The sequence below is a fragment of the Citrobacter sp. Cu233 genome, from assembly GCF_030332225.1.
GTDB lineage: Bacteria > Pseudomonadota > Gammaproteobacteria > Enterobacterales > Enterobacteriaceae > Citrobacter.
On sequence record NZ_JAOWIF010000035.1, the window covers coordinates 1 to 115343 of the forward strand.

The following is a 115343-nucleotide window of genomic DNA, read 5'->3' on the forward strand; positions in this document are numbered from 1 at the left end:
GCAACAACGCCCGCGCCAACGGTACGGCCGCCTTCACGGATTGCGAAACGCAGACCGTCGTCCATCGCGATCGGGTGGATCAGGGTAACAACCATTTTGATGTTGTCGCCCGGCATTACCATCTCTACGCCTTCCGGCAGTTCGATGGTACCCGTCACGTCAGTAGTACGGAAGTAGAACTGCGGACGGTAGCCTTTGAAGAACGGAGTATGACGGCCGCCTTCGTCTTTGGACAGAATGTACACTTCAGATTCGAACTTGGTGTGCGGCTTGATAGAGCCCGGCTTAGCCAGTACCTGACCACGTTCGATTTCTTCACGTTTGATACCACGCAGCAGAACACCAACGTTCTCACCAGCACGGCCTTCGTCCAGCAGTTTGCGGAACATTTCAACGCCGGTACAGGTAGACTTAGCAGTCTCTTTGATACCAACGATTTCAACTTCTTCACCAACTTTGATGATACCGCGTTCTACACGACCGGTAACAACGGTACCACGACCGGAGATGGAGAATACGTCTTCGATAGGCAGCAGGAACGGCTTGTCAATCGCACGCTCTGGTTCCGGGATGTAAGAATCCAGGAAGCCAGCCAGTTCGATGATTTTCGCTTCCCACTCTGCTTCGCCTTCCAGCGCTTTCAGAGCAGAACCACGAACGATCGGCGTGTCGTCGCCCGGGAAATCGTACTGAGACAGAAGTTCACGAACTTCCATTTCTACCAGTTCCAGCAGCTCTTCGTCATCAACCATGTCGCATTTGTTCAGGAACACGATGATGTACGGAACGCCTACCTGACGACCCAGCAGGATGTGCTCACGGGTCTGCGGCATCGGGCCGTCAGTCGCAGCAACAACCAGGATCGCGCCGTCCATCTGCGCAGCACCGGTGATCATGTTTTTAACATAGTCGGCGTGGCCCGGGCAGTCTACGTGCGCGTAGTGGCGAGTCGGGGTGTCATATTCAACGTGAGAGGTGTTGATGGTGATACCACGAGCTTTTTCTTCCGGAGCGTTATCGATCTGGTCGAAAGCACGAGCAGCACCGCCGTAGGTTTTAGCCAGTACGGTGGTGATTGCAGCGGTCAGGGTAGTTTTACCGTGGTCAACGTGGCCGATGGTGCCGACGTTAACGTGCGGTTTTGTACGTTCAAATTTTTCTTTAGACACGGCTATATTCCTTACTATAGTGCTCTCCCCTTTGGAGAGAGCACGGGACTTAGGTTTTAATCCTGTGGCTTATTTACCACGGGCTTCAATAACGGCCTGAGCAACGTTGTTCGGCGCATCGTCGTACTTCAGGAACTCCATGGAGTAAGAAGCACGGCCTTTGGTCAGAGAACGCAGTTGGGTTGCATATCCGAACATTTCAGACAGCGGAACTTCAGCGTGGATAACAACGCCAGTGACGTTGGATTCCTGACCACGAAGCATACCACGACGGCGGCTCAAGTCACCGATAACGTCACCGGTATTCTCTTCCGGAGTCTCTACTTCAACCTTCATGATAGGCTCAAGCAGAACTGGTTTCGCTTTCTTAAAGCCATCTTTGAAGGCGATAGAAGCGGCCAGTTTAAACGCCAGCTCAGAGGAGTCAACGTCATGGTAAGAACCGAAGTGCAGACGCACGCCCAGATCAACAACCGGGTAACCAGCCAGCGGGCCGGATTTCAGCTGTTCCTGGATGCCTTTATCAACGGCCGGGATGTATTCGCCAGGAATTACACCACCTTTGATGTCGTTGATGAACTCGTAGCCTTTCGGGTTTGAACCCGGCTCCAGCGGGTACATGTCGATAACAACATGACCGTACTGACCGCGACCACCAGACTGCTTAGCGTGTTTACCTTCGATATCGGTAACTTTCGCACGAATCGCTTCGCGGTAAGCAACCTGAGGTTTACCGACGTTCGCTTCAACGTTGAATTCACGCTTCATACGGTCAACGATGATGTCGAGGTGCAGCTCACCCATACCAGCGATAATGGTCTGGTTAGATTCTTCGTCAGTCCATACACGGAAAGACGGGTCTTCTTTAGCCAGACGGCCCAGAGCCAGACCCATTTTTTCCTGGTCAGCTTTGGTTTTCGGTTCAACTGCGATGGAGATTACCGGCTCAGGGAATTCCATACGTTCCAGAATGATCGGGTGATCCGGGTCACACAGAGTGTCACCAGTGGTCACGTCTTTCAGACCGATTGCAGCCGCGATATCGCCCGCGCGAACTTCTTTGATCTCTTCACGTTTGTTGGCGTGCATCTGAACGATACGGCCAAAACGCTCACGTGCAGTTTTCACGGAGTTCAGGATGGTGTCACCGGAGTTAACCACACCTGAGTACACACGGAAGAAGGTCAGGTTACCCACAAACGGGTCGGTAGCGATTTTGAATGCCAGAGCAGCAAACGGCTCGTCATCGCTAGCATGACGCTCAGCAGGAGTATCTTTACCGTCGTCCAGAATACCGTTGATCGCAGGTACGTCGACTGGGGATGGCAGGTAATCAATTACCGCATCCAGCATCGCCTGAACACCTTTGTTCTTGAACGCAGAACCACAGGTTACCAGGATGATTTCGTTGTTCAGAACACGCTGACGCAGAGCTTTTTTGATCTCTTCTTCAGTCAGTTCTTCACCACCCAGGTATTTCTCCATCAGCTCTTCTGAAGCTTCCGCAGCGGACTCGATCAGGTTCTGGTGCCATTCTTCAGCCAGTTCCTGCATGTCAGCCGGGATATCTTCATAAGTGAAGGTTACGCCTGCATCTTCTTCGTTCCAGTTGATGGCTTTCATTTTCACCAGGTCAACAACACCGGTGAACGCTTCTTCAGCGCCAATTGCCAGCTGCAGCGGAACAGGGTTCGCGCCCAGACGGGTTTTGATCTGACCAACAACTTTCAGGAAGTTCGCACCCATACGGTCCATTTTGTTAACGAACGCAATGCGCGGAACTTTATATTTGTTTGCCTGACGCCATACGGTTTCAGACTGAGGCTGAACACCACCAACTGCGCAGTAAACCATTACTGCACCATCAAGCACACGCATGGAACGTTCTACTTCGATAGTGAAGTCAACGTGCCCCGGGGTGTCGATGATGTTTACGCGATGCGGTTCGTACTGCTTAGCCATACCAGACCAGAATGCAGTAGTCGCTGCGGAGGTGATAGTAATACCACGTTCCTGCTCCTGCTCCATCCAGTCCATGGTGGCTGCGCCGTCATGAACTTCACCGATTTTATGGTTTACACCGGTGTAGAACAGAATACGTTCGGTAGTAGTGGTTTTACCGGCGTCGATGTGCGCACTGATACCGATGTTACGGTAGCGCGCGATGGGTGTTGTACGAGCCATTTGATTCCTCGTTTATCTTTTAGGCGTTCAATTTAAGTAGCCCAAAGCGGGCTGCTTACTAGAAGCGCCCGCCTGGTGACTAAAACTCCGAAGGGATTACCAACGGTAGTGTGCGAACGCCTTGTTGGCTTCTGCCATACGGTGAACGTCTTCACGTTTCTTAACTGCAGTACCTTTGTTTTCTGCAGCATCAGAAAGTTCGTTCGCCAGGCGCAGAGCCATGGATTTATCACCGCGTTTACGAGCAGCTTCAACGATCCAACGCATTGCCAGAGCATTACGACGGACCGGACGGACTTCAACTGGTACCTGATAAGTAGAACCACCAACGCGGCGAGACTTAACTTCGACAGTCGGGCGCACGTTTTCGAGAGCTACTTCGAAAGCTTCCAGTTCGTTTTTACCAGAACGCTGAGCCAGGGTCTCCAGCGCGCTGTATACGATAGTTTCGGCAGTAGATTTTTTACCATCTACCATCAGGATATTTACAAATTTAGCCAGCAGTTCTGATCCGAACTTCGGATCCGGCAGAATTTTACGCTGACCAATGACGCGACGACGTGGCATGGAAATACTCCGTTGTTAATTCAGGATTGTCCAAAACTCTAAGAGTTTAGTTTGACATTAATATAAAACGTTTGGCCTTACTTAACGGAGAACCATTAAGCCTTAGGACGTTTCACGCCATACTTGGAGCGTGATTGCTTACGGTCTTTAACGCCGGAGCAGTCAAGCGCACCACGAACGGTGTGGTAACGAACACCCGGGAGGTCTTTTACACGACCGCCACGGATCAGGATCACGGAGTGCTCCTGCAGGTTGTGACCTTCACCACCGATGTAGGAAGTCACTTCAAAACCGTTAGTCAGACGAACACGGCAAACTTTACGCAGTGCGGAGTTCGGTTTTTTAGGAGTGGTAGTATATACACGAGTACATACGCCACGTTTCTGCGGGCATGCTTCCAGCGCAGGCACGTTGCTTTTTGCAACTTTGCGTGCACGTGGTTTGCGTACCAGCTGGTTAACTGTTGCCATTAAATAGCTCCTGGTTTTAGCTTTTGCTTCGTAAACACGTAATAAAACGACCTCATACAATATGAGGACGCAGAATTTTAGGTCGGTGTCGAAAAGGTGTCAAGAAATATACAACGATCCCACAATTACCAGGTCATCTGGCTGAGATGCTTCACCGTAAGTCTGACGAAGTCAGTATAGCCAACCCTGACGACACTGTCTGAAATTTGACCACCCAACCCGCGAGCTTTAATGTCTTCTTCCAGTACATAGACCTTAATGGAGGCATTTTGCAGACTTTCAAGGAAACGACTGCCTTCTATTGCTGCAGTGACGCCATCCTGAAGCAGTAAAAGCTCGTCATCTTCAGCAATCAGACGCAGGAGGGAGGAGAAGTCGGTTAGCCACGCAGAGCGATGTAAAATGTGTAGCATGAGAGCCTTAAAACCTCAAAATGACGTCATAGTTGCCCAGCTCACGACGCAAATCTTCCGGTTCAAGCGCCGTCGCATCAACCACAAAATTAGTCCCCTCTGCAAGGCCGCGCTCACGCAATGAGGCCGCACAAAGCCAGCATTGTTCGATATCGTACAATCCTAACAGTTTGAAAGTAGCAACATAGTCTCGCGCCAGAACGGCATCCGGTTGTTGACCCTGAAGGATCTGGAAGACACCATCACCGATAAAGAACACGCCGAGATCTTCCGTTAACGCAGATGTCGCCAGTAAAGCATCCAGCCCTTCGCGGCCGGATGCGCTGCCGTGCGGCACAGTAGAAAAAACAAAGGCAACACGTTTCATTAAAACTGTACCACGCGATCGCACGTCAGGGATGCTTCAGCCAGCGATCCAAGACCACTGAGAGTAAATCCTGACTGTAAATTAGCACCAGACAACCCTAGCCGAGTTGCCTCAGTCTCATCAACGACGCCACGCCGCAAGGCTGCCGCAACACAGATATTCAGCGCCACACCATGCTGTTGGTTAAGCTTTTGCCAGGCTCGTACTAAATCAAATTCATCGCTGGCGGGCGATGTCAGAACGTTCGCGTTATACACGCCCTCACGATAGAAGAAGACGCTGCACAATTCGTGTCCTTCTTTGAGTAACGCGTACGCAAATTGCAATGCGCTACTCGCTTGCTGTGTGCCGTAGGCGGGCCCGGTGACCATGATGGCAAAACGCATTACTTATCTTGCCCCTGGAAATCACCGCTTTTGAACTGGCGAATATAGAGGTAGACCGTGTGCTTGGAGATGTTCAGACGATCGGCGACCTGATTGATCGCATCTTTAATATCGAAGATCCCTTTCTCATACAGGTTCAGGACAATCTGACGATTCTTGGCATTGTTAGAGACGTTACGATCGGCGTTCACTTCTTCAATGGTGAACTCCAGCGTCTGCGTCACCAGATCTTCGACTGAGGACGCGAAGTTCACGGCTGACCCCACTTCCGGGGTCTCCGGTGGGATAAAGGTATTCATTATCTGCGAGAAAGGGACATCAAGGTTCATGTTGATGCACAGCAGACCAATCACGCGATGCTCACGGTTGCGAATGGCAATCGTCACCGACTTCATCAAGACACCGCTTTTCGCGCGTGTGAAATAACACTTCGACACGCTGCTATCCGCACCCGTCATATCATGCAGCATACGCAACGCAAGGTCGGTAATCGGCGAGCCAATTTTACGGCCCGTGTGTTCACCGTTAGCGATGCGAATGGCTGAGCATTTCAAATCCTGCAAAGAGTGCAATACGATTTCACAATGGGAACCAATGAGCATCGCCAACCCGTCCACTACCGCTTCATAGGATTTAAGGATATCGAAGTCGGTTTGATCGAAAGGACGTTGATCCAGCAAATCTAGTTCACTGGTTTCGTTGGTTAAAAGCGACCTGGACATGAAAAAAAGCACTCCTTTTCAGGAGCCTGTCGTTATGTTGTCAGGGCAGGCTCATCACTATTATAGGGGCATCTAAAGTAATACAGCGCACAAGGCGCTTTCCAGTATTAATTATATCCTGCCGATAATAAAAAACCGCCGCCCTATGGGCGGCGGTTTCTAATCATTTACTTTTTGCTGCTGTCTGCAGCTTTATCAGCCGGCGCAGCATCTGGCTTCGCATCTGCTTTCGGTGCCGGTTTGATATCTAACAGCTCAACATCAAAAACCAGCGTGGAGTTAGCAGGGATGCCCGGAACGCCCGTTTTGCCGTAAGCCAGATCCGGTGGGATAACCAACTGGATTTTACCGCCTTTCTTGATATTTTTCAGGCCTTCAGTCCAGCCTGGGATCACGCCATCCAGACGGAAAGAGAGCGGCTCGCCACGGGTATAAGAGTTATCAAACTCTTTACCATCGATCAGCGTACCTTTGTAGTTCACAACCACAGTATCGCTGTCTTTCGGTGCTTCACCGGTACCTTCTTTCTCTACTTTGTAGACCAGGCCAGTAGAAGAGGTTTTAACCCCTTTCTCTTTAGCAAACTTCTCGCGGTACACTTTACCTTTGGCTTCGTTGTCAGCCGCATCTTTTTCCATTTTCGCCTGAGCGGAAGTCTTCACGCGCGCTTCAAAGGCCTGCAGAGTTTGTTCGATTTCCTGGTCAGACAGTTTACTCTTATCTGCAAACGCATCCTGAACACCCGCGATCAACTGATCTTTATCCAGTTTGATGCCCAGTTTTTCCTGTTCTTTCAGGGAGTTTTCCATGTAACGACCCAGGGACGCGCCCAACGCATAAGCGGCTTTTTGGTCGTCATTTTTGAATGCTGCTTTGCTGTCAGCGGTAGCGGCTGGTTTCGCAGCATCAGCAGCGAAGGTGATCGGGGCATGCAGTGCAACGGCCATTGTGGTCGCCAGCAGCGTTACTTTAAACAGTGATTTCATCCATCTCTCCAGGGCCGGGGCATCTCACCCCAGGGTTAGCTAACATAAAAACGTACTATAAAGCGTTGTAGAACAAATCAACATACAGGCACGCCCTATTATCACCACTTTTCAGACACTTTTTGTTTAAATTAGTTTCGTTGCGAAGGAATGAGTGCTGTGCAAACAGGCAAAGTTAAGTAGAATTCGCCGCAGTCCGCGATCTGCCGGAAAAAAACAAAAGAGGTGAATCATGCAGGATACAACGATGGAAACTCGCCTGGCTGAGCTGGAGAGTCGCCTGGCGTTTCAGGAAATAACCATTGAAGAGCTGAACGTAACCGTAACCGCACATGAACTTGAAATGGCCAAACTGCGCGACCATCTGCGTCTGCTGACAGAAAAGCTCAAAGCCACTCAGCCGTCTCATATTGCGTCGCAGTCTGAAGAGACACCACCACCACATTATTGAGACGTAAAAAAAGCGGGGTTTCCCCGCTTTTTTTGTGTCCGAAGGCGCTAACGCTTATCGGATCTACTCACATATACCCAAAGGATTTCAAATCACAGCAAGGTGGCAAGCTTGAGGAAGTCCTGGGAGCATAGATAACTATGTGACCGGGATTCGAAAGCGCAGCCAACACCGCTGTGGGTTGAAAGACGAAGGGTATTAGTGGCAACCGCAGCCGCCGCCGTTACCTTTACCGCCACCGCCGCAGCAGCCTTCGCCGCCGTGCTCGTGACCATGGTCGTGACCGTGACCACCGCAGCAACCATCGTGACCGTGGTCATGATCGTGGTCGTGGCCATGTGCACCGTGAACGTGGCCGTGGGCCAGCTCTTCTTCGGTCGCTTCACGGATAGCAACAACTTCTACGTTGAATTTCAGATTCTGGCCAGCCAGCATGTGGTTACCGTCAACCACAACGTGGTCGTCTTCCACTTCGGTAATTTCTACCGGTACCGGACCCTGGTCAGTTTCAGCCAGGAAACGCATGCCAACCTGCAGTTCGTCAACGCCCATAAAGACGTCTTTCGGCACGCGCTGCACCAGGTTTTCATCATACTGACCGTAAGCGTCGTTTGCGCCTACAGCAACGTCGAATTTATCGCCAACTTCATGACCGTCCAGCGCTGTTTCCAGGCCAGAAATCAGGGAACCGTGACCATGCAGGTAGTCCAGCGGTGCACTCACCGGAGACTCATCAACCAACACACCGTCTTCTGTACGTACCTGATAGGCCAGGCTGACCACCAGGTCCTTTGCTACTTTCATGATATCTCCTGAGCATGGAAAGAATAGTGGCGCAGATTGTAGCGGAATTCTGCACCCGTGTACCCTCTAGCTTAAAAAAAGCTGCGGCATATCGCTAGTCCGGATGAAAAATCCCGATCACTTGCTCTTCTTTGCGAACGTGCTCGCGGGCCTCTTTATCGGCCTCGCGCATCTGATGACCGCACTTAACACACTCAACAATATCGATATTATTTTCACGCCACATCGCCAGCGAATCCTGCGTCTGGCAGGACGGACATTTTGCGCCTGCAATAAAACGTTTACGAATTGCCATGGTTATCCTCTACTCAAATTCATCCCAGCCATCCAGCTGACGTCGCTCTCGCTGCATTTCACGCTGGAAAATCTCTTCCAGCTCGCGCCTGGCTTCCCGGGCACGAGAAATTTGTACCGTATCGGTGTGGATAGGGATCAGCTCCCGCAACATGCTCATATCCAGCCGACGAAAATGCAGCTGGGCACGCTGCGCCTGATGCGGATGCATCCCCAACGACACCAGCGCTTTGCGCCCCAGTTCCAGTGCGCTCGAGAAGGTTTCACGGGAAAACTGCGTGACACCTGCCTGTAATAACTCATGCGCCTCTACACGTCCGCGCGCGCGCGCAAGAATATGCAAATGCGGAAAATGTTGTTGGCACAGTTCCACCAGCTTCATCGTGTCTTCAGGTTCATTGCAGGTGATCACAATAGACTGCGCCGCCTCTGCGCCAGCGGAACGTAAAAGCTCCACCTGAGTGGCATCGCCGTAATAGACTTTATAGCCATATTTACGCATCAGATTCACCGCACTGATATCCCGCTCCAGTACGGTAATACGCATTTTGTTCGCCATTAGCAAACGGCCGATCACCTGACCAAAACGCCCAAAACCCACCACGATAACCTGCGGCTTATCGTCTTCCACCCAGGGCTGTTCATCTTCCTCATCCGGGCCATTGAACTGGCGAGAGAGCCATTTATCAATCAGCTTCATCAACAATGGCGTGGTCATCATCGACAGCGTGACGGTTACCAGCAAAAGTGCCATTTGATCGCCCTGAAACAGCCGCTGGGAAGATGCCGTTGAAAAAAGCACGAAGGCAAATTCTCCGCCCTGGCTTAGCACCCCCGCAAATTGCATCCGCTCCGAGCTTCTCATGCCGTTCAGCCGCGCCAACACATAGAGCACCAGCGTCTTCACGATGACCAGTACCATCACGCTCGCCACTACCCACAAAATATGGGTATAAAGCACGCCAAGGTTAAGTGACATCCCCACCGAGATGAAAAATAACCCGAGCAAAAGCCCTTTAAAGGGATCAATCGCCGTTTCCAGTTCATGTCGATATTCACTTTCCGCCAGCAGCACGCCAGCGATAAACGTTCCAAGCGCCATCGACAGGCCCAGCGCATCCATAAATAACGCAGAGCCCAATACCAGCAGCAGCGTGGCTGCGGTAAATACTTCTCGCACGCCGGACCCCGCGATAAAGCGAAATACCGGACGCAGCAGATAGCGTCCGCCAATCAACATGCCAGCAAAAGCCAACACTTTCATGCCCACTTTGATCCAGTCAAAATGCTCATCGGCTGATCCTGCTAACAGCGGAACCAGCGCCAGTGCGGGAATGACCGCCAGATCCTGAAACAGCAATACCGAAAAACCCAGCTGTCCGGATTCACTGCGGTTCATCCCCTTCTCTCGCATTAACTGGAGCGCCATCGCGGTTGAAGACATCGCAAGACCAATGCCACCCACTACCGCCGCCTGCCAGGAAAAATTCGTCAGCATCAGCAGGCCGGCCAGAATCACCGCGCTGAGCACCACCTGCGCGGCCCCGACACCAAAGATAGAGCGTCGCAGTTGCCACAGTTTGGCGGGGTTAAGCTCCAGCCCAATAATGAACATCAGAAAAACCACGCCCAGCTCGGAGAAGTGCAGAATTTCATCCACGTCGCTGATGAATCCAAGTCCCCATGGGCCAATAGCGATTCCCGCCAGCAAATAACCTAACACCGGTCCAATACCCAGCCGCGATGCCAACGGCACCGCAGCCACCGCCGCGAAAAGGAATAGCACTCCCGCAGTCAATAAATCAGAACCTTCCATCAGCGGCCTCCCACAGGAATCGGATTCGCCAGCCAGTCACCATACGCTTTAGCATGGCTGTCCAGCTCCTGCTTCGTTTGCCGTCTGGCCCAGTAAACGATGATGGGGCTCATCCAGTGCATCCGGCACATACCGGCCGTCAGCTCAAAGGGGCGCAGCACATCACTCATCGGATAGCGGTTCAGCGCGTCATACCGATACGCACTTTCCGGCTCACCGGTGGTGATCACACTCCGCCAGTACTTTCCCGCCAGTTGGTTCCCTCCGGGACCACTGGCAAACCCACGGCTCAGTACGCGATCAAACCACTCCTTTAGCAGGGCCGGGCAGCTATAGGTATAGAGAGGATGCTGAAAAACAATCACATCATGCTCACGCAGCATTTCCTGCTCGTGCGAAATATCGATAAAAAAATCGGGATAGTGCGCGTAAAGATCGTGCACGGTAACATTACTGAGCTGCATGGCCGGTTTAAGCAGAACCCGGTTCGCGACCGAGTCCTGAGATTCCGGATGGGCATACAGCAGCAACACTTTCGCTGGCTGGGACATCATCCCCCTCCCGGTTTTGTCTTTTGTCTATTTTCGGCGTTTTGGGCTACCATTGCGCCTCGGTGCGGCAAACGGCCCACACATTACATTATCATAATGATAAATTAACATAGTCTGAACATACGGCGCCTTATGATTGTTTTCTCATCGTTACAAATTCGTCGCGGCGTGCGCGTCTTGCTGGACAATGCCACGGCCACCATTAATCCTGGGCAGAAGGTTGGCCTGGTGGGTAAAAATGGCTGCGGTAAATCTACCCTGCTGGCATTGCTGAAAAATGAAATCAGCGCTGACGCCGGCGGATTTACGTTCCCGGGAAACTGGCAACTCGCATGGGTGAATCAGGAAACACCAGCGTTACCACAGCCTGCGCTGGAATACGTGATTGATGGCGACCGCGAATATCGTCAACTCGAAGCACAGTTAAACGATGCCAACGAACGTAACGATGGACACGCCATTGCCACCGTACACGGAAAACTGGACGCCATAGACGCCTGGACCATTCGCTCACGCGCGGCCAGCCTGCTGCACGGTCTCGGTTTCTCTAACGAGCAGCTGGAGCGCCCGGTCAGCGATTTCTCCGGTGGCTGGCGTATGCGCCTCAATCTGGCCCAGGCGCTGATTTGCCGTTCAGACCTGCTACTGCTTGATGAACCAACCAACCACCTCGATCTCGATGCGGTAATCTGGCTGGAAAGATGGTTGAAAAGCTATCAGGGGACGCTGATTTTGATCTCTCACGACCGGGACTTCCTCGATCCGGTGGTGGATAAAATTATTCATATCGAACAGCAAACTATGTTCGAGTACACCGGCAACTACAGCGCGTTTGAAGTTCAGCGGGCAACCCGCCTTGCACAACAACAGGCAATGTACGAAAGCCAGCAGGAGCGCGTGGCGCATCTGCAAAGCTATATCGATCGTTTCCGCGCGAAAGCAACCAAGGCAAAACAGGCGCAGAGCCGTATCAAAATGCTGGAGCGCATGGAGCTGATTGCCCCGGCCCACGTCGATAACCCGTTCCATTTCAGCTTCCGTGAACCGGAAAGCCTGCCTAACCCGCTGCTGAAAATGGAAAAAGTGAGTGCTGGCTACGGCGATCGCACAATCCTCGACTCCATCAAACTGAATCTGGTGCCGGGCTCGCGTATCGGCCTGTTAGGGCGCAACGGTGCGGGTAAATCCACGCTGATTAAACTGCTGGCAGGAGAGCTGGCTCCAATAAGCGGCGAAATCGGTCTGGCGAAAGGCATTAAACTCGGTTACTTCGCCCAGCATCAGCTGGAATTTTTACGTGCCGATGAATCGCCGATTCAGCATCTGGCCCGCATGGCGCCGCAGGAGTTAGAACAGAAGCTGCGTGATTACCTTGGTGGATTCGGCTTCCAGGGCGATAAAGTCACCGAACAGACTGCCCGCTTCTCGGGTGGTGAAAAGGCACGACTGGTGCTGGCACTGATCGTCTGGCAGCGTCCGAACCTGCTGCTGCTCGATGAACCGACCAACCACCTGGATCTCGACATGCGCCAGGCGCTGACTGAGGCGTTGATCGATTTCGAAGGCGCACTGGTTGTGGTGTCGCACGACCGTCACCTGATTCGCTCCACCACCGATGACCTCTATCTGGTGCACGACAAGAAGGTCGAACCGTTTGACGGCGATCTGGAAGATTATCAGCAGTGGCTGAGCGACGTGCAAAAACAAGAAAACCAGGGCGACGAACCGGCAAAAGAGAGCGTTAACAGCGCCCAGGCGCGTAAGGACCAGAAACGCCGCGAAGCCGAGCTACGCAGCCTGACGCAACCGCTGCGTAAAGAGATTACCCGTCTGGAAAAAGAGATGGAGAAGCTACACGCACAGCTGGCGCAGGCGGAAGAGAAGCTCGGTGACAGCGAACTGTACGACCAAAGTCGCAAAGCCGAGCTGACCGCGTGTCTGCAACAGCAGGCCAGTGCGAAGTCGGGGCTGGAAGAGTGTGAAATGGCCTGGCTGGATGCACAGGAACAGCTTGAGCAGATGCTGGCCGAGTAAACGTGATTGCCGGATGCGATGCTAAACACCTCATCCGGCATTTTTTCTTTTGAATCAATGTGGCGTCGCCAGACGCTGGCGAATTTGCTCGAAGTGCTCACGGTTTAAAAGCTTACCGTTGAGAAAACGGGTTTTCAGTTCGCCTTCCTGCTCCTGTTCCCAACTCTGTTCATCATGCAGACGTAATTCACCCTGTTCATCACGCGCAACGCGCAGCAACCCACGGGCAGAGCGCTTCAGGCCATTATCGGTTTTCGGCTCCTTAAAGATGGTCCGTCCTTTGCCATTCACTTCTCCCCAGGTCGCCTTCATCGCAAAACCGAAGGTATCGCGCGTGTTGTACTGATAGGTAAACGATCCCACCCCGAACACCACGTTTGAGCTGGCAAATCCTTTGGCCTCCAGGCGACGCAGGATCTCATTCGCCCGCTCAAGGGTGATGGAATCGCCGTAAATCAGCCCGACATGTGGGTCGAGCACCTTATACCCTTTGGCGTTAATCGTACCGCCAAAAATCTCCCACAGCACCTCCACAGAGCCTTTCTCCTGCGGGGTGCGATCGGCGCTGTTATCATCATCCGCGCCGGTGCCGCACAGAATATCTACCGGGTTGCCGCTGTCCGGACGGAATACCACCCGCCCCTCACGCGCCAGAATGAGGCCCTTCAGTTCACGGGTATATTCCGTCAGCACCTGCCAGTAGTCCCAGGTATCGGAAACTATCGACACAAACCCCTGCGGATAGATATCGGCAATCAGTCGGCGGAAAGTCTCAATCTCGTGTTCACGCTCACCCATACACATCACGCTGTGCTCGGTGGCAGGAATGCTGGCACCGATAAAATACGCCTCACCGTCGGTGTAGTAATCACGGGCGTACAACAGAGAGGGAATACTGTCAGTGCCTTTAAAGCTCAATAAATGCCCGCCACCCGCCTGCATGGAGTCCTGCAATCCGGACATGCCGCGAAACGAAAAGTCATGACACTGGAAATCAAGGTGCGTCAAATCGCTGCAGGTTTTTTCTGCCCAATGCGCGCAGATTTTGCGGTAGTGGTGGGCAATTGTCGCGTTGGTGGACGCTTTCCACAGCTCTGCCGACAACACCGTCTCAAGGTAATTCACCAGCCAGAAAAACGCAGGTTGGGTGTTGATGATGGTTAATACCGGTACCGCCATTGGCACCTTGCTGCCTTCGTCCAGCGCCTTAATATGCAGCGGCAGATAACCCAGTTGATGCAGCGCACGAATGTGATCGACCGCCACCGCATCTTTTCCCAGATAATCGTCCATCACCTGCTTGTATTCACTGACCACCTCTTCCTGCGGTCGGGCAAAGAACGCCTCGTTAAACAGATCGATCAGAAACCACTGCAAAAATCCCTGCAGGCCAAAGAACACCAGCTTGCCATCCGGTAACGGTGACGAGAAAAAGCGATCGCTGCGCGGAGTAAAGTTGGAATAGACCCGGCTGGTGCCCTGCGGATACTGCACGCGGTGAGACACTTTGTAGCCGTCGATAGCTAAAATTGGATTCATTTTCATAACACGTGTCTCCCTCAGGCGTGGTAAATCGCGTCAATATCGATAAGTTCAAGCTGCGGATGGGCCAACGTAGAAGCCGCTAACGACGTGGTGGTGTAGATGGCGTCAATACCGTTGGCAAACAGGTGATCAACACCTTTTGAAAAGATCCCGTGAGTGACGTACAGGCTGACGCTGCGGGCACCGGCATCACGCAATACCTGCGCAGAGCCAATGAACGTACCGCCTGCGTCACACAGGTCGTCGACAATCAGCACATCCCGCCCCTTAACGTCACCGGCCACCAGCGTAAAACCCGTCAGGTTACCGCTGGCAACATCACGTTTTTTGCTCAGAATGGCGTACTCTGCAACCCCTGCTGCTCTGGCAACAGCATCAATTTTCTTCAACGCGCCGGCATCGGGTGCCACCAGCATCAGCGCATTTTGCGTAAACAGGCGCTGCAAGGTCGTACTTTGCAACAGGCAGACGTCCTGTGGAAGCGAGACAAAATTATCTATTGCTGCCGCCGCCGCGTCGCTGTGTGGGTCAAGCACTTTCACCTTGTCGAACTGCAGCGTATTAAGCTGACGGGCAAAGACCTTCAGCGCAAAGCTGTCGCCCGCAACCATATGTCGGTCCTGTCGCGCCCACGGCAGCCAGGGAAGTTCAAGGTGGCTAACCAGTACATCGGTTTGATGACGCACCGCCTCCACCAGCTGCGCCAGCAGCATAAAGTCATTCATGTCGCGCATCGCCGTGGCGCGAATGCGCATCAGACGAGCGAAGGATGGCAACGCATCGGTGACGTTTAACCAGACGGCCCCATCAGGAAAAATGCCGCTGGTAATGGCGTAAGCCTGGTCATCCAGAGTTAATGCTAATTTTACGCTCATCTCGCTTCCCCTATTAATTATGTCCCTTCGACACAATTAATAATGTCCCTAAGACACATATTAAGCAAGCAAAGAATGCATTCTTTTTGAATATGGCAATAATCTACTGATAAGCAACGAGAAAAAAACGCACCTTGCCCCCCGGTACCGGGCTGGTACACTTGGCGGCGTTACACATCATCGTGAGTACCTTATGACCACCGAAGCCGACTACCTGAATCAGTATGATGCCCGCCGCTTTCCCTCTCCGCTGGTGACGGTGGATAGCGTGTTATTTACCCTGCATCAACAGGCGCTCTGCGTGTTGCTGGTCGAACGGGCAAACCAGCCGCAAAAAGGACGTTGGGGATTACCCGGCGGCTTTATCGATATGGCACACGATGATTCCACGCGCGCTACAGCGCTACGAAAACTCACTGAAAAAACAGGTGTTTCACCTTCCTGGCTGGAGCAACTGGACACAGTTTCCGGGCCAGATCGTGACCCGCGCGGCTGGAGCCTGACGGTCACCTGGTTTGCACTTATCGCCTGGATGGACTGCGAGCCGCATATCACCAGCGTCAGCGATGCCCGCTGGGTACCCGTTGATAAGCTTGCCGACTATCCACTGGCCTTTGATCACCACAACATCATTGAAGCTGCTCTGCACCGCTTGCGGCAAAAAACGATGTATTCTTTACTGCCCGTTTACTGTTTACCGGATACCTTTACCCATGGTCAGCTACAGGAAGCTACAGAAGTTATCCTCGGCCAGTCGATTCAGCGCAAAAGCCTGATCCGCCGCTTTGAAGCATCAGGTATGTTTGAAGATACCGGTGAGAGTATGGCGACAGGCACGCGAAAAGCCCGCCTGTGGCGACGTAAACCGGGTGTGGAAATTCATCTTTTTTCACGTAACCTGCTGGCCGAATAAGCACAAAATCACATATTGGCTAACCTGCACACGCTGTGCGCGGTATAGTTATTCTTTCCGATTATTAATTGCTCTGGTGTTATGGTTGAAATCACGTCCACAGAAATGACCCCACCTACTGACGATTCGCGAGAATTCCGCCCTATGCGTGGTATCAGTAACCGTCACCTACAGACGATGTTGCCGCGTTTAATACGCCGTAAGGTGAAATTCGACGCCCACTGGCAGCGTCTGGAATTACCCGACGGTGACTTTGTCGATCTGGCATGGAGCGAAGATCCACAGCAGGCCAAACATAAGCCGCGTCTGGTGGTTTTTCACGGTCTGGAAGGAAGCCTGAACAGCCCGTACGCCCACGGCCTGATTGAAGCGGCGCAAAAGCGCGGCTGGCTCGGTGTAGTGATGCATTTTCGTGGCTGTAGCGGCGAGCCAAATCGCCTGAATCGTATTTATCACTCTGGTGAAACAGAAGATGGCACCTGGTTTTTACACTGGCTGGAGCGCGAGTTTGGACGCGTTCCAACCGCTGCAGTAGGCTATTCGCTCGGCGGCAACATGCTGGCCTGCCTGCTGGCAAAAGAAGGCAACGACATTCCAATTGATGCCGCAGTGATTGTCTCTGCGCCTTTCGTACTGGAAGCCTGTAGTTATCATATGGAGAAAGGTTTCTCCCGCGTCTACCAGCGCTACCTGCTCAATCTGCTAAAAGCCAACGCCTCACGTAAACTGGAAGCATACCCGGGGTCGCTGCCAGTGAGCCTCGCGCAATTAAAATCCCTGCGTCGTATTCGCGATTTTGACGATCTGATAACCGCAAAAATTCACGGTTTCGCCGATGCGATAGACTATTATCGTCAGTGCAGCGCCATGCCACTGTTGAATCGGATCGCCAAACCGACGCTGATTATCCACGCCAAAGACGATCCGTTTATGGATAGCCATGTCATCCCACAACCCGAGAACCTGCCCCCGCAGGTGGAGTATCAACTCACCGAGCGCGGTGGACACGTCGGATTTATTGGCGGCACGTTACGTCGCCCTGAGATGTGGCTGGAATCCCGTATTCCAGACTGGCTGACAACATATCTGGAGGCATCATCATGATGATCCCCTGGCAAGACATCTCCCCGGAAGCGCTGGACAACCTGATTGAAAGCTTTGTCTTGCGCGAAGGTACCGATTATGGTGAACATGAACGCTCGCTCGAACAAAAAGTCGCCGACGTCAAACGCCAACTACAATCAGGTGAAGCTGTGCTGGTGTGGTCCGAACTGCATGAAACGGTCAACATAATGCCGAGGAAACAGCTTCACGAGTAATCCGCTGCCGACGGCTGACTATAATAAAAAACCAACCTATTTATGGAGTTGTTATGTCTGCCAAACATCCGGTGATTGCGGTAACAGGATCCAGCGGCGCGGGGACCACCACCACCAGCCTCGCGTTTCGTAAAATTTTCGCACAGTTAAATCTGCGTGCCGCCGAGGTGGAAGGTGACAGTTTTCATCGTTATACCCGCCCGGAAATGGATATGGCGATCCGCAAAGCGCGCGACGCCGGACGACACATCAGCTACTTCGGCCCTGAAGCGAATGACTTTGGCCTGCTCGAACACACCTTCATTGAGTACGGCCAGACGGGAAAAGGACAAGCGCGTAAATATCTGCATACCTACGATGAAGCCGTTCCATGGAACCAGGTTCCGGGCACATTTACCCCCTGGCAGCCGCTGCCTGAACCGACAGACGTGCTGTTTTATGAAGGCTTGCACGGCGGTGTAGTAACCCCGCAACAAAATGTGGCGCGGCATGTCGATCTGTTGGTTGGGGTAGTGCCGATCGTCAACCTGGAGTGGATCCAGAAACTCACCCGCGATACCAGCGAACGCGGTCACTCCCGCGAGGCTGTAATGGACTCGGTCGTACGCTCAATGGACGATTATATCAATTACATTACGCCGCAGTTTTCCCGCACGCATATTAACTTCCAGCGTGTACCCACCGTCGACACCTCCAACCCCTTTGCGGCAAAGAGTATTCCATCGCTGGATGAGAGCTTTGTAGTGATTCATTTTCGTAATCTGGAAGGCATCGATTATCCCTGGCTGCTGGCGATGCTGCAGGGTTCATTCATTTCCCATATTAATACGTTAGTCGTGCCAGGCGGCAAGATGGGGCTGGCGATGGAGCTGATCATGCTGCCATTGGTGCAGAGGCTGATGGAAGGGAAGAAGATCGAGTAATGTGTTCTTTTGCCGGATGGCGGCTGATGCCTTATCCGGCCTACACGTTTATATCCTGTAGGCCTGATAAGTGTAATGCCATCAGGCATGGCATCACGAAGCAGCAATCACTTCATAGGAATGGGTGATATTCACCGCTTTTTCCAGCATCAACGCCACGGAGCAATATTTCTCAGCAGAAAGATCAACCGCCCGAGACACAGAGGCATCTTTCAGGTCGCGCCCCGTCACGATGAAATGCAGATTGATGTGGGTAAACAGACGCGGTGCTTCTTCACGACGCTCAGAGGTGAGCTTCACTTCGCAGTTGGTGACATCCTGGCGACCCTTTTGCAGGATCGACACGACATCAATGGCGCTACACCCCCCTGCCGCCATTAATACCATCTCCATCGGGCTCGGCGCTTTATCACCAGAGTTACCGTCCATCAAAATTTGGTGGCCTGAGGCGGACTCACCGAGGAAGGTTAACCCCTCAACCCACTTTACACGCGCTTGCATATTTCGTAACTCCAATGTTTCAATTTTCCTGACAGATTACGCGTACATAACAATTCTCGCAACGGAAGGCGACCTGCGTCATGCTGAAGCGAGACACCAGGAGACACACGGCGAAAGCTATGCTAAAACAGTCAGGACGCTACAGTAATACATTGGCGTACTGCAGGTATGCAGAGGACATCACATTACAGGCTGCAGTTCACTTTTTAGCAGCCCCTTTCCCAGGTAGCGGGAAGCATATTTTTGCAACCCCAGAGGCAGCGTCGTTTTCTGGCTCTGGAGACAGCTTATAACAGAGGATAACCGCGCATGGTGCTTGGCAAACCGCAAACAGACCCGACTCTCGAATGGTTCTTGTCTCATTGCCATATTCATAAGTACCCATCGAAGAGCACGCTGATTCACCAGGGTGAAAAAGCGGAAACGTTGTATTACATCGTTAAAGGCTCAGTGGCAGTGCTGATCAAAGATGAAGAAGGGAAAGAAATGATCCTTTCTTATCTGAATCAGGGCGATTTCATTGGTGAACTAGGCCTGTTTGAAGAAGGCCAGGAACGTAGCGCCTGGGTACGTGCCAAAACCGCATGTGAAGTCGCTGAAATTTCATACAAAAAATTTCGTCAATTAATCCAGGTTAACCCGGATATTCTGATGCGCCTGTCTTCTCAAATGGCTCGTCGTCTGCAGGTAACGTCTGAAAAAGTGGGCAACCTTGCCTTCCTCGACGTAACCGGTCGTATCGCCCAGACTCTGCTGAACCTGGCGAAACAGCCTGACGCGATGACCCACCCGGACGGCATGCAGATTAAAATCACCCGTCAGGAAATTGGCCAGATCGTTGGCTGTTCCCGTGAAACCGTTGGTCGTATCCTGAAGATGCTGGAAGATCAGAACCTGATCTCCGCGCATGGTAAGACCATCGTCGTCTACGGCACGCGTTAATCCCATCGACATGGCGTGTTACGTAGTAATGCGCCATTTTTGTTTGCTCCGATGTGGCGAAGACTGATTTATCACCCCGAGATCAACTACGCACTACGACAGACGCTGGTGCTATGTTTACCTGTGGCTGTCGGTCTTATCATTGGTCAACTTCATCTGGGGCTCTTGTTCTCCCTCGTCCCTGCCTGTTGCAATATTGCGGGTCTTGATACTCCACATAAGCGCTTTTTCAAACGACTGGTTATTGGCGCGTCGCTGTTTGCCGGCTGCAGTCTGATTATGCAGTTACTGCTGGCACAAACGATACCGCTGCCGCTGATCCTCACCGGCCTGACGCTGATTCTCGGTGTGACCGCCGAGCTAAGCCCGTTGCATGCACGACTTCTGCCCGCCTCACTGATCGCGGCGATTTTCACACTGAGTCTGGCCGGGAACATGCCCGTCTGGGAACCACTGCTGATCTACGCGTTGGGGACAGTATGGTACGGCCTGTTTAACTGGTTCTGGTTCTGGATGTGGCGTGAACAACCGCTGCGCGAATCACTCAGTTTGTTGTACCGCGAATTAGCCGATTACTGTGAGGCCAAATACAGCATGTTGACCCAGCATACCGATCCCGAAAAAGCACTACCGCCCCTGCTGGTCCGTCAACAAAAAGCCGTGGATCTGATTACCCAGTGCTACCAGCAAATGCACATGCTGTCGGCACATCACAATAATGAATACAAACGCTTGCTACGTGTTTTCCAGGAAGCGCTGGATTTACAGGAACATATTTCCGTCAGCCTGCATCAACCCGAAGAAGTGCAGAAGCTTGTTGAACGCAGTCATGCTGAACAGGTGATTCGCTGGAATGCGCGCACCGTTGCCGAACGCCTGCGCGTACTGGCCGATGACATTTTGTACCACCGCTTGCCAACGCGTTTTTCGATGGAAAAGCAGATAGGCACCCTGGAGAAGATTGCCCGGCAGCACCCGGATAATCCGGTGGGACAATTTTGCTACTGGCATTTCAGCCGCATTGCCCGTGTGCTGCGTACCCAACGCCCACTATATGCCCGGGATTTAATGGCTGATAAACAGCGTCGATTACCGTTAATTCCAGCACTGAAAAACTATTTGTCGTTGAAATCTCCGGCGCTGCGTAACGCCGGACGCATCAGCGTCATGTTGAGTATCGCCAGCCTGATGGGTAGCGCTTTACACCTGCCAAAACCTTACTGGATCCTGATGACGATACTGTTCGTCACTCAGAATGGCTACGGCGCAACCCGGGTGCGTATTTTACACCGCTCGGTGGGCACGCTTGTCGGACTGGTGATTGCGGGTGTTACGCTGCACTTTCATATTCCTGAGGGCTTCACGCTGGCAGCTATGCTGCTGATAACCCTGGTGAGCTATCTGATCATCCGCAAAAACTATGGCTGGGCCACCGTGGGCTTTACGGTCACGGCGGTATATACCCTGCAGTTACTGACGTTGAACGGGGAACAGTTTATCGTGCCCCGGTTTGTCGACACCGTGATCGGCTGTTTGATCGCCTTTGGCGGTACGCTCTGGCTGTGGCCGCAATGGCAGAGTGGTTTACTACGTAAGAACGCTCACGATGCACTAGGAGCAGATCAAGAAGCCATCCGCCTAATCCTCAGCAACGATCCGCAAGCCACACCGTTGGCGTATCAGCGCATGCGGGTCAACCAGGCGCAAAACACGCTGTTTAACTCATTAAACCAGGCCATGCAGGAACCCGGGTTTAACTCGCACTATCTGGCAGATATGAAACTGTGGGTTACACATAGCCAGTTCATCGTCGAGCACATCAATGCAATGACTACCCTGGCAAGAGAGCACACGATGTTGACGCCGGATCTGGCGCAGCGATATCTGGAATCCTGCGAAATTGCGCTCCAGCGCTGTCAACAGCGGCTGGAATATGACGGGCCGGGAAGTTCAGGTGATGTGAATATTCTCGAATCACCAGAGATGCTCTCACACGGCCCATTAAGTACGCTTGAGCAGCATCTACAACGAATACTGGGGCATCTTAATACCATGCACACCATCTCTTCTGTTGCCTGGCGCCAGCGACCGCACCACGGTATCTGGCTTAGCAGGCGGCTGCGGGATATGAAAGGTTAAGAGGTTTGCCGGATGGCGGCACAAGCGCCTTATCCGGCAAACAGGCGATCAACCCACCACTTTCTCGACCGCCTGCACGAAGCGCTGCATCCCTTCATCAATATCAGCCTGCTCTACCACCAGCGACGGCGCAAAACGCATCACGTCCGGCCCGGCATTCAACACCATCACCCCTTCGTGAGCAGCAGCGTAGAGGAAATCACGCGCACGACCTTTAAATTGCGGCTTCAATTCAGCGCCAATCAGCAGCCCCATGCCGCGAATATCGCTGAAAATATCAAACTGCTGATCAATTTTCTGCAAATGCTGCACAAAGGCATGGCGTTTGGCCTGAATACCTTCCAGCACTTCCGGGGTATTAATGATATCGAACGCCGCTCCTGCAACCGCGCAGGCCAGCGGGTTACCGCCGTAGGTCGAACCGTGCGAGCCAACATGGAATGCGGAGGCTATCTCCAGCGTCGTCAGTACCGCGCTCACCGGGAATCCACCACCAAGAGCTTTAGCGCTAGTCAGGATATCCGGCGTCACGCCGTAGTGCATATAGGCAAACAGGTCACCGGTACGCCCCATCCCACACTGCACTTCATCAAACACCAGCAATGCCTGATGCTGATCGCACAGTTCGCGCAGCCCCTGCAGAAACTCTGGCGTGGCAGCACTAACCCCTCCCTCACCCTGAATAGGCTCAACCACCACGGCACAGGTATGATCGTCCATCACCGCTTTTACGGCATGCAGATCGTTAAACGGCACATGGATGATATCCGCGGGCTTTGGTCCAAAGCCGTCGGAATATTTCGGCTGCCCGCCCACGGAAACAGTAAACAGCGAGCGACCGTGAAACGCATTATGGAAGGCGATGATTTTGGTTTTGAACGGGCTATGGCGCACGCAGGCATAGTGTCGCGCCAGCTTAAAGGCAGTTTCATTGGCTTCGGTACCGGAGTTCATGAACAACACGCGTTCGGCGAAAGTGGCATCAATGATTTTGCGACCTAAACGCAACGCCGGCTCATTGGTGAACACGTTACTGGTATGCCACAGCGTTTCACCCTGGGTTTTTAATGCCTCGACCAGTGCCGGATGGCAATGCCCTAACGCGGTCACTGCAATGCCGCCCGCGAAATCAACGTACTCTTTACCCTGCTGATCCCAGACTCGACTCCCTTTCCCCTTTACCGGGATAAACTCTGCCGGTGCATAAATCGGCAGAATCACTTCATCGAATGTTGCGCGCGTAATTGCAGTTTGTTCAGTTGCCATGTCATTACCACCCTGTTAAGCAGAAATGCTAGTGAAATTATAATCACAAAATATGAATAAAAAATCACTGAATAGCAACCACAAATCACCGGTTAAGGAAATTAGCCAGCAGCTGATGCCCCTGATCGCTGAGGATGCTCTCCGGGTGAAATTGCACACCTTCCACATCCCAATCCCGGTGACGAATGCCCATAATCTCCTGCGTTTCACTCCACGCCGTCACTTCAAAGCATTCAGGCAACGTCTCAGGTGCGACCACCAACGAATGGTAGCGCGTCACCGTTAGCGGGTTTGCCAATCCCTGAAAAACACCTTGCCCGGTATGCGTAATGGGTGAAGTCTTACCGTGCATCACTTTTGCCGCCCGCACGACGGTCGCGCCAAAGGCTTGTGCCATCGCCTGATGGCCCAGACAAACGCCCAGCATAGGGATCTTACCCGCATAAAGACGAATGACATCCAGCGAGATGCCCGCATCATCCGGCGTGCATGGCCCCGGGGAAATGACGATTTTCTGCGGATTCAGCGCATCAATTTGCGCCAGCGTCAGCTCGTCGTTGCGTCTGACAAGGACATCTGCGCCCAGTTCGCAGAAGTATTGATACAGGTTCCAGGTAAAAGAATCGTAGTTATCGATAAGCAGGATCATGGCGGCTCCGGTACAGAAGAACCGCGCTATTCTACTCAGTTTCCAGAGCTTCGCTTACCACTTTACGAAATATCGCCTGCAGTGCGGACAGGTCACCCATAGCGCCGCTTTGATTTGCCTGGTTCCACTCCTCAACCTGGATGCCCTCCCAGTTGAGTATATACCCGGCATGAATAGCCAACTGTTCGAAGAAAATACGCTGCGCCAGACCGCTGCCAATACGAAACGGGTGTAACACATTAATTTCACAATAATAATGCGCAAGTCGGTCGACAAATTTGTCTTCCGGCAGTCCCACCAGCCAGGACTCGTCTTCCAGGTCCTGCATCAGCACGTTGCCCTCTTTCTCTATCCAGGCAAAATGGCAGAAAGGTGTGTCGCCCTGATAAATATCGACTTCGCGTAGCTTGCCCGCCCAGTCGAAAATATCCTGATAAAGTTGGCGATGAATAGCGCACAGGTAGGGTAAACCACGAACTAACGGCCCCAGTTCAATTGTGGCGGCACGTAGCGCCGTCAATTCATAAGCTGCCTGCGCCAGACGCTGCGCCTGATGAACCCCCAGCCGGTTACGCATGACGTTCAAACCAGGATACAAATAGGGGTCACGTCCATCACCGAATTTATCGCTCATAGTGCCTCCGCAATTCTTCAAGACGCGCCAGGGCATCTTCAGCGCTCAGAGTAACCCGTGGAATATCCACGCCTTCCAGTCGCCGGCTTGCCTGGAAATTGGCATTTCGCAGTTGCGCCCAGAGCCTGGACTTTTGTTTATCGGTGAGTTTTTTCACGTGACCTCCCTGAATGAGCCGACACTTGCCACAAGTATAAGCAGCAATTTCGGGTTACGCAGAGAAGGGGAAGAACGCGGGCAGGAACTACCCGCGCAAAATAGGCTTACGGCAGGACTTTAGCGGAAAGGATAACAATCGGTTTTGACGGAACATTCTGGTAAGGACCGACATCGTGGGTCTGTACCTGCGCAATCTTGTCCGCAACATCCATACCTTTCACAACTTTACCGAACACGGCGTAACCAAAGTCACGCTGGCCATGATCGAGGAATGCATTGTCCGCAATGTTGATAAAGAACTGGCTGGTCGCACTGTCTTTATCCGCAGTACGCGCCATAGCAATAGTGCCTCGGGTGTTACGCAGCCCGTTATCCGCTTCATTCTTGATTGGCGGGTTAGGTTTTTTCTGCTGCATCTGCTCATTAAACCCCCCCCCCTGCACCATAAATCCCGGGATCACACGGTGGAATGTGGTGTTGTTATAGAAACCGCTATTGACATAATCGACAAAGTTTTGCACTGAAACCGGGGCTTTCTGGCTGTTCAGTTCCAGTTCAATGTTACCGGCAGAGGTTGTCAGCAGAACGTGCGGATCCCCTTTCGCTGCCAGCGCTGCGGGAGAGATAGCAGAAAGAGCGAAAACAGCTGCAACAGCCGCCAGAGTCGATTTGAGCATGAGATTTCCTTAAACAAGAGCAGAAACTAGAGCAAGTGGATTGATTCTAAAGAGCCTTCATGAACAAGGCCATCCCTTTACCTAATTTTACGTACTTGAAACAAATGTAACCTCATAGCTGTAAATATCTATGTGATCATGATCACATTCAAAAATGTAACAGGCTCAGTAATTACCAAAAAATATTTAATTACATCACTAAAACGCCTAAAATCTGCCCGCTCACGGCACAGTTAATGTGCCTTACACTTCTATACAGGCCAGTCATGACTAACAGCAATCGCATTAAGCTCACATGGATTAGCTTTCTCTCCTACGCCCTGACAGGTGCGTTGGTAATTGTCACCGGGATGGTGATGGGAAACATCGCGGATTATTTCCATTTGCCCGTTTCCAGTATGAGTAACACCTTCACCTTCCTGAACGCAGGTATCCTGATCTCTATTTTTCTGAATGCCTGGCTGATGGAAATCGTGCCGCTGAAAACGCAATTGCGTTTTGGCTTCATCTTGATGGTATTAGCAATCGCCGGACTGATGCTCAGCCATAGCCTGGCGTTGTTCTCTGCGGCAATGTTTGTGCTGGGCCTGGTGAGTGGTATCACCATGTCGATTGGTACTTTCCTGGTGACTCAGATGTATGAAGGTCGCCAGCGTGGCTCCCGTCTGCTGTTTACCGACTCCTTCTTCAGCATGGCGGGCATGATTTTCCCCATGGTCGCGGCTTTCCTGCTCGCGCGCAGCATTGAATGGTACTGGGTCTATGCTTGTATCGGCCTGGTGTATGTCGCGATTTTCCTTCTGACCTTCGGCTGTGAATTCCCGGCGCTGGGCAAACATGCACAGCAATCAGACACACCGATCGTTAAAGAAAAATGGGGCATTGGCGTACTGTTCCTGGCGATTGCGGCACTGTGCTACATCCTCGGTCAGCTTGGCTTTATCTCCTGGGTACCGGAATATGCCAAAAGCCTCGGCATGAGCCTGAACGATGCGGGTAAACTGGTTAGCGACTTCTGGATGTCTTACATGGTCGGCATGTGGGCGTTTAGCTTTATTCTGCGTTTCTTCGATTTGCAGCGTATTCTGACCGTATTGGCGGGACTGGCCACCGTTCTGATGTATCTGTTCATCACCGGTACACCAGAACATATGCCGTGGTTCATTCTGACGCTGGGCTTCTTCTCCAGCGCGATTTATACCACCATTATTACCCTTGGTTCTCAGCAGACCAAAGTTGCCTCACCTAAACTGGTTAACTTTGTGCTGACCTGCGGCACCATTGGTACCATGCTTACCTTCGTCGTCACTGGCCCTATCGTAGCGCACAGTGGTCCATTGGCCGCATTACAGACTGCGAACGGACTGTATGCCGTGGTGTTCGTGATGTGCTTTATCCTTGGGTTCGTCACGCGTCATCGCCAGCATGGAACTTCCGCTGCCCACTAAATCTGAATGCCGGATACTGATGCTAGTGCATCTTATCCGGCCTATAAGAGAAGCTATTCGTAGGCCGGATAAGGTGCAGCCGCCATCCGGCATATTCTCACTCCCTCTTCATTCGCTGGCGATGTCGGCCAAAACACACTAAACCCCCTTGATTTGTATGCTAATTGTACAAATATGAAAAGCCTGTCAATTCCGTCACTTATAAAAATGCTGACAAATCAGTTATATACCCCTTAAGGAGTATATAAGGCCGAATTTGATTTGTATCAATAAGCGCGGTTGCTGAATCGTTAAGGTAGGCAGTAATAGAAAAGAAATCGAGGCAAAAATGAGCAAAGTCAGACTCGCTATTATCGGTAATGGTATGGTCGGCCATCGCTTTATTGAGGATCTTCTTGATAAATCCGACGCTGCCAATTTTGATATTACCGTCTTCTGTGAAGAACCCCGCAAAGCGTACGACCGCGTACACCTGTCATCCTACTTCTCTCACCACACCGCTGAAGAACTTTCTCTGGTGCGTGAAGGCTTCTACGAGAAGCACGGCGTTAAGGTGTTAGTTGGCGAACGCGCAATTACCATCAACCGCCAGGAGAAGGTGATCCACTCCAGCGCGGGTCGTACGGTCTATTACGACAAGCTGATCATGGCGACCGGTTCCTATCCGTGGATCCCACCGATTAAAGGTTCCGAAACCCAGGACTGCTTCGTTTACCGTACCATCGAAGATCTCAACGCCATTGAAGCTTGCGCCCGCCGTAGCAAACGCGGTGCCGTCGTCGGTGGTGGCCTGTTAGGTCTGGAAGCCGCCGGAGCGCTGAAAAGCCTGGGCGTGGAAACCCACGTGATTGAATTCGCCCCAATGCTGATGGCTGAACAGCTGGATCATATGGGTGGCGAGCAGTTACGTCGCAAAATTGAAAGCATGGGCGTGCGTGTGCACACCAGCAAGAACACCAAAGAGATTGTCCAGGAAGGCACCGAAGCGCGCAAAACCATGCGTTTTGCCGACGGCAGCGAGCTGGAAGTTGATTTCATCGTCTTCTCCACCGGTATTCGTCCACGCGACAAACTGGCAACCCAGTGCGGTCTTGACGTGGCACAGCGCGGCGGAATCGTGATTAACGACGCCTGCCAGACCTCTGACCCGGATATCTATGCGATTGGCGAATGCGCCAGCTGGAACAACCGCGTATATGGTCTGGTCGCGCCGGGTTACAAAATGGCCCAGGTCGCCGTTGACCATATTCTCGGTAGCGAAAATGCCTTCGAAGGCGCGGATCTGAGCGCCAAACTGAAGCTGCTGGGCGTGGATGTTGGCGGTATCGGCGACGCACATGCGCGCACGCCGGGTGCCCGTAGCTACGTTTACCTCGACGAAAGCAAAGAAGTCTACAAACGCCTGATTGTCAGCGAAGATAACAAAACGCTGCTGGGTGCCGTTCTGGTGGGTGACACCAGCGATTACGGCAACCTGCTGCAACTGGTACTTAACGCTATCGAACTGCCGGAAAACCCGGATTCACTGATCCTGCCAGCGCATGCGGGCAGCGGTAAGCCGTCCATCGGTGTGGATAAACTGCCGGACAGCGCGCAGATTTGTTCCTGTTTCGACGTTACCAAAGGCATGCTGGTCGCCGCTATCAACAAAGGTTGTCACACCGTTGCAGCGCTGAAAGCCGAAACCAAAGCCGGTACCGGCTGCGGCGGTTGTATCCCGCTGGTGACGCAGGTCCTGAACGCCGAACTGGCGAAGCAGGGTATCGAAGTCAATAACAACCTGTGTGAACACTTCCCGTATTCGCGTCAGGAACTGTTCCACCTAATCCGCGTAGAAGGCATTAAAACCTTCGAAGAATTGCTGGCTAAACACGGTAAAGGTTACGGCTGTGAAGTATGTAAACCAACCGTCGGCTCCCTGCTGGCCTCCTGCTGGAATGAATACATTCTTAAACCACAGCATACGCCGCTGCAGGATACCAACGACAACTTCCTGGCCAACATCCAGAAAGACGGTACTTACTCCGTCATTCCACGTTCTGCCGGTGGCGAAATTACACCAGAAGGTCTGGTTGCCGTGGGTCGTATCGCCCGTGAATTTAACCTGTACACCAAGATCACCGGCTCCCAGCGTATTGGGCTGTTCGGCGCACAAAAAGATGACCTGCCGGAAATCTGGCGTCAGTTGATTGAAGCGGGCTTTGAAACCGGTCATGCATATGCGAAAGCGCTGCGTATGGCAAAAACCTGCGTAGGCAGCACGTGGTGCCGTTATGGCGTTGGCGACAGTGTAGGTTTCGGCGTCGAACTGGAAAACCGCTACAAGGGTATTCGTACACCGCACAAGATGAAGTTTGGTGTTTCTGGCTGTACCCGCGAATGTGCGGAAGCCCAGGGTAAAGACGTCGGTATCATCGCTACCGAGAAAGGCTGGAACCTGTACGTTTGTGGTAACGGCGGGATGAAACCACGCCACGCAGACCTGCTGGCGGCCGATGTTGATCGTGAAACGCTGCTCAAGTACCTTGACCGCTTTATGATGTTCTACATCCGTACGGCGGACAAACTGACCCGTACTGCACCGTGGTTAGATAACCTGGAAGGCGGTATCGAGTACCTGAAGTCAGTCATCATCGATGACAAACTGGGCCTCAACCAGCATCTGGAAGAAGAGATGGCCCGTCTGCGTGAAGCGGTGGTGTGTGAGTGGACAGAAACGGTCAACACGCCGTCCGCACAGGTTCGTTTCAAACACTTTATCAACAGCGATAAACGCGATCCGAATGTTCAGGTTGTACCTGAGCGCGAACAACATCGTCCGGCCACGCCGTATGAGCGTATCCCGGTCACTCTGGTGGAGGAAAACGCATGAGCCAGTGGGAAAACATCTGCAAAATCGATGACATTCTACCTGCGACAGGCGTCTGCGCCCTGTTAGGTACTGAGCAGGTTGCTATTTTCCGCCCGTATCACAGCGATCAGGTGTTTGCGATCAGCAATATCGACCCATTCTTTGAGTCCAGTGTGCTGTCGCGTGGGTTGATTGCTGAACATCAGGGTGAGCTGTGGGTCGCCAGCCCGCTGAAAAAACAGCGCTTTCGTTTAAGCGACGGCTTGTGTATGGAAGATGAACAGTTCTCCGTTAAACATTACGAAGCGCGAGTAAAAGACGGCATGGTGCAATTGCGCGGTTAATGACTTTTGGGGAGGCGCAACACCTCCCCTTTTTTGACGTATTTGTAGTTCTTTTATTGGTAGGCCTGATAGGGCATTTATGCCTTATCCGGCCTACGGTTACGATTTCTTTTTATTTTTGTACTTCAAGGATAATCAACACATGTTCACAGACACTATTAACAAGTGTGCGGCTAACGCTGCGCGCATCGCACGCCTGTCGGCAAATAACCCCATCGGATTCTGGGTCAGCTCAGCAATGGCAGGGGCCTACGTCGGGCTCGGTATCATTCTTATTTTCACGCTCGGTAATTTACTCGATCCGTCCGTACGTCCTCTGGTAATGGGTGCAACCTTTGGTATTGCCTTAACGCTGGTTATTATTGCCGGTTCTGAACTGTTCACCGGGCACACGATGTTTCTCACGCTCGGCGTTAAAGCCGGCACCATCAGCCACGGTCAAATGTGGGCGATTCTGCCGCAAACCTGGCTCGGCAACCTCGTGGGCTCTGTATTTGTCGCTCTGCTATACAGTTGGGGCGGTGGCAGTCTGTTGCCGGTAGACACCAGCATCGTGCATACGGTCGCGCTGGCGAAAACCACCGCACCTGCAACAGTACTGTTCTTTAAAGGCGCCCTGTGTAACTGGTTGGTTTGTCTGGCAATCTGGATGGCAATCCGCACCGAAGGCGCGGCGAAGTTCCTCGCAATCTGGTGGTGTCTGCTGGCGTTTATCGCTTCTGGCTATGAACACTCCGTGGCCAATATGACGCTGTTTGCCCTTTCCTGGTTCGGTCATCACAGCGAGGCCTATACCCTGACCGGAATCGGTCACAATCTGTTGTGGGTAACACTCGGTAATACTTTGTCCGGTGTCGTATTCATGGGGTTGGGTTATTGGTATGCTACGCCAAAATCGGAGCGACCAGCTCCGGAAAAAATCAACCAGCCTGAGGCTGCTGCCAATAATTAAGGGGTATTTGTCGTGGATCATTTGCCTATATTTTGTCAACTACGTGACCGCGACTGCTTGATCGTCGGCGGTGGTGATGTCGCAGAACGCAAAGCGCGGTTACTGCTGGAAGCTGGTGCCCGTTTAACGGTCAATGCGCTGGCGTTTATTCCGCAGTTCACCGTATGGGCAAATGAAGGCATGCTGACGCTGGTTGAGGGGCCATTCGATGAAGCCCTGCTCGACTCTTGCTGGCTGGCGATCGCCGCTACTGATGACGATGCCGTTAACCTTAGCGTCAGCAATGCCGCAGAGACACGCCGTATTTTCTGTAACGTGGTCGATGCGCCAAAAGCGGCCAGTTTCATCATGCCCTCAATTATCGACCGCTCTCCGCTGATGGTGGCAGTCTCCTCAGGCGGTACATCCCCAGTTCTTGCCCGCCTGCTACGTGAAAGACTCGAATCCGTGTTGCCGCAGCATCTGGGCCAGGTCGCACAGTATGCCGGGCAACTGCGCTCCCGGGTGAAAAAGCAGTTTGCCAGCATGGGTGAACGTCGCCGCTTCTGGGAAAAATTGTTTGTTAATGACCGCCTGGCGCAGTCGCTGGCAAACAACGACCAGCAAGCCGTAGAGGAAACCACTGAGCAATTGCTCAGCGAACCGCTGGATCATCGCGGTGAAGTGGTGCTGGTTGGCGCCGGTCCTGGCGATGCCGGGCTGCTGACGCTGAAAGGGCTACAGCAGATCCAGCAAGCTGATGTGGTGGTGTATGACCGTCTGGTTTCCGACGATATCATGAACCTCGTGCGTCGCGACGCAGATCGTGTGTTCGTAGGCAAACGTGCCGGTTATCACTGCGTACCGCAGGAAGAGATCAACCAGATCCTGTTGCGTGAAGCGCAACAAGGTAAACGCGTAGTGCGACTGAAAGGCGGTGACCCGTTCATCTTTGGACGCGGTGGCGAAGAGCTGGAGACCCTGTGTCATGCCGGTATTCCATTCTCTGTCGTACCGGGCATTACCGCAGCTTCTGGTTGTTCTGCTTACTCCGGTATCCCACTGACCCATCGCGATTATGCGCAGAGTGTACGCCTGGTCACCGGACACCTGAAAACAGGCGGTGAACTGGACTGGGAAAACCTGGCAGCAGAGAAACAAACACTGGTGTTCTACATGGGACTGAATCAGGCGGCAACGATTCAGGAAAAACTCATCGAGTTTGGTATGCAAGCCGATATGCCGGTTGCCCTGGTCGAGAATGGTACTGCCGTAACACAGCGCGTCGTCAGCGGTGTGCTGACACAGCTTGGTGAACTGGCAAAACAGGTTGAAAGCCCGGCACTGATTATCGTGGGCCGTGTTGTGGGATTACGCGATAAGCTGAACTGGTTCTCGAATCATTAATTCGCCAATAACACCGAGATGATACGAATAAAAAAACCGGGAATTTCCCGGTTTTTTTGGTTCTCGATGACGTACGTTTACGGCTTGGCAACAAATCCAATAGCTTCATACACAGCTTTCAGCGTTTGTGCAGCACGCGCGCTGGCTTTTTCTGCACCGTCTTTCATTACTTTCTGCAGGAAGGCTTCATCGTTACGGAAACGGTGATAGCGTTCCTGGAGTTCGGTCAGCATGCCGGAGACGGCTTCTGCGACTTCCCCCTTCAGATGACCATACATCTTGCCTTCAAAGTGCTGCTCCAGTTCAGGAATGCTCTGACCGGTCACGGCAGAGAGAATATCCAGCAGGTTGGCGACACCCGCTTTATTCTGCACATCGTAGCGTACAACAGGCGGCTCATCGGAATCCGTCATGGCGCGTTTGATCTTCTTCACCACAGATTTCGGATCTTCCAGCAGGCCGATCACGTTATTACGGTTGTCATCCGACTTAGACATTTTCTTCGTCGGCTCCAGCAGGGACATCACGCGCGCACCGGACTTCGGAATAAACGGCTCCGGCACTTTAAAGATATCGCCATACAGTGCGTTAAAACGCTGGGCGACATCACGGCTCAGCTCCAAATGCTGTTTCTGATCTTCCCCTACTGGTACCAGGTTGGTCTGGTACAGCAGAATATCGGCAGCCATCAGTACCGGGTAGTCGAACAGACCGGCATTGATGTTCTCTGCATAACGTGCGGATTTATCTTTGAACTGGGTCATTCGGCTCAGTTCACCGAAATAGGTGTAGCAGTTCAGTGCCCAGCCTAACTGTGCATGTTCCGGCACATGCGACTGTACGAAGATGGTGCTTTTTTCAGGATCGATACCGCACGCCAGGTACAGCGCCAGCGTATCCAGAGTTGCTTTACGCAGTTGCTGGGCATCCTGACGAACGGTGATAGCATGTTGGTCAACGATGCAATAGATGCAATGGTAGTCATCCTGCATGCTCACCCACTGACGCAGCGCACCCATATAGTTGCCAATGGTCAATTCACCTGAGGGCTGTGCGCCACTAAAAACGATGGGCTTAGTCATTTTTTGATTCCTGATTTTCGCTATGCGGAAGCCCGAGAGCGGGCAGTAGTTCATTAATACGCTCGGATATGACGTCAGGCTGGCTCAGCGCAATTGACTCACCATAGTTATAGCCATAAGTCAGGCCAACGGATGGGCAGCCAGCGGCTTTTGCCGCCTGAATATCATTACGAGAATCCCCAACAAAGAGCAATTGCTCAGGTCTGATGCCAAGCTTGCTTGCTACCAACAGCAGCGGGTCCGGATGCGGTTTTTTGTTCTGTACGTCATCACCACCGATGACCACACTAAAATATTTGGCAATATCCAGCGCATCAAGTAACGGCGCGACAAACGGCGTCGGTTTATTGGTCACCAGACCCAGCGGCAATCCGTTGGCATGCAGTGCGCCCAACGTGTCGGCTACATCAGGGAACAGGAACGTCCCCTCTTCGGCGACATCGCCGTAATATCTGTCGAACAGCTTGCGCAGAATTCGCACCTGTTCCGCAGTGGGAATATCGTCATCAACAGGCGGTTTGCCCATCGTTTTACGTAAGGTCGCACGCTCCTGACGGGACCAGGCAAGCGCACGTTCCATCAACACATCGGCACCATTACCAATCCAGGTAATGACACGCTCTTCACCCGCTACCGGTAGCTCCAGCGCATACAGCGCCATATCTACCGCGGCGGTTAATCCCGGCGCACTGTCAACCAGCGTGCCGTCGAGGTCAAATGCTACGCCCCGAATGTCCTGAAATTTATCCATGACTTACCTTCGCCAGTTCATTGCGCATTTCATCAATGACTTTTTTGTAGTCCGGTTGGTCGAAAATCGCGGAGCCTGCGACAAACATATCCGCACCGGCAGCCGCGATTTCACCAATGTTGTTCACCTTGACGCCGCCATCCACTTCCAGACGGATGTCATAGCCAGACTCATCAATACGACGACGGACTTCGCGTAGTTTATCCAGCGTTTGCGGGATAAAGGACTGTCCACCAAAACCTGGGTTAACAGACATCAGCAGGATCACATCCAGCTTATCCATGACATAGTCCAGATAGCTCAGCGGCGTAGCCGGGTTGAACACCAGCCCCGCTTTACAGCCATTCTCTTTGATCAGTTGCAAAGTGCGATCGACGTGTTCGGAGGCTTCCGGGTGAAAAGTAATGATGCTGGCACCGGCCGCTGCGAAATCAGGGACAATTCGATCAACTGGCTTCACCATCAGATGAACATCAATCGGAGCGGTGATCCCATATTTACGCAGCGATTTCAGTACCATCGGGCCGATGGTCAGGTTCGGCACGTAGTGGTTATCCATGACGTCGAAGTGAACGACATCAGCACCCGCCGTCAGTGCTTTCGCGGTGTCCTCACCCAGGCGGGCAAAATCAGCCGACAGAATTGAGGGGGCAATCAAATACTGTTTCATCCGCTTCTCCTTGAGAATTATTTTTTCGCAGGCGTTGCGACTCCTGGTTTGTATAGCGCCAGCAGTTCGTTCACCTTTTTACGTGTGCCGCCGTTGCTACTTATACTGCGCCGCACTTTGACCTGAAAATGTTTCGCCGCTCGATACCATTCACGGGTATCCGGCGTGTCATGATTCGAAATTAACACCGGGATCTGCTTACTGACCAGCTTTTCTGCCATCTCGGCCAGATGCGCCTGCTCTTTCGGGCTAAAGCTGTTGGTATGATACGCGGTGAAATTTGCCGTCGCCGAGAGCGGTGCATATGGCGGGTCACAGTAGACCACAGAGTTGGTATCCGCACGATCCATGCACTCTTCATAGGAGAGGCAATGGAACTCTGCATTTTGCGCTTTTTCGGCAAAATGGTACAACTCGGCTTCCGGGAAGTAGGGTTTTTTATAACGACCAAAGGGGACGTTAAACTCACCGCGCAGGTTATAACGGCATAACCCGTTATAGCCAAAACGGTTGAGATATAAAAACAACACTGCACGTCGGAACGAGTCCTGGCAGGCATTAAATTCTTCCCGGAGCTGGTAGTACACCTCAGCCTGATTCGTTTCAGGCATAAACAGCTCACGTGAAGCCTGCACATACTCATCGGTACGCGTCTTCACGATGTTATAGAGACTGATCAGGTCGCTGTTGATATCGGCAAGAATATAACGAGAAAAGTCGGTGTTGAGAAACACCGACCCGGCACCCACGAAGGGTTCAATCAGGCACTCACCCTGAGGTAAATGCCGTTTGATATCATCAAGCAGGGGGTATTTCCCCCCTGCCCATTTCAAAAAAGCGCGATTTTTTTTCATGCTGACTAACTAATTACACCTTCTCCGGCTGTGGAGAAAGCTCCGACAGCATCCTGCGCTTTAGTCTTTGTCCCGCAATTGGGCGAAACAGCAAACCATTGCAGAACATATCCTATCTTACTTCAAATCGGCCTGAACCTGGTGCAGCGGTTTTGCCCACGGATTTTTCGCCTGAATGTCGGCGGGTAACGTAGACACTGCACGTTTCGCATCTTCTTTAGACGCATACACGCCCGTCACCAGAACATACCACGGTTGACCATTACGCGTCGTCTGGTACACCACGTAGTTCTTCAGGTTCTCTTTTTTCGCCCAACCATTCAGGTTGTCGTAGTTAGAGGAACTGCTGAGCTGCAGCGTGTAGTGACTGGATGGGGCTGATTTTAACGCACCAACATTCCCTGCACTTTTCGCACCACCAGCAACCGGTGTTGCTGTCGTTGGTGCAGGTGTTGCAGTCTGCTGAGCTGGCGCGGTGCTTGCCGTTGCTTTTGGCTCAGTTGACGCTTTCGGTGTCGCGGTTACCACTGGCGCTTTCGTTGTTGTCGTCGGCGCGGTCGCGGTCACAGTCGGTTTCGCCTGAGCGACAGGTTTCGGCTCTGCTGGCGTCGCTCTTACCGTGGTCTGCGGCTTGCTCTTCGGCTCAATAACAGCCTGTTTGCGTTCCTGATGTGCAGCTGCTGTACGTTCTGCTGGCTCAGTCTTCGCAGTCTGACGCCCTGCATTACCATTGCGAACTGGCGCTACGGTAGCAGGTTCAGTTGGCAGCGTAGAGTTGACTACGACGTTGTTAACCTGTGCCTGACCTTGCGGCTGCGTCAGCGCATTGTTCAGATCGCCCTGAACTTCAACGCGCTGCTGACCTTCTGCTGTGGCAGGTGCCTGGCCTTGAGTCGGGGTAGAGGAAATCGGCGGCAGAGAAACATCCTGCTGCGTATTACCAGCGGTCTGCTCAGCACCCGTCGCAGGCATTGTGGTGTTCGCCTGATCCGTCGCATTGCTGCCAGAAAGATCGATGCTCTTCTCACCAGACGCAGCCTGCTCGCTGGAAGAGGAAGATGAGGGGGCCTTCAGTGCGGAACCGATACCGACAATCAGCAGCAGCAGTACCAGAACACCCACACCCATCATAATGTACTGACGGGAGGCTGGTTTACTGACCGCTTTTTTACGCTTGCGTGGGCGACGTTCTACACGTTCTTCATCCACAACATCGTCATCAGATTCATAGTCTTCTTCAATGTCCTGCTCTTCATCACGCTCTTTACGTGCCCGCGCAGGACGGCGATCGTCGGCATCCAGATCAACATCATCAAAATTGATTTGTGGCTCATTATCGCGTTCAGACGATTGACGAGAACGACCAGTACGACGATCGCTGGGATCGGGTTTCAGCTCGTCTTCTGGTTTGAATTCATCCATTTAACACCCCACTCAAAGGTTAATGCTTACGACTTTGCACATAACCTGAAGCTAAAAGACTTACGCTTTACAACGCAAGCCTGACCTTTCTTGTTGTTACGCCTGCTGGCAATCAGCAATCGCGTTAAGAACCACCTCATGCGACACTCCGCCGCGTACTTCACTCTTCCCTATTGCCTGCGGAAGTACTAAACGAATATCTCCCGCCAACACTTTTTTATCTCGCTGCATGTGCGGCAAATAAGCCTGTGCAGACATTTCACGCGGCCCATTCACCGGTAAACCTGCGCGCTGCAACAGCGTAATAATGCGCTGCGTTTCAGCGGAGGTAAACTGGCCCAAACGTTCTGACGTGCGGGCAGCCATTACCATACCTGCTGCGACGGCTTCACCATGTAACCAATTGCCATAACCCATTTCAGCTTCGATAGCATGGCCAAACGTGTGTCCCAGATTCAGTAAAGCACGTAAGCCCATTTCTCGCTCGTCCGCTGCGACAACTTCTGCTTTCAGCTCACAACAACGGCGAATACAGTACGCCATTGCCGGACCATCCAGACGTAATAATGCGTCCAGATTGTCTTCCAGCCAGCTGAAAAATTCACCGTCAAGGATGATGCCGTATTTGATCACTTCCGCCAGGCCCGATGCCAATTCACGCGCAGGAAGCGTTTTCAGGCAGTCGAGATCCACCACCACGGAGGCCGGTTGGTAAAACGCGCCAATCATGTTTTTACCGAGGGGATGGTTTACGGCGGTTTTACCGCCTACGGAGGAGTCAACCTGCGACAACAGCGTTGTCGGGACTTGAATAAAACGAACACCACGCTGATAGCTGGCTGCTGCAAAACCGGTAAGATCGCCAATCACGCCGCCGCCAAGTGCGACCAGCGTGGTATCACGACCATGCGGTTTTTGCAGTAACGCAGTGAAGACCGTATCCAGAACCGTCAGGCTTTTATACTGCTCGCCATCGGGAAGGATAACGCTATCAACGTTAACACCCGCCTGTTCAAGTACGCCGCGAACCTTATCGAGATAAAGGGGAGCCAGGGTTTCGTTGGTCACCAACATAACCTGATCGCCCGATTTCAGCGGTAAGAATGAAGCTGGCTCATTAAACAAACCAGCCGCGATGGTGATAGGGTAACTACGTTCCCCGAGAGTGACTGTAATCCTCTCCATTACGCGACATCCACCTTAGTTACTTGTACCCGCAGACGAGTGTGTATTCAGCCAGAATTAGTTGCTTTCCAACATATGAATAATCTGGTTTGCTACGACCTTCGCGCTCTGATCGTCGGTGCGAATGGTCACATCAGCAATCTCTTCATACAGAGGATTGCGTTCGTCAGCCAATGCTTCCAGAACCTCACGCGGCGGCGATTCTACCTGCAGCAGCGGGCGTTTCTTGTCACGTTGAGTACGTGCAAGTTGTTTTTCAATTGTCGTTTCAAGATAGACCACGACGCCACGCGCGGAAAGACGGTTACGTGTTTCACGTGATTTTACAGAGCCACCGCCAGTTGCCAGCACAATACCCTGTTTTTCCGTCAACTCGTTGATGACTTTTTCTTCGCGATCACGGAAGCCGTCTTCACCTTCTACATCGAAGACCCAGCCCACATCAGCTCCGGTTCGTTTCTCAATCTCTTGATCAGAATCGTAAAATTCCATATTGAGTTGTTGAGCTAACTGGCGCCCAATAGTGCTTTTTCCGGCACCCATAGGCCCAACCAGAAAGATATTGCGTTTCTCTGCCATTTTTTCGGTACTACTAAGACTATTCGTTAATGGTAAACCCGCTTCGCAGACACTCGGCGCAGCAGGACATGAACTGAAACCTCATAAGATATTGCGAGAGTCAGACTGAAAATTATCTCAATACTCAAGCGGGTTTGGCAACTGAATAAATCACCAAACCTTACGCATTTCTGGTCGTGGCAGGCATGCTACCCTGCAAACATCTGACCTGACGACGAGTCGTGTAGCCAAATGACGCCAAATAAGCCTATGACACACCACCGGAAAGGCGAAGCGTATTCACTGCTGCATAAGTAAAGAAAAGTCCCGACACTCAAATCGGTACTCCTTGTATGCTAAATACACCCGCACGTCAAATCCCTGAAACGTGTTCATCGCAAAAACAACGGGGTTTCATGCATAAGTTATTCTGTTGAGACCAGTCTGGGCGTGATAAAAACCACTAACTCTCGCCGCTCATCTTCTTTACCATCATGACGAAAAAAATGGCCTAGCAAAGGAATGTCGCCGAGTAACGGCACACTGTCAGCTGCTGATTTATTTTTATGTGAAAAAATCCCGCCCAACGCGATCGTTTCACCACTCTTAACCTCCACCAGGGTTTCAATTTCCTGCTTATCGATGGCCAGCACTTCGCCATCCGCTTGCTGTAGCACCTGTCCGGGAACATTCTGGCTAATATGCAGTTTCAGTCTGATCCGCCCTTTCTGCAGTACTGTTGGCGTTACTTCCATCCCCAGCACCGCTTCTTTAAATTCGACAGACGTTGCGCCGCTTTCACCACTGGAGACCTGATACGGGATTTCACTGCCCTGCTTAATACTGGCAGGTTGCAGATGAGAAGCCAGTAATCGAGGGCTGGCGATGATATCGAGCTGCTGTTTTTGCTCCAGTGCAGACAACTCAAGCTCCAGCAAACGACCATTAATGCGGCCAATATTAAATCCCACCCGCGATGTTGCAGTAGACACCGAAAGATCGCTGGCCAGCGTGGTGACATTCCCCACCTCCCCTGGCTGCTGTGCATCTGCCAGCGACCACTTCACCCCCAGCTCACGCAAACTTTTTTCATTAATCGTGACGATGTGCGCCGCCAGTTCGACCTGTTCAACGGGCAAGTCCATTTGCGCCACCCACTGTTCCAGTATGTTTAGCGCAACCGCGTTGTCACGCAGCAGCAGGCGGTTGGTACGCTTATCGACCGTTATACTTCCTTTAGTACTCAGCAGTTTTTCACCAGCTTTTGCCAACTCAGTGGCATCCGCGTATAGCAAAATTATGTTGCGCTGTTCCAGCGGTAAACTGGCCTGAATCCGCGCTTGTTCACTCTCCAGGCGGGCTGCATTTTCGTTTTGCCAGCGTACAGTATGCACATACAGAATATTTCCCTCCTGGCGTAACACCAGTCCGGCGCTTTTTACCACCGTCTGCAATGCCTGTTTCCACGGCACATCCGTCAAATGCAATGACAGCGTACCGTTCACATCCGGTGACACCACCAGATTTTTCTTCTCCTGCATCGCCAGCGCCTGCAGCACCTGTACAACGGGAACATCATCCACCACCAGCGTCACGTTTTGTGCTTTCCCGGCCAGCACGCTGGGTATAACGGTCATCAGCACGATGACTATCCATCGCTTCATTCGCCTCTCCTTGTCGTTGCCACTGCCACCGTGATGGCTCACAATCGTTCCCTGTGTCGATAGTTACGCTTTGGGCTGTCACCTGAGATACTCTCCAGATACTATTCAGAACATCTCGCTGCTCGACCCTCCGCCATTTGTGTTGACCATCCCGAATAAAACCAATTGAGCGTCCTCCCTGGATCACCGCCCCCTGATAACGCCATGCCGACAACTCAGCCATCCGGCAGAGATCCTCTGGCGGCTGAAAGGGATTGCGCATGCCGGTCAGCAGCAGCACGCTAAAACACGCGAACAGCCAGCGCTTAGTCATCATTCTGATGCTCCAGCTGTATCGTCAACAACACATCAGCATCTTCTGCACTAAGAGAAAACTGACTCGTACTCATCCCCTGTTCCGCCAGTCGGGCAAACACCTGTGGGACCGCATCCCACGCAGTTTTCAGTGCCAGTTCGCCTCCCCGTACGGAGGGCTGCCAGTGGATCAGACGTGTAAGAGAGGTTTGATATACCAATGGGGAAAAAGGAGCCGGCCTCGCTTCAGTGGGAGAAAAGGGTTTCCCAACCGATGACGCCAACAGATACAAATTGCGCCATTGTTCTTGAATAGCCACGCGTTGGCGGATTAATGCTGCCTGCTGCGCCTTCCGTTGCTGCTCTGCTGGATAAAAGCACAGCAGCGCAGCCGTGATCAGGACCAACATCCAGCAGCCCCAGCACAAAAGTCGAAACCGTGGCGTCTGCGCTAACCAGCTATCACAAAGCGCCTGCATGCATAACGCTCCGTATCAGACGATAGTGAAACTGCCAGCGCCCCTGCGCATCTTGTCGCGTTTCCCCTGGGCTTCCCAATTGAAACCCGGGGTGTTTACGTAGCTGCGTCTCCAGTCTATGAAGCGCAGCAACGTTCAGCGCAAGCCCTGTCAGCTCCAGCGTATCCTGCTGCCAGGTCATTCCTGTTAACCACGCCTGTTCTGGCAGCAACTCGGCCACTCCTTGTAAAACAGACTGCCAGCTTCGCATCTGTTCACGCCGTTTTTCTCTTTGTTGCGCCTGCTGCCATTGTTGTTGACGCTGTTGCAGGCGCGGCTTGAGCGCTATCAGGGTTTCAGCCCGCATTTTTTCGGCATCTGCCAACAGTAATTCGACCCGATTATCTACGCGAGAAAGCGCGTAATAACCCAACGCGATACCCACAATAGCCAGTAAAGATCCACTCAGTAACGTTCCCCACCATTGCAGACAGGCGTACCGCCGCGACTGGCGCCAGGGCAAAAGATTGATGGTCGCCGTCATCAGTACATTCCTCCCATCGCCAGCCCAAGCGCAACGGCAAAGTTGTGGCTTTCCGTAGGAATCGGTGGCTGGCGGACGGACACCACATTTAAGGGATCAAAGCCACCGGCTTCACATAGCGCAATATCCGCAGGGTAAAGAGATAATGCCGCGGCAAGCGCGCCGATATCGTCAATTTCCCCCGTCGATTTACGTCCCCATGCCGTGCGACTCGCCCAGAGCCACTGGGTATCGTCGCGCCATGCCAGACACGATTGATGCACGGGTAAATAAGGAATTAATCGCTGCAAGGCGCTGGCATCCGGCGTAATGGCCGTAACCTGTACTTTCAGGGGATGCATCAGTGTCAGGAGTGCCGATATTTCTTTGCTTTGTGCTGCAGTCACGTTGAACGCCGGGCTTAGCGCGTCTTCACTATAATCAAAATGCAGCGCACCCGGCTCCATATCCAGTTCACGAGCCATTGCCCCAGACAACCATGCCGTTTGCTCTGGTTCGCGCAGGATCATTGCAGGACGGGGCAACTTTTTTTGTAACGTCCTGTTGGCAGGAAAAGAAAGGTGGATATGGTGCCTGTACGGTAGCTCACGGCTCCACGGCTGGAGCACCGCCGCAAGCTGTTCCGGCTCACGAATGTGACCATCGACGACAACCTGATGTGCCAGCGGCATACGCCACCAGCGGTGTAGGACCCAACCGGACGCGTCACGAACGATAGCGACAGCCAGCACGTCATGTTGCTGAATATGCAGACCAATTTCCCATATACGAAAAGCCATTGCTGATGATCTCCTTATCACCCGTTGCTTCAACGGGTATATCAATGCGTCTGGCTTGCCTTTATACTACCGCGCGTTTGTTTATAAACTGCCCAAATGCCACTAAATGGGAAATCTCCAGTGAAGTTCGTAAAGTATTTATTAATCCTTGCAGTATGTTGCATCCTGCTGGGAGCAGGCTCGATCTATGGCCTCTATCGCTATATCGAGCCACAATTACCTGACGTCGCGACGCTAAAAGATGTGCGTCTGCAGATCCCAATGCAGGTTTACAGTGCTGACGGCGAACTCATCGCGCAATATGGCGAGAAACGTCGAATTCCGGTCACACTGGATCAAATGCCGCCGGTAATGGTTAAAGCCTTTATCGCTACAGAAGACAGCCGCTTCTATGAGCACCACGGGGTGGACCCGGTGGGGATCTTCCGTGCAGCCAGCGTCGCATTGTTCTCCGGCCACGCCTCACAAGGGGCAAGTACCATTACCCAGCAGTTGGCAAGAAACTTCTTCCTGAGTCCGGAACGTACGCTGATGCGTAAGATTAAAGAAGTGTTCCTGGCTATCCGTATTGAGCAATTGCTGAGTAAAGACGAGATCCTCGAGCTTTATCTGAACAAGATCTACCTGGGGTATCGCGCCTATGGCGTGGGTGCTGCCGCGCAGGTCTATTTCGGGAAGACAGTTGATCAACTCAGCTTAAGTGAAATCGCGGTGATCGCCGGTCTGCCAAAAGCGCCCTCGACCTTCAACCCGCTCTATTCGATGGACCGGGCAACTGCGCGACGTAACGTTGTACTGTCGCGTATGTTGAGCGAAAACTACATCACCCAGGCCCAATACGATCAGGCGCGTAGTGAAGCGATCGATGCCAACTATCACGCGCCGGAAATCGCTTTCTCAGCACCTTATCTGTCTGAGATGGTGCGCCAGGAGATGTATAACCGCTATGGCGAGAAAGCCTATGAAGACGGGTATCGCATCACCACCACCATTACGCGCAAAGTCCAGCAGGCCGCCCAGCAGGCGGTACGTAACAACGTCATGGATTACGACATGCGCCACGGCTACCGCGGCCCATCAAACGTCCTGTGGAAAGTCGGTGAAGCCAGTTGGGATAGCAAGAAAATCACCGATACGCTAAAAGCGCTACCGACCTATGGTCCACTGCTGCCCGCGGTTGTCACCAGCGCCAACCCGCAGGAAGCGATCGCTGCGTTGGCAGATGGAACATCGGTCTCATTACGTATGGAAGGTATGCGCTGGGCGCGTCCTTATCGTTCCGATACACAACAAGGCCCGACGCCACGTAAAGTCACCGATGTGGTTCAGGCCGGTCAGCAAATCTGGGTTCGCCAGGTTGGCGACGCCTGGTGGCTGGCACAAGTGCCGGACGTTAACTCCGCACTGGTTTCGATTAATCCGCAAAACGGCGCAGTGCTGGCACTGGTGGGTGGTTTTGATTTCAACCAGAGCAAATTTAACCGTGCGACCCAGGCATTACGCCAGGTGGGTTCGAACATCAAACCCTTCCTCTATACCGCTGCGATGGATAAAGGCCTGACGCTGGCAAGTATGCTGAATGACGTACCGATTTCCCGTTGGGATGCCGGTGCAGGTTCTGACTGGCAGCCGAAAAACTCACCGCCGCAATATGCTGGCCCGATCCGCTTACGTCAGGGGCTGGGTCAGTCGAAAAACGTGGTGATGGTTCGTGCCATGCGCGCAATGGGTGTGGATTACGCGGCAGAGTATCTGCAACGTTTCGGCTTCCCGGCACAAAACATTGTGCATACTGAATCACTGGCGCTGGGTTCAGCCTCGTTCACTCCGCTGCAGGTTGCTCGCGGTTACGCGGTAATGGCGAACGGTGGATTCCTGGTCGACCCGTATTTCATCAGTAAGATTGAAAGCGATATGGGTGGCGTTATCTTTGAGGCGAAGCCAAAAATTGCCTGCCCGGAATGTGATATCCCGGTGATTTATGGCGATACGCAGAAGTCTAACGTGCTGGAAAACAGTAACGTCGAAGATGTTGCTGTATCTCAGGAACAACAGAACGCCGCCGTGCCAATGCCACAGCTGGAACAAGCTAACCAGGCGCTGGTCGCACAAAGCGGAACGCAAGAATACGCACCACACGTCATCAACACGCCGCTGGCTTTCCTGATCAAGAGCGCATTGAACACCAATATCTTTGGTGAACCAGGCTGGATGGGAACCGGCTGGCGTGCAGGACGTGATTTACAACGCCATGACATCGGTGGAAAAACCGGGACAACCAACAGCTCGAAAGATGCCTGGTTCTCCGGCTATGGCCCAGGGGTTGTGACCTCGGTATGGATCGGGTTTGATGATCATCGTCGCGATCTCGGACATACGACGGCATCCGGCGCGATCAAAGACCAAATCTCCGGCTACGAAGGCGGTGCGAAGAGCGCACAACCTGCGTGGGATGCCTACATGAAGAGTGTATTAGAAGGTGTCCCTGAGCAGCCGCTGACACCGCCACCGGGGATCGTTACAGTCAATATCGATCGTAGCACCGGCCAACTGGCGAACGGTGGTAACAGCCGTGCAGAGTATTTCATCGAAGGTACTCAGCCAACGCAACAGGCAGTGCATGAGGTGGGGACCACCATTATCGATAATGGTGAAACGCACGAACTGTTCTGATCAAAAAAAGGCGCTTCGGCGCCTTTTTTATTGCGAGCGTATTACCACGCCATCCTGTTCAGCCTACAGCCGCCCTTGCCCTTTCAGCCATTCGCGTACCAGGAACAGCGCACTGACATTACGCGCTTCGTGGAAGTCAGGGTCTTCTAACAGATCCATCAAATGCGCCAGCGGCCAGCGCACCTGCGGCAATGGCTCAGGCTCATCACCTTCCAGCGACTCAGGATAAAGATCCTCTGCGACCACAATATTCATCTTGCTGGAGAAATAGGAAGGCGCCATGCTGAGTTTTTTCAAAAACGTCAGATCCTTCGCACCGTATCCCACTTCTTCTTTCAGTTCCCGGTTAGCCGCTTCAAACACGCTTTCACCCGGATCGATTAACCCTTTGGAAAAACCAAGCTCGTAGGATTCGGTTCCGACCGCATATTCGCGAATGAGGATCAGGTGGTCATCCACAATCGGCACAATCATTACCGCTTCGCGCGTGGATGGGCGCATACGCTCATAAACACGACGTACGCCGTTGCTGAACTCAAGGTCCACGCTTTCGACTTTAAACAGCCGGGATTGTGCGACGGTTTCCACTTTCAAAATCGTGGGTTTTTGTAATGATTTGCTCATCATGAGGATCTTTGCTGTGAAATCTGGGGTTATTGTGCGATATACAGCACGGTTTCGGCAATGTGAATTGCCGTTTATTTACATTTATGTAACGTACTAAAAGTTAATCCCTATTTCAAATTAAAAGTCAATAGGTTGAAATAACTCCAGGAATTTGCTGATATTCCATTTTTGGTGATTTTGCTATTATTCGCATTTATTGGGCTGTACTTAAAGATGCTCAAGTTCAACTCCACACTTGCCGATAGCCAACCACAGAATCACGAATATTGAACAGGGTGCGACTGACCACGCCTGACAGACTAAGTAAGATGGGGAAAGCATGAGCACCATTCTGATTTTTTTAGCTGCTTTGCTGGCCTGCTCATTGCTTGCAGGGTGGCGATTCAGATCAAAATTCAGACAACAAAAATTACCGTTAAGCAACGTCTTCTCTGACGCGTCTAAGCGTAAACTCACACCCGAAGAACGTGGTGCGGTCGAAAACTATCTCGAAAACCTCAGTCAAATTCAGCAGGTGCCTGGCCCAACAGGTGCCAGTTCGGCACCGATATCGTTAACCCTGAATGCCCAAAGTAATAGCGTCATCGTACTGACGCATTCAATTACGCGCTATGGCATCACCACCGACGATCCGAACAAATGGCGCTACTATCTCGACTCCGTCGAAGTACATTTGCCTCCCTTCTGGGAACAATACATCAATGATGAAAACAGCGTTGAGCTGATCCACACCAATACGCTGCCGCTGGTTATCTCGTTAAACGGTCACACGCTGAAAGAGTATATGCAGGAAGCGCGCGGCTACGCCCTACAGCACACCGCATCGACTCAGGCATCTATTCGTGGTGAAGAAAGCGAGCAGATCGAACTGCTGAATATTCGCCAGGAAACGCATGAAGAATTTGCGCTCAGCCGCCCGACGGGCCTGCGTGAAGCATCGCTAATCGCCATATCGTTCCTGTTATTCTTTTTCTGTTTAATCATGCCAGACGCGTTCGTACCGTGGACCGCCGGTGGGGCGGTGTTGCTGCTGGCTGCGGGTCTGTGGGGCCTGTTTGCACCGCCGTCTAAAACGGCCCTACGAGAAATCCACTGTCTGCGTGGCACTCCACGTCGCTGGGGGCTGTTTGGTGAAAACGATCAGGAGCAAATTAATAATATCTCGCTGGGCATTATTGACCTGATTTATCCACCACACTGGCAGCCTTACATTGCACAGGACCTTGGCCAGCAAACGGATATTGATATCTATCTGGATCGCCATGTTGTCCGCCAGGGGCGTTTTTTATCTTTGCATGACGAGGTGAAAAACTTTCCGTTGCAACACTGGCTACGCAGCGCCGTCATTGCCGGCGGTTCGTTGCTGGTATTGCTAATGCTGCTGTTTTGGGTCCCGTTGGATATGCCGATTAAACTTACGCTTTCCTGGATGAAAGGGGCGCAAACTATCGAGGCCACCAGCGTTAAGCAACTGGAAAAGGCGGGCGTTCGCGTGGGTGACACGCTGCATCTGAGTGGCACGGGGATGTGTAATATCCACACTCAGGGGAGCTGGAACGCACAACCCGCGACACCTTTTATGCCTTTTGATTGTTCGCAGATTCTCTGGAATGACGCGCGCGCCCTACCGCTGCCCGAATCTGACCTGGTCAATAAAGCGACTGCGCTGACCCAAAGTGTTAATCGCCAACTGCACCCCAAACCCGACGATGACTCTCGCGTCAGCTCATCGTTACGCTCAGCCATTCAGAAGTCCGGCATGGTGTTGCTGGATGATTTTGGCGATATTGTCCTGAAAACCGCCGATCTGTGTGCCGCCAAAGATGAATGCGTACGCCTGAAAAATGCCCTGGTTAACCTGGGTAACAGTAAGGACTGGAACGCTCTGGTTAAGCGAGCAAACGCCGGGAAACTGGATGGTGTGAATGTGCTGTTGCGCCCGGTCAGCGCCGAATCACTGGATAACCTGGTGAATACCTCTACGGCACCGTTCATTTCACGCGAGACCGCCCGGGCCGCTCAGGCACTGAATAGCCCTGCCCCCGGTGGTTTCCTGATTATCAGTGACGAAGGCAGCGACCTGGTTGATCAGCCCTGGCCGGCGACCTCGCTGTACGACTATCCGCCACAAGAACAATGGAACGCCTTCCAGCGCCTTGCCCAGATGCTTATGCAAACGCCATTTCGTGCTGAAGGGATTGTCACCAACATCTCGACCGACGCCAACGGCACCCGGCACATTGGCCTGCACCGAATCCCGGATCGTTCAGGTTTATGGCGTTATCTTGGCACCACGCTGCTGATGCTCTCCATGCTGGGATGCGCTATCTACAACAGCGTTCAGGCATTCAGACGCTACCAGCGTCATCGTTCCCGCATCACGGAAATTCAGGAATATTACGAGAGTTGCCTGAATCCAACGCTGATTGAAGACCCGGAAAGCCTGATTCGATAACACGCCCGCGCGACGGAATATGCTACCCTGTCGCGCATCTTGTTTTCCTCTGGGGAGTTTCCATGCACATAGATATTGCCTGGCAGGACGTCGACACCGTTCTGCTGGATATGGACGGTACGCTGCTCGATCTGGCATTCGATAACTATTTCTGGCAAAAACTGGTGCCGGAGACCTACGGCGCGCAACAAGGTATCTCTCCCCAGGAAGCCCAGGAATTTATTCGTCAGCAGTATCATGCCGTACAACATACGCTAAACTGGTACTGCCTGGATTACTGGAGCGAACGCCTGGGTCTGGATATATGCGCTATGACAACCGCACAGGGACCACGCGCCGTACTGCGTGAAGATACGGTACCGTTCCTGGATGCCCTGAAAGCCAGCGGCAAACGTCGTATTTTGCTCACCAATGCGCATCCGCATAACCTGGCGGTGAAGCTTCATCATACCGGTCTGGCCTCACACCTTGATTTATTACTTTCCACCCACACATTTGGTTATCCCAAAGAGGATCAGCGGTTATGGCACGCTGTCGCTGAAGAAACGGGAATGAGTGCAGAGAAGACGTTGTTTATTGACGACAGCGAACCCATTCTCGACGCCGCTGCTCAATTCGGTATTCGTTACTGCCTCGGCGTAACCAATCCCGACTCCGGTACAGCGGAAAAACAGTATGCACGCCATCCGTCACTAAATGACTACCGCCGACTGATCCCCTCACTGATGTGAAGGAGACGCCATGAAAGAGAAGCCCCTTGTCGAAGTCAGGCTGGATAAATGGCTGTGGGCAGCACGCTTTTATAAAACGCGCGCAGTCGCCCGCGAAATGGTTGAAGGCGGTAAGGTGCATTACAACGGGCAACGCAGCAAGCCGAGTAAGATTGTCGAGCTAAATGCGACCCTCACCCTGCGCCAGGGAAATGACGAACGGACGGTCATTATTAAAGCCATTAGCGAGCAGCGTCGCCCAGCAACTGAAGCCGTTATGCTGTATGAAGAAACCGCGGAAAGCGTGGAAAAACGCGAAAAAATGGCGCTGGCGCGTAAACTTAACGCGTTAACCATGCCGCATCCGGACAGGCGACCGGACAAAAAAGAGCGCCGCGACCTGTTACGATTTAAACACGGCGACAGCGAGTGACTGTCACCTGCAAGAGAGATGATTATGCCGCAACATGACCAATTACATCGTTATCTGTTTGAAAACTTTGCCGTGCGCGGCGAGCTGGTAACCGTTTCGCAAACCCTGCAACAGATCCTCGAAAATCATACTTACCCGCAGCCGGTCAAAACCGTGCTGTCGGAGCTGCTGGTTGCCACCAGCCTACTGACCGCGACGCTGAAGTTTGCCGGTGATATCACCGTACAACTGCAAGGCGACGGTCCGTTGAGCCTGGCGGTAATTAACGGCAACAATAACCAGCAAATGCGTGGAGTGGCTCGCATACAGGGCGATATCCCTGAAGATGCCGATCTGAAAACACTGGTTGGCAACGGCTACCTGGTGATCACCATTACACCGGAAGAAGGCGAACGCTATCAGGGCGTGGTCGGTCTGGAAGGTGACACGTTGGCGGCCTGCCTGGAAGATTACTTCATGCGTTCAGAACAGCTGCCGACGCGTCTGTTTATCCGTACTGGCGACGTCGACGGTAAACCTGCTGCTGGCGGTATGCTGTTGCAGGTCATGCCAGCGCAAAACGCACAGGCAGATGATTTCGATCACCTTGCAGCACTGACAGAAACCATCAAATCCGAAGAGTTGCTGACGCTGCCAGCCAACGAAGTTCTGTGGCGTTTGTACCACGAAGAAGAAGTCACCCTCTACGATCCGCAGGATGTTGAGTTCAAATGTACCTGTTCACGCGAACGCTGCGCAGGCGCGCTGAAAACGCTGCCGGATGAAGAAGTTGACAGCATTCTGGCAGAAGAAGGTGAGATCGATATGCACTGCGATTATTGCGGTAGCCACTACCTGTTTAACGCCATGGATATTGCAGAGATCCGCAGCAACGCCTCCCCTGCCGATCCGCAGGTACACTAAGTTCTGAGCCCGGCAGGCAGTCCAGTCTGCCGGGCAATATCATGCTTACTCGTCGTAGAACGTCATCTTAAGCCGCTCGCCATTAATGGTGATATCCCGCCAGACTCGGGGAGCCGAATCCAGTTGATGATTCGCCAGCGTCTGCAGCAGTTGATCTTTATTGAATCCCTCCGGTAGCCGGGCTGTTGCAATCAACACCCATTTGTTCTCCTTAACGCCAAAGACCAGACTCTCCCCATCACCAAAAGCATACAATACTTGCTCGGGCTGCCCATCCGCGTTGAGATCCTGATCCACCAACACACACGCATCCTGCTCAATACAGGAGGCGATCCGGTAGCGTTGCCCCTTTAAAAACGTCCAAAACGCGTCATCGGGCTTCATGCTTCCCGGTGCAATCATCACCTTCGGCGCTAACTGCGTTGCTGTCAGCTCATTTACCGGATCGCGATACCCCCGCAGAATGGCATTTAAATCACGCCTGCGCTTGCTGTCTTTATTGAACGCATCGTCTTTTTGTAATGCTTCCAGTGCGGCGCGACCGGGTTTTCCGCTGTGATCCAGCATATACAGACTGACCTGGTCAGCCGTAATTTTCCCGCTGTAGTAGCGCCCCATATGGCTGTTGACGCTAATACGCCAGACATCAATGACCGGCGACGTCAGCAGAATCAACAGGCCCAATGTCAGGAGCGAAACGCCGAGAGTGACCTTTCCCTGAATATCGAGCGGGTTGCCTCCAGCGCGCAAAATACTCACCAGAAAGCCGAGGGACCACACCAGTAATACAAAGACCACCAATGCGCCATACAAACGCTCAGGCGTCCAGCCATACTGATGAATTCTAAGCCACATTGCCCAACCGGCAATCAGCATATAGAAAGGAGCAACAACCAGGGAAACGTTAATCAAATAACGTAATGCACCAGGATAAGGTAACGCCTCTTTGTGCGGCTCGCGCACGATGGCCACCAGCAACAGGAAGATCAGCGTCAACGTGGACATCAAACCAGCCGCTGACACGCGCTGTGAGATAGCGTCCAGTCCGGTGAAAGGCAGGGTCAGCATAAACATCAGCGCTAACAGTGCAACAAGCGGGAGTAAACCTGTGGCGAGGAACGTCAGCAACTTTTGCACCGCAGCAACCAGGCGCGACTGCGTACGCGCCAGCACCACTGCCAGTGCAGTAATCAGGCCAAGCGCCAGATAGACAAACCAGTCAGTCTCAAAGAAAAGCGTGTTGAAGAAAGTGATGCCGACCAGTTGAAACATTTCACTCCACAACAGGAGCACCAGCCAGAACAGGCCGTTGGCCACAAAAGCAATCAGCAACGTCAGCGAATTAAGCCACAGGTAGGTATAAAACTGCGGATAGCGGGCCTGTTCACGACGGGCGTGAAGTTGATATTGAATCCACGGCAAAGCCAGCATCGCCATCAACAGTAAGCGCCAGCCGTAGGCAAAAAAAATGTCATCCTGTCGCCATCGGTCACTGCCCGCCACACTCCACTTCAGCCACACACTCATCGCCAGTACAACCACGCAGATCAGCGCCATCCAGCACCATAGCGCGCGTTGCTTAAATGAGACGACAGTCAGCAAAAGCGCTGAGGAGAGTGCAATCGTTACGGGCATCCCGTAGAACAGCCAGTCACTGTTCTGCGGCGCGAGATACGCCATCAGCAGGTAGCACACACACCCTTGTAGCAGTCCGATAAAGACCATGCCCCAGCGGGTCGTTGGTGAAAGCTCAACACTGTCCATGTCGTTTTCCAGAAAGAAGAGAAAATCTAATTATCGCATCAACTTCACAAATATGAGTATTCGTCAGTCCATTTCGGCCCCCATCTGCGCGAGGTGAATCGATATTGTTTATGTTTGAGTTACGTTTTTTTCTTACATGAATGCGATTACACTCACAAGATCCCCGCCAAAAACACTCTCCATTAACGTTTTAAGAACATTTTCCACAACAAAAAAAGGTTTCCTGCCATAATATCCACCTCTTTGTGACAGGAGTCGCAGCGTATTCAGTTATCTGTGATTTTGCCGGATGCGTAAATCTATGAGCCTTGTCGCGGTTAGCAATCCCTAAAAAACCTTACTATTCCAGGTAATACATATTGGCTAAGGAGCAGTGAAATGCGTGTGAACAACAGTTTAACCCCGCAAGATCTCAAGGCTTATGGTATCAATGACGTTCAGGATATCGTTTACAATCCAGACTACGACACGCTTTATCAGGAAGAACTTGATCCAAACCTGGAAGGTTATGAGCGTGGCGTGTTAACGAATCTGGGCGCCGTTGCAGTTGATACCGGTATCTTTACCGGACGTTCGCCAAAGGATAAGTACATTGTCCGTGACGACACCACACGAGACACACTCTGGTGGTCCGACAAAGGTAAAGGTAAGAACGACAACAAACCGCTTTCCCAGGAAACCTGGCAGCATTTGAAAGGGTTAGTCACCCATCAACTCTCTGGCAAACGTCTGTTTATCATTGATGCTTTCTGCGGGGCTAATGCGGATACCCGTCTTTCCGTGCGCTTCATTACCGAAGTCGCCTGGCAGGCACATTTTGTCAAAAACATGTTCATCCGCCCGAGCGACGAAGAACTGGTTGGTTTCAAACCTGATTTCATCGTGATGAACGGTGCGAAATGCACAAACCCACAGTGGAAAGAACAGGGGCTGAACTCCGAAAACTTCGTGGCGTTCAACCTGACTGAACGCATTCAGTTAATTGGCGGCACCTGGTACGGCGGCGAGATGAAGAAAGGTATGTTCTCCGTCATGAACTACTTGCTGCCGCTGAAAGGCATTGCATCGATGCACTGCTCAGCAAACGTCGGTGAAAAAGGTGATGTGGCAGTCTTCTTTGGCCTGTCCGGTACCGGTAAAACCACGCTGTCCACCGACCCGAAACGCCGCCTGATTGGCGATGATGAGCATGGTTGGGATGACGACGGCGTATTTAACTTCGAAGGCGGTTGCTACGCGAAGACCATCAAACTGTCTAAAGAGGCTGAGCCGGAAATCTACAACGCAATCCGCCGTGATGCCCTGCTGGAAAACGTCACCGTGCGCGAAGATGGCTCCATCGACTTCGATGATGGTTCCAAAACCGAGAACACCCGCGTTTCCTACCCGATTTATCACATCGACAATATCGTTAAGCCGGTGTCAAAAGCGGGTCATGCAACGAAAGTTATCTTCCTGACCGCCGACGCCTTTGGCGTACTGCCACCGGTTTCTCGCCTGACGGCCGATCAAACCCAGTATCACTTCCTGTCTGGCTTTACCGCCAAACTGGCTGGCACCGAGCGTGGCGTAACTGAGCCAACACCAACCTTCTCTGCCTGTTTCGGCGCGGCATTCCTGTCACTGCACCCAACGCAATACGCAGAAGTGCTGGTGAAACGCATGCAGGCGGCTGGCGCACAGGCTTATCTGGTTAACACCGGCTGGAACGGCACCGGCAAGCGTATCTCAATCAAAGATACCCGTGCCATTATCGATGCCATCCTGAACGGGTCTCTGGATAACGCAGAAACGTTCCGTCTGCCGATGTTTGACCTGGCAATCCCAACCGAACTGCCGGGTGTGGATACACGTATTCTCGATCCGCGTAATACCTACGCATCCCCGGAGCAGTGGCAGGAAAAAGCCAACGCCCTGGCGAAATTGTTTATTGAGAACTTCGAGAAGTACACCGACACCCCTGCGGGCGAAGCGCTGGTTAGCGCCGGACCGAAGCTGTAACGAAAAGTGCCGGATGGCGGCTTCGTCTTAATCCGGCCTACAGCCACTGATAAGCGCAGCGACATCAGGCGGTTAACGAAATAAAAAGGGAGGCATATAGCCTCCCTTTTCTACGCGTCTTTCGTTGTCCCCTGCGCACGCGTGAATGGAACCGGAAGCCAGGCGCGTATCGACAGCCCACCTCGCTCACTGGTCCCAATTTCCAGCATACCGTTATGGTTATCAATAATACGCTGCACAATAGCCAGTCCCAGCCCCGTGCCGCTGGTGCTACGCGCGCTGTCGCCGCGTACAAACGGCTGGAACAGGTGTTGACGCTGTTCCGGTTTGATACCCGGACCATCATCTTCTACCTGGAACCAGGCGCGATGCGCCTCCATACCGCTGCTGACCTTAATCCAGCCATTACCGTAGCGGGCGGCGTTAACCACCATATTAGCAACCGCGCGTTTGATAGACAGTGGGTGCATCTTCACCTGAATGACGCCAGGGCGTAGTGCAGTATCAATTTCACGCTCGTAACCACTTTCTGCCGCGATCACTTCACCTAATACCGAGTTCAGATCGGCCATCTCCATCGGCATCTCCTGACCTGTTCGCAGATAATCGATGAACTGTTCGATAATGGCATTACACTCTTCGATGTCCTTGTTGATGGACTCCGCGAGGTATCCGTCTTCTTCGCCCATCATTTCCGTCGCCAGACGGATACGCGTAAGCGGGGTGCGTAAATCATGGCTCACGCCCGCCATTAGCAGTGTACGGTCATCGGCCAGCTGTTTTACGCCGGCGGCCATATGGTTGAAGGCTCGGGTAACAGAGCGCACCTCAGAGGCGCCATACTCGCGCAGCGGCGGCGGAATAATGCCTTTCCCCACCTGTAACGCCGCATGTTCAAGATCCACCAACGGCCGGTTCTGAATTCGGATAAATAGCCACGCGCCACCGATAGCCAGCAGCATGATCGCCAGCGTATAGCGGAACAGCGGAGAGAAGTCACCCTGATGGATTTCAGTGAGCGGCACACGTACCCAGATGTTGGGCGACAGCCAGGTTTTCAGCCAGACGACAGGCGAGCTCTTGTTGACCTCAACACGTACTTCCGTTGGGCCACCCAACTGCTGTGCCATCTGATGGCTTAAGAATTCATAGTGTTGTGCCCAACGCAGACCCGCTTCTTCAGCGGCTTCGTTGGAATAGAGGGAAATACCGAGCTCACGGTAAATTTCCCGACGGAATGCAGGTGGCACTACCAGTTGCGTACCGTCCTCCAGTTGCAGTTTATCAGTCATCAGCATACGGACTTCGTAGGCCAGGACCTTATTAAACTGCTGGAGGCTCGGCAGAATCGCGAAGTTCAGCACCACAAGGTAGGTCGTCACCAGGCTGGCAAACAGCAAGGTGACGATAAGCAATAACGTGCGAGCAAACGAACTTCGTGGCGAGAAGCGCATTCGCCTCATGCTTTAGAACCGTCCGGAACAAAAACGTAGCCCAGACCCCATACAGTCTGAATATAACGCGGATGCGCCGGGTCTTCTTCCACCATACGACGCAGACGAGAAATCTGCACGTCGATGGAACGTTCCATCGCAGAGTACTCACGACCACGCGCCAGGTTCATGAGTTTATCGCGGGACAGCGGTTCACGTGGGTGGCTTACCAACGCTTTCAGCACTGCAAATTCACCACTGGTGAGCGGCATAGGCTCATCTTCGCGGAACATTTCACGAGTCCCCAGGTTCAGCTTAAACTTACCGAAAGCGATAACCGCTTCTTCCTGAGAAGGCGCGCCCGGCAGTTCGTTCGCCTGACGACGCAACACAGCGCGAATACGCGCCAGCAGTTCACGTGGGTTAAAGGGTTTCGGGATGTAATCGTCAGCACCGATTTCCAGTCCAACGATACGGTCAACCTCTTCGCCCTTCGCCGTCACCATAATGATCGGCATTGGGTTGCTTTGACTACGCAGGCGGCGGCAAATTGACAGGCCATCTTCCCCTGGCAGCATTAAATCCAGAACCATCAAGTGGAAGGACTCACGGGTCAGCAGACGATCCATCTGCTCAGCGTTTGCGACGCTTCGAACCTGGAAGCCCTGCTCGGTCAGATAACGTTCCAGAAGCGCACGCAGGCGCATGTCGTCATCGACCACCAGAATCTTATAGTTCTCTTGCATTGTTATTACTCCCAAAGGTTCGCAACAATTAAGTGTATATTCTTAAGAAAGCTCGCGTGAGTCACCAGCGAATTCTGGTATGAATTCCAGGCTAAATTGTTACAAAGCATATTAAACAGCAGCTTAAGTATACAATGTTTCTCGCAATACATTATTTATTCTGTTGATATGCTCACGTAATACTAATTGTGCGCATCATCACAGAGTCGAAGGTAAAACAATAAGATGAAAACGCCCCTGATAACCCGTGAAGGGTATGAAAAACTCAAACAAGAGCTCAATTATCTCTGGCGTGAAGAGCGCCCGGAAGTCACCAGGAAGGTTACCTGGGCCGCAAGTCTGGGCGACCGCAGCGAAAATGCTGACTACCAGTATAATAAAAAGCGCCTGCGCGAGATCGACCGTCGCGTCCGTTATTTGACCAAGTGCATGGAGAATCTGAAAATTGTCGATTACTCCCCGCAGCAAGAGGGCAAAGTCTTCTTTGGCGCGTGGGTCGAGATTGAAAACGACAATGGCGATATCCGCAAATTCCGCATTGTTGGCTACGATGAAATTTTTGGCCGTAAGGATTACATCTCTATCGATTCCCCCATGGCGCGTGCCCTGCTGAAAAAAGAGGTCGGCGATCTCGCGGTGGTGAACACTCCTGCCGGTGAAGCCAGCTGGTACGTGAACGAGATTGAATACGTGAAGTGAGACCGGAACAATCCGAAGCCCCTGTAGATGACTGGCATTTTTGCCAGTCAGTCCGTATAACTATCCCCTGATTTTTTATCCTATAGACGAAGCTATCCATGATGAATGATTCTTTCTGCCGCATTATCGCAGGTGAAATTCAGGCTCGTGCTGAACAGGTAGAAGCTGCCGTTCGCCTGCTTGACGAAGGGAACACCGTGCCGTTTATCGCACGTTATCGTAAGGAAATCACCGGCGGTCTGGATGATACGCAACTGCGTAATCTGGAGACCCGTCTGGGGTATCTGCGTGAACTGGAAGACCGCCGTCAGGCGATCCTGAAATCTATCGGTGAGCAAGGTAAACTGACCGACGACCTGGCAAAAGCGATCAACGGCACGTTAAGTAAGACCGAACTCGAAGATCTCTATCTGCCGTACAAACCTAAACGCCGCACCCGTGGGCAGATCGCTATTGAGGCCGGACTGGAGCCGCTGGCAGACCTGTTGTGGAACGAACCGTCTCACGACCCGGAAACGGAAGCCGCAAAATATCTCAACGCCGAAAACGGCGTGGCGGATACCAAAGCCGCCCTCGACGGCGCACGCTACATCCTGATGGAACGCTTCGCTGAAGATGCCGCGCTGCTGGCGAAAGTGCGTGACTACCTGTGGAAAAATGCCCATCTGGTCTCCACTGTGGTGAGCGGGAAAGAAGAGGAAGGCGCAAAATTCCGCGACTACTTCGACCACCACGAGCCGATTTCTACCGTTCCGTCTCACCGTGCGCTGGCCATGTTCCGCGGCCGTAACGAAGGCATTTTACAGCTGTCCCTGAATGCCGATCCGCAGTTCGATGAGCCACCGAAAGAGAGCCACGGCGAGCAAATCATTCAGGATCACCTTGGCCTGCGTCTGAACAACGCACCGGCAGACAGCTGGCGTAAAGGCGTTGTCAGCTGGACATGGCGAATTAAGGTGCTGATGCACCTCGAAACCGAACTGATGGGCACCGTGCGCGAACGCGCGGAAGATGAAGCCATCAACGTCTTTGCCCGTAACCTGCACGACCTGCTGATGGCGGCCCCGGCCGGACTGCGCGCCACAATGGGCCTCGATCCCGGTCTGCGTACCGGTGTAAAAGTGGCTGTTGTTGACGGTACCGGCAAGCTGGTCGCCACCGACACGATTTACCCGCATACCGGTCAGGCAGCCAAAGCCGCCGTTGCCGTTGCGGCGTTATGTGAGAAATACAACGTAGAGCTGGTCGCAATTGGTAACGGTACGGCGTCGCGCGAAACCGAACGCTTCTACCTTGATGTGCAAAAACAGTTCCCGAACGTTACGGCGCAAAAAGTGATCGTCAGCGAAGCAGGTGCATCAGTTTACTCTGCATCTGAACTGGCGGCGCTGGAGTTCCCGGACCTCGACGTGTCGCTGCGCGGTGCGGTGTCTATCGCCCGTCGCCTGCAGGACCCGCTGGCTGAGCTGGTGAAAATCGATCCGAAATCTATCGGCGTGGGCCAGTATCAGCACGACGTTAGCCAGACCCAGCTTGCCCGTAAGCTGGATGCGGTAGTAGAAGACTGTGTGAACGCCGTCGGCGTCGATCTGAATACCGCCTCCGTACCGCTGCTGACCCGCGTTGCCGGCCTGACGCGCATGATGGCGCAAAACATCGTCGCCTGGCGTGATGAGAACGGCCAGTTCCAGAACCGTCAGCAGTTGCTAAAAGTCAGTCGTCTGGGGCCAAAAGCCTTTGAACAGTGCGCGGGCTTCCTGCGTATCAACCATGGCGATAACCCGCTGGATGCTTCCACGGTTCACCCGGAAGCCTACCCGATAGTGGAACGCATTCTGGCAGCAACCGAGCAATCGCTGCGTGACCTGATGGGCAACAGCAATGAACTGCGCAATCTGAAAGCCTCCGACTTCACCGACGAGCGCTTCGGGGTACCAACCGTCACCGACATCATCAAAGAGCTGGAAAAACCAGGTCGCGACCCGCGTCCTGAATTCAAAACCGCGCAGTTTGCTGATGGCGTTGAAACCATGAACGACCTGCTGCCGGGAATGATTCTGGAAGGGGCTGTCACCAACGTCACCAACTTCGGCGCGTTCGTGGATATCGGCGTTCACCAGGACGGTCTGGTACATATCTCTTCGCTGTCGAATAAGTTCGTCGAAGATCCACACACCGTGGTGAAAGCGGGCGACATTGTGAAGGTGAAAGTGCTGGAAGTGGACCTGCCACGTAAGCGTATCGCGCTGACCATGCGCCTGGACGAACAGCCGGGTGAAACCAATGCCCGCCGCGGCGGCGGCAACGATCGTAATCAGGGCAACCGCCCGGCACCGAAAGCCGCAAAACCACGCGGTCGTGACGCGCAGCCTGCTGGCAACAGCGCGATGATGGATGCGCTGGCGGCGGCAATGGGTAAAAAACGTTAAGTAGTAATCTTGTGCCGGATAACGGTATAAACACCTTATCCGGCCAGGTTGTCGTAATTAATGTGTATGTCGGATAAGGCGCTTAAACATCGCCATCCGGCATATTTAATCTATTTCCCGTTTTTCTTACAATATATTTATCACTTCATTAACAGATGAAACCTTAATTAAACATTAAGAATGTCAATAATTACGGCCCCAAATAATCTATTCCAAACCAGAATAAATGTTGAGGCATATCAAAATTGACGCAAATTATTATCTAATTCCACATTCCGTCACACTTATTCTATTGATGATAGAAACCATTCTCATTATCATTGTTTTGTTGATTATTTACTCTTTCCTTCGTTGGCTAATCATCTGGTCTCATGCCGCCTTGCCGCCCCATGAGGTAATCATCCAGTTAGCGAGATATAAGTAGGTCCCTATGCAATTCACTCCTGACAGTGCGTGGAAAATTACCGGTTTTGCTCGTGAAATCAGCCCGGCTTATCGACAGAAACTGTTATCACTCGGCATGCTGCCCGGGTCGTCCTTCAATGTGGTTCGCGTCGCCCCGCTCGGCGATCCTATTCATATTGAAACGCGTCGCGTAAGTCTGGTATTGCGTAAGAAGGATCTGGCGTTATTAGAAGTGGAAGCGGTTTCCTGTTAATACAGTGAGTCTATAAAAATGAAAAAACTAACCATTGGTTTAATTGGTAATCCTAATTCCGGCAAGACAACCTTATTCAACCAACTCACCGGTGCACGCCAGCGTGTGGGTAACTGGGCGGGCGTGACCGTCGAGCGTAAAGAAGGTCATTTCGCGACCACAGACCATCAGGTCACGCTGGTCGATTTACCCGGCACCTATTCTCTGACGACAATCTCGTCTCAAACCTCTCTCGATGAGCAGATTGCCTGCCACTATATTTTAAGCGGCGACGCGGATCTCTTGATCAACGTGGTCGACGCTTCCAACCTTGAGCGCAACCTCTACCTGACGTTACAACTGCTGGAATTGGGCATCCCCTGCATCGTCGCGCTGAACATGCTGGACATTGCTGAGAAGCAGCAAATCCGTATCGATATCGACGCCCTTTCTGCCCGTCTTGGCTGCCCGGTGGTGCCACTGGTTTCCACCCGTGCGCGAGGTATTGAAGCGCTGAAGCTGGCGATTGATCGCTACAAAGAAAACGACACCGTCGAGCTGGTCCATTATGCCCAGCCGTTGTTGCAGGAAGCGGATTCCCTCGCCGATGCAATGGCCAAAGACATGCCACTGAAACAGCGCCGCTGGCTGGGCCTGCAGATGCTGGAAGGCGATATCTACAGCCGCGCTTACGCCGGTGATGCCGCGCAAAATCTGGATGCTGCCATTGCTCGTCTGAGCGAAACGATGGACGATCCGGCGCTGCATATTGCCGATGCGCGTTATCAGTGCATTGCCGCTATCTGCGATACCGTCAGTAACACCCTGACCGCAGAACCCAGCCGTTTCACCACTGCGGTCGATAAAATCGTCCTTAACCGTTTCCTCGGTCTGCCGATTTTCCTGTTCGTGATGTACCTGATGTTCCTGCTTGCCATCAACATTGGTGGCGCACTGCAGCCGTTATTTGATGTCGGCTCTGTGGCGCTCTTTATTCATGGTATTCAGTGGATTGGTTATACGCTGCACTTCCCGGACTGGTTAACCATCTTCCTGGCGCAGGGTCTTGGCGGCGGGATCAACACCGTCCTGCCGCTGGTTCCGCAAATCGGCATGATGTATTTGTTCCTCTCTTTCCTCGAAGACTCCGGCTACATGGCACGTGCTGCGTTTGTGATGGACCGTCTGATGCAGGCGCTGGGACTGCCAGGAAAATCATTTGTACCGCTGATTGTAGGCTTTGGCTGTAACGTACCGTCAGTGATGGGCGCACGTACGCTGGACGCCCCGCGTGAGCGTCTGATGACCATCATGATGGCGCCGTTTATGTCCTGTGGCGCACGTCTGGCAATTTTTGCCGTCTTCGCCGCTGCATTCTTTGGTCAGAATGGTGCGCTGGCGGTCTTTTCACTGTACGTGCTGGGTATCGTTATGGCGGTGTTGACCGGCCTGATGCTCAAGCACACCATCATGCGTGGTGAAGCAACGCCGTTCGTGATGGAACTGCCGGTGTACCACGTGCCGCACATTAAGAGTCTGATCATTCAGACCTGGCAGCGTCTGAAAGGCTTTGTCCTGCGTGCCGGTAAAGTCATTATCATCGTCAGCATTTTCCTCAGCGCATTCAACAGCTTCTCGCTGAGCGGAAAAATCGTCGACAACATTAACGATTCTGCTCTGGCCTCCGTCAGCCGCGTCATTACGCCAGTGTTTAAACCGATCGGCGTTCACGAAGATAACTGGCAGGCAACCGTCGGTCTGTTCACCGGTGCGATGGCAAAAGAAGTGGTGGTTGGGACACTTAACACGCTCTATACCGCTGAAAATATTCAGGAAGAAGAATTCAACCCGGCAGATTTCCACCTCGGTGATGAACTGCTTGGTGCAGTAGATGAAACCTGGCAGAGCCTGAAAGACACCTTCAGCCTCAGCGTTCTGGCCAACCCTATCGAAGCCAGCAAAGGCGACGGTGAGATGGCAACTGGCGCAATGGGTGTGATGGGCGAGAAATTCGGCAGCGCTGCTGCGGCATACAGTTACCTGATTTTCGTTTTGCTGTATGTACCGTGCATTTCCGTTATGGGCGCCATCGCGCGTGAGTCCAGCCGTGGCTGGATGGGCTTCTCCGTTTTGTGGGGACTGAACATCGCCTACTCGCTGTCGACGCTGTTTTACCAGACCGTCAGCTACAAAGAGCACCCGACCTACAGTCTGGTGTGCATTTTAGCGGTCATCCTGTTTAATATCGTATTACTGGGTCTGTTACGCCGCGCGCGCAGCCGTGTAGATGTAGCGCTGCTGGCAACCAACAAGACGGTAAGCTCTTGCTGTGCCAGCACCACTGGCGATTGCCACTAGGGTGGTGGATGATGGCATCGCTTATCCAGGTGCGTGATTTACTGGCTCTGCGGGGGCGTATGGAGGCGACACAAATCAGCCATACGCTGCATACCCCGCAGCCGATGATTGACGCCATGCTGAATCAGTTAGAAAAGATGGGTAAAGCGGTGCGGATTCAGGAAGATGCCGACGGGTGTCTTTCCGGAAGCTGCAAAAGTTGCCCGGAAGGCAAAGCCTGCCTGCGAGAGTGGTGGGCTTTGCGCTAGTTGTATGCCGGATGGCGCTGCGCTTATCCAGCCTACACCAAGCCCCAGTCCCCGAGCCGGATAAAGCGTTTACGCTGATATCCGGCTTTTTGCGTAATGGATTCCACTAAGAGATCTCTGTTTCAGCAAAACAGATCTCTCCTTCAGCCTACCGCGCACCGTTATTAATTCGTGGATGCTTACTGGCGACCAGGCAAGTAGAGTCTCGTCATCTTGTTTCTCAGGTGACGGATCGCCATGAATACTGACACAACAGCTACACCGCATGACGCGATTTTCAAAACGTTCTTAAACCATCCTGCGACCGCACGCGACTTTATTCAGCTTCATCTTCCAGCCTCTTTACAAAAACTTTGCGATCTTAAAACACTGCAACTGGAATCGGGCAGCTTTATTGAAGACGATTTGCGCACCTACTATTCTGATGTGCTGTGGTCGTTAAAAACGCGCGAAGGCGATGGCTATATTTACACCATCATTGAGCATCAGAGCACCGCCGACGCCCATATGGCATTTCGACTGATGCGTTATGCCATTGCAGTAATGCATCGTCATTTGGCTGCAGGTTACAAGAAACTCCCGCTGGTGATACCCATGCTTTTTTATCATGGCGCAACAAGCCCATACCCCTACTCACTTTGTTGGCTGGATGAGTTTGATGACCCTGAATCCGCCAGACAACTTTATACCACCGCGTTTCCACTGATCGATATCACCGTTGTACCCGATGACGAGATCATGCAGCATCGCCGGATGGCGCTGCTGGAACTCATCCAAAAACATATTCGTAAACGCGACTTGTTGGGGCTGGTAGAAAAACTGGCCATCCTGCTTGTTAAAGGACACGCTAATGACAACCAGTTGAAAGCCTTGTTTAATTATTTAATGCAGGCCGGGAATACCACACATTTTGGCGAATTTCTTCATGAAGTCGCCGAACGTTTACCCCAACATAAGGAAAAGTTGATGACTATCGCCGAAAGATTACGTCAGGAAGGGCACCTTAATGGTATCCAGGAAGGTCATAGAAAAGGGTTACAAGAAGGGCTACAAGAAGGGTTACAAACGGGTCTGCAACAAGGTAAACGAGAAGAAGCTTTACGTATTGCATCAACCATGCAGGCTGATGGTATTGATCCCCTCACTATCCTCAGAATTACCGGACTTACCGCAGACGATTTGATACAACAGAGTCATTGATTTTTTGCCCGGCTCGCAGCGTGCTACCGGGCAAACTCAGCACACTATAGCTGCTGTTTTAACGCCACCAGCGCTGCGCAGAACTCTGTAGGATGTGAGATAAAGGGCGCATGAGCGGCTTTAGCAAACACCAGTGACTCACTCTGTGGCCACAGAGCATCCAGCATTGGCACCACTTTACGCGGGACCAGGCCATCAAGATAACCGTATAAGCGCAGGAACGGCAGGTTCAACGCACACAACGGTTCACGCAGATCGACCGTTTTCAGGATCTCCAGCCCGCCATTGAGCACCTCGACGTCCGGCATGGGGAGCGCCAGTACCGTTTTTTTCAACGCCCGTGCATCCTGACGCGCGGTTTCCGTGCCCATCGTCTGCAATGCCAGAAAACGCTCTACCGTTTTCTGGAAGTCTTCGCTTAGCTGCTGCTGGAAGCCAGCGAGTACCTCCGGTTTAATGCCCGGCCACGTTTCGCGCGCGCTAAAGCAGGGAGAAGAGGCAACCGTCACCAGCGCCTGAACGCGCTCAGGATGGGTCAATGCTACCTGACTCGCCACCAGACCGCCCAGACTCCAGCCGAGCCAGATGGCTTTCCCGGGAGCCTGTCTTAATACCCGTTCGGTCATCTCTTCCAGCGACATCGCGCCAAAACCCTGACTACGACCAAACCCCGGTAAGTCGACAAGATGCAGTGTAAAATGCGAGCTCAGTTCCTCGCTTATGCAATGCCACACTTCTGCATTCAGCCCCCATCCGTGCAGCAGCACAAGATGGCAATTTCCCGAACCCTGGGTCTGCCACCAGATGTCATTCATCAGTTACTGTTCTCTTTTAGCTAACAAGGATGTCTCTATGCTAACAGTACCAGGATTATGCTGGCTATGCCGAATGCCGCTGAGGTTGGGGCATTGGGGGATTTGCTCTGTCTGCACACAGGCAATACGCCAGCATGACAGTCTGTGCCCGCAGTGCGGACTACCGGCCATTCACACCTCGGTTCCCTGTGGTCGCTGCCTGCAAAAACCACCGCCGTGGCAGCGCCTGGTTTCAGTCAGCGACTATGTTCCTCCAGTAAGCGGGCTTATCCACCAGCTTAAATTTTCACGACGCAACGAAATAGCCCCTGCGCTTGCACGTCTGCTGTTGCTGGAGGTATTGCAGGCCCGACGCACTCACGGTTCCCCCCTGCCAGACAGGCTCATCAGCGTACCGCTCTGGCAACATCGTCATTGGCGCAGGGGATTTAATCAAAGCGACTTGCTATGCCGTCCTTTAGCACGTTGGCTGGGCTGTGACTGGGATCGCCAGGCCATAACACGGGTGCGGGCGACAGCTACACAACACCATCTCAGCGCCCGGTTACGCAAACGTAACCTGAAAAACGCCTTTCGCCTTGAATTGCCGGTGCAGGGACTCCATATGGTTATTGTGGATGATGTCGTCACTACCGGAAGTACCGCCGCGGAAATCGCGCAGCTGCTTTTACGCAATGGCGCGGCAACTGTCCAGGTATGGTGCCTGTGTCGAACCTTGTAGAGCCTCGATGATGGGCGTATTATAACCAAGTAAAATAGTCAACTATTAGGCCATTACTATGATCCATATTTCCGATGCTGCACAAGCGCACTTTGCCAAACTGCTGGCAAATCAGGAAGAAGGGACACAAATCCGTGTATTTGTGATCAATCCCGGCACGCCTAACGCTGAATGTGGCGTTTCTTATTGTCCGCCGGACGCCGTGGAAGCAACCGACACCGCCATTAAATTTTCTCTGCTGACCGCATATGTTGATGAACTGAGTGCACCGTATCTGGAAGATGCAGAAATCGATTTCGTCACTGACCAATTAGGTTCTCAGCTGACCCTGAAAGCACCTAACGCGAAAATGCGTAAAGTATCTGATGATGCACCGCTGATGGAACGCGTGGAGTACATGCTGCAGTCGCAGATTAACCCGCAGCTGGCTGGCCACGGTGGTCGTGTCTCTCTGATGGAAATTACCGATGAAGGCTTCGCCATTCTGCAGTTTGGCGGCGGCTGTAACGGCTGTTCAATGGTCGACGTTACGCTGAAAGAAGGTATCGAGAAACAGCTATTGGCTGAATTCCCCGAACTGAAAGGCGTTCGTGATTTAACCGAACATCAGCGTGGCGAGCACTCTTACTACTAACGACCAGACCAGTAGAGTATTCGCAGCCCCGATAAGACGCATCAGCGTCGTCATCAGGCATTGATGCCGGATAGTAGCGTTAACGCGTTATCCGGCCCTCGACCTAACCGGGCCAACATTCCTCTGTTACATTTCTGCAATAAAACCCTCCATAATTTGACCAGCTTCTCATAATTTAAATTTTGCCTGTCCAGGTGATTTTCAAGCGTAGCATGTTACCCGTATCATTCGTATCAGCACTCAAGACGCACATAACAGCCAGCTAAACTGATTAGTTTTAAAGGCAATCAGCATTGGTGCTGTGAATACTCTGTTCCCGGTCGGGACAATCGGAATTTGTCATCTAAACACTGACGTTACCCATAACAAAGTAAAGGCCAGGTAAATCATGCCATTAGTCATCGTTGCTATCGGTGTAATCTTGTTACTCCTCCTGATGATCCGTTTCAAAATGAACGGTTTCATCGCTCTCGTCCTGGTGGCGCTTGCTGTCGGATTGATGCAAGGGATGCCACTGGATAAAGTCATTGGTTCTATTAAAGCCGGTGTCGGCGGAACCCTTGGCAGCCTCGCCCTGATTATGGGTTTTGGTGCCATGCTGGGCAAAATGTTGGCAGACTGCGGCGGCGCGCAGCGCATTGCGACCACGCTGATTGCTAAATTCGGCAAAAAACACATTCAATGGGCGGTGGTATTAACCGGCTTCACCGTTGGTTTTGCCCTGTTCTACGAAGTCGGCTTCGTGCTGATGCTGCCGCTGGTGTTCACCATCGCTGCTGCTGCGAATATTCCGCTGCTGTACGTTGGTGTGCCGATGGCCGCTGCACTGTCCGTTACTCACGGTTTCCTACCGCCGCACCCGGGTCCGACCGCTATCGCGACCATTTTCCACGCAGATATGGGTAAAACCCTGCTTTTTGGTACGATTCTGGCAATCCCGACCGTCATTCTCGCAGGTCCGGTCTACGCACGTTTCCTGAAAGGTATTGATAAGCCGATCCCGGAGGGTCTGTACAGCGCGAAAACCTTCACTGAAGAAGAAATGCCGGGCTTTGGCGTCAGCGTCTGGACCTCTCTGGTACCGGTCATTCTGATGGCCATGCGCGCCGTAGCAGAAATGATCCTGCCAAAAGGTCATGCTTTCCTGCCAGTTGCAGAATTCCTCGGTGACCCGGTGATGGCAACACTGATTGCCGTTCTGATTGCGATGTTCACGTTTGGTCTGAACCGTGGACGCTCAATGGATCAGATTAACGATACGCTGGTTTCCTCAATCAAAATTATCGCCATGATGCTGTTGATCATCGGTGGTGGCGGTGCCTTCAAACAGGTCCTGGTTGATAGCGGCGTCGACAAATACATCGCTTCAATGATGCACGGCTCTAACGTTTCTCCGCTGCTGATGGCATGGTCTATTGCTGCGGTACTGCGTATCGCACTGGGTTCTGCAACCGTTGCAGCAATCACTGCAGGTGGGATTGTGGCACCGCTGATTGCGACCACCGGCGTAAGCCCTGAGCTGATGGTTATCGCAGTGGGTTCCGGTTCCGTCATTTTCTCCCACGTGAACGATCCTGGCTTCTGGCTGTTCAAGGAGTACTTCAACCTGACCATCGGTGAAACCATCAAGTCATGGTCAATGCTGGAAACCATTATCTCCGTCTGCGGTCTGGTAGGGTGTCTGCTGCTGGGTATGGTCGTCTGATAAAACTGTGCCTGATAGCGCTATGCTTATCAGGCTTACGGGCTATCACCATAAATAAGCCGGGGAAATCCCCGGCTTATTTACTTCTTCTTCGCAGCCGCTTTTCGCCGTCTGTCCAAATCCTTAATCAGCTTGTTCACTCCCTCATTGGCAAACATCTGTTCAAGCGTGGCGGTAAGCTTACGCCGCCAGTTTTTGTACTGATCGCTGGTGCCCGGAATATTGACCGGTTCCGCCATATCCAGCCAGTCTTCCGGCTGTAGACCCAGGAGTGCACTGTTGCTGTCGGCAATATAACGCTGCATCCCGCGATTGAGGATCGGCGTCATCGACATCAGCGATGCCTTATGCCCGGCACGTTTTGGCAGACAACCGTACTTATGCAGCGCATCCAGTAACCCCTGCTTGGCCAATTCCCGGTCCTGATATAACCCTCGCAGCACAACCTCATCCGGATACAACCCCAGCGCTTTACCCAATGTCAGGTCGCCGCTGTCCCAATAGCCTTTAAGCGTAGGAAGGTCATGCGTCGCCGCGACTGCCATTGATTGTTCCGGGTACGCTTTTGGCGCGCGGAAATTCTTCTCATGGTCATTCTCAAAATAGAGCACCTTGTAGGAATACACACCGCTATCACGCAGCTTGCTGACAATCTCTACCGGCACGGTGCCCAGATCTTCACCAATAACCATACAGTGATGGCGTTTACTTTCCAGCGCCAGAATAGAGAGTAGGTCATCAACCGGATAATGTACGTAGGCACCGTGATCGGCAGTCTCACCATAAGGGATCCACCACAGACGCAGCATCGACATCACATGGTCGATACGCAGCGCGCCGCAGTTCTGCATGTTCGCGCGCAGCAGTTCGATAAACGGTTCGTAGGCCCGTGCCGTGATGATGTGCGGATCCATCGGCGGTAGCCCCCAGTTTTGTCCAAGCGGCCCAAGAATATCCGGCGGTGCGCCAACGGAGGCTTTCAAACAATACAGTTCACGGTCACACCAGGTCTCTGCCCCACCTTCTGCCACACCAACCGCCAGATCACGATACAACCCAATCGGCATGGCAAAGCCCTGACTGGTTTCCCAACAATCCGCAAATTGGGTATATGCCAGCCACTGCAGCCACAGGTAGAAATCCACCTCACCGCGATGCTCTGCACAGAACTGTTTGACCTCCGGCGAATCTACCGACTGAAAAGCTTCCGGCCACACTGGCCATCCCCAGCGCAACGCATCCTCTTTCACCTGATGCGCATGCAGCGCATCAAAGGCTGCCTGCCAGTACAGACTGTCACCTTCCTGAGTCACAAACTGGCGAAATGCTGCCATCTGCTCATCGTCACGAGCGGAGAAGCCTTTCCACGCCATGCGCAGCGCGGTCATCTTCAGTGCGGTAACGGCAGAATAATCAACCCACCCGGCATCCCGCGCGCGTTGCAGGGTTTGCTGAGTTGTGGGCTTCAGCCACCAGCTTTGCGCCTCTTTGCTCAGATGAAAATCCTCCACTGCATTGACGTCGATATAAATGACGTTCAACCAGCGGCGCGAAGACGGGCTGTACGGACTGGCGCTCTCCGGGTTTGCCGGATACAACGCATGAATCGGATTAAGACCGATAAACGCCCCACCACGTTTCGCCACGTCCACCAGCATGGTACGGAGATCGCCAAAGTCGCCAATCCCCCAGTTTTTCTCTGAACGCAGGGTGTAGAGCTGAACGCACGCGCCCCACAGTTTTTTCCCCTCCAGCAGCGCCTGCGGTTCATAGCAGCGCTTTGGCGCCACAATGACGCGACAGTGGGTGCGCAGCTCGCCCTGTGTCAATGTCAGCGTGTGATAGCCCTCCGGCAGTTTCGTCGGAAGGTGAAAAGACTTGCCGCCGATGGCATGCCCTTTGTGCTGTACGCCATCTTCAGTAGTCAGCAGCCAGCTAAACTCCCCGCTGCCTTCAACCGCCAGTGGCATTTTCTTACCCGCGGTATACACCATGACATTCGGCACCGGGGTCACCGCCACCTGCGTGGCGGCGGTGGTGCGATGCATAGCGTCAAGCAAACGCCGCTTGGTTTCGGCGCCAATAGACTGCGGTTTGCCGTGAGCGTTGATGTAATTGGGGCTGATCCCCGCCGCCAGCGCGGCATTATCCAGACGTTTGCTTTCCATCGCGATTCCTTAGCGTTTCGCCTGCCAGATACGAGCCTGATAATCGCGGATGGAGCGATCCGAACTGAACATGCCGCAGCGCGCGGTATTCAGAATCGCTGCCCGGGTCCAGGCTTCCTGGTCACGGTACAACACATCAACCTGCTTCTGGGCTTCAACATAGGCTGAGAAGTCAGCCATCACCAGATACGGATCACCGCCCTGCTTACCTATGCTGTGCAGCATCTGGTCAAAAGCATGTTTATCGCCGTCGCTGTATTTACCGCTTTCCAGCTCTTTCAGAATCGCATCGAGCACTTTGTCTTTCTTACGCCATTTCACCGGGTCATAGCCTTTCGCTTTCAGGGCTTTTACCTCTTCCACGGTATGACCAAAGATAAAGATATTTTCGTCACCCACCTTCTCGGCGATTTCGACGTTAGCGCCATCCAGCGTACCAACCGTTAACGCGCCGTTCAGCGCCAGTTTCATGTTACCGGTGCCAGAGGCCTCTTTGCCCGCAGTCGAGATCTGCTCGGAGATATCCGCCGCCGGGATCAGCATTTCCGCCGCTGAGACGCAGTAATCCGGCAGGAACACGACCTTCAGCTTATCGCCAACTTTCGGGTCGCTATTGATGGTTTCCGCTACCTTGTTTATGGCGAAAATGATGTTCTTCGCCAGGTAGTAACCCGGAGCCGCTTTTGCCCCAAACAGGAATACGCGCGGTACGCGATCCGCCTGCGGGTTTTCACGGATTTCTTTGTACAATGCCAGAATATGCAACAGGTTCAGGTGCTGGCGTTTGTACTCATGCAGCCGCTTGATCTGAATATCAAAGATAGCGTGGGTCGTTATCTCAATACCGGTACGCGCTTTAATAAACTTCACCAGCCGCTCTTTGTTCGCCAGCTTGATATCGCGGTACTGCTGACGGAATTTCGCATCGTCGGCGTATTTTTCCAGGTTAATCAGTTGGTCTAAATCGTTGGCCCACTCTTTTTTCAGCGACTTATCCAGCAGCGCTGCAAGCGCCGGGTTGCACTGCTTGATCCAACGACGCGGGGTAATTCCGTTAGTCACGTTATGGAATTTGTTCGGCCACAGCTGGTGGTATTCCGGGAACAGATCTTTCACCACCAGATCAGAGTGCAGCGCCGCCACACCATTAACCGCAAAGCCGCTGACGACGCACATATTCGCCATGCGCACCTGCTTGTTGTGCACCACCGCCAGCTTCGCCCAGACGGCGGCATCACCTGGCCAGGTTTTATCGACCAGTTTCTTAAAGCGGTCGTTAATTTCTTTGATGATTTGCATGTGTCGCGGCAACAGCGCTTTTATCAGCTTCTCATCCCAACACTCCAGCGCCTCTGGCATCAGGGTGTGGTTGGTGTAAGCGAATGTTTTGCTGGTAATGGCCCACGCGTCATCCCAGCTCATCTGGTGCTCGTCAATCAATACACGTAGCAGTTCAGGGATCGCGATGGTCGGGTGGGTGTCGTTCAGTTGAATAACTTCGTAGTCGGCCAGTTCGTGCAGTTTACGTCCCGCCAGATGATGACGGCGCAGAATGTCGGCCACGGAACAGGCACACTGGAAGTACTGCTGCATCAGGCGCAGTTTTTTTCCCGCCGTATGGTTGTCGTTCGGGTACAGCACTTTGGTCAGTTTTTCGGCGTCAATCCCCTGCTGCTCTGCGCGCAGGAAATCACCATCGTTGAATTTGGTCAGGTTAAACGGATGCGCGTGGCTTGCCTGCCACAGACGCAACGGTTGCGCCACGCCGTTGCGGTAGCCCAGTACCGGAAGGTCCCAGGCCTGACCGGTGATGATGAATCCCGGCGCCCAGTGGCCTTCTTTGCTGACCTTGCCGCCAATGCCGACCTGCACATCCAGTGCTTCATTGTGGCGGAACCACGGGTAGCTGCCACGATGCCAGTCATCCGGTGCTTCCATCTGCTGACCATCAACAAACGACTGGCGGAACAAACCGTACTGGTAATTCAGGCCATAGCCCGTCGCGGATTGACCCACCGTTGCCATCGAGTCGAGGAAGCAGGCCGCCAGGCGCCCCAGTCCTCCGTTCCCCAACGCCGGATCGGTTTCTTCTTCCAGCAGGTCGGTCAGGTTGATGTCGTGTGCTTTCAGCTCGTCGCTCACCGCCTGATACCAGCCCAGGTTGAGCAAGTTGTTCCCCGTCAGACGGCCAATCAAAAACTCCATTGAGATGTAGTTAACATGACGCTGATTTTTTGCCGGTTTCACCGCAGGTTGGGCACTGAGTAATTCAGCCAAAGCCCCACTCACGGCCTGCCACCACTGGCGCGACGTCATTTCGTGAGCCGACGATAAACCGAAGCGCTGCCACTGACGTGTCAGGGCAGCCTGAAAGTGATCTTTGTTGAAAGTAGGCTGTGACATAGGGATTCCAGGTCCTTAGGTAATAAACAACGTTATCGCTAGTTTGCCAGGCTCGTTGTTGACCTTCCTCATCCTGCCAGGGATTAGGCAGGGAGGAGGAGCGGGGATGAGCGTTAAAATGTGATCGCCGCCACTTTAAGAGGGGAGTTATGGCCGATAAATACGCAGGCTCTCCGCATACCCCTGAAATGCATCGCGGTTTTCACATTACTCAAAAGAGATTATCCGGACAATATCAAACAGAAAGATGACATTTAGAAAAAATATGTAAACGAAGAAATAGTTTCCAACCTGAAATACATATTCTGCTTGAGATATTTCACATGAAAGTTTTAAGTCGAGCACAAAATTCATCGACTTTTATTCATCCTTACAGTAGCCACACAAGAAAAGAGGAATTATTCCACCCCGTAAAAATAACGCGGGATCCAGTCACCATGCCTGTTGCGACTCTTTAAAACAATTATTGCAATAGATGTATAGATTTGTGACATAGTGCAAAATCAGACACACAAAAAGTCCACTTAGCTTGCAATAAATCCCGTTCTGGCCGACCTTATATCTATTAATTACGAAGCGCAAAAAAAATCATTTTCCCCCATATTCACACAGTGAAGTGACTAACTTATGTTGATTCCGTCTAAATTAAGTCGTCCGGTTCGACTCGACCATACGGTGGTTCGTGAGCGCCTGCTGGCTAAACTTTCCGGCGCGAACAATTTCAGGCTTGCCCTGATAACAAGTCCTGCTGGTTATGGAAAAACAACGCTTGTTTCACAATGGGCGGCGGGGAAGAACGAATTAGGCTGGTACTCCCTGGACGAAGGAGATAACCAGCAAGAGCGCTTCGCCAGCTATTTAATTGCGGCAATCCAACAGGCGACCGGTGGGCACTGCACCACCAGCGAAGCCATGGTGCAAAAACGCCAGTATGCCAGCCTGACCTCACTGTTTGCCCAACTCTTCATTGAACTGGCGGAGTGGCATCGTCCGCTCTATCTGGTCGTGGATGATTATCATCTGATCTCCAATCCAGCCATCCACGAAGCCATGCGTTTTTTCCTGCGCCATCAGCCGGAAAATCTGACGTTAGTCGTGCTGTCGCGTAACCTACCGCAACTGGGCATTGCCAACCTGCGCGTACGCGATCAACTGCTGGAAATCGGCAGCCAGCAGCTGGCCTTTAACCACCAGGAAGCCAAACAATTCTTTGACCGCCGTCTGTCCTCCCCGATTGAGGCTGCGGAAAGTAGCCGCATGTGCGATGACGTTGCAGGCTGGGCCACGGCGTTACAGCTGATCGCCTTATCTGCCCGTCAGAACAACCATTCTGCCCACCAGTCGGCACGACGTCTGGCCGGTATCAACGCCAGCCATTTATCCGATTATCTGGTCGATGAAGTACTGGACAGCGTCGATATAGGAACCCGCCATTTCCTGCTAAAAAGTGCCATCCTGCGTTCGATGAACGATGCGCTGATTGTTCGGGTCACGGGCGAAGAAAACGGCCAAATGCGGCTGGAGGAAATTGAGCGCCAGGGATTATTTCTGCAGCGGATGGATGATGTCGGCGAATGGTTTAGCTACCACCCGCTATTTGGCAGCTTTTTACGCCAGCGTTGCCAGTGGGAGTTAGCTGCCGAACTTCCCGAAATACACCGCGCCGCCGCTGAAAGCTGGATGGCGCAAGGTTTTCCGACTGAAGCCATCCACCACGCGCTGGCGGCAGGTGACGCCCATATGCTGCGCGACATTCTGCTAAACCATGCGTGGGGACTGTTTAACCACAGCGAACTGGCATTACTTGAAGAGTCATTGAAAGCTCTGCCGTGGGAAAGCCTGCTGGAAAATCCACGCCTGGTGCTGCTGCAGGCCTGGCTGATGCAAAGCCAACACCGCTACAGTGAAGTTAACACCCTGCTGGCTCGCGCAGAGCAGGAAATGAAAGGCGATATGGAACAGACGCTACATGCCGAATTTAACGCTTTGCGTGCGCAGGTAGCGATTAACGACGGCAACCCGGACGAGGCTGAACGTCTGGCAAAACTGGCACTGGATGAATTACCGATTGCCTGGTTTTATAGTCGTATTGTAGCCACGTCAGTGCACGGTGAAGTCCTGCACTGTAAAGGCGATCTCACACGCTCACTGTCGTTGATGCAGCAAACAGAGCAAATGGCGCGTCATCATGACGTCTGGCATTACGCGCTGTGGAGTCTGATCCAACAAAGCGAAATTTTATTTGCCCAGGGCTTTTTACAGGCCGCCTGGGAGACACAGGAAAAAGCGTTCCAGCTGATTAAAGAGCAGCATCTGGAACAGCTACCCATGCACGAGTTCCTGGTGCGCATTCGCGCCCAACTACTGTGGGCATGGGCGCGTCTGGATGAATCAGAAGCCTCTGCCCGTAGCGGCATTGAGCTGCTTGCAACCTTCCAGCCACAGCAACAGCTTCAGTGCCTGGCGCTGCTGGTTCAGTGTTCACTGGCACGGGGCGATCTTGATAACGCTCGCAGCCTGCTCAACCGTCTGGAAAACCTGCTGGGCAACGGCCACTATCACAGCGACTGGATCTCCAACGCCGATAAGGTGCGCGTTATTTACTGGCAAATGGTCGGTGACAAAAACTCCGCCGCCAACTGGCTGCGCCACACGCCGAAACCAGAATTCGCGAATAACCACTTCCTGCAAAGCCAGTGGCGTAACATCGCCCGCGCGCAGATCCTGCTGGGTGAGTTTGAACCGGCAGAGATTGTGCTGGAAGAACTCAACGAAAATGCGCGCAACCTGCGCCTGATGAGCGATCTTAACCGTAACCTGCTGCTGCTTAACCAGTTGTACTGGCAGGCGGGGCGTAAAAATGACGCACAGCGGGTGTTGCTCGACGCCCTGCAACTGGCGAACCGCACCGGGTTCATCAGCCACTTTGTGATCGAAGGCGAGGCCATGGCGCAGCAGTTACGCCAGCTGATTCAGCTCAACACATTACCGGAACTTGAGCAGCATCGTGCGCAGCGTATTTTGCGCGAGATTAACCAGCATCACCGCCACAAATTCGCCCACTTTGATGAAGGATTCGTTGAACGCCTGCTCACCCACCCGGACGTCCCGGAGCTTATCCGCACCAGCCCGCTGACCCAGCGAGAATGGCAGGTTCTCGGTCTGATTTATTCTGGCTACAGCAACGAGCAGATTGCCGGTGAGCTGGCTGTTGCCGCGACGACTATTAAGACGCATATCCGCAACTTGTACCAAAAGCTTGGCGTGGCGCACCGCCAGGATGCGGTGCAACATGCGCAGAAGCTGCTGAAAATGATGGGGTATGGCGTTTAGTTAACGCCTGATACGCTACGCGTATCAGGCCTGGAATTCGCTTAGCACAGCTCTAACTGGATATGGTGGTCAGCAATGACCTGCATCACGCCAGCAGGCGGCAGCGTGTCGGTATATACCGCATCGACCATGCTGATACTGCCCATGTTCACCATCGCATTACGACCAAACTTCGAATGATCCACCACCAGCATTACATGACGTGAATTCTCAATAATGGCGCGTTTGGTGCGAACTTCGTGATAATCAAATTCCAGCAGCGAACCATCGCTGTCGATACCGCTTATCCCTAAGATGCCAAAGTCCAGACGGAACTGTGAAATAAAGTCGAGGGTCGCTTCACCCATAATCCCACCATCGCGGCTTCGCAGTTCGCCACCGGCCAGAATAATGCGGAAATCCTCTTTTGCCATCAGCGTATTAGCCACATTGAGGTTGTTGGTCACAATGCGCAGGTTGCTGTGATTAAGCAGCGCGTGAGCGACCGCTTCCGGCGTGGTGCCAATGTCGATAAACAGCGTGGAGCCGTTCGGGATCTGCGTGGCGACTTTACGGGCAATACGCTCTTTTTCCGCCGTCTGTGTCGCCTTACGGTCATGCCACGGGGTATTCACAGAGCTGGACGGTAACGCTGCGCCGCCATGATGGCGCAGAATCATGTTCTGATCGGCCAGATCGTTGAGATCCCGGCGAATCGTTTGTGGGCTGACGGAGAAATGCTCCACCAGCTCTTCGGTGCTGACGTATCCCTGTTTTTTTACCAGCTCGATGATCGCGTCATGTCGTTGTGTTTGCTTCATTATAATTCCCTGAAATTTTGCCGGAGGCGCTAACGCTCATCCGGCCTACAAAGAGGTCCGACCGTAGCGCCTTCCGGCACCACACAACTTAAATCATGTTCGTTTCCGCACGTTAAGCGTGTCAGCAAATGCCATTGCCAGACCGACGGCCAGCCCGGCGATATGCGCGCCGTTCGCCATCGACATGCCGAACAAATCAAACCAGCCGGCAACAATCCAAATCAACGCAAAGATAATCAAACCACGCTGCAGGAAAATGCCGCTTTGCGGATCACGCTCGCCGCGCAACCACACGTAGCCCATCAGGGCGTACACTACGCCAGAAAGTCCACCGAACCATGGGCCGCTAAATTTCTGCTGCACATAGCCGCTCAACAGCGCACTAATTACGGTAATGACGATCAGTTTTCCGCTGCCGAGTCGTTTTTCAACCGCGCCCCCGAGATACCACCACCACAGCAGGTTGAAGAGAATATGCATCAGTGAGAAGTGCATAAACGCGTGGGTGAAATAACGCCAGAATTCAAATTTCAGCGTAGGATCAAACGGCCATGCCAGCCAGAGCATAACCGCTTGGTCACCCATCACATTCATTGCGATAAACACCAGCACACACGCGGCCATCACCGCCCAGGTCACCGGACCCGCACGTTCGCGTAACGTGGCAAGAAACGGATAGCGTTGATAGCGCAAACCGCTGTCGGTCTGGCCCGACTGCCAGCTTGCCGCCAAATAACGCGGATCGCCCGGATTCTCCAGAAAACGCGCCAGTTCAGCCCGCACGCGCTCGGCCTGGGACTCATCCGCCAGCCAGACATCCATTTGCTGATGTTGTTGAATCGTCAGGATAACGCCCTGTGTCGCCATGTAATCAACAAACGCCTGCGCCACGCGGGGGTTAGCAAAAGAGGTAATCATCAACATTGTTGCTGTCGCTTATTCCACACAAAAGAGGACAGTATATAGACCCTGCCTGTTTCAGGCTGCATCTTTGTTATACCCGCCAGACTTCAATGAAGGGTATAGCTTACGAACCAAACGTCACTTCTGCAGGAAAATGTCGATGCCAGGCGTCAAAGCCGCCGTCGACGCTGTAAACCGCATCATAACCTTGCTGAAGCAGATACTGCGCCGCACCTTTACTGCTGTTGCCGTGATAGCACATCACCATCACAGTGGTATCGAAATCGTGGTCACGCATAAACGTCCCCAGCGTGTCGTTCGTCAGATGAAACGCCTGGGGTGCGTGGCCCATCGCATAACTTTGCGGATCGCGAATATCCACCAGCACCGCCATTCCGTGCAGTAGTTTCTGATGGGCTTCTTCGACATTGATACATTCAAACTGATCCATGGTGTTCTCTTTTTAAGTTCTACTTATGTTCTGGCAGGTAACCAATATTACCCTCCAGTGTACGTTGCCTGAGCAGGTAAACGCCATAATGTTATATGTATCACTGTAAATTGTTTATCCGATGTTACCAATGGCGCGATTCTTTGCTATTATGCTCGATAACGAACATTAATGAGCTATAACGAAAGTGCGAGAGGCCAGCATGGAAACCAAAGATCTGATTGTGATAGGTGGAGGCATCAACGGTGCCGGTATCGCGGCAGATGCCGCTGGACGCGGATTATCCGTGCTGATGCTGGAAGCTCAGGATTTAGCCTGCGCAACCTCTTCCGCCAGTTCCAAACTCATCCACGGTGGCCTGCGCTACCTGGAACACTACGAATTCCGTCTGGTTAGCGAAGCGCTGGCCGAACGTGAAGTGCTGTTGAAAATGGCACCGCATATCGCCTTCCCAATGCGCTTTCGCTTGCCTCACCGCCCGCACCTGCGTCCGGCATGGATGATCCGTATTGGTCTGTTTATGTACGATCATCTGGGCAAACGCACCAGTTTGCCGGGTTCGACCGGTTTGCGTTTTGGCGCGGATTCCGTAATGAAACCCGAGATTGTGCGCGGTTTCGAATATTCTGACTGCTGGGTAGACGATGCACGTCTGGTTTTGGCAAACGCCCAAATGGTGGTGCGTAAAGGTGGGGAAGTCTTAACCCGTACTCGCGCAACCTCCGCTCGTCGTGAAAACGGTCTGTGGGTTGTTGAAGCTGAAGATATCGATACCGGTAAAAAACACACCTGGCAGGCGCGCGGTCTGGTAAACGCCACCGGCCCGTGGGTAAAAGAGTTCTTTGACGACGGCATGCATCTGCCATCACCGTACGGTATTCGCCTGATCAAAGGCAGCCACATCGTAGTGCCGCGCGTGCATACCCAGAAGCAGGCTTACATCCTGCAAAACGAAGATAAACGTATTGTGTTTGTTATCCCATGGATGGATGAGTTCTCGATTATTGGGACGACCGACGTGGAGTACAAAGGCGATCCAAAAGCGGTGAAAATTGATGAAAGCGAAATCAATTACCTGCTGAAGGTCTACAACGCTCACTTTAAGAAACAGCTGGGCCGTGACGATATTGTCTGGACCTATTCAGGCGTACGTCCGCTGTGCGATGACGAATCAGACTCACCACAGGCTATCACCCGTGATTACACGTTGGATATCCATGATGAAAACGGCAAAGCACCGCTGTTGTCCGTCTTCGGCGGCAAGCTGACGACCTACCGTAAGCTGGCCGAACACGCGATGGAAAAACTGTCGTCTTACTATCAGGGCATTGGGCCAGCATGGACCAAAGAGTGCATTCTGCCAGGCGGTGACATTGGCGGCGATCGCGAAGATTACGCAGCCAAACTGCGCCGTCGCTACCCGTTCCTGACCGAATCGCTGGCGCGCCATTACTCTCGCACCTACGGCAGCAACACCGAATGGGTCATCGGCGAAGCCACCTCGCTTGCCGAGTTAGGTGAAGACTTTGGTCATGAGTTTTATGAGGCCGAGCTGAAATATCTGGTCGATCACGAATGGGTTCGTCGTGCGGAAGATGCGTTGTGGCGTCGCACGAAAGAAGGGATGTGGCTGAATGCCGAGCAGCAATCGCGCATGACCCAGTGGCTGGCGGAATATATTGAGAAGCACCAGTTGTCGCTGGCCTCGTAAGAAAGCCGCCTACGGAGAGCAAAAGGCCCGGTTACGCTACCGGGCCTTTTTTATTTACAACCGCACCGAATCAATATGCCAGATGTTCTCGGCGTACTCTTTGATCGTCCTGTCCGATGAGAAGTAGCCCATATTGGCGATATTTATCATCGACTTCGTGGTCCACTCTTCCGGGTGGCGATACAGTTCGTCAACTTTGTCCTGGCAATCAACGTAGCTGCGATAGTCCGCCAGCACCTGATAGTGGTCACCAAAGTTGATCAGTGAGTCCACCAGGTCACGGTAGCGTCCCGGCTCCTCGGGGCTGAATACGCCACTGCCGATTTGCGTCAGCACCTGGTGCAGTTCTTCATCTTTCTCGTAATACTCACGCGGCTTGTAGCCTTGACTACGCAGCGCCTCCACTTCCTCCGCAGTATTTCCAAAGATAAAGATATTCTCTGCCCCCACATGCTCCAGCATCTCAACGTTAGCACCATCCAGCGTACCGATGGTCAGCGCACCGTTGAGAGCAAATTTCATATTACTGGTCCCGGAGGCTTCGGTCCCGGCCAGAGAAATCTGCTCAGACAGGTCGGCGGCAGGAATAATCACCTGCGCCAGGCTGACGCTGTAGTTAGGAATAAACACCACCTTCAGCTTGTCGCCAATCTGTGGATCGTTGTTGATCACTTTCGCGACATCGTTAATCAGGTGAATGATGTGCTTCGCCATGTAATAAGCCGAAGCCGCCTTACCGGCAAAAATATTCACACGCGGCACCCACTCGGCATCAGGATCGGCCTTAATGCGGTTGTAGCGGGTAATTACATGCAGCACGTTCATCAACTGACGCTTGTACTCGTGAATACGCTTGATCTGCACATCAAACAGCGATTTCGGATTCACCACCACATTCAGTTGCTGCGCGATGAGCGTCGCCAGCCGCTTTTTGTTCTCCAGCTTCGCATGACGCACCGCCTGGTTCACCTGCGGGAAATCGCAGTGTTGTTCCAGTTCGCTGAGCTGACTGAGATCGGTGCGCCAGGTACGGCCAATGTTCTCATCCAGCACATTGGAAAGTGGCGGGTTCGCCAGCGCCAGCCAACGGCGCGGTGTCACACCATTGGTAACGTTGCAAAAACGGGTTGGGAAGATATTTGCAAAATCAGCAAACAGCGACTGTACCATCAGGTTAGAGTGCAACTCCGACACACCGTTAACCTTGTGGCTCACCACGACTGCCAGCCACGCCATACGCACGCGACGGCCGTTCGACTCATCAATGATCGAAGTGCGCCCCAACAGACCAGTATCGTTCGGATACTGCTCCTGCAGCGTTTTCAGGAAGTAATCGTTAATCTCAAAGATGATTTGCAGGTGGCGCGGCAGAATTTTACCCAGCATATCCACCGGCCAGGTTTCCAGCGCCTCGCTCATCAGCGTATGGTTGGTGTAAGAGAAGACCTGGCAGCACACCTCAAAGGCATCGTCCCAGCTAAACTTGTGCTCATCAATCAGCAGACGCATCAGCTCAGGAATCGACAGCACCGGATGGGTGTCATTGAGGTGAATAGCAATTTTATCTGCCAGATTATCGTAGGTTTTGTGCAGTTGATAATGACGATTCAGAATATCCTGGATCGTCGAGGAGACCAGGAAATACTCCTGACGCAGGCGCAACTCGCGGCCAGAATAGGTGGAGTCGTCCGGATACAGTACGCGGGAGACATTTTCAGAGTGGTTTTTATCTTCCACCGCCGCAAAGTAGTCGCCCTGGTTGAATTTACCGAGATTGATTTCGCTACTGGCCTGCGCATTCCACAGGCGCAGCGTGTTGGTGGCGTCGGTATCGTAGCCGGGGATAATCTGGTCGTAGGCGACCGCGAGGATCTCTTCGGTCTCAATCCAGCGAGTTTTCTTGCCTTCCTGCTGAATACGCCCGCCAAAACGCACTTTGTAGCGCGTATTGTGGCGTTTAAATTCCCACGGGTTACCGTATTCCAGCCAATAATCCGGGGACTCTTTCTGTCGGCCATCGACAATGTTCTGTTTGAACATCCCGTAGTCATAGCGAATACCGTAGCCGCGTCCCGGCAGGCCCAGCGTTGCCAGAGAGTCAAGGAAGCAGGCCGCCAGACGACCAAGGCCACCGTTACCAAGACCAGGGTCGTTCTCTTCGTCGATCAGATCTTCAAGATCCAGCCCCATGCCTTCCAGCGCATTTTTGACATCATCATAAATACCCAATGATAACAGTGCATTGGAAAGCGTGCGGCCAATCAGGAACTCCATAGACAGGTAATAGACCTGGCGGGTTTCCTGGGATAATTGCGCACGATTAGAACGCAGCCAGCGCTCCACGAGACGATCGCGCACCGCGAACAATGTGGCGTTCAGCCACTCATGTTTATTGGCAATGACCGGGTCTTTACCAATCGTGAACATCAGCTTGTAGGCAATAGAATGCTTAAGTGCCTCTACGCTGAGTGTGGGCGATGCATAAGTAAATGGAGCATTCATATAGGTGATTCCTGGATATCTATTTCAAGCGATAGTAAAGCTCACGGTAAGACTTCGCCGCGACTTGCCAGCTAAAATCCATGGTCATGGCCTGACGTTGTACGAACCGCCAAAGCGAGGGCCGGGACCACAATACGAAAGCACGCCGGATCGCCCGTAGCAGCGACCAGGCATTACTATCTTCAAATACAAACCCACTGGCGATACCGTCCGCCAGGTTCTCCAGCGAACTATCAGACACCGTATCAGCCAGCCCACCGGTACGCCGCACCAGCGGCAACGTGCCGTACTTCAGTCCATACAGTTGCGTTAAGCCGCACGGCTCAAAACGGCTGGGCACCAAAATAACATCGGCCCCGCCCATGATGCGGTGCGAGAAGGCCTCGTGATAACCAATCTGCACGCCGACCTGGCCTGGATGTTCCGCGGCCGCAGCTAAGAACCCTTCCTGCAATACCGGATCGCCCGCGCCGAGCAGCGCCAGTTGCCCCCCCTGCTCTAACAACCCCGGTAGCGCTTCCAGCACCAAATCCAACCCTTTTTGGCTGGTCAGACGACTCACAACGGCAAACAGCGGCACTTTATCGTTAACCTTAAGTCCCATCGCAATCTGTAGCTGTCGTTTGTTCTCGGCCTTCTCTTCCAGCGAGTCACGGGTATACCGCGATGCCAATAACAGATCGGTTTCCGGGCTCCAGATTTTTTCATCAACACCGTTCAGCACGCCGGAAAGACGCCCCTCACGATGACGCTGCTGCAACAACCCTTCCATGCCATAGGCAAACTGCGGTTCGGTAATTTCCCGCGCGTAGGTCGGACTCACCGCCGTAATATGGTCGGCGTAGTACAAACCGGCCTTCAGGAATGAAATCTGCCCGTTAAACTCCAGTCCGTGCACATTAAAGAACGACCATGGCAATTGGATGTCATCCATATGCTTTGCATAAAACATGCCTTGATACGCCAGGTTGTGTACGGTGAACACCGATTTCGCCGGATGGCCGCGCGCCGCCAGATACGCCGGCGCCAGGCCAGCGTGCCAGTCATGCGCATGCACCACATCCGGGCGCCAGAATGGATCAAGGCCGCAGGCCATTTCACATCCGACCCAGCCGAGCAACGCAAAACGTTGTACGTTATCGGAGTAAGCAAACAGGTTGGTATCGTGATACGGGCTCCCGGGACGGTCATAGAGATGCGGCGCATCAATCAGATAAATGCCGACCCCGTTGTAATGTCCGAACAACAGCGTTATCCGTCCGGCGAAGGTATCCCGACGCGTCACAACCTGCGCATCAGGAATGCCGCGACGAATATCCGGAAACGCCGGAAGCAACACGCGGGCATCCACGCCGTCCGCAATTTGTGCCGCAGGTAACGCCCCAATAACATCCGCCAGTCCCCCTGTTTTTAACAGGGGGAACATCTCTGAACAAACGTGTAAAACCTGCATTATCGCTCCTGTTTGATTTGCAGTTTGCGTAGCATTTCACGCGTGACCAGCACAATGCCTTCCTCTGAGCGGTAGAAGCGACGCGCATCTTCTTCCGCATTTTCGCCAATCACCATGCCCTCAGGAATGACGCAGGCGCGATCGATAATGCAACGACGTAAGCGGCACGAACGTCCAACCCAGACTTCAGGTAACAACACTGCCGAATCAATGTTACAGAAAGAATTCACCCGTACTCGCGGGAACAGTACAGACTGCACCACCACCGAACCGGAAATAATACAGCCACCGGAAACCAGCGAGTTCAGCGTCATGCCGTGACTGCCAGAACGGTCCTGCACGAACTTCGCAGGCGGCAGTGATTCCATATGCGTGCGGATGGGCCAGTCCTGGTCATACATGTCCAGTTCAGGCGTCACCGAGGCCAGATCGAGGTTCGCCTTCCAGTAGGCTTCCAGCGTTCCCACGTCACGCCAGTATGGCTCGGATTCCGGATCAGATTGCACGCAGGACAACGGGAATGGATGTGCATAAGCCATGCCAGCTTCGGTGATTTTCGGGATCAGGTCTTTACCAAAATCGTGACTGGAGGTTTCATTCAGGTCATCTTCTGCCAGCAATTCATACAGATAATCGGCGTCAAAAACGTAGATCCCCATACTGGCAAGAGATTTAGTGGGGTCACCTGGCATAGCAGGCGGATTCGCTGGTTTTTCAACGAATTCGATAATTTTTTCGTTTTCGTCAACAGCCATTACGCCAAACGCACTGGCTTCTTCGATAGGCACGGGCATACAGGCGACGGTGCAGCGCGCGCCCTTCTCGACGTGGTCTATCAACATGCGCGAGTAGTCCTGCTTGTAGATATGATCGCCTGCGAGGATCACCACATATTCCGCTTTGTAGCGTCGAATGATGTCCAGGTTCTGCGTCACCGCATCCGCCGTGCCGCGATACCAGTTTTCGCCCTGCATCCTTTGCTGGGCGGGCAGCAGATCAACAAACTCGTTCATCTCTTCGCTGAAGAATGACCAGCCGCGCTGGATATGCTGCACCAGCGTATGGGACTGATACTGCGTGATCACGCCAATACGGCGGATCCCGGAGTTAAGACAGTTGGATAAAGCAAAATCAATAATGCGGAATTTACCGCCAAAGTGCACGGCGGGCTTGGCACGTTTGTTGGTTAAATCTTTCAGGCGGGTACCACGGCCACCGGCCAGGATCAGGGCAACAGATTTTAATGGCAGCTGGCGCGCCAACATTACACGATCGTTCTTCTCTAAACTCACCATGACTAACTCCTTTTTTATCATCTCTGGAACACACACAGTCCGTGCGCAGGTCCCTGCCAGACAGCCGTAATAACCGGATTATCCTCTCCGGCAAATGGGGGAATGGCATGCCATTCCCCTTCGGGTAAAACGATATCTGTCACCTCAAGCGTGGCGTTTATTGCAATCAGGAAACGGTCTGAAAGCAGGATTTGCATCTGTTTCGGGCCGTTTTGCCACTCATCCGCACTTAAGGGTTGTGCGTACTTATTCAACCAGCGGACATTGCCATCGCCCTCTTCCCACCAGCGATCGTCTGTTAGTGCAGGGATCTGCTGGCGAAGATGAATCAACGCGGCGGTAAATGTCGTTAGCCCACTGTTTGCCTGCTGCCAGTCCAGCCAGGTTAGCGCGTTATCCTGGCAGTAAGCGTTATTGTTGCCGTGCTGGCTATGACCATGCTCATCGCCTGCCAGCAACATCGGCGTCCCCTGGGAGAGCAACAGCGTGGTTAACAGCGCATGAATGCTGTCGCGCCGCCGTTCAATCAGGTCCAGCGAGCCGCCTAATCCTTCTTTACCATGATTGTCACTGTAGTTATTGCTAGTGCCGTCCCGATTTTCCTCACCATTCGCTTCATTGTGCTTATTTGTGAAGCACACACAGTCGCGCAGCGTAAAACCGTCATGCGCAGTTACCAGATTGACGGTAGCGCTGGGTTTGCGGCCATTGCGTTTAAACACATCGCTGGATGCGGCGAAACGTCCGGCAAACTCTCCCAAAGACAGATTACGCTGAAGCCAGAAGCGTCGACTTGCATCGCGGAAATGGTCATTCCACTCGGCAAACGGCGGTGGGAAATTACCCACCTGATATCCGCCTTCACCAATATCCCACGGTTCCGCAATCAGTTTGACGCGAGAGAGCAGCGGACAGTTTTGGATCGCGGTAAACAGGGGGGCATCCTGACGAAACGCAGGCGTGCGCCCCATGACGGAAGCTAAATCAAAACGAAAACCATCGACGTGGCAGGCTTCAACCCAGTAACGCAGGCATTCACAGGCATACTCCACGACACCAGGATGGCTCAGATTGATGGTGTTCCCACAGCCGGTCCAGTTGTAGTAATCACCATCGTCCCTGATCCAATAATAGCTACGGTTATCAATTCCGCGCAGCGAGAAGACAGGCCCCTCAAGATCCAGTTCGGCGCTGTGGTTCAAAACGATATCGAGAATGACCTCAATACCCGCTTTATGCAGCGCTTTTACCGCATCACGAAATTCATCCAACGCGCTCTCTGGCGAGCAGGCATAGGCCGGATGCAGTGCAAACATCGCCACCGGGTTGTAGCCCCAGTAGTTCGACAATCCCAACCGCTGAAGGCGCGGCTCGTTGGCGAAATGTGCAATGGGCAACAGCTCCAGCGCGGTAATGCCAAGACGCTTGAAATAGTCGAGCATCACCGGATGACCGAGCGCTTTGTAGGTACCGCGTATCTCTTCAGGGATATCAGGATGCAGATACGTCAGCCCTTTGACATGCGCTTCGTAAATCACGGTATTGCCCCACGGCGTGCGTGGAGGGGTATCGTCTTCCCAGTCATACCGATCTGACACCACCACGCTTTTCAGGGCGATGGCAGCATTATCGTGATGATCCGGTTTATCGATCCCACCGTGCAGCAGAGGGTTATCTTTTAATTCACCTTCAACCCGACGCGCGCAAGGGTCGAGAAGTAGCTTCGCCGGATTGAAGCGGTGACCCTGCCCAGGCTGCCATGGCCCATGTACGCGATAACCGTAGCGCAGACCTGGTCTGGCATCGGCCAGATAGCCGTGCCAGACATCCCCGCTACGCCCCGGCAGGTCATAGCGGTGTTCGCAACCTTGCTCATCGAATACGCATAACTCAATGCGTTCGGCATGGGCCGAGAAAAGGGTGAAATTGACGCCATGGCCGTCATACGTTGCACCATGGGGTGTGGCGTTGCCGGTTGCCAGTTGCGTCATTACCCCTCCCGAACCAGCCAGATCGTGGCCAGAGGCGGCAACGTGAGGCTCAGTGAGTGTTGGCGCCCATGGCTGGCGATTTCATCACTGTGCACTGCCCCACCATTACCGGTATTGCTGCCGTGGTAATGCATCGAGTCGGTATTGAGGATCTCACGCCATTTGCCCGGTTGATTGATGCCGAAACGGTAGCCATGGCGCGGCACTGGCGTGAAGTTGCTGGCGACGATAATTTCATTACCGACCTTGTCACGGCGGACAAAAATCAGCACCGAACGTTCGTTGTCATCCACCACCAGCCACTCAAAGCCATAGGCATCAAAATCAAGCTCATGCAACGCTTTATGATGACGATAGGTGTGGTTCAGGTCGCGTACCAGCCGCTGTACACCGTGGTGCCAGTTGTCGCCCCCTTCCAGCAAATGCCAGTCGAGGCTGGCGTCGTGGTTCCACTCGCGTCCCTGAGCAAATTCGTTCCCCATAAACAGCAGTTTCTTACCGGGGAAGGCCCACATCCAGCCGTAATAGGCACGCAGGTTGGCAAACTTCTGCCATGCGTCTCCCGGCATGCGGTCGAGAATCGATTTCTTACCGTGTACGACTTCATCGTGTGACAGTGGCAGAACAAAGTTCTCGGTGTAGTTGTACAGCATGCCGAAGGTCAGCTTATCGTGGTGATACTGACGATGAACCGGGTCCAGCTTCATGTAATCCAGCGTGTCGTGCATCCAGCCGAGGTTCCACTTGTACCAGAAACCTAAACCGCCCATATCCTGCGGTCTGGAAACACCGGCAAAATCGGTGGACTCTTCCGCCATGCTCACGGCACCAGGAACCTGTTCGCCAAGAATACGGTTGGTATTGCGCAAGAATTCAATGGCTTCGAGGTTTTCGCGACCACCAAATTCATTCGGGATCCATTCCCCATCTTTACGGCTGTAGTCGCGATAAATCATTGATGCCACGGCATCCACGCGCAGTGCATCGATACCAAATCGCTCAATCCAGTACAGGGCGTTGCCCACCAGATAGTTGCTGACTTCACGGCGACCATAGTTGTAGATCAGCGTATTCCAGTCCTGGTGATAACCTTCACGCGGGTCGCTGTGTTCATACAAACTGGTGCCATCAAACTGAGCCAGACCAAAGTCGTCCGACGGGAAATGACCCGGAACCCAGTCGAGGATCACGTTCAGCCCCGCCTGATGGGCGGCATTGACAAAATAGCGGAAGTCATCGCGCGTGCCGAAACGGCGGGTCGGCGCGTACATGCCTGTAGGCTGGTAGCCCCAGCTACCGTCAAACGGGTGTTCGTTAATCGGCAGCAGTTCGAGATGGGTAAAGCCCATCCACTTTGCGTAGGGAACCAACTGATCCGCCAGCTCACGATAGCTCAGCCAGAAGTTGTTATCGGTATGGCGACGCCATGACCCCAGATGCACTTCATAGATAGAGATTGGCGCATCAAACTGGTTAGCTCTTTTGCGCGCCTCAGTTTGCACCACCTTTTCCGGCAAACCGCAGATAAGCGATGCGGTTTCCGGGCGCATTTGCGCTTCAAACGCGTAGGGGTCGGCTTTAATACGCAGCTTACCGTTCGCATCGATCATCTCGTATTTATACAGCTGGCCATGCTGGGCTCCGGGGATAAACAGCTCCCAGATACCGCTCTCTTTACGCAGGCGCATCGGGTGGCGTCGACCATCCCAGTAGTTGAACTGTCCCACTACTGAAACACGCTGTGCATTCGGCGCCCAGACGGAGAAACGCGTGCCGGTAACGCCATCCATGGTGTCCGCATGCGCCCCCAACGTCTCGTAAGGTCGCAGGTGCGTACCTTCAGATAACAGCCAGGCATCCATATCCTGGATTAGCGGGCCAAAACGATAAGGGTCATCGATCAGATTCTGCTGTCCATGCCAGACAACAGCCAATTGATAGCGAAAGAAATTTTTACGGCGGGGAAGTACAGCACAAAAAAAACCGCGAGAGTCGAGGCAATCCAGCTTGCCAACTTTGCGTCCGGTTTTTGGTTCGATCACCCACACTTCGGTGGCATCGGGTAATAGGGCGCGGACTTCAAGTCCGGCTTCAGTTTGGTGCATACCCAGTACGGAAAAAGGATCCGCAAAATGGCCTGCAATTAGCGCATTAATCACGTCTCTATCAATACGAACGGACATGGTTGTCTTCCTGTTTTATGGTGTCACCCCTTCCAACTGATTTTCGACATCAGGTAGCGACACTTTTTTTTGACCTGAACGGCGCAGCACAATTGTGCATCCTCTCTGCGTCGTCCCACCTTCAGGCAACAACTTAATACCTCCGGTACTAAGTCACCCTTAAAGAATAGCCAATGCTTTATCTTACTCCCGGTAAAAAATGAAACATCTGCGCTTACTCCTGTATTACGCAAAAAAAAGGGCGACTCAGCACCCAATGTTTATTCACAATATGTGTCTGCCAGATGGCGGTGTTGCCTTACCCGGCCTGCTGACTCGCGTCATTTACAGGCCCGATAAGCGTAGCGCCATCAGGCAGTCCAGCATTACGCCAGCTGACGCAGCATACGGCGCAGTGGCTCCGCGGCACCCCAGAGCAGTTGGTCGCCTACGGTAAAGGCTGACAGGAACTCCGGTCCCATATTCAGCTTACGCAGACGGCCGACTGGCGTGGTCAACGTACCGGTAACGGCCGCCGGGGTTAACTCACGCATAGTGATATCCCGATCGTTTGGCACTACTTTTGCCCACGGATTGTGCGCAGCCAGCAGTTCTTCCACGGTCGGAATAGACACATCTTTTTTCAGTTTAATGGTGAACGCCTGGCTATGGCAGCGCAGCGCGCCGACGCGCACGCACAAACCATCAACCGGGATCACCGAAGACGTGTTGAGAATTTTGTTGGTTTCCGCCTGTCCCTTCCACTCTTCACGGCTCTGGCCGTTATCGAGCTGTTTGTCGATCCACGGAATCAGGCTACCGGCCAGCGGTACGCCAAAGTTATCAACCGGCAATTCACCGCTACGGGACAGGGTCGTTACTTTGCGCTCGATATCGAGGATAGCAGAAGAAGGCGTAGCCAGTTCATCGGCCACATGGCTATACAGATGCCCCATCTGCGACAGCAGTTCACGCATATGACGTGCGCCACCGCCGGAGGCCGCCTGGTAAGTAGCCACGGATACCCAGTCAACCAAATCATTGGCAAACAGGCCGCCGAGCGACATCAGCATCAGGCTAACGGTGCAGTTACCGCCGACAAAAGTCTTAATACCTTTGTTCAGACCGTCGGTAATGACATCCTGGTTAACCGGATCGAGAATGATGATGGCATCGTCTTTCATGCGCAATGAAGACGCCGCGTCAATCCAGTAACCCTGCCAACCGCTTTCACGAAGCTTTGGATAGATTTCGTTGGTATAATCGCCGCCCTGACAGGTCACGATAATGTCCAGCGCCTTCAGCGCGTCCAGATCAAAAGCGTCCTGCAGTGTGCCGGAAGTCGAACCACCGAACGTTGGTGCCGCCTGCCCGAGCTGGGAAGTAGAAAAGAAAACAGGGCGAATGGCGTCGAAGTCGCGCTCTTCAACCATGCGTTGCATGAGAACAGAGCCGACCATACCGCGCCAGCCGATAAAACCAACATTTTTCATAGCGTTTTTTTCCTGCAGAGATGTGTGCTGTGTATGCTAACCAGTATCCTACTGGCCTATCCTTCACCATACAAAAAGCAGCCAAAGTCGCAAGTGAAATTAATCAATGATAGCGAAGCCATCAGTAATGCGACTTATCCCGCTGCGCAAGCAAGCAGAAAGTCCGCGGTAATTATCAGGGAATTTGACTTATGAATGAAATCATTTCTGCAGCAGTTTTGTTGATCTTAATTATGGATCCGCTCGGAAATCTGCCTATTTTCATGTCCGTATTGAAACATACCGAACCAAAACGTCGCCGTGCGATTATGATTCGCGAGCTGTTCATTGCTCTGTTGGTGATGTTCATTTTCCTGTTTGCGGGCGAGAAAATTCTGGCATTTCTTAACCTGCGAGCGGAAACCGTCTCCATCTCCGGAGGCATCATTTTGTTCCTGATTGCCATCAAGATGATTTTCCCCAGCGCTACCGGAAATAGCTCCGGGCTTCCGGCAGGCGAAGAACCCTTTATCGTGCCGCTGGCGATTCCACTGGTTGCCGGTCCAACAATCCTGGCATCGTTGATGTTGCTATCGCATCAGTACCCGAATCAGATGGGGCATCTGGTGATTGCGCTGCTGATCGCCTGGGGCGGTACCTTTGTGATTTTGCTGCAGTCGTCGCTGTTTTTACGTCTGCTGGGTGAGAAAGGGGTGAACGCGCTGGAGCGTCTGATGGGATTGATTCTGGTGATGATGGCCACCCAGATGTTCCTGGATGGTGTGCGGATGTGGATGAAGGGGTAACGTACTCGTTTTACGCCGGGTGGCGGCTTCGCCTGACCCGGCGGCCTACGGTATGGATATGTACTTGATGCAGGCCCGGTAAGCGCAATCGCCACCGGGCAATACCATCAGCTCAACAGCTGGAAAGCAATCATCCCGACAATTGCACCGACCGTACCGAGGATGGTTTCCATCATCGTCCAGGTCTTCAGCGTTTGCGCTTCGGTTGCACCGGTAAATTTACCAAACAACCAGAAACCTGCGTCATTCACGTGGCTGACCACGATCGAACCACCCGCGATGCAAATAGACAGTGCCGCCATCTGCGCGCCGGAGAAGTTCAGCTGTTCAATCACTGGCATCACCAGACCCACAGCCGTTAAGCAGGCTACGGTCGCGGAACCCTGAATAATACGTACCGCCGCAGCCAGCACGAAGCAGGTAATGGCAATCGGTAAGCCCATACCGGTTAACGCTTCCCCCAGAGCAGGACCGACACCGGAATCAACCAGCACCTGCTTGAACACGCCACCGGCACCAATCACCAGCAGAATAATCCCCGCGGGCTGCAGCGCGTGGCCGCAGATCTCCATCACCCGGTCTTTCGCCATACCCTGGCGAATTGCCAGACCATAAATAGCGACCAGGCAGGCGACCAGAATCGCAGTGAACGGATGACCGATAAATTCGAACCATTCATACGCAGTAGAACCGACCGGCACAAAACGTGCGGCGATGGTTTTCAGACCAACCAGCACCAGCGGCAGCAGGATCAGCGACAGGCTGAAGCCAAAGGAGGGCATTTTGCCTTCGCCCAGATGCGGCTCGGTAATGTCTTCTGGTACATGCAGCTCAACGTAACGGCTGATAAAGTTGCCCCACAGCGGCCCGGCGATAATCATGCCAGGAATCGCCGCACACAGGCCAATCAGGATCATCCAGCCAAAGTCAGCGTGCATTTGCGAAGCCAGCAGCATTGGCGCCGGCCCTGGCAGCAGGAACGCAGCAGCAGCAGCCACCCCCGCAAACAGTGGAATAACCAGCTTCACCAGGTTAGTTCCCGTATGGCGCGCCATCGAAAATGCGACACTTATCAGCAGCACAATCGCCACTTCAAAGAACAGCGGTAGCGCGCAAATCAGACCGGCCAGACCGATCGCATAATGCGCACGGCTGTGACCGAAGGATTTCAGCATTTTGACGGCGATCTGATCGACTGCGCCGGTTTCATGCAAAATCTTGCCAAACATCGCACCCAGCGCCACCACAATTGCCAGAAAGCCGAGCGTGCCTCCCATCCCTTTTTCCATCGTTGCCGCGATTTTATCGAGCGGCATACCGGAAAAGAGACCTGCACCAATGGATACCACCATCAAAGCAACGAAGGCGTGCATACGCGCCTTCATCACTAAAAACAGCAGTAATAAAACGGACCCTACTGCTGTTAAAACAAGCGTTAATGTAGTCACTACTTACTGCCCTGGTTAATAACCTCAATGGTGCTCGCTACCACACCGTCCAGCGGCTGATCGATATCCACCACCAGAACATCGTTTTCATTCGCCCCCGGTTCTTCCAGCGCTTCAAACTGAGTTACCAGCATCTGCGTTTTGAAGAAGTGGCCTTTACGCGCCTTCAGACGACTTTCGATAACGTCAAAATCCCCTTTCAGGTAGATGAAAGAGAGATTCGGGTTACCGTCACGCAGCTGGTCACGATAGTCTTTTTTCAAGGCAGAGCAGACGATCAGCGAAACCTTGTTGGTGCGCTGCATCGCGAAGGCGGCGTCATTCAGCGCCTGTAACCACGGTTTACGGTCGTCATCATTTAACGGCTCACCGGAAGCCATTTTCATGATGTTGCTGCGCGGATGGAGAAAATCGCCATCAAGAAACGCGGCCTGCAGTTGATGCGCCACTTCGCTGGCGACAGCAGATTTACCGCTGCCCGATACGCCCATCAGAACGTAAACGTGGTGATCATGATTAGTCGTGCTCAAAGCGTTGCCCCCACTGGTACAAGAATCAGGAAATTGTTACGGGTAACTGTTATCGGTAACATTGTCCAGCCGGATAAATAGAGAAGCAATATCCATTCGTGCCAGAAGTGTATAAGTGTGAGCTACTTCAAACTTGTTGGGCTAAATAGATCCGCCCGGTGACAAGGTGAAACCTAAATCTAACATTTTAGGCGTGACGGCCTCACCACGGATGCGCGCCAGCAGACGCTCAGCGCCAATACTGCCCATTCTTTCACGCGGCGTCAGTACGCTCGCCAGGCGCGGTTCCATCACCTGGCCGATATCGTGACCGTGAAAACCGGCAATCGCCATATCATCGGGTATTCTTAATCCCAAACGCTGACATTCAAATGCTGCGCCTACCGCTAAGTCATCGTTGGTACAAAAAACACCGTCCAGCTGCGGGTATTCACGCCGTGCCTGACGGATAAGCTCGATACCGGAGGAGTAGGAAGAAGACTGTTCAACCATCACGCTGTACGGCACCAGGTTGGCGTCGCGCATAGCCTGTTCGTAACCCCGCTGTTTGATGATAGTACGTTCATCAAGACGCGCACCAAGATAGGCAACATGACGGTGCCCGCGTGCGATGATCGCCGCGGTCATTTGCCGGGCCGCTTCGAAGTTGTCGAAACCGACAGCGATATCCAGACACGGAGACTGGCTGTCCATCAATTCAACGACCGGGATCCCCGCCACTTCGATCATTTTCAACGTCCGGGGTGTATGGCTGCGTTCAGTGAGGATCAGACCATCGATATTCCACGACAGCATTGATTCCAGCCGCTCTTGTTCCATCTCAGGTTTATAGCCGTAGTGCGCCAACATGGTTTGATAGCCATGGGCGTCGGTGACGGCTTCAATGCCGCGCAGGACTTCAGCAAAAACCTGGTTGGTGAGAGACGGTAACAGCACGCCAATTGCACGGCTGGTGGCATTAGAAAGGATATCAGGAGCACGATTGGGAATATAACCCAGCTCATCAAGTGCAGCGGCAATTTTGCCCCGCAGCGCCACGGAGACCTGCTCCGGGTTACGCAAAAAACGGCTGACCGTCATTTTGGTCACGCCCACGCGGTCGGCTACATCCTGAAGTACGGGTCTTTTCTTTTTCATCGTCCTGAAAGATATAAAAGGGATAGATTCCCTCAGTTTACCACGGACGTACGTGAACCTTCCCGATTACTCGGGAAGGTTGTGACATTTATTTATACCGGTGGCAAATCAAACAACAACACTTCGCTGTCGCTATCGGCATGGATTGAAATTGCCTGCTCATCCCAGATAGCCAGGCCATCACTGGTAGACGCTTTCGTCCCATTGATGGTGACGTTGCCTTTCACGACCTGGATCCAGACGCGACGTTCAGCGGCGATTTGATGCACCGACTGTTCATCTTTAAGCAGCGCCCAGCGGTACAGCTCCATATCCTGGTATACTTTCAATGAACCATCACGCGCATCCGGCGACAGCACCAGCTGTTTGCCCTGAACAGCATCGAAACGACGTTGCTCGTAACGGGGTGTAATCCCGTTTTCCTGCGGGATGATCCAAATCTGATACAGATGCAGCTTCTCAGTGTCGCTCGGGTTGTACTCCGAGTGACGGATCCCCGTCCCGGCGCTCATAATCTGGAATTCACCGGCTGGAACCTGCTCTTTGTTGCCCATGCTGTCCTGATGTTCCACCGCGCCTTCCAGCACGTAGGTCAGAATTTCCATGTCTTTATGGGGATGAGTACCAAAGCCCTGACCTGCGTCGATCACGTCATCGTTGATCACGCGCAGTGCCGAGAACCCCATAAAATTCGGGTCATAGTAGTTGGCAAACGAGAAGGTATGCCAGGAATCAAGCCAGCCATGATTAGCATGACCACGGTCGTTTGCTTTACGTAAATAGATCATTGTGTTCACCCCCAGATGTTTTCGATGGGATAAGTGTGGACTCAATCGCCCAGGGATCATAGAGGGTGAAAATTGACTCCTCTGTTCAAAAAATATGAATAAACCCAGAGGAGTCGACTCATGCTATTTCGCGAGGGTTATCGTCGCCGGAGAGGCCTGTTCGAAGGCGCGTTCGAGCAGTTCCAGATTGGTGAGAACGTCAGATTCTTTGACGTAATTAGGCGTACCCACTGTCAGCGTCTGATACAGCGCGTCATAGACGCGGCCATAGTCGCCCACTTCTGGTGCCACCTGTTCTTGCACCGTGATACCGTCGTCGTTGACATACTCCAGCAGCCCAATGGAATCGTCAGCGGCAAAACCGGGTTCTCCCGGCATAATATTGGCCTTCAGGCTGGTTTCCTGCTGATCGATGCCGTACTTCACAAACGAGCCTTTGGTGCCATGAACGATAAACTTCGGATAGTCGATTTTCACCAGATGACTGGTTTTGACGATAGCCTTCAGGTCGCCGTAGAACAGTTGCGCTTCAAAAGTATCATCGGGATTCGCTTTATTGCGCAGGCTACGGATGTCATAGGCCACATGATCCGGGCGGCCGAACAGGGAGATAATTTGATCCATGGTGTGTACGCCCAAACCATAAAATGCGCCGTCCTGAGGCAGACCTGGTTTAGTTTCAGCGACTGGGCGGTAATAGTCAAAATGGCTTTCAACTTCAACAATCTCGCCCAACTTACCGCTTTCAATGACTTTTTTCGCGGTGAGGAAACAGGAGTCAAAACGACGATTCTGATATGGCGTAACGGTCAATCCCTTGCTTTGCGCCAGGTCGAACAGCACTTTTGCCTCGGTCAGCGTCGGCGTGAACGGTTTCTCCACCAGCACGCTTTTACCTGCTTCCAGCGCGCGCTTCGCGTATTCAAAGTGGCTGTCAGCGTGGGTGCAAACAATCACCAGTTTCACCAGCGGATCATTTAAGATCTCGTCGAGGTCGCTGGTGAAATGGATATGTGAATACTGCGGCGCCTGCTCTTCCGGTTTCGCGTTGCGGCGAAAAATATGTGCCACATGCCAGCTGTCTTTGCGGTTCAGGACATAAGGTAAATGGTAGCGAGTGGTACTTTTGCCAAAACCAATAAATGCGCAATGTAAGGCCATGAGACAATCCTTCTGAAGGTGAATGTCTACACCATAGCGCAAAGCGGCTGGAGACTGAATGTTGGATTCTTTGCCGGAGGGCGGCGAAGCCTCATCCGGCCTACAAAACGAAAAGATCGGCCGTCGGCGTCGCCGTCAGTTTGTTCACGGCAAGCGCGCAGGGCCCGGAGCGTACTCAATGTACGTGAGGAGCACGAGCACTTCCCGGGGACAAAGTGACAAGTAAGCCAGGCTGAAACAAAACAAAAAAAAAGCCAGCGCAAGGCTGGCTAAAGTAATACTGGAAGCAATGTGAGCAATGTCGTGCTTTCAGGTTCTCCGTAGGGGTTCCCCTGAACGCAGAGCAATAATAATCATTCTCATTCGCACTTGTCTACTTATTTTTGCAAAAAAATGCAGTTGACGGATTTTTTAATCTCAGCGAGTGTAAATGCACAATTACCCCTGAAGGAGATAAGGAATGACTGAGATAGTGATACGCCACGCTGAACCAAAAGATTACGACGCCATTCGTCAAATCCATGCGCAGCCGGAGGTGTACCACAACACGCTACAGGTTCCTCATCCTTCCATGGAGATGTGGCAAGTGCGACTCGCCGAGCAGCCCGGCGTCAAGCAGCTGGTTGCCTGCATTGATGATATCGTCGTGGGACATCTTTCCATTGCAGTCGCCCAACGCCCGCGCCGCAGCCACGTCGCTGATTTTGGTATTTGTGTTGACGCTCGTTGGCAAAACCGCGGCGTTGCCAGCGCCCTGATTCGCACAATGATCGACATGTGCGACAACTGGCTGCGCGTCGATCGCATTGAGTTAACCGTGTTTGTCGATAATGAGCCTGCGGTCGCAGTCTATAAGAAGTACGGCTTTGAAATCGAAGGCACCGGCAAGAAATATGGCCTGCGCAACGGTGAGTACGTTGATGCTTACTTTATGGCGCGCGTGAAATAACGGGGAAGAAACCGCCAGGAAGCACTCGCCGGGCCTGTCTCAACGGCAGACCCGGCAATACCATCAATATCCTGCGGTTAAATCATCCACAGAACGCGGGTCGGACGCACCGTACAGTGCGCCATCCGGTCCAACCATAATGCTCTGCGTGCTGCCCATTGCTTCTTTCAGCACCACTTTCTGTCCTTTCTGCTCCAGCAGCTTGACGGTGTCCGGGCTAAAACCTTTTTCAACGCGCAGTTCATCCGGCAACCACTGATGGTGGAAGCGCGGAGCGTTGGTGGCTTCAGCGACGTTCATCCCAAAATCAATGCTGTTGACCACCATTTGCAGTACGGTAGTGATAATTCGACTCCCGCCAGGGCTGCCGGTAACCAACCAGGTTTTCCCGTCTTTAACCACAATAGTCGGCGACATCGACGACAACGGACGTTTCTTCGGTCCGACGGCGTTGGCATCGCCTCCCACCAGTCCGTAAACGTTCGGCACACCCGGTTTAGCAGAGAAATCATCCATCTCATTATTGAGCAGAATGCCGGTGTTACCCGCCACAATGCCGGTTCCGAAGGTGGTATTCAGGGTGTAAGTCACCGCCACGGCGTTACCGTCTTTATCCACCACTGAGAAATGGGTGGTCTGGTTACTTTCATAGGGAGCAAGTTTGCCAGGCTTGATTTGGCTGGAAGGCTTCGCTTTGTTGATATCAATCTGATCGGCAAGCGATTTAGCATAAGCTTTGTTGGTCAGCGCCTGCCACGGCACTTTCACAAAATCCGGATCGCCAAGATACTCGGAACGGTCAGCATAGGCATATTTTTCTGCTTCAGCCATTACCTGCATGGCATCGGCGCTGCCAAACCCGTACTTTTTCATATCGAAGTTTTCGAGAATGTTGAGGATCTGAACAATATGAATCCCCCCGGAAGATGGAGGCGGCATCGAGAAGACCTGATAACCACGGTAGTCACCGCTGATTGGCGCACGCTCTACGGCTTTGTAGTCAGCTAAGTCCGCTTTGGTGATCAGCCCGCCATTCTTCTTCATCTCCTCGGCTATCTGATCGGCAATAGCCCCTTTATAAAACGCATCAGGGCCATTCTCAGCAATCATCTCCAGGCTTTTTGCCAGGTTCTTCTGTACCAGCTTATCGCCCTTTTTCAGCGGCTCGCCATCTTTCCAGAAAATGGCTTTGCTATTTTCGTGGTTGGGGATGACTTCGCTGCCGTAGGTTTTCAAATCGTCGGCCAGTGCGTCGTTAACCACAAATCCCTCTTCCGCCAGCTTCATTGCCGGACGTACCACTTTATTCAACGGCAGCGTACCGTACTTATCCAGGGCCAGCGAAAACCCCGCCACGGTGCCGGGCGTACCGGAAGCCAGATGCGAAGTTAGTGACTTTTTAGCATCGGCGTTACCCTGTTCATCAAGGAACATATCGCGAGTCGCACCAGCTGGCGCCATTTCACGGAAATCAATTGCTGTCGTCTTCCCGTCTTTGGTGCGCAGCATCATAAAGCCACCACCGCCCAGGTTACCCGCCTGCGGATGCGTCACCGCCAGCGCATAACCCACGGCGACGGCAGCATCGACGGCATTACCGCCCTGTCTGAGAATATCAACCCCAACCTGCGTGGCCAGCGCATCCACGGAAGCCACCATCCCCTGCTGCGCACGCACAGGATGGAACACATCTTCTTCAACACCGTAGGATACCGGTGGCGGCGCAGCCGGTGCAGCCGGTGCAGCAGCAACGCTAAAACAACTTCCTGAGAGCAGAGCAGCAATGGCTACCCGGCGTAAAAACGTCGGTTTTATCATCGTTATTCTCCAGATGTACGGGGTCGGCCCCCATTAAGCCTGGTGCATAACTCTGAAATAATCATCGTAACGGTGAGAAAGGAGTAAACTTAAGAGATCCCCGAGAGGAGAAAAGCGATGAAACGACTCTTACTTTTAGCCATGCTATTGCCGTTTGCAGGCTTTGCACAGCCAATCAACACCATGAATAACCCGAATCAACCCGGTTATCAGATCCCGAGTCAACAGCGTATGCAAACACAAATGCAAACGCAGCAAATTCAGCAGAAAGGGATGCTCAACCAGCAGTTGCAAACGCAGACACGCATGCAGCAACAGCATATGGAAAACCAAATCAACACCAACTCCCAGCGAGTACGTCAGTCTCAGCCAGGTGAGTTGAATTCCGGTCAGCAGCAAATGCTGCCCAACAGCAATGGCGGGATGTTAAGCGGAACGCATAACCCGGACAACTCGCTGAATAAACAGCAACAGATGCTGCCGGAAAAAAAGAATGGCGACATGCTAAAACCGTCCAGCACGCCGCAACCTAATGTCCCGTTAAAAACGCTTGGACCTTAACTGGGCTGGAAATCCGGTCCGATGACATCAATCGCATCGGTACAGATGCAGTCTACTCCCCAGCGTAGCAGTTCTGCCGCGCGCTGGGGTCGGTTGACGGTATACACCAGAATCCGCAGCCCCGCATCGCGCAACGCATCCACACGCGCCTCATCCAGCAGCTTATGATTAAGATGAATAGAGACACAGCCCAACCGGGTGGTGAGCTCTCGCCAGTCATCACGCCACTCATCTAGCAGCAAACCACGCGGCAGCTCAGGCACCGCCTGCTGCGCCGCTTCAAGCGCATCAATTTCAAAAGATGACAGCAGCGGTGGCGTCATTCCCGACCACAGTTCACGCGCGGCCAGTGCCACGACTTTCCCGGTGAGCGTTCCGGTTCCCGTGGTCGGTTTGATCTCAATATTCGCCATCATGCCATGCTGGCGGCAGCGCTCTGCCACCTGGGAGAGCAGCGGCAATGGCTCGCCTTTAAACTCACCGCTAAACCAGCCGCCGGCATCAACACGCAGAAGATCCTGCCAGTTCAGTTCGCCCGCAACGCCCCAGCCGTTGCTGGTACGTTCCAGATTGTCGTCATGCAGCAGAAAGATCTCACCGTCTTTCGACAATTTGGCATCGAATTCAATCATGGTGTGCCCGTATCGCGCCCCCATGTCAATCGCCGCCAGGGTATTTTCCGGAGCCAACTTACCGCCACCACGATGGGCGACAATATGGGGATAAGGCCAGTTACTCATACGCGTTGTCCTGTTTCGCCATCAAAGAGATGCAAATGATTGTCTGGCAGATGCAACCATAGCGTGCTGCCTGCCGTCGGGCGATGCTGATGCGCCAGTCGCACCACCAGCTTTTGCTCACCCCAACGTCCGTGTGCCAGGTTATCTGCGCCCAGCATTTCCAGCGTATCTAACACCAGCGGCACACCGCCTTCGGCCTGCGAGCTTAGCGCAATATGCTCCGGGCGGATACCCAGCGTCATGTTACGCCCAATGAAGCGAGAATAATCCTTACCGAGGGGCAATGACATGCCGCTCTCCAGCTCAAAATGGCTGCCTGTGGCGCTGATGTGCCCATCAAGTAAGTTCATGGCCGGACTGCCGATAAAGCTCGCCACAAAGCGACTGGCGGGTTTTTCGTAGACTTCCACTGGCGTGCCAATCTGTTCAGCAATGCCCTTGTTCATCACCAGCACACGCTGGGCCAGCGTCATCGCCTCAACCTGATCGTGGGTGACGTACAACGAGGTGGTTTTCAGTCGGCGATGCAGATGTTGTAACTCAAGACGCATCTGCACACGCAGCTTTGCATCAAGGTTTGAAAGCGGTTCATCGAACAGGAAAACCGCCGGATCACGGACAATCGCCCGCCCCATCGCCACACGCTGACGTTGGCCGCCAGAAAGTTCACGCGGACGGCGTTTGAGCAGTTCGCCCAGTTCAAGAATACGCGCCGCCTCTTTCACCCGCTCGGCAATATGCTCCTTGCCCATTCCCCGAATCTTCAGTCCCCAGGCCATGTTTTCTTCCACGCTCATATGCGGGTAGAGTGCATAGTTCTGGAACACCATCGCAATACCACGATCTTTCGGTTCCATTTCGGTGACACGCTTATTATCAATCCAGATATCGCCGCCGCTCACCCGCTCCAGACCGGCGACCATTCGCAGCAGTGTAGACTTACCGCAACCGGATGGGCCTACCATCACAATGAATTCCCCGTCCGCGACGTCCAGCGTCAGTGGTTTAATCACCTGGGTTTTGCCGTCCCAGCTTTTGGTTACTGCCTGTAGTTTTAAACCAGCCATTTTTATTTCTCACTATCGACCAGGCCGCGTACGAAGGCACGCTGCATGGCTAACACGATGATTACCGGAGGGATGAGCGTCAGCAGCATGGCTGCCATCACCTGGTTCCATTGGGTAGTGCCTTCGCCGGTAGCAATCATGCCTTTGATGCCTGCTACGGCGGTGCCCAGGTTAACGTCGGTAATAATTAACAACGGCCACAGATATTGGTTCCAGCCGTAGATGAAAGTGATCACGAACAGTGCCGCCAGATTGGTTTTCGACAGCGGCAGCACGATATCGCGGAAAAAACGCATCGGCGACGCACCGTCAATACGCGCCGCTTCAACCAGTTCATCTGGTAGCGTCATAAAGAACTGACGGAACAGGAATGTCGCGGTAGCCGATGCCATGAGCGGCAACGTCAGACCCGCATAACTGTCGAGCATCTTCAGGTTGGCGATAACCTCCACCGTCGGGAAGATACGCACCTCCACCGGCAGCATCAGGGTGATAAAAATCATCCAGAAGAACAGGTTACGCAGAGGAAAGCGAAACCAGACAATGGCAAACGCGGACAGCATAGAGACGGTGATTTTTCCCACCGTAATACTGAATGCCATGATGAAACTGTTGAGCATCATCAGCCAGAACGGTGCGCTATTCACCCCCACACCATTGACCCAGATGTATTTCATGTTTTCCAGCAGTTGTGTGCCGGGTACCAGCGTCATCGGCGTTTCAAACACCGCTTTGTTATCCAGCGTCGCCGCAACAAACGCGACGTACAGCGGAAACAAGATCACCATGATCCCCAGAATCAACATGGTATGGCTGAATATTGTCAGCCCGCGACGATTCTCAATCATTGGTAACGCACCTTACTTTCCACATAGCGGAACTGCACCACCGTCAAAATAATGACGAGGAACATCAGCACTACCGACTGCGCGGCTGATGCGGAGAGATCCAGTCCGACAAAACCTTCACGATAGATTTTATAAATTAGCGTGGTGGTAGCCTGCACCGGCCCGCCCGCTGTCGCAGCATCGATCACCGGGAAGGTGTCAAAGAAGGCGTAAACCAGGTTCACCACCAGCAGAAAAAAGCTCACCGGTGCAATTAGCGGTAGCGCCAGCTTAAAGAAGCGGCGAATCGGCCCTGCGCCATCAATTGCAGCCGCTTCGATCAGTGAACGCGGGATCGACTGCAGTGCGGCAAAGAAAAACAGGAAGTTGTAACTAATCTGCTTCCAGACCGATGCAAACACCACCAGAAACATCGCCTGACCGCTGTTTTGCGCATGGTTCCAGTCATAGCCAAATTCAGCGAGAAAATGGGTAATCAGCCCACGTCCTGGGTTGAACAGAAAGATCCACAGCACGGCAGCAACCGCGGGCGCAACGGCGTAGGGCAACAGCATCAGCGTTTGATAAAAACGGCTTCCGCGTACCACGTAATTCACCAACGCGGCAAAAAATAACGACACCAACAGGCCGCTTACCGTAACCAACGCGCTGAACTTGATAGTGGTCCAGAACGAATCAAGGTAGTACGGATCATGGAACAGCGCGACGAAGTTATCCAGCCCGACAAACTGGCTGGAAAGACCAAAGGGATCAACGCTTTGCAGTGAGTACCACAGCGCTTCACCGGCAGGCCAGATAAAGAAAATAACGGTGATGACCAACTGCGGGGCAACCAGTAGATAGGGAAGCCAACGCGAGCGGAACACCGGACGGGATGAGGACATGTCGTTTTTTTTCCTGGAAGGTGCCGGATGGCGGTGCAAGCACCTTATCCGGCCTACAAACTACGCATAGTTGTAGGCCGGGTAAGGCAAAGCCGCCACCCGGCATTTCACATTACGATTTCGTCGATTGCTCAAAGCGGCGCAGTAACTGGTTGCCACGTTCAACGGCAGCATCCAGCGCCTGTTGCGGGGTTTTCTTCCCGGTCCATACACTTTCCAGCTCTTCATCCACGATGGTACGGATCTGCGGCATATTGCCCAGGCGCAGCCCTTTAGTGAACGGCAACGGCGGCTTGTTCAGCATCTGACGGGTGGCGATATCCGCGCCTGGGTTCTTATCATAGAAACCCTGCTCACGGGTCAGATCGTAGGCGGCGGTAGTGATGGGCAAATAACCTGTTTTCTGATGCCATTCAGCAGCAATTTCAGGTTTCGCCAGGAAGTTGAGGAACTCCGCGACGCCCTGGTAGGTTGCTTTGTCTTTACCCTGCATCACCCACAGACTGGCCCCACCGATAATCGCGTTCTGCGGCGCGCCCTTCACATCGGCATCGTACGGCATCATGCCGACGCCATAGTTGAATTTCGCGTAGTGGCGGATGTCAGCCAGGGAGCCAGAAGACGCGGTGGTAATCGCACAATCACCGTTATAGAACTTCTCGGTGGATTCATCTTTACGCCCGAAGTAGCTGAAATCGCCCTTTTTATTCAGCGCTTCCAGCAGGGCGATATGTTTCACCTGCTCCGGCTTGTTGAACTCCAGTACTGCATCAGTACCGTCAAAACCGTTATTTTTAGTCGCGACCGGTAATCCGTTCCAGGCGCTGAAGTTTTCAATCTGGATCCAGCCCTGCCAGCCGCTGGCATACCCGCACTTCATACCTGCGGCTTTCAGCTTCGCGGTGTATTCCGCCAGATCCTGCCAGGTTTTCGGCGGTTGCTCAGGATCTAAACCGGCTTTTTTGAAAGCGTCTTTGTTGTAGTACAGCACCGGGGTGGAACTGTTAAACGGCTGAGAGAGCAAGTGTCCGGTTTTAGAGTCGGTGTAATAACCTGAAACCGTCGGCACGAACTGAGATTCATCGAAGTTAATCCCGGCCTCTTTAAACACTTCGTAGACCGGTTTAATGGCTTTGGAGGCCATCATCGTTGCGGTACCGACTTCATAGACCTGCAGCAGCGCAGGTGCGTTGCCAGTACGGAAGGCGGCAATACCTGCGCTCAGACTCTGCTCATAGTTGCCTTTGTACTGCGGAACAATTTTGTAGTCAGGATGAGCCTCATTAAAACGTTGCGCCAGTGAATCAACTTCTTTACCCAGTTCACCTTCCATTGAATGCCAGAACGGAATGGAGGTAACTGCCAGTGCCGGACCTGCAAATGCCAGGCTAAGTGCCAGTCCTAAAGCTGTATGTCGTAACGATATCATCGGTTATCTCTCTTGTTGTGCCGGATGCGCGATATCACGCGTTTTATGCTCGCGGGGGTAACATGACATGCTCGAATGACAGAAAAATAACTTTTTTATTACAAAAAAAAGATAGTAAGGCGACAAACAGATGGCAAGGCGGTGAAGGTTACGAGAAAGGAAAGTGGGCGTTGGTGCACAACAAAGTCAGGTAACGCCAACAGAAGCAGTTTTACCGCACACGGTAGATATTGTGTCTACAGGCAACTGGCAGAGGCCGATTTCATCCACGCAGACGACGCGCAATCTGCTCTAACATAAGTTGCCCCGCAGCCGCATCAACAGTCATGGCGACAAAATCAGGATTTGCAGATAATGCGATCCCATTACGTTTTAAAAACAGCAACGTAATAAATAACGCAGTACGTTTGTTACCATCATTAAAGATATGTCCCCGGGAAATAGCCAGCAAATGCATTGCTGCCAGCAGCCACACGTCAGTCACACCTTCATATTCAATTTGATTTAATACCCGATACATCAGTGCTTCTGCACGCCCAGGATCTGGCATTCCCGCAACACCAGGCGTGACACTTAACAACTTCTCATGAAAACGGATTATCTCTTCCGCTGAGATAAACTGAAGCGTCATTTATCCGCCAGCTCCCTGATTTCATTACCATGTACCCTCATGATGTCGGCAAATTCATCATCGAGTCTGGCAGACTGATAACGTTCAAACTCTTCCGCACTGATGATGACCGCAGACTTATGACCACGGCGTGTAATGGTGACTGGAACCCCGCTAACAGCAGTTTCCAGGACTTCGGCCAGATTCTGTCGAGCTTCGCTATAGTTAACCGTACGCATAGAACGTCCCTTATGTTGTACAACTTAATTGTACAATCAATATGTACAAAAAAGGAGCCATTTCGGCTCCTTTTCTGAAGAAGGGAATTTACCCGCCCAGATAAGCGCTGCGCACCGCTTCGTTCGCCAGCAATGCATCACCGGTATCTTCCAACACCACGTGACCGTTTTCCAGCACGTAGCCACGGTCAGCGAGTTTCAGTGCCTGGTTGGCGTTTTGTTCGACGAGGAAAATCGTCATCCCCTGCTCGCGCAATTGCTCAATGGTGTTAAAGATCTGCTGGATAATGATCGGTGCCAGCCCCAGAGACGGCTCATCAAGCAGCAACAAACGCGGCTGGCTCATCAAAGCCCGGCCAATCGCCAGCATCTGCTGCTCACCACCAGACATGGTTCCCGCACGCTGGATACGACGCTCATGCAGACGTGGGAACAGGTCGTATACCCATTGGATACGCTCCTGAAACTGGTCACGCTCGGCAAAAAAGCCCCCCATCGCCAGGTTCTCTTCTACCGTCATACGGGAAAATACGCGACGCCCTTCCGGGACAATCGCCACCGCTTCACGCATGATTTTTGCCGTCTGCCAGTCGGTAATATCTTTACCATCAAAGACAATACGCCCACTTGTTGCCCGAGGATCGCCGCACAGCGTTCCGAGTAGCGTGGTTTTCCCCGCACCGTTGGCACCGATAAGCGTCACGATTTCACCCTGATTGATGTACAAGCTGACATCGTGCAGTGCCTGGATCTTGCCGTAGTGGGCGTTGACGTTGTCAAAAGACAACATGACTTTTTCCATCTTATGCCTCACCACCATTATGCTTCACCTAAATAGGCGCGGATCACGTCCGGGTTGTTACGAATCTGCTCCGGTGTCCCGTTCGCCAGCGGCGTCCCCTGGTTCACCACGTAAATACGGTCTGAAATGCCCATCACCAGCTTCATGTCGTGTTCAATCAGCAAAATGGTGGTGTTGTGATGGTTGCGCAGTTCGGCAATCAGCTCATCCAGCTCTTTGGTTTCTTTCGGGTTAAGACCCGCAGCAGGTTCATCGAGCATCAGAATTTCCGGCTGAGTGACCATGCAACGGATAATCTCAAGACGGCGCTGGTCACCATAGGCCAGGTTGCTCGCCTGCCGGTTAGCATGCTGCAGCAGACCGATACGATCAAGCCAGGTGGCAGCGCGGTCCAGCGCTTCATCCTGCGCGCGGCGAAAAGCCGGGGTTTTTAGCAGCCCGGAGAAAACCCCTGCTTTCAGTTGCTGATGCTGCGCCACCAGCAGGTTTTCAATCACTGTCATTTCGCGAAACAGACGCACATGCTGGAAGGTACGCACCACGCCCATACGCGCAATTTGCTGGCCCGGCAGCCCTTCAAGGTGCTGGTCGCGCAACTTTATCGTCCCACCGGTCGGCTTATAAAACCCGGTCAGGCAGTTGAAGACCGTGGTTTTCCCCGCGCCGTTCGGGCCAATCAGAGAGACAATCTCTTTTTTATGCAAATCCAAAGACACATTGTTGACTGCCAGCAGGCCGCCAAAACGCATCATCAGGCCGCTAACCGATAATAATGGCTGACTCATGCCTGCTCTCCTTTTGCTTCCCCGTTTTTCAGCTTCAACTGTGGACGGGTCATCGGCAGCAAGCCCTGCGGACGCCAGATCATCATCAGCACCATCAAACCACCCAGCATTAACATGCTGTATTCATTGAAATCACGCATCAGTTCACGTGAGACCACCAGCAGGATGGCCGCCAGGATCACCGCAAACTGCGATCCCATCCCCCCCAGCACGACAATCGCCAGCACAAAGGCCGACTCGGCAAAGGTGAAAGATTCCGGACTGACAAAACCCTGGCGCGCGGCAAACAGCGTTCCGGCAAAACCGGCAAACGCAGCGCTGATGGTAAAGGCAGTCAGCTTGATGCGCGTAGGGTTTAAGCCCAGTGAACGACAGGCAATTTCATCTTCACGCAGCGCTTCCCATGCACGGCCCAGCGGCATACGCAACAGGCGGTTGATGACAAACAGCGAGAAGACCACCAGCAGCAGTGCCACCAGGTAGAGGAAAATCACACGGTCAGAGGGATCGTATTTCACACCAAAGAAGTTGCTGAAGGTATCCCAGCCGCCTTCACGGGCGCTACGGCTGAATTCCAGACCGAAAAAGGTGGGTTTAGGGATCTGGCTGATACCGTTCGGGCCACCGGTGACTTCAGTATTATTGAGCAACAGGATGCGCACAATTTCGCCAAAGCCTAAGGTCACTATTGCCAGGTAGTCGCCGCGCAGACGCAGAACCGGGAAGCCAAGCAGGAAACCTGCCGCCGCCGATACCAGTCCCGCCAGCGGCAAACAGGTCCAGAAACCAAGACCGTAATAGTGGTTCAGCAGCGCAAAGGTATACGCCCCAATGGCATAGAAGCCGCCGTAGCCCAGCACCAGCAAGCCGGAAAGGCCGACCACCACGTTTAAGCCGAGGCCGAGGATGATATAAATCATCGTCAGCGTAGCGATATCCACCGTGCCGCGCGACACCATAAATGGCCATGCAACAGCAATGACCAGCAGCGCCACCAGGAACAGCTTCTGTTTAACGGTTGAGCCATCAATCGCCGGCAGAATGAACTTCGGTCCGGAGACGCTCTTCAGGCTCTTCTGGAAAACCGGACGCAGCAGTTGGAAAAGAAAGACCACGCCAGTACCGATGAACACCCACTGCCAGCGGATATCCGCAGCGGTATCCACCACCAGCTTCGTGCCATCCAGTTCCAGTTGAACGCCCATGAAGACGCCCGCCAGGATGAAAAACATGACCGCTGAAAGCAGCGCCATTGCAAAATGCATCGGTTTCATACTTTCTCTACCTCCGGGCGACCCAGAATACCGGTCGGCATTACCAGCAGCACCAGAATCAGCAGTGCGAATGACACCACATCTTTGTATTCCGTACTCAGATAAGCAGAGGAGAGCGCTTCCGCCACGCCCAGAATCAGGCCGCCGATCATCGCCCCAGGAATGCTACCGATACCGCCAAGAACCGCCGCGGTAAAGGCTTTCATTCCGGCCATAAAGCCAATATAGGGGTTAATTACACCGTAGAACTGTCCAAGCAATACACCTGCTACCGCCGCCATTGCTGCGCCAATCACAAAAGTCAGCGCGATCACGCGGTCAGTGTTAATACCGAGCAGGCTGGCCATTTTCAGGTCTTCCGCGCAGGCTCGACAGGCGCGTCCCATACGCGAATAGCGGATAAACAGCGTCAGCGCCAGCATCGCAAGGAAGGTCACAATCCAGATAACCAACTGCATGGTGGTGATAGACGCAGAGAAGTTTTCACTGCTGCCGACAGTCCACTGACCGTTAAACAGGCTAGGCAGCGCCACATCGCGTGAGCCTTCCGTCAGACTGACGTAGTTTTGCAGGAAGATAGACATCCCGATGGCGGAAATCAGCGCAATCAGCCGCTTGGAGCTGCGTACGGGCCGATATGCCACACGTTCAATGCTCCAGCCGTAGGCGCTGGCAATCACAATGGCACCGACGAATCCCGCGGCAACCAGCAGCCAGCTGGAATCAATACCCATCATCATTAGCGCAGCAATGATCATAAAGGAGACATAACTGCCGATCATATACACCTCGCCATGGGCGAAGTTGATCATGCCGATAATGCCGTACACCATCGTGTAGCCAATGGCGATCAGCGCGTAGGTGCTTCCCAGCGTGACGCCGTTAAACATCTGCTGCAAGAAATAGAGGAACTGCTCGGACATAAGGTAACCTTTTTAAACCCGCCCGTTTTGCACGGGCGGTGGGATAACGCGTCTTCAGGTATTACTTCGCGACAGTCGATGAACCATCCGCGTGCCACTGGAAGACACCAAACTCAAATCCCTTCAAATCGCCTTTTTCGTCCCATTTCAGCGGCCCAATCACGGTATCAGCCCCGTGTGCTTTAAGATCTTTCACCAGGTCCAACGGCTCTTTGCTGCCGCTACGATCCATCGCTGTCGCCAGTGACTGAACGGCTGCGTAGGTGATCCATACGTAAGGTCCGGTAGGATCTTTCTTGTCAGCGTTGAGCGCATCAACGATAGCTTTGTTAGCCGGGTCCTGGTCATAGCGTTTTGGCATGGTAACCAACATGCCTTCAGCGGCATCACCGGCAATGTTAGACAGTGAGGCATTTCCCACGCCCTCTGGCCCCATAAACTGCGTCTTCAGGCCAACTGATCGCGCCTGACGCAGCATTTGCCCCATTTCCGGGTAGTAGCCACCGTAATAAACGAAGTCGATATTTTCTTTTTTCAGGCGGGCGATCAGCGCAGAAAAATCTTTCTCCCCGGCGGTGATCCCATCAAAGAAGACGATGTTGGCTTTACCTGCTTTCAGGCTGTCCTGCACCGAACGCGCCAGGCCTTCACCGTACTGCTGTTTGTCATGAATGATGGCGATACGCTGTGGCTTCACCTTCTCCAGAATGTATTTTGCGGCAGTCGGCCCCTGAGAGGAGTCCAGACCCGCGGTGCGCATGATGTGCGCATAACCACGCTGCGTCAGTTCCGGGTTAGTCGCTCCCGGAGAAATCATCAGAATGCCTTCGTCTTCGTAAATATCTGATGCCGGTTGAGTCGACGATGAGCACAGATGTCCTATCACATACTGAATGCCGTCGTTGACGATTTTGTTCGCGACGGCAACGGCCTGTTTTGGATCGCAGGCGTCGTCATATTCCACGGCTACCAGCTTGTCGCCTTTGATCCCACCTTTGGCATTGATATCTTTAATCGCCTGACGTGCACCATTAAATTCCATATCGCCCCACTGCGCGACCGGACCTGACATCGCGCCAACAACAGCGACCTTGATATCCTCCGCCATGACAGCGTGCGACATTGTCAGTGCTATCACCCCTGCGATGATTGTTTTCGCATTCCGTTTCATTACCTGAATCCCCATTCGTGATGATGTAACACTTCATCCTTCAAGCTGCCTCGGTGTTGGCTACGTGCGTTCACATTGATGCACCTTGAATGACTGTGTGTATTTATTTTGTATTTATGTGGTTAAAAAGCAGGCTATGCTTTTTTGAACTGTACTATTTTTACCAGTCTCATTAATGGTTTAGCACAGTCTTTTAAGCAAAATCAGGCTAAAATCTCTATATTTCAGTCTATTAAGAAAAGATAATATTCTGCTTTTCACTATAGATAAACAAAAAAAAGTGCATTTGTCAGCATAAAATAACGGTACAAAGAGCCGAATAAAATGCTGCATTCCAGGGTATTATTCTGCCTGTTTTTCAATCTTTGCTGTTTCAAACTGCCATTGCTGTTGCCACAAAACGATTAACCTGGTTAATCGCATAAAAAAGAGAAAGCGTCCGGGTGAATTATTTCGGTACACTGATTCCATCTTTTGTGATTTGGACATGCTGTAAATGAAGCTGACCATCGTTCGTTTAGAAAACTTTAGTGCTCAGGATCTCATCGATCTTGGCAAAATCTGGCCGGAATATTCCGCCTCGTCATTAAGCGTAGATGAAACGCACCGGATCTATGCCGCACGCTTTAACGAGCGCCTGCTTGGCGCAGTACGCGTCACCCTGAGCGGTACGCAAGGTGCACTGGATTCCTTACGTGTGCGCGATATCACCCGTCGCCGCGGCGTTGGACAGTATTTGGTTGAAGAAACTCTCCGCGAAAACCCGGACGTAAGTTCATGGTGGATGGCGGATGTTGGTGTTGAAGACCGCAGCGTGATGGCGGCGTTTATGCAGGCGTTAGGATTTACGGCCCAGGAGAATGGCTGGGAGAAGCGCTAAAAGAAAGCCGGGAGGCGCTGACGCTACCCGGCCAACAAAGTGCTCGTTGTAGGCCCGGTAAGCAAAGCGCCACCGGGCAGTTACTCACTTAGCATCTGTAGCTGTGCCGTTAGCATGCCAATCAAACACGCCAAATTCGAAGCCTTTCAGGTCGCCTTTCGCATCCCATGACAGCGGCCCCATTACGGTTTCCACTGAGTTTGCTTTCAGGTATTTGGCAATTTCAGCCGGATCGTCAGACTGGTTCAGACCGGCCTGCAAAGACTGCAGCGCGGCGTAGGTGGTCCATACGAATGCGCCGCTCGGATCCTGTTTCTTGGCTTTAATAGCATCCACAATCGGTTTGTTCGCCGGCACCTGGTCGTAGTTCTTCGGCTTAGTCACCAGCAAGCCTTCTGCCGATTCACCCGCAATGTTAGACAGCGACACGTTCGCGACCCCTTCAGGTCCCATAAACTGGGTTTTCAGACCCGCAGCGCGTGCCTGGCGCAGGATCTGCCCCATTTCCGGGTGGTAACCGCCGTAGTAAACAAAGTCGATGTTCTCTTTCTTCAGACGTGCCACCAGCGTAGAGAAGTCTTTCTCACCGGCGGTGATCCCGTCGAAGAACACCACGTCAGCGTTGGCTTTCTTGAGGTTGTCCTGCACGGAGCGCGCCAGGCCTTCGCCGTACTGCTGTTTGTCGTGAACGATAGCAATGCGTTTCGGTTTCACTTTTTCAACGATATATTTGGCGGCCGTTGGGCCCTGATCGGAATCCAGACCGGTGGTACGCATCACCAGTTTATAGCCGCGCGCGGTCAGTTCCGGTGCCGTTGCCGCAGGGGTGATCATCAGAATACCTTCGTCTTCATAGATATCTGATGCAGGTTGAGTGGACGATGAGCACAGGTGGCCGATAACGTATTTAATCCCGTCGTTGACCACTTTGTTAGCAACCGCTACCGCTTGCTTCGGGTCACAGGCATCGTCATATTTCACCATAACCAGTTTGTCACCTTTCACACCGCCCCTGGCGTTGATATCTGCAATGGCCTGTTCTGCGCCAGTAAATTCCTGATCGCCATACTGCGCCACCGGGCCGGACATCGCGCCGACGACGGCAACTTTAATATCCTTAGCAAAGGCCATATTGCTCAAAGACAGGGCGATACATCCTGCCAATAACGCTTTACCCTTCATATTCATCCTGACAATCCCCATTATTGTGGTTATTACGTGTGTTGTGATGTTGTTGCTCAGCACTTTATATCGATTATTGGATAGCCACCCGTGCTTTAGCAGCATACTCTGCTAAAACATACCCGATTTTTATTATTTTGGAATAGCTAAATTTGACATGCAGATAACAACTTGATGACAAAAAGCATAAACGTCAGGAGAGAAGAGGAGAGATAAAAACAAAAAACCCCGGATTTGCATCCAGGGTTTCTCACATGTCCAGATTGACTGGAAGGTTACGCTTCGATTGCGGCGCGCAGTTTTTTCATCGCGTTCTTTTCAAGCTGACGAACACGTTCAGCGGAAACGCCGTAGCGATCGGCCAGTTCCTGCAACGTAGACTTGTTGTCTTCGTCCAGCCAGCGGGCGCGGATAATATCCTGGCTACGCTCGTCCAGACCTTCCATTGCGTGAGTCAGCTTGTTCGCGGCCTGATCTTCCCAGTTATCCTCTTCAATGCCATCAGCAAAGTTGGAGGATTTATCCTGCAGATACAGAACCGGAGCCATCGGCTGGCTGTCGGACTCGTCGTCCGAAGACATGTCAAACGTCATGTCCTGCGCCGTCATACGGGATTCCATTTCACGCACGTCTTTGCTGGAAACCCCCAGCTCGCGGGCAACCATTTCCACTTCATCCTGATTAAACCAGCCCAGACGCTGCTTGGTTTTACGCAGGTTAAAGAACAGCTTGCGCTGTGCTTTGGTGGTCGCGACTTTCACGATACGCCAGTTTCGTAGAACGTATTCGTGGATCTCAGCCTTGATCCAATGCACGGCGAAAGAAACCAGGCGTACACCCACTTCCGGGTTGAAACGACGCACGGCTTTCATCAGGCCGATATTACCTTCCTGAATCAGATCCGCCTGCGGCAGGCCATAGCCCGCGTAGTTACGAGCAACATGAACAACAAAGCGCAGGTGAGACAGGATCAGCGTTTTAGCTGCTTCCAGATCGCCCTGGTAATGCAGCTTTTCAGCAAGTAGCCGCTCCTCGTCAGCCGACAACATCGGCCACGCGTTCGCAGCCCGGATGTAAGACTCCAGGTTACCAACAGGGGCTAAAGCTAAATTTTGCATTTCTTTGGTCATTCAAATCCTCTCAATCTTTGTCATCTGGCGTTGGTAAAAACCAAAAGCAACAACCATGCCAGAGCTTATGAGCAACGAGAATATCATTCAATCTTTTATCAGACAGTGATTTTATCCACAAGTTCCATGTCGTAATGTGTATAAATTACGCACAAAATGTGACATCACGATGAATGCGCCGGGAAGAGAAAACAGGGCTCTTTCCCTGCAGAGCGAACTACTCAGTGCAGGGAAAGATTATACCAGAGATTTTTTAATCGGGGGTAAAGTGGCGTAAATGTTGAACCGTGGCAAGCCAGGCTGCCACCCAGCCAATCATTGAGCATACCAGTAGGAGTAGCAGGCACTCATCGAATGATAAGCCATTGATATCAAATTTTGTTCCGAAAATTTGCGCCACTTCTGTAACCGCTGACGACAGCCGCATCACCAAAATTTCTGACAAAATCAGTGAAAGAAATGCGCCAGAAAAACCGAGCAGTGCGCCACCGTAGAGGAACGGGCGCAGGATAAATCCATCCGTTGCACCAATCAGTTTCTGCACGTTAATGGTATCGCGACGCGCAAAAATGCTCAGACGCACACTGTTACCGATGACCAGGAAGACCGCCGCGACCATCAGCACGCCAATCATCGCTGACACACGACCGACCAGGCCCGTTAACGCAGCAAGTCGCGCAAACCAGCTGTCATCCATGCGTACTTCATCAATACCGTTGATTTGTGCAATACGATCGCGCAGCGTGTTCAGTGATTCCGTGCCCTGAAAATCCAGTTTCGGAATAACCACCGCCACGGCTGGAAGTGGGTTCTCTTCCAGCATATCCAGCGCACCGCCAAAGCCGGACCAGTTACGGAATTCGCCCAGCGCATCGTCACGGGAGAGGTAATTCACTTTCTCCACGCCCTGCTCGGCCTGTAACTGCCCCACCACACGTGCCGCTGCATCATCATCCAGCGTTTTTTGCAGATATACGGTGATCTGCGGGGACGGGTAATACTGGCTTGCCGCCTGGTTCACGTTCTTGTAGACCATGTAACAAACACTTGGCAACGTCAGTGAGATAGCAATAACCATCACCGTCAGGAACGTCGCCAACGGTTTACTTTTCAGGTCCTGCAACGCCCCCTGGAACGCATAGCGCACTTGCTCGTTAAAGACGTTGGTTTTACGTGAGTTCGGTTTTGGCGACGCTTTCGCGCGCTTCGGCGCGTTCCGCCCACCATCACCCGGCGCACCGCCCGATTTACGGAAACGATCCAGTCGTCCACCGAACTGTTTGATTTGATTGATAGCGTCGCGTCTATTCATTCACCAGGCCTCCATGCAGGTGTCCGTCACTCAGGA

General features: G+C 52.8%; 104 protein-coding genes and 1 pseudogene (1 of these 105 running past the window's edge). 34 read left to right on the plus strand and 71 right to left on the minus strand.

Features of this window, described 5'->3' with window-relative positions:
• The 9 genes from tuf to fkpA form a co-directional block, all read right to left on the minus strand.
• The coding region (gene tuf / locus OGX95_RS13565) for an elongation factor Tu (protein ID WP_049014834.1) at positions 1–1169 on the minus strand (1169 nt) is incomplete at its 3' end.
• A 69-nt stretch (positions 1170–1238) separates the two neighbouring features.
• Positions 1239–3353, minus strand: coding sequence for an elongation factor G (gene fusA, locus OGX95_RS13570; protein ID WP_003023659.1), 2115 nt, complete (start codon positions 3351–3353; stop codon positions 1239–1241).
• Between the two features lie 96 nt (positions 3354–3449).
• Positions 3450–3920, minus strand: a complete 471-nt coding sequence (rpsG, locus tag OGX95_RS13575; protein WP_003023657.1) for a 30S ribosomal protein S7 — start codon at positions 3918–3920, stop codon at positions 3450–3452.
• Positions 3921–4015: 95 nt separating this feature from the next.
• Entirely contained in the window at positions 4016–4390 is a 375-nt protein-coding gene (rpsL, locus tag OGX95_RS13580; RefSeq protein WP_003023654.1) for a 30S ribosomal protein S12, read from the minus strand.
• 125 nt (positions 4391–4515) lie between these two features.
• Positions 4516–4803: a sulfurtransferase complex subunit TusB gene (gene tusB, locus OGX95_RS13585; protein ID WP_271457505.1), complete on the minus strand. Its 288-nt coding sequence runs from the start codon at positions 4801–4803 to the stop codon at positions 4516–4518.
• Positions 4804–4810: 7 nt separating this feature from the next.
• On the minus strand, positions 4811–5170 hold the full coding sequence (gene tusC / locus OGX95_RS13590; protein WP_286629793.1) for a sulfurtransferase complex subunit TusC: 360 nt from the start codon (positions 5168–5170) through the stop codon (positions 4811–4813).
• On the minus strand, positions 5170–5556 hold the full coding sequence (tusD, locus tag OGX95_RS13595) for a sulfurtransferase complex subunit TusD (RefSeq protein WP_286629794.1): 387 nt from the start codon (positions 5554–5556) through the stop codon (positions 5170–5172). The genes tusC and tusD overlap by 1 nt, the downstream gene beginning before the upstream one ends.
• Complete coding sequence (locus OGX95_RS13600; RefSeq protein WP_003023643.1) at positions 5556–6278, minus strand: helix-turn-helix transcriptional regulator; 723 nt, start codon at positions 6276–6278, stop codon at positions 5556–5558. Before OGX95_RS13600 ends, tusD begins: the two co-directional genes overlap by 1 nt.
• 167 nt (positions 6279–6445) lie before the next feature.
• On the minus strand, positions 6446–7264 hold the full coding sequence (gene fkpA / locus OGX95_RS13605) for an FKBP-type peptidyl-prolyl cis-trans isomerase (RefSeq protein WP_286629795.1): 819 nt from the start codon (positions 7262–7264) through the stop codon (positions 6446–6448).
• Between the two features lie 232 nt (positions 7265–7496).
• Here fkpA and OGX95_RS13610 point away from each other — a divergent pair, with 232 nt between their 5' ends.
• Positions 7497–7715 (plus strand): protein SlyX, encoded by a 219-nt coding sequence (locus OGX95_RS13610; protein WP_003023639.1) that lies wholly within the window; start codon positions 7497–7499, stop codon positions 7713–7715.
• A gap of 198 nt (positions 7716–7913) precedes the next feature.
• Here OGX95_RS13610 and slyD read toward each other — a convergent pair whose 3' ends face one another.
• The 4 genes from slyD to kefG all read right to left on the minus strand — a co-directional run bounded on the left by slyD (position 7914) and on the right by kefG (position 11180).
• Positions 7914–8519, minus strand: a complete 606-nt coding sequence (slyD, locus tag OGX95_RS13615; RefSeq protein WP_003023634.1) for a peptidylprolyl isomerase — start codon at positions 8517–8519, stop codon at positions 7914–7916.
• Between the two features lie 94 nt (positions 8520–8613).
• Complete coding sequence (locus tag OGX95_RS13620; protein WP_286629796.1) at positions 8614–8814, minus strand: YheV family putative zinc ribbon protein; 201 nt, start codon at positions 8812–8814, stop codon at positions 8614–8616.
• Between the two features lie 9 nt (positions 8815–8823).
• Entirely contained in the window at positions 8824–10629 is a 1806-nt protein-coding gene (gene kefB, locus OGX95_RS13625) for a glutathione-regulated potassium-efflux system protein KefB (RefSeq protein WP_286629797.1), read from the minus strand.
• A complete protein-coding gene (gene kefG / locus OGX95_RS13630; RefSeq protein WP_286630079.1) occupies positions 10629–11180 on the minus strand; it encodes a glutathione-regulated potassium-efflux system ancillary protein KefG in 552 nt (183 codons plus the stop codon). The genes kefB and kefG overlap by 1 nt, the downstream gene beginning before the upstream one ends.
• A 132-nt stretch (positions 11181–11312) precedes the next feature.
• Here kefG and OGX95_RS13635 point away from each other — a divergent pair, with 132 nt between their 5' ends.
• Entirely contained in the window at positions 11313–13214 is a 1902-nt protein-coding gene (locus OGX95_RS13635) for an ABC transporter ATP-binding protein (protein WP_286629799.1), read from the plus strand.
• 54 nt (positions 13215–13268) lie between these two features.
• On the opposite strand, the gene OGX95_RS13640 is transcribed toward OGX95_RS13635, so the two are convergent.
• Entirely contained in the window at positions 13269–14759 is a 1491-nt protein-coding gene (locus OGX95_RS13640; RefSeq protein WP_286629800.1) for a nicotinate phosphoribosyltransferase, read from the minus strand.
• Positions 14760–14773: 14 nt separating this feature from the next.
• Positions 14774–15634 carry a ribose-phosphate diphosphokinase gene (prs, locus tag OGX95_RS13645; RefSeq protein WP_286629801.1) on the minus strand — a complete coding sequence of 287 codons (861 nt, stop codon included), beginning with the start codon at positions 15632–15634 and terminating at the stop codon, positions 14774–14776.
• 193 nt (positions 15635–15827) lie between these two features.
• Here prs and OGX95_RS13650 point away from each other — a divergent pair, with 193 nt between their 5' ends.
• The 4 genes and pseudogenes from OGX95_RS13650 (at position 15828) to OGX95_RS13665 (ending at position 18789) form a co-directional block, all read left to right on the plus strand.
• Entirely contained in the window at positions 15828–16547 is a 720-nt protein-coding gene (locus OGX95_RS13650) for an NUDIX domain-containing protein (protein WP_286629802.1), read from the plus strand.
• Positions 16548–16582: 35 nt separating this feature from the next.
• Positions 16583–17651 (plus strand): annotated as a pseudogene (locus tag OGX95_RS13655) (hydrolase).
• Positions 17648–17866 (plus strand): YheU family protein, encoded by a 219-nt coding sequence (locus tag OGX95_RS13660; RefSeq protein ID WP_045448370.1) that lies wholly within the window; start codon positions 17648–17650, stop codon positions 17864–17866. The pseudogene OGX95_RS13655 and the gene OGX95_RS13660 overlap by 4 nt, the downstream one beginning before the upstream one ends.
• Positions 17867–17919: 53 nt before the next feature.
• Complete coding sequence (locus tag OGX95_RS13665; RefSeq protein WP_286629804.1) at positions 17920–18789, plus strand: phosphoribulokinase; 870 nt, start codon at positions 17920–17922, stop codon at positions 18787–18789.
• Between the two features lie 93 nt (positions 18790–18882).
• On the opposite strand, the gene OGX95_RS13670 is transcribed toward OGX95_RS13665, so the two are convergent.
• Positions 18883–19290: an OsmC family protein gene (locus OGX95_RS13670; protein ID WP_286629805.1), complete on the minus strand. Its 408-nt coding sequence runs from the start codon at positions 19288–19290 to the stop codon at positions 18883–18885.
• A 309-nt stretch (positions 19291–19599) separates the two neighbouring features.
• Here OGX95_RS13670 and crp point away from each other — a divergent pair, with 309 nt between their 5' ends.
• Together crp and OGX95_RS13680 are read left to right on the plus strand one after the other, a co-directional pair.
• Entirely contained in the window at positions 19600–20232 is a 633-nt protein-coding gene (gene crp / locus OGX95_RS13675) for a cAMP-activated global transcriptional regulator CRP (protein ID WP_000242758.1), read from the plus strand.
• A gap of 51 nt (positions 20233–20283) precedes the next feature.
• Complete coding sequence (locus tag OGX95_RS13680; protein ID WP_286630080.1) at positions 20284–22371, plus strand: YccS/YhfK family putative transporter; 2088 nt, start codon at positions 20284–20286, stop codon at positions 22369–22371.
• 48 nt (positions 22372–22419) lie between these two features.
• Here OGX95_RS13680 and argD read toward each other — a convergent pair whose 3' ends face one another.
• The 5 genes from argD to ppiA form a co-directional block, all read right to left on the minus strand.
• Complete coding sequence (argD, locus tag OGX95_RS13685) at positions 22420–23637, minus strand: bifunctional acetylornithine/succinyldiaminopimelate transaminase (RefSeq protein ID WP_286629806.1); 1218 nt, start codon at positions 23635–23637, stop codon at positions 22420–22422.
• 85 nt (positions 23638–23722) lie between these two features.
• Entirely contained in the window at positions 23723–24286 is a 564-nt protein-coding gene (pabA, locus tag OGX95_RS13690) for an aminodeoxychorismate synthase component 2 (RefSeq protein WP_286629807.1), read from the minus strand.
• Positions 24287–24317: 31 nt separating this feature from the next.
• Positions 24318–24920, minus strand: coding sequence for a putative adenosine monophosphate-protein transferase Fic (locus OGX95_RS13695; protein WP_286629808.1), 603 nt, complete (start codon positions 24918–24920; stop codon positions 24318–24320).
• On the minus strand, positions 24910–25077 hold the full coding sequence (ficA, locus tag OGX95_RS13700; RefSeq protein ID WP_137381140.1) for a FicA/YhfG family antitoxin: 168 nt from the start codon (positions 25075–25077) through the stop codon (positions 24910–24912). The genes OGX95_RS13695 and ficA overlap by 11 nt, the downstream gene beginning before the upstream one ends.
• Before the next feature lie 106 nt (positions 25078–25183).
• Positions 25184–25756, minus strand: coding sequence for a peptidylprolyl isomerase A (gene ppiA / locus OGX95_RS13705; protein WP_137381141.1), 573 nt, complete (start codon positions 25754–25756; stop codon positions 25184–25186).
• A 266-nt stretch (positions 25757–26022) separates the two neighbouring features.
• On the opposite strand from ppiA, the gene tsgA reads away from it, so the two are divergent.
• From tsgA to cysG, 5 genes are all read left to right on the plus strand, one after another.
• The gene (gene tsgA, locus OGX95_RS13710; RefSeq protein WP_286629809.1) at positions 26023–27204 is read left to right on the plus strand and encodes an MFS transporter TsgA; all 1182 of its coding nucleotides are present in this window, start codon (positions 26023–26025) and stop codon (positions 27202–27204) included.
• Positions 27205–27532: 328 nt separating this feature from the next.
• Positions 27533–30076, plus strand: a complete 2544-nt coding sequence (nirB, locus tag OGX95_RS13715) for an NADPH-nitrite reductase large subunit (protein ID WP_286629810.1) — start codon at positions 27533–27535, stop codon at positions 30074–30076.
• Positions 30073–30399, plus strand: a complete 327-nt coding sequence (gene nirD / locus OGX95_RS13720) for a nitrite reductase small subunit NirD (protein ID WP_286629811.1) — start codon at positions 30073–30075, stop codon at positions 30397–30399. The genes nirB and nirD overlap by 4 nt, the downstream gene beginning before the upstream one ends.
• Before the next feature lie 142 nt (positions 30400–30541).
• Positions 30542–31351 carry a nitrite transporter NirC gene (gene nirC, locus OGX95_RS13725; RefSeq protein ID WP_286629813.1) on the plus strand — a complete coding sequence of 270 codons (810 nt, stop codon included), beginning with the start codon at positions 30542–30544 and terminating at the stop codon, positions 31349–31351.
• A gap of 12 nt (positions 31352–31363) precedes the next feature.
• A complete protein-coding gene (gene cysG / locus OGX95_RS13730; RefSeq protein WP_048213540.1) occupies positions 31364–32737 on the plus strand; it encodes a siroheme synthase CysG in 1374 nt (457 codons plus the stop codon).
• A gap of 77 nt (positions 32738–32814) precedes the next feature.
• On the opposite strand, the gene trpS is transcribed toward cysG, so the two are convergent.
• From trpS to OGX95_RS13790, 12 genes are all read right to left on the minus strand, one after another.
• Positions 32815–33819: a tryptophan--tRNA ligase gene (trpS, locus tag OGX95_RS13735; RefSeq protein WP_286629814.1), complete on the minus strand. Its 1005-nt coding sequence runs from the start codon at positions 33817–33819 to the stop codon at positions 32815–32817.
• Positions 33812–34570: a phosphoglycolate phosphatase gene (gph, locus tag OGX95_RS13740; RefSeq protein ID WP_286629815.1), complete on the minus strand. Its 759-nt coding sequence runs from the start codon at positions 34568–34570 to the stop codon at positions 33812–33814. Before gph ends, trpS begins: the two co-directional genes overlap by 8 nt.
• Positions 34563–35240, minus strand: coding sequence for a ribulose-phosphate 3-epimerase (gene rpe, locus OGX95_RS13745; RefSeq protein ID WP_271454324.1), 678 nt, complete (start codon positions 35238–35240; stop codon positions 34563–34565). Before rpe ends, gph begins: the two co-directional genes overlap by 8 nt.
• 17 nt (positions 35241–35257) lie before the next feature.
• A complete protein-coding gene (gene dam / locus OGX95_RS13750) occupies positions 35258–36094 on the minus strand; it encodes an adenine-specific DNA-methyltransferase (RefSeq protein ID WP_286629817.1) in 837 nt (278 codons plus the stop codon).
• Between the two features lie 117 nt (positions 36095–36211).
• On the minus strand, positions 36212–37516 hold the full coding sequence (damX, locus tag OGX95_RS13755; protein WP_286629818.1) for a cell division protein DamX: 1305 nt from the start codon (positions 37514–37516) through the stop codon (positions 36212–36214).
• A 96-nt stretch (positions 37517–37612) separates the two neighbouring features.
• Complete coding sequence (aroB, locus tag OGX95_RS13760) at positions 37613–38701, minus strand: 3-dehydroquinate synthase (protein WP_286629819.1); 1089 nt, start codon at positions 38699–38701, stop codon at positions 37613–37615.
• Between the two features lie 57 nt (positions 38702–38758).
• Positions 38759–39280, minus strand: coding sequence for a shikimate kinase AroK (aroK, locus tag OGX95_RS13765; RefSeq protein ID WP_003023552.1), 522 nt, complete (start codon positions 39278–39280; stop codon positions 38759–38761).
• Positions 39281–39684: 404 nt separating this feature from the next.
• Entirely contained in the window at positions 39685–40923 is a 1239-nt protein-coding gene (hofQ, locus tag OGX95_RS13770) for a DNA uptake porin HofQ (protein WP_286629820.1), read from the minus strand.
• Positions 40835–41239, minus strand: coding sequence for a HofP DNA utilization family protein (locus OGX95_RS13775; protein ID WP_286629821.1), 405 nt, complete (start codon positions 41237–41239; stop codon positions 40835–40837). The genes hofQ and OGX95_RS13775 overlap by 89 nt, the downstream gene beginning before the upstream one ends.
• A complete protein-coding gene (locus OGX95_RS13780) occupies positions 41229–41627 on the minus strand; it encodes a HofO family protein (RefSeq protein WP_286629822.1) in 399 nt (132 codons plus the stop codon). The genes OGX95_RS13775 and OGX95_RS13780 overlap by 11 nt, the downstream gene beginning before the upstream one ends.
• 52 nt (positions 41628–41679) lie before the next feature.
• Positions 41680–42219, minus strand: a complete 540-nt coding sequence (locus OGX95_RS13785) for a PilN domain-containing protein (protein ID WP_286629823.1) — start codon at positions 42217–42219, stop codon at positions 41680–41682.
• On the minus strand, positions 42219–42998 hold the full coding sequence (locus tag OGX95_RS13790; RefSeq protein WP_286629824.1) for a type IV pilus biogenesis protein PilM: 780 nt from the start codon (positions 42996–42998) through the stop codon (positions 42219–42221). Before OGX95_RS13790 ends, OGX95_RS13785 begins: the two co-directional genes overlap by 1 nt.
• A gap of 120 nt (positions 42999–43118) precedes the next feature.
• On the opposite strand from OGX95_RS13790, the gene mrcA reads away from it, so the two are divergent.
• Positions 43119–45671, plus strand: a complete 2553-nt coding sequence (gene mrcA, locus OGX95_RS13795) for a peptidoglycan glycosyltransferase/peptidoglycan DD-transpeptidase MrcA (RefSeq protein WP_286629825.1) — start codon at positions 43119–43121, stop codon at positions 45669–45671.
• Between the two features lie 63 nt (positions 45672–45734).
• Here mrcA and nudE read toward each other — a convergent pair whose 3' ends face one another.
• Complete coding sequence (gene nudE, locus OGX95_RS13800; RefSeq protein WP_115602375.1) at positions 45735–46295, minus strand: ADP compounds hydrolase NudE; 561 nt, start codon at positions 46293–46295, stop codon at positions 45735–45737.
• Between the two features lie 322 nt (positions 46296–46617).
• Here nudE and igaA point away from each other — a divergent pair, with 322 nt between their 5' ends.
• The 4 genes from igaA (at position 46618) to hslO (ending at position 50799) form a co-directional block, all read left to right on the plus strand.
• Positions 46618–48753, plus strand: coding sequence for an intracellular growth attenuator protein IgaA (igaA, locus tag OGX95_RS13805; protein WP_286629826.1), 2136 nt, complete (start codon positions 46618–46620; stop codon positions 48751–48753).
• A 62-nt stretch (positions 48754–48815) separates the two neighbouring features.
• On the plus strand, positions 48816–49484 hold the full coding sequence (gene yrfG, locus OGX95_RS13810) for a GMP/IMP nucleotidase (RefSeq protein WP_286629827.1): 669 nt from the start codon (positions 48816–48818) through the stop codon (positions 49482–49484).
• Between the two features lie 10 nt (positions 49485–49494).
• A complete protein-coding gene (hslR, locus tag OGX95_RS13815) occupies positions 49495–49896 on the plus strand; it encodes a ribosome-associated heat shock protein Hsp15 (protein WP_271441393.1) in 402 nt (133 codons plus the stop codon).
• A gap of 24 nt (positions 49897–49920) precedes the next feature.
• Positions 49921–50799, plus strand: coding sequence for an Hsp33 family molecular chaperone HslO (hslO, locus tag OGX95_RS13820; RefSeq protein ID WP_286629828.1), 879 nt, complete (start codon positions 49921–49923; stop codon positions 50797–50799).
• 45 nt (positions 50800–50844) lie between these two features.
• Here hslO and OGX95_RS13825 read toward each other — a convergent pair whose 3' ends face one another.
• Complete coding sequence (locus OGX95_RS13825) at positions 50845–52563, minus strand: DUF4153 domain-containing protein (RefSeq protein WP_286629829.1); 1719 nt, start codon at positions 52561–52563, stop codon at positions 50845–50847.
• 378 nt (positions 52564–52941) lie between these two features.
• Here OGX95_RS13825 and pckA point away from each other — a divergent pair, with 378 nt between their 5' ends.
• On the plus strand, positions 52942–54564 hold the full coding sequence (pckA, locus tag OGX95_RS13830) for a phosphoenolpyruvate carboxykinase (ATP) (protein ID WP_286629830.1): 1623 nt from the start codon (positions 52942–52944) through the stop codon (positions 54562–54564).
• A gap of 110 nt (positions 54565–54674) precedes the next feature.
• Here pckA and envZ read toward each other — a convergent pair whose 3' ends face one another.
• Positions 54675–56027 carry a two-component system sensor histidine kinase EnvZ gene (gene envZ, locus OGX95_RS13835; protein ID WP_286629831.1) on the minus strand — a complete coding sequence of 451 codons (1353 nt, stop codon included), beginning with the start codon at positions 56025–56027 and terminating at the stop codon, positions 54675–54677.
• Positions 56024–56743 carry an osmolarity response regulator transcription factor OmpR gene (gene ompR, locus OGX95_RS13840; protein WP_001157751.1) on the minus strand — a complete coding sequence of 240 codons (720 nt, stop codon included), beginning with the start codon at positions 56741–56743 and terminating at the stop codon, positions 56024–56026. The genes envZ and ompR overlap by 4 nt, the downstream gene beginning before the upstream one ends.
• 225 nt (positions 56744–56968) lie before the next feature.
• Here ompR and greB point away from each other — a divergent pair, with 225 nt between their 5' ends.
• The 6 genes from greB (at position 56969) to OGX95_RS13870 (ending at position 64314) form a co-directional block, all read left to right on the plus strand.
• Positions 56969–57442, plus strand: a complete 474-nt coding sequence (greB, locus tag OGX95_RS13845; protein ID WP_286629832.1) for a transcription elongation factor GreB — start codon at positions 56969–56971, stop codon at positions 57440–57442.
• Positions 57443–57540: 98 nt separating this feature from the next.
• On the plus strand, positions 57541–59871 hold the full coding sequence (locus OGX95_RS13850; protein WP_286629833.1) for a Tex family protein: 2331 nt from the start codon (positions 57541–57543) through the stop codon (positions 59869–59871).
• A gap of 430 nt (positions 59872–60301) precedes the next feature.
• Positions 60302–60529 (plus strand): ferrous iron transporter A, encoded by a 228-nt coding sequence (gene feoA, locus OGX95_RS13855; protein WP_003023519.1) that lies wholly within the window; start codon positions 60302–60304, stop codon positions 60527–60529.
• 18 nt (positions 60530–60547) lie between these two features.
• Positions 60548–62866: a Fe(2+) transporter permease subunit FeoB gene (feoB, locus tag OGX95_RS13860; RefSeq protein WP_286629835.1), complete on the plus strand. Its 2319-nt coding sequence runs from the start codon at positions 60548–60550 to the stop codon at positions 62864–62866.
• Positions 62867–62877: 11 nt separating this feature from the next.
• Positions 62878–63114: a [Fe-S]-dependent transcriptional repressor FeoC gene (gene feoC / locus OGX95_RS13865; protein WP_003023516.1), complete on the plus strand. Its 237-nt coding sequence runs from the start codon at positions 62878–62880 to the stop codon at positions 63112–63114.
• Positions 63115–63351: 237 nt separating this feature from the next.
• Positions 63352–64314 (plus strand): Rpn family recombination-promoting nuclease/putative transposase, encoded by a 963-nt coding sequence (locus OGX95_RS13870; RefSeq protein ID WP_286629836.1) that lies wholly within the window; start codon positions 63352–63354, stop codon positions 64312–64314.
• A 44-nt stretch (positions 64315–64358) separates the two neighbouring features.
• Here the strand turns inward: OGX95_RS13870 and bioH are convergent, their stop codons facing one another.
• Positions 64359–65129 carry a pimeloyl-ACP methyl ester esterase BioH gene (bioH, locus tag OGX95_RS13875; RefSeq protein WP_286629837.1) on the minus strand — a complete coding sequence of 257 codons (771 nt, stop codon included), beginning with the start codon at positions 65127–65129 and terminating at the stop codon, positions 64359–64361.
• A 37-nt stretch (positions 65130–65166) separates the two neighbouring features.
• Between bioH and gntX the strand changes: the two genes are divergently transcribed.
• From gntX to gntT, 3 genes are all read left to right on the plus strand, one after another.
• Complete coding sequence (gntX, locus tag OGX95_RS13880) at positions 65167–65850, plus strand: DNA utilization protein GntX (RefSeq protein WP_286629838.1); 684 nt, start codon at positions 65167–65169, stop codon at positions 65848–65850.
• Between the two features lie 58 nt (positions 65851–65908).
• Positions 65909–66484 carry a Fe-S biogenesis protein NfuA gene (nfuA, locus tag OGX95_RS13885; protein ID WP_286629839.1) on the plus strand — a complete coding sequence of 192 codons (576 nt, stop codon included), beginning with the start codon at positions 65909–65911 and terminating at the stop codon, positions 66482–66484.
• A gap of 388 nt (positions 66485–66872) precedes the next feature.
• Positions 66873–68189, plus strand: coding sequence for a gluconate transporter (gene gntT / locus OGX95_RS13890; protein WP_271454339.1), 1317 nt, complete (start codon positions 66873–66875; stop codon positions 68187–68189).
• An 80-nt stretch (positions 68190–68269) separates the two neighbouring features.
• Here gntT and malQ read toward each other — a convergent pair whose 3' ends face one another.
• Together malQ and malP are read right to left on the minus strand one after the other, a co-directional pair.
• The gene (gene malQ / locus OGX95_RS13895; RefSeq protein ID WP_286629840.1) at positions 68270–70357 is read right to left on the minus strand and encodes a 4-alpha-glucanotransferase; all 2088 of its coding nucleotides are present in this window, start codon (positions 70355–70357) and stop codon (positions 68270–68272) included.
• Positions 70358–70366: 9 nt separating this feature from the next.
• The gene (malP, locus tag OGX95_RS13900; RefSeq protein ID WP_286629841.1) at positions 70367–72760 is read right to left on the minus strand and encodes a maltodextrin phosphorylase; all 2394 of its coding nucleotides are present in this window, start codon (positions 72758–72760) and stop codon (positions 70367–70369) included.
• Positions 72761–73387: 627 nt separating this feature from the next.
• Here malP and malT point away from each other — a divergent pair.
• A complete protein-coding gene (gene malT / locus OGX95_RS13905) occupies positions 73388–76093 on the plus strand; it encodes an HTH-type transcriptional regulator MalT (RefSeq protein ID WP_286629842.1) in 2706 nt (901 codons plus the stop codon).
• A gap of 41 nt (positions 76094–76134) precedes the next feature.
• On the opposite strand, the gene OGX95_RS13910 is transcribed toward malT, so the two are convergent.
• The 3 genes from OGX95_RS13910 to glpE all read right to left on the minus strand — a co-directional run bounded on the left by OGX95_RS13910 (position 76135) and on the right by glpE (position 78247).
• The gene (locus tag OGX95_RS13910; RefSeq protein WP_003023499.1) at positions 76135–76893 is read right to left on the minus strand and encodes a DeoR/GlpR family transcriptional regulator; all 759 of its coding nucleotides are present in this window, start codon (positions 76891–76893) and stop codon (positions 76135–76137) included.
• Positions 76894–76986: 93 nt separating this feature from the next.
• Positions 76987–77817 carry a rhomboid family intramembrane serine protease GlpG gene (gene glpG, locus OGX95_RS13915; protein WP_286629843.1) on the minus strand — a complete coding sequence of 277 codons (831 nt, stop codon included), beginning with the start codon at positions 77815–77817 and terminating at the stop codon, positions 76987–76989.
• A 103-nt stretch (positions 77818–77920) separates the two neighbouring features.
• Positions 77921–78247, minus strand: a complete 327-nt coding sequence (gene glpE / locus OGX95_RS13920; RefSeq protein ID WP_286629846.1) for a thiosulfate sulfurtransferase GlpE — start codon at positions 78245–78247, stop codon at positions 77921–77923.
• A gap of 202 nt (positions 78248–78449) precedes the next feature.
• On the opposite strand from glpE, the gene glpD reads away from it, so the two are divergent.
• The gene (glpD, locus tag OGX95_RS13925) at positions 78450–79958 is read left to right on the plus strand and encodes a glycerol-3-phosphate dehydrogenase (RefSeq protein WP_286629848.1); all 1509 of its coding nucleotides are present in this window, start codon (positions 78450–78452) and stop codon (positions 79956–79958) included.
• A 54-nt stretch (positions 79959–80012) separates the two neighbouring features.
• On the opposite strand, the gene glgP is transcribed toward glpD, so the two are convergent.
• The 6 genes from glgP to asd form a co-directional block, all read right to left on the minus strand.
• Positions 80013–82460, minus strand: coding sequence for a glycogen phosphorylase (glgP, locus tag OGX95_RS13930; protein WP_286629849.1), 2448 nt, complete (start codon positions 82458–82460; stop codon positions 80013–80015).
• Positions 82461–82479: 19 nt separating this feature from the next.
• Positions 82480–83913, minus strand: a complete 1434-nt coding sequence (gene glgA / locus OGX95_RS13935; RefSeq protein ID WP_271441379.1) for a glycogen synthase GlgA — start codon at positions 83911–83913, stop codon at positions 82480–82482.
• The gene (gene glgC / locus OGX95_RS13940; protein ID WP_286629850.1) at positions 83913–85208 is read right to left on the minus strand and encodes a glucose-1-phosphate adenylyltransferase; all 1296 of its coding nucleotides are present in this window, start codon (positions 85206–85208) and stop codon (positions 83913–83915) included. The genes glgA and glgC overlap by 1 nt, the downstream gene beginning before the upstream one ends.
• A gap of 17 nt (positions 85209–85225) precedes the next feature.
• Positions 85226–87199 carry a glycogen debranching protein GlgX gene (gene glgX / locus OGX95_RS13945; protein ID WP_286629851.1) on the minus strand — a complete coding sequence of 658 codons (1974 nt, stop codon included), beginning with the start codon at positions 87197–87199 and terminating at the stop codon, positions 85226–85228.
• Positions 87199–89382: a 1,4-alpha-glucan branching enzyme gene (gene glgB / locus OGX95_RS13950; RefSeq protein ID WP_286629852.1), complete on the minus strand. Its 2184-nt coding sequence runs from the start codon at positions 89380–89382 to the stop codon at positions 87199–87201. Before glgB ends, glgX begins: the two co-directional genes overlap by 1 nt.
• Before the next feature lie 365 nt (positions 89383–89747).
• Positions 89748–90854: an aspartate-semialdehyde dehydrogenase gene (gene asd, locus OGX95_RS13955; protein WP_286629853.1), complete on the minus strand. Its 1107-nt coding sequence runs from the start codon at positions 90852–90854 to the stop codon at positions 89748–89750.
• A gap of 191 nt (positions 90855–91045) precedes the next feature.
• Between asd and yhgN the strand changes: the two genes are divergently transcribed.
• Positions 91046–91639 (plus strand): NAAT family transporter YhgN, encoded by a 594-nt coding sequence (yhgN, locus tag OGX95_RS13960; protein WP_286629854.1) that lies wholly within the window; start codon positions 91046–91048, stop codon positions 91637–91639.
• Positions 91640–91746: 107 nt separating this feature from the next.
• Here the strand turns inward: yhgN and gntU are convergent, their stop codons facing one another.
• The 5 genes from gntU to OGX95_RS13985 all read right to left on the minus strand — a co-directional run bounded on the left by gntU (position 91747) and on the right by OGX95_RS13985 (position 96703).
• Entirely contained in the window at positions 91747–93087 is a 1341-nt protein-coding gene (gene gntU / locus OGX95_RS13965; protein ID WP_137381956.1) for a gluconate transporter, read from the minus strand.
• Positions 93087–93617 (minus strand): gluconokinase, encoded by a 531-nt coding sequence (gene gntK, locus OGX95_RS13970; RefSeq protein WP_032940611.1) that lies wholly within the window; start codon positions 93615–93617, stop codon positions 93087–93089. The genes gntU and gntK overlap by 1 nt, the downstream gene beginning before the upstream one ends.
• 141 nt (positions 93618–93758) lie before the next feature.
• On the minus strand, positions 93759–94754 hold the full coding sequence (gene gntR, locus OGX95_RS13975) for a gluconate operon transcriptional repressor GntR (protein WP_038634949.1): 996 nt from the start codon (positions 94752–94754) through the stop codon (positions 93759–93761).
• 92 nt (positions 94755–94846) lie between these two features.
• Positions 94847–95542, minus strand: a complete 696-nt coding sequence (gene yhhW / locus OGX95_RS13980) for a quercetin 2,3-dioxygenase (protein WP_286629855.1) — start codon at positions 95540–95542, stop codon at positions 94847–94849.
• 123 nt (positions 95543–95665) lie between these two features.
• Positions 95666–96703: an oxidoreductase gene (locus OGX95_RS13985; RefSeq protein WP_286629856.1), complete on the minus strand. Its 1038-nt coding sequence runs from the start codon at positions 96701–96703 to the stop codon at positions 95666–95668.
• Between the two features lie 460 nt (positions 96704–97163).
• Between OGX95_RS13985 and yhhY the strand changes: the two genes are divergently transcribed.
• Positions 97164–97652: an N-acetyltransferase gene (gene yhhY / locus OGX95_RS13990; RefSeq protein ID WP_286629857.1), complete on the plus strand. Its 489-nt coding sequence runs from the start codon at positions 97164–97166 to the stop codon at positions 97650–97652.
• A 63-nt stretch (positions 97653–97715) separates the two neighbouring features.
• Here the strand turns inward: yhhY and ggt are convergent, their stop codons facing one another.
• Positions 97716–99470: a gamma-glutamyltransferase gene (ggt, locus tag OGX95_RS13995; protein ID WP_286629858.1), complete on the minus strand. Its 1755-nt coding sequence runs from the start codon at positions 99468–99470 to the stop codon at positions 97716–97718.
• A gap of 117 nt (positions 99471–99587) precedes the next feature.
• Here ggt and OGX95_RS14000 point away from each other — a divergent pair, with 117 nt between their 5' ends.
• A complete protein-coding gene (locus OGX95_RS14000; RefSeq protein WP_202037535.1) occupies positions 99588–100031 on the plus strand; it encodes a DUF2756 family protein in 444 nt (147 codons plus the stop codon).
• Here the strand turns inward: OGX95_RS14000 and ugpQ are convergent.
• The 12 genes from ugpQ to livK form a co-directional block, all read right to left on the minus strand.
• The gene (gene ugpQ, locus OGX95_RS14005; RefSeq protein WP_286629860.1) at positions 100028–100771 is read right to left on the minus strand and encodes a glycerophosphodiester phosphodiesterase; all 744 of its coding nucleotides are present in this window, start codon (positions 100769–100771) and stop codon (positions 100028–100030) included. The two genes, OGX95_RS14000 and ugpQ, sit on opposite strands and share 4 nt — an antisense overlap.
• Positions 100768–101838: a sn-glycerol-3-phosphate import ATP-binding protein UgpC gene (locus tag OGX95_RS14010; protein ID WP_286629861.1), complete on the minus strand. Its 1071-nt coding sequence runs from the start codon at positions 101836–101838 to the stop codon at positions 100768–100770. The genes ugpQ and OGX95_RS14010 overlap by 4 nt, the downstream gene beginning before the upstream one ends.
• A 2-nt stretch (positions 101839–101840) precedes the next feature.
• The gene (ugpE, locus tag OGX95_RS14015; RefSeq protein WP_137381964.1) at positions 101841–102686 is read right to left on the minus strand and encodes a sn-glycerol-3-phosphate ABC transporter permease UgpE; all 846 of its coding nucleotides are present in this window, start codon (positions 102684–102686) and stop codon (positions 101841–101843) included.
• Positions 102683–103570: a sn-glycerol-3-phosphate ABC transporter permease UgpA gene (ugpA, locus tag OGX95_RS14020; protein WP_286629862.1), complete on the minus strand. Its 888-nt coding sequence runs from the start codon at positions 103568–103570 to the stop codon at positions 102683–102685. Before ugpA ends, ugpE begins: the two co-directional genes overlap by 4 nt.
• A gap of 112 nt (positions 103571–103682) precedes the next feature.
• Positions 103683–104999, minus strand: a complete 1317-nt coding sequence (ugpB, locus tag OGX95_RS14025; protein ID WP_286629863.1) for a sn-glycerol-3-phosphate ABC transporter substrate-binding protein UgpB — start codon at positions 104997–104999, stop codon at positions 103683–103685.
• A 262-nt stretch (positions 105000–105261) separates the two neighbouring features.
• The gene (locus tag OGX95_RS14030; protein ID WP_286629864.1) at positions 105262–105630 is read right to left on the minus strand and encodes a type II toxin-antitoxin system death-on-curing family toxin; all 369 of its coding nucleotides are present in this window, start codon (positions 105628–105630) and stop codon (positions 105262–105264) included.
• The gene (locus tag OGX95_RS14035) at positions 105627–105848 is read right to left on the minus strand and encodes a type II toxin-antitoxin system Phd/YefM family antitoxin (RefSeq protein WP_286629865.1); all 222 of its coding nucleotides are present in this window, start codon (positions 105846–105848) and stop codon (positions 105627–105629) included. The genes OGX95_RS14030 and OGX95_RS14035 overlap by 4 nt, the downstream gene beginning before the upstream one ends.
• An 88-nt stretch (positions 105849–105936) precedes the next feature.
• Entirely contained in the window at positions 105937–106650 is a 714-nt protein-coding gene (gene livF / locus OGX95_RS14040) for a high-affinity branched-chain amino acid ABC transporter ATP-binding protein LivF (protein ID WP_271441318.1), read from the minus strand.
• Between the two features lie 17 nt (positions 106651–106667).
• The gene (gene livG / locus OGX95_RS14045) at positions 106668–107435 is read right to left on the minus strand and encodes a high-affinity branched-chain amino acid ABC transporter ATP-binding protein LivG (protein WP_286629866.1); all 768 of its coding nucleotides are present in this window, start codon (positions 107433–107435) and stop codon (positions 106668–106670) included.
• On the minus strand, positions 107432–108709 hold the full coding sequence (gene livM, locus OGX95_RS14050; RefSeq protein WP_137381969.1) for a branched chain amino acid ABC transporter permease LivM: 1278 nt from the start codon (positions 108707–108709) through the stop codon (positions 107432–107434). The genes livG and livM overlap by 4 nt, the downstream gene beginning before the upstream one ends.
• Positions 108706–109632: a high-affinity branched-chain amino acid ABC transporter permease LivH gene (gene livH, locus OGX95_RS14055; RefSeq protein ID WP_003023435.1), complete on the minus strand. Its 927-nt coding sequence runs from the start codon at positions 109630–109632 to the stop codon at positions 108706–108708. Before livH ends, livM begins: the two co-directional genes overlap by 4 nt.
• A gap of 61 nt (positions 109633–109693) precedes the next feature.
• Entirely contained in the window at positions 109694–110803 is a 1110-nt protein-coding gene (gene livK, locus OGX95_RS14060; RefSeq protein ID WP_286629867.1) for a high-affinity branched-chain amino acid ABC transporter substrate-binding protein LivK, read from the minus strand.
• Between the two features lie 496 nt (positions 110804–111299).
• Between livK and panM the strand changes: the two genes are divergently transcribed.
• Positions 111300–111683: an aspartate 1-decarboxylase autocleavage activator PanM gene (gene panM / locus OGX95_RS14065; RefSeq protein ID WP_005121587.1), complete on the plus strand. Its 384-nt coding sequence runs from the start codon at positions 111300–111302 to the stop codon at positions 111681–111683.
• An 84-nt stretch (positions 111684–111767) separates the two neighbouring features.
• Here the strand turns inward: panM and OGX95_RS14070 are convergent, their stop codons facing one another.
• The 4 genes from OGX95_RS14070 to ftsE all read right to left on the minus strand — a co-directional run.
• Positions 111768–112871 (minus strand): branched-chain amino acid ABC transporter substrate-binding protein, encoded by a 1104-nt coding sequence (locus tag OGX95_RS14070; RefSeq protein ID WP_286629868.1) that lies wholly within the window; start codon positions 112869–112871, stop codon positions 111768–111770.
• A 269-nt stretch (positions 112872–113140) separates the two neighbouring features.
• Positions 113141–113995: an RNA polymerase sigma factor RpoH gene (rpoH, locus tag OGX95_RS14075; RefSeq protein WP_286629869.1), complete on the minus strand. Its 855-nt coding sequence runs from the start codon at positions 113993–113995 to the stop codon at positions 113141–113143.
• A 253-nt stretch (positions 113996–114248) separates the two neighbouring features.
• The gene (gene ftsX, locus OGX95_RS14080) at positions 114249–115307 is read right to left on the minus strand and encodes a permease-like cell division protein FtsX (RefSeq protein WP_286629870.1); all 1059 of its coding nucleotides are present in this window, start codon (positions 115305–115307) and stop codon (positions 114249–114251) included.
• On the minus strand, positions 115300–115343 hold the end of the coding sequence (gene ftsE, locus OGX95_RS14085; RefSeq protein WP_137381973.1) for a cell division ATP-binding protein FtsE. 625 nt of this gene lie beyond the right edge of the window; only the last 44 of its 669 coding nucleotides appear in the window; the start codon falls outside the window, past its right edge — the gene reads right to left on this strand; it ends in the stop codon at positions 115300–115302. The genes ftsX and ftsE overlap by 8 nt, the downstream gene beginning before the upstream one ends.

Bases quoted from the DNA above. Each gene is read 5' to 3' on its own strand.
- glgP (WP_286629849.1), bottom strand. From the start codon at position 82,460: ATGAATGCTCCATTTACTTATGCATCGCCCACACTCAGCGTAGAGGCA.
- yhgN (WP_286629854.1), top strand. From the start codon at position 91,046: ATGAATGAAATCATTTCTGCAGCAGTTTTGTTGATCTTAATTATGGAT.
- ftsX (WP_286629870.1), bottom strand. From the start codon at position 115,307: ATGAATAGACGCGACGCTATCAATCAAATCAAACAGTTCGGTGGACGA.
- yhhW (WP_286629855.1), bottom strand. From the start codon at position 95,542: ATGATCTATTTACGTAAAGCAAACGACCGTGGTCATGCTAATCATGGC.
- gntR (WP_038634949.1), bottom strand. From the start codon at position 94,754: ATGAAAAAGAAAAGACCCGTACTTCAGGATGTAGCCGACCGCGTGGGC.
- livG (WP_286629866.1), bottom strand. From the start codon at position 107,435: ATGAGTCAGCCATTATTATCGGTTAGCGGCCTGATGATGCGTTTTGGC.
- igaA (WP_286629826.1), top strand. From the start codon at position 46,618: ATGAGCACCATTCTGATTTTTTTAGCTGCTTTGCTGGCCTGCTCATTG.
- slyD (WP_003023634.1), bottom strand. From the start codon at position 8,519: ATGAAAGTAGCAAAGGACCTGGTGGTCAGCCTGGCCTATCAGGTACGT.
- ugpE (WP_137381964.1), bottom strand. From the start codon at position 102,686: ATGATTGAGAATCGTCGCGGGCTGACAATATTCAGCCATACCATGTTG.
- ppiA (WP_137381141.1), bottom strand. From the start codon at position 25,756: ATGCTCAAATCGACTCTGGCGGCTGTTGCAGCTGTTTTCGCTCTTTCT.
- glpG (WP_286629843.1), bottom strand. From the start codon at position 77,817: ATGTTGATGATTACCTCTTTTGCTAACCCCCGCGTGGCGCAGGCGTTT.
- OGX95_RS14000 (WP_202037535.1), top strand. From the start codon at position 99,588: ATGAAACGACTCTTACTTTTAGCCATGCTATTGCCGTTTGCAGGCTTT.
- malT (WP_286629842.1), top strand. From the start codon at position 73,388: ATGTTGATTCCGTCTAAATTAAGTCGTCCGGTTCGACTCGACCATACG.
- hofQ (WP_286629820.1), bottom strand. From the start codon at position 40,923: ATGAAGCGATGGATAGTCATCGTGCTGATGACCGTTATACCCAGCGTG.
- hslR (WP_271441393.1), top strand. From the start codon at position 49,495: ATGAAAGAGAAGCCCCTTGTCGAAGTCAGGCTGGATAAATGGCTGTGG.
- glgX (WP_286629851.1), bottom strand. From the start codon at position 87,199: ATGACGCAACTGGCAACCGGCAACGCCACACCCCATGGTGCAACGTAT.
- livF (WP_271441318.1), bottom strand. From the start codon at position 106,650: ATGGAAAAAGTCATGTTGTCTTTTGACAACGTCAACGCCCACTACGGC.
- OGX95_RS14030 (WP_286629864.1), bottom strand. From the start codon at position 105,630: ATGACGCTTCAGTTTATCTCAGCGGAAGAGATAATCCGTTTTCATGAG.
- OGX95_RS13910 (WP_003023499.1), bottom strand. From the start codon at position 76,893: ATGAAGCAAACACAACGACATGACGCGATCATCGAGCTGGTAAAAAAA.
- panM (WP_005121587.1), top strand. From the start codon at position 111,300: ATGAAGCTGACCATCGTTCGTTTAGAAAACTTTAGTGCTCAGGATCTC.
- nudE (WP_115602375.1), bottom strand. From the start codon at position 46,295: ATGAGCAAATCATTACAAAAACCCACGATTTTGAAAGTGGAAACCGTC.
- OGX95_RS13670 (WP_286629805.1), bottom strand. From the start codon at position 19,290: ATGCAAGCGCGTGTAAAGTGGGTTGAGGGGTTAACCTTCCTCGGTGAG.
- rpsG (WP_003023657.1), bottom strand. From the start codon at position 3,920: ATGCCACGTCGTCGCGTCATTGGTCAGCGTAAAATTCTGCCGGATCCG.
- ugpA (WP_286629862.1), bottom strand. From the start codon at position 103,570: ATGTCCTCATCCCGTCCGGTGTTCCGCTCGCGTTGGCTTCCCTATCTA.
- rpsL (WP_003023654.1), bottom strand. From the start codon at position 4,390: ATGGCAACAGTTAACCAGCTGGTACGCAAACCACGTGCACGCAAAGTT.
- OGX95_RS13620 (WP_286629796.1), bottom strand. From the start codon at position 8,814: ATGGCAATTCGTAAACGTTTTATTGCAGGCGCAAAATGTCCGTCCTGC.
- prs (WP_286629801.1), bottom strand. From the start codon at position 15,634: ATGAGCGTAAAATTAGCATTAACTCTGGATGACCAGGCTTACGCCATT.
- tusC (WP_286629793.1), bottom strand. From the start codon at position 5,170: ATGAAACGTGTTGCCTTTGTTTTTTCTACTGTGCCGCACGGCAGCGCA.
- aroK (WP_003023552.1), bottom strand. From the start codon at position 39,280: ATGGCAGAGAAACGCAATATCTTTCTGGTTGGGCCTATGGGTGCCGGA.
- ugpB (WP_286629863.1), bottom strand. From the start codon at position 104,999: ATGATATCGTTACGACATACAGCTTTAGGACTGGCACTTAGCCTGGCA.
- ggt (WP_286629858.1), bottom strand. From the start codon at position 99,470: ATGATAAAACCGACGTTTTTACGCCGGGTAGCCATTGCTGCTCTGCTC.
- OGX95_RS13610 (WP_003023639.1), top strand. From the start codon at position 7,497: ATGCAGGATACAACGATGGAAACTCGCCTGGCTGAGCTGGAGAGTCGC.
- livK (WP_286629867.1), bottom strand. From the start codon at position 110,803: ATGAAACGGAATGCGAAAACAATCATCGCAGGGGTGATAGCACTGACA.
- aroB (WP_286629819.1), bottom strand. From the start codon at position 38,701: ATGGAGAGGATTACAGTCACTCTCGGGGAACGTAGTTACCCTATCACC.
- trpS (WP_286629814.1), bottom strand. From the start codon at position 33,819: ATGACTAAGCCCATCGTTTTTAGTGGCGCACAGCCCTCAGGTGAATTG.
- OGX95_RS13870 (WP_286629836.1), top strand. From the start codon at position 63,352: ATGAATACTGACACAACAGCTACACCGCATGACGCGATTTTCAAAACG.
- dam (WP_286629817.1), bottom strand. From the start codon at position 36,094: ATGAAAAAAAATCGCGCTTTTTTGAAATGGGCAGGGGGGAAATACCCC.
- OGX95_RS13825 (WP_286629829.1), bottom strand. From the start codon at position 52,563: ATGGACAGTGTTGAGCTTTCACCAACGACCCGCTGGGGCATGGTCTTT.
- glpD (WP_286629848.1), top strand. From the start codon at position 78,450: ATGGAAACCAAAGATCTGATTGTGATAGGTGGAGGCATCAACGGTGCC.
- asd (WP_286629853.1), bottom strand. From the start codon at position 90,854: ATGAAAAATGTTGGTTTTATCGGCTGGCGCGGTATGGTCGGCTCTGTT.
- OGX95_RS13650 (WP_286629802.1), top strand. From the start codon at position 15,828: ATGACCACCGAAGCCGACTACCTGAATCAGTATGATGCCCGCCGCTTT.
- feoB (WP_286629835.1), top strand. From the start codon at position 60,548: ATGAAAAAACTAACCATTGGTTTAATTGGTAATCCTAATTCCGGCAAG.
- tsgA (WP_286629809.1), top strand. From the start codon at position 26,023: ATGACTAACAGCAATCGCATTAAGCTCACATGGATTAGCTTTCTCTCC.
- OGX95_RS13985 (WP_286629856.1), bottom strand. From the start codon at position 96,703: ATGGCCTTACATTGCGCATTTATTGGTTTTGGCAAAAGTACCACTCGC.
- kefB (WP_286629797.1), bottom strand. From the start codon at position 10,629: ATGGAAGGTTCTGATTTATTGACTGCGGGAGTGCTATTCCTTTTCGCG.
- envZ (WP_286629831.1), bottom strand. From the start codon at position 56,027: ATGAGGCGAATGCGCTTCTCGCCACGAAGTTCGTTTGCTCGCACGTTA.
- kefG (WP_286630079.1), bottom strand. From the start codon at position 11,180: ATGTCCCAGCCAGCGAAAGTGTTGCTGCTGTATGCCCATCCGGAATCT.
- nirC (WP_286629813.1), top strand. From the start codon at position 30,542: ATGTTCACAGACACTATTAACAAGTGTGCGGCTAACGCTGCGCGCATC.
- OGX95_RS13600 (WP_003023643.1), bottom strand. From the start codon at position 6,278: ATGTCCAGGTCGCTTTTAACCAACGAAACCAGTGAACTAGATTTGCTG.
- fusA (WP_003023659.1), bottom strand. From the start codon at position 3,353: ATGGCTCGTACAACACCCATCGCGCGCTACCGTAACATCGGTATCAGT.
- fkpA (WP_286629795.1), bottom strand. From the start codon at position 7,264: ATGAAATCACTGTTTAAAGTAACGCTGCTGGCGACCACAATGGCCGTT.
- nfuA (WP_286629839.1), top strand. From the start codon at position 65,909: ATGATCCATATTTCCGATGCTGCACAAGCGCACTTTGCCAAACTGCTG.
- tusD (WP_286629794.1), bottom strand. From the start codon at position 5,556: ATGCGTTTTGCCATCATGGTCACCGGGCCCGCCTACGGCACACAGCAA.
- tusB (WP_271457505.1), bottom strand. From the start codon at position 4,803: ATGCTACACATTTTACATCGCTCTGCGTGGCTAACCGACTTCTCCTCC.
- OGX95_RS14035 (WP_286629865.1), bottom strand. From the start codon at position 105,848: ATGCGTACGGTTAACTATAGCGAAGCTCGACAGAATCTGGCCGAAGTC.
- gph (WP_286629815.1), bottom strand. From the start codon at position 34,570: ATGGATAAATTTCAGGACATTCGGGGCGTAGCATTTGACCTCGACGGC.
- pckA (WP_286629830.1), top strand. From the start codon at position 52,942: ATGCGTGTGAACAACAGTTTAACCCCGCAAGATCTCAAGGCTTATGGT.
- malQ (WP_286629840.1), bottom strand. From the start codon at position 70,357: ATGGAAAGCAAACGTCTGGATAATGCCGCGCTGGCGGCGGGGATCAGC.
- argD (WP_286629806.1), bottom strand. From the start codon at position 23,637: ATGGCAACTGAACAAACTGCAATTACGCGCGCAACATTCGATGAAGTG.
- greB (WP_286629832.1), top strand. From the start codon at position 56,969: ATGAAAACGCCCCTGATAACCCGTGAAGGGTATGAAAAACTCAAACAA.
- OGX95_RS13790 (WP_286629824.1), bottom strand. From the start codon at position 42,998: ATGGCTTTTCGTATATGGGAAATTGGTCTGCATATTCAGCAACATGAC.
- damX (WP_286629818.1), bottom strand. From the start codon at position 37,516: ATGGATGAATTCAAACCAGAAGACGAGCTGAAACCCGATCCCAGCGAT.
- OGX95_RS14010 (WP_286629861.1), bottom strand. From the start codon at position 101,838: ATGGCTGGTTTAAAACTACAGGCAGTAACCAAAAGCTGGGACGGCAAA.
- OGX95_RS14070 (WP_286629868.1), bottom strand. From the start codon at position 112,871: ATGAATATGAAGGGTAAAGCGTTATTGGCAGGATGTATCGCCCTGTCT.
- OGX95_RS13665 (WP_286629804.1), top strand. From the start codon at position 17,920: ATGTCTGCCAAACATCCGGTGATTGCGGTAACAGGATCCAGCGGCGCG.
- hslO (WP_286629828.1), top strand. From the start codon at position 49,921: ATGCCGCAACATGACCAATTACATCGTTATCTGTTTGAAAACTTTGCC.
- feoC (WP_003023516.1), top strand. From the start codon at position 62,878: ATGGCATCGCTTATCCAGGTGCGTGATTTACTGGCTCTGCGGGGGCGT.
- gntX (WP_286629838.1), top strand. From the start codon at position 65,167: ATGCTAACAGTACCAGGATTATGCTGGCTATGCCGAATGCCGCTGAGG.
- yhhY (WP_286629857.1), top strand. From the start codon at position 97,164: ATGACTGAGATAGTGATACGCCACGCTGAACCAAAAGATTACGACGCC.
- OGX95_RS13775 (WP_286629821.1), bottom strand. From the start codon at position 41,239: ATGATGACTAAGCGCTGGCTGTTCGCGTGTTTTAGCGTGCTGCTGCTG.
- OGX95_RS13680 (WP_286630080.1), top strand. From the start codon at position 20,284: ATGTGGCGAAGACTGATTTATCACCCCGAGATCAACTACGCACTACGA.
- OGX95_RS13695 (WP_286629808.1), bottom strand. From the start codon at position 24,920: ATGAGCGATAAATTCGGTGATGGACGTGACCCCTATTTGTATCCTGGT.
- pabA (WP_286629807.1), bottom strand. From the start codon at position 24,286: ATGATCCTGCTTATCGATAACTACGATTCTTTTACCTGGAACCTGTAT.
- glgA (WP_271441379.1), bottom strand. From the start codon at position 83,913: ATGCAGGTTTTACACGTTTGTTCAGAGATGTTCCCCCTGTTAAAAACA.
- livM (WP_137381969.1), bottom strand. From the start codon at position 108,709: ATGAAACCGATGCATTTTGCAATGGCGCTGCTTTCAGCGGTCATGTTT.
- glgB (WP_286629852.1), bottom strand. From the start codon at position 89,382: ATGTCCGTTCGTATTGATAGAGACGTGATTAATGCGCTAATTGCAGGC.
- crp (WP_000242758.1), top strand. From the start codon at position 19,600: ATGGTGCTTGGCAAACCGCAAACAGACCCGACTCTCGAATGGTTCTTG.
- ompR (WP_001157751.1), bottom strand. From the start codon at position 56,743: ATGCAAGAGAACTATAAGATTCTGGTGGTCGATGACGACATGCGCCTG.
- rpoH (WP_286629869.1), bottom strand. From the start codon at position 113,995: ATGACCAAAGAAATGCAAAATTTAGCTTTAGCCCCTGTTGGTAACCTG.
- nirD (WP_286629811.1), top strand. From the start codon at position 30,073: ATGAGCCAGTGGGAAAACATCTGCAAAATCGATGACATTCTACCTGCG.
- ugpQ (WP_286629860.1), bottom strand. From the start codon at position 100,771: ATGAGTAACTGGCCTTATCCCCATATTGTCGCCCATCGTGGTGGCGGT.
- glpE (WP_286629846.1), bottom strand. From the start codon at position 78,247: ATGGATCAGTTTGAATGTATCAATGTCGAAGAAGCCCATCAGAAACTA.
- OGX95_RS13850 (WP_286629833.1), top strand. From the start codon at position 57,541: ATGATGAATGATTCTTTCTGCCGCATTATCGCAGGTGAAATTCAGGCT.
- gntT (WP_271454339.1), top strand. From the start codon at position 66,873: ATGCCATTAGTCATCGTTGCTATCGGTGTAATCTTGTTACTCCTCCTG.
- OGX95_RS13640 (WP_286629800.1), bottom strand. From the start codon at position 14,759: ATGAAAATGAATCCAATTTTAGCTATCGACGGCTACAAAGTGTCTCAC.
- nirB (WP_286629810.1), top strand. From the start codon at position 27,533: ATGAGCAAAGTCAGACTCGCTATTATCGGTAATGGTATGGTCGGCCAT.
- OGX95_RS13635 (WP_286629799.1), top strand. From the start codon at position 11,313: ATGATTGTTTTCTCATCGTTACAAATTCGTCGCGGCGTGCGCGTCTTG.
- feoA (WP_003023519.1), top strand. From the start codon at position 60,302: ATGCAATTCACTCCTGACAGTGCGTGGAAAATTACCGGTTTTGCTCGT.
- malP (WP_286629841.1), bottom strand. From the start codon at position 72,760: ATGTCACAGCCTACTTTCAACAAAGATCACTTTCAGGCTGCCCTGACA.
- OGX95_RS13780 (WP_286629822.1), bottom strand. From the start codon at position 41,627: ATGTTGGTCCTGATCACGGCTGCGCTGCTGTGCTTTTATCCAGCAGAG.
- bioH (WP_286629837.1), bottom strand. From the start codon at position 65,129: ATGAATGACATCTGGTGGCAGACCCAGGGTTCGGGAAATTGCCATCTT.
- livH (WP_003023435.1), bottom strand. From the start codon at position 109,632: ATGTCCGAGCAGTTCCTCTATTTCTTGCAGCAGATGTTTAACGGCGTC.
- OGX95_RS13785 (WP_286629823.1), bottom strand. From the start codon at position 42,219: ATGACGGCGACCATCAATCTTTTGCCCTGGCGCCAGTCGCGGCGGTAC.
- rpe (WP_271454324.1), bottom strand. From the start codon at position 35,240: ATGAAACAGTATTTGATTGCCCCCTCAATTCTGTCGGCTGATTTTGCC.
- yrfG (WP_286629827.1), top strand. From the start codon at position 48,816: ATGCACATAGATATTGCCTGGCAGGACGTCGACACCGTTCTGCTGGAT.
- glgC (WP_286629850.1), bottom strand. From the start codon at position 85,208: ATGGTGAGTTTAGAGAAGAACGATCGTGTAATGTTGGCGCGCCAGCTG.
- OGX95_RS13660 (WP_045448370.1), top strand. From the start codon at position 17,648: ATGATGATCCCCTGGCAAGACATCTCCCCGGAAGCGCTGGACAACCTG.